At 56.1% G+C, this 112,959-nt stretch carries 103 protein-coding genes, 1 other RNA gene and 1 pseudogene (1 of these 105 running past the window's edge); 40 read left to right on the top strand and 65 right to left on the bottom strand.

Features of this window, described 5'->3' with window-relative positions; translation table 11 throughout:
* Both UTO39_RS13080 and ffs read right to left on the bottom strand, forming a co-directional pair.
* Nucleotides 1–7 carry the start of a hypothetical protein gene (locus tag UTO39_RS13080; RefSeq protein WP_006176926.1) on the bottom strand. 245 nt of this gene lie to the left of the window's left edge, so only the first 7 of its 252 coding nucleotides appear in the window; it begins with the start codon at nt 5–7; its stop codon lies off the left edge, out of view.
* A 258-nt stretch (nt 8–265) separates the two neighbouring features.
* An RNA gene (gene ffs / locus UTO39_RS13085) (signal recognition particle sRNA small type) lies at nt 266–362 on the bottom strand.
* An 84-nt stretch (nt 363–446) separates the two neighbouring features.
* On the opposite strand from ffs, the pseudogene UTO39_RS13090 reads away from it, so the two are divergent.
* A pseudogene (locus UTO39_RS13090) lies at nt 447–843 on the top strand (MGMT family protein).
* Nucleotides 844–876: 33 nt separating this feature from the next.
* Here UTO39_RS13090 and UTO39_RS13095 read toward each other — a convergent pair.
* Nucleotides 877–1,404 (bottom strand): YbaY family lipoprotein, encoded by a 528-nt coding sequence (locus tag UTO39_RS13095; RefSeq protein WP_028012173.1) that lies wholly within the window; start codon nt 1,402–1,404, stop codon nt 877–879.
* Nucleotides 1,405–1,607: 203 nt separating this feature from the next.
* Between UTO39_RS13095 and tesB the strand changes: the two genes are divergently transcribed.
* Nucleotides 1,608–2,468, top strand: a complete 861-nt coding sequence (tesB, locus tag UTO39_RS13100; RefSeq protein ID WP_320727345.1) for an acyl-CoA thioesterase II — start codon at nt 1,608–1,610, stop codon at nt 2,466–2,468.
* An 84-nt stretch (nt 2,469–2,552) separates the two neighbouring features.
* On the opposite strand, the gene amtB is transcribed toward tesB, so the two are convergent.
* From amtB to UTO39_RS13125, 5 genes are all read right to left on the bottom strand, one after another.
* Nucleotides 2,553–3,839, bottom strand: coding sequence for an ammonium transporter AmtB (gene amtB / locus UTO39_RS13105; RefSeq protein ID WP_221552311.1), 1,287 nt, complete (start codon nt 3,837–3,839; stop codon nt 2,553–2,555).
* Nucleotides 3,840–3,874: 35 nt separating this feature from the next.
* The gene (gene glnK / locus UTO39_RS13110; RefSeq protein WP_008503304.1) at nt 3,875–4,213 is read right to left on the bottom strand and encodes a P-II family nitrogen regulator; all 339 of its coding nucleotides are present in this window, start codon (nt 4,211–4,213) and stop codon (nt 3,875–3,877) included.
* A gap of 220 nt (nt 4,214–4,433) precedes the next feature.
* Complete coding sequence (locus tag UTO39_RS13115) at nt 4,434–6,215, bottom strand: SmdB family multidrug efflux ABC transporter permease/ATP-binding protein (RefSeq protein ID WP_266179605.1); 1,782 nt, start codon at nt 6,213–6,215, stop codon at nt 4,434–4,436.
* On the bottom strand, nt 6,208–7,980 hold the full coding sequence (locus UTO39_RS13120; RefSeq protein WP_320727346.1) for a SmdA family multidrug ABC transporter permease/ATP-binding protein: 1,773 nt from the start codon (nt 7,978–7,980) through the stop codon (nt 6,208–6,210). Before UTO39_RS13120 ends, UTO39_RS13115 begins: the two co-directional genes overlap by 8 nt.
* A gap of 30 nt (nt 7,981–8,010) precedes the next feature.
* A complete protein-coding gene (locus tag UTO39_RS13125) occupies nt 8,011–8,469 on the bottom strand; it encodes an Lrp/AsnC family transcriptional regulator (protein ID WP_008503307.1) in 459 nt (152 codons plus the stop codon).
* Between the two features lie 115 nt (nt 8,470–8,584).
* Between UTO39_RS13125 and UTO39_RS13130 the strand changes: the two genes are divergently transcribed.
* Entirely contained in the window at nt 8,585–9,631 is a 1,047-nt protein-coding gene (locus tag UTO39_RS13130; RefSeq protein ID WP_320727347.1) for a PLP-dependent cysteine synthase family protein, read from the top strand.
* A gap of 41 nt (nt 9,632–9,672) precedes the next feature.
* Here the strand turns inward: UTO39_RS13130 and cof are convergent, their stop codons facing one another.
* Nucleotides 9,673–10,491: an HMP-PP phosphatase gene (cof, locus tag UTO39_RS13135; protein WP_061099034.1), complete on the bottom strand. Its 819-nt coding sequence runs from the start codon at nt 10,489–10,491 to the stop codon at nt 9,673–9,675.
* A gap of 101 nt (nt 10,492–10,592) precedes the next feature.
* Here cof and UTO39_RS13140 point away from each other — a divergent pair, with 101 nt between their 5' ends.
* Nucleotides 10,593–12,293 carry an SgrR family transcriptional regulator gene (locus UTO39_RS13140; RefSeq protein WP_320727348.1) on the top strand — a complete coding sequence of 567 codons (1,701 nt, stop codon included), beginning with the start codon at nt 10,593–10,595 and terminating at the stop codon, nt 12,291–12,293.
* Between the two features lie 66 nt (nt 12,294–12,359).
* Nucleotides 12,360–13,055 (top strand): 7-cyano-7-deazaguanine synthase QueC, encoded by a 696-nt coding sequence (gene queC, locus UTO39_RS13145; RefSeq protein ID WP_320727349.1) that lies wholly within the window; start codon nt 12,360–12,362, stop codon nt 13,053–13,055.
* Nucleotides 13,056–13,057: 2 nt separating this feature from the next.
* Here queC and UTO39_RS13150 read toward each other — a convergent pair whose 3' ends face one another.
* From UTO39_RS13150 to bolA, 10 genes are all read right to left on the bottom strand, one after another.
* Nucleotides 13,058–13,387, bottom strand: a complete 330-nt coding sequence (locus UTO39_RS13150) for an addiction module antidote protein (RefSeq protein WP_151413942.1) — start codon at nt 13,385–13,387, stop codon at nt 13,058–13,060.
* Between the two features lie 164 nt (nt 13,388–13,551).
* The gene (locus UTO39_RS13155) at nt 13,552–13,950 is read right to left on the bottom strand and encodes a YbgC/FadM family acyl-CoA thioesterase (protein ID WP_014830880.1); all 399 of its coding nucleotides are present in this window, start codon (nt 13,948–13,950) and stop codon (nt 13,552–13,554) included.
* Nucleotides 13,951–14,047: 97 nt separating this feature from the next.
* A complete protein-coding gene (locus tag UTO39_RS13160; protein ID WP_320727350.1) occupies nt 14,048–14,428 on the bottom strand; it encodes a helix-hairpin-helix domain-containing protein in 381 nt (126 codons plus the stop codon).
* Between the two features lie 148 nt (nt 14,429–14,576).
* The gene (gene ppiD, locus UTO39_RS13165) at nt 14,577–16,448 is read right to left on the bottom strand and encodes a peptidylprolyl isomerase (protein WP_320727351.1); all 1,872 of its coding nucleotides are present in this window, start codon (nt 16,446–16,448) and stop codon (nt 14,577–14,579) included.
* A 212-nt stretch (nt 16,449–16,660) separates the two neighbouring features.
* On the bottom strand, nt 16,661–16,933 hold the full coding sequence (hupB, locus tag UTO39_RS13170) for a nucleoid-associated protein HU-beta (RefSeq protein WP_002444653.1): 273 nt from the start codon (nt 16,931–16,933) through the stop codon (nt 16,661–16,663).
* A gap of 210 nt (nt 16,934–17,143) precedes the next feature.
* Nucleotides 17,144–19,498 carry an endopeptidase La gene (lon, locus tag UTO39_RS13175; RefSeq protein ID WP_061099040.1) on the bottom strand — a complete coding sequence of 785 codons (2,355 nt, stop codon included), beginning with the start codon at nt 19,496–19,498 and terminating at the stop codon, nt 17,144–17,146.
* Between the two features lie 183 nt (nt 19,499–19,681).
* A complete protein-coding gene (gene clpX / locus UTO39_RS13180; protein WP_061099041.1) occupies nt 19,682–20,956 on the bottom strand; it encodes an ATP-dependent protease ATP-binding subunit ClpX in 1,275 nt (424 codons plus the stop codon).
* Between the two features lie 125 nt (nt 20,957–21,081).
* The gene (clpP, locus tag UTO39_RS13185; RefSeq protein ID WP_014069126.1) at nt 21,082–21,705 is read right to left on the bottom strand and encodes an ATP-dependent Clp endopeptidase proteolytic subunit ClpP; all 624 of its coding nucleotides are present in this window, start codon (nt 21,703–21,705) and stop codon (nt 21,082–21,084) included.
* Between the two features lie 260 nt (nt 21,706–21,965).
* Nucleotides 21,966–23,264, bottom strand: coding sequence for a trigger factor (gene tig / locus UTO39_RS13190; protein ID WP_008503318.1), 1,299 nt, complete (start codon nt 23,262–23,264; stop codon nt 21,966–21,968).
* Nucleotides 23,265–23,594: 330 nt separating this feature from the next.
* Nucleotides 23,595–23,912 (bottom strand): transcriptional regulator BolA, encoded by a 318-nt coding sequence (gene bolA / locus UTO39_RS13195; protein WP_003859051.1) that lies wholly within the window; start codon nt 23,910–23,912, stop codon nt 23,595–23,597.
* Nucleotides 23,913–24,217: 305 nt separating this feature from the next.
* On the opposite strand from bolA, the gene UTO39_RS13200 reads away from it, so the two are divergent.
* From UTO39_RS13200 to UTO39_RS13235, 8 genes are all read left to right on the top strand, one after another.
* On the top strand, nt 24,218–24,796 hold the full coding sequence (locus UTO39_RS13200; protein WP_023310568.1) for a lipoprotein: 579 nt from the start codon (nt 24,218–24,220) through the stop codon (nt 24,794–24,796).
* 45 nt (nt 24,797–24,841) lie between these two features.
* Entirely contained in the window at nt 24,842–26,317 is a 1,476-nt protein-coding gene (ampG, locus tag UTO39_RS13205) for a muropeptide MFS transporter AmpG (protein ID WP_320727352.1), read from the top strand.
* Between the two features lie 477 nt (nt 26,318–26,794).
* A complete protein-coding gene (cyoA, locus tag UTO39_RS13210) occupies nt 26,795–27,742 on the top strand; it encodes a cytochrome o ubiquinol oxidase subunit II (RefSeq protein WP_008503322.1) in 948 nt (315 codons plus the stop codon).
* A 16-nt stretch (nt 27,743–27,758) separates the two neighbouring features.
* Nucleotides 27,759–29,750, top strand: coding sequence for a cytochrome o ubiquinol oxidase subunit I (gene cyoB / locus UTO39_RS13215; RefSeq protein WP_028012157.1), 1,992 nt, complete (start codon nt 27,759–27,761; stop codon nt 29,748–29,750).
* A complete protein-coding gene (locus UTO39_RS13220) occupies nt 29,740–30,354 on the top strand; it encodes a cytochrome o ubiquinol oxidase subunit III (RefSeq protein WP_003859057.1) in 615 nt (204 codons plus the stop codon). Before cyoB ends, UTO39_RS13220 begins: the two co-directional genes overlap by 11 nt.
* Nucleotides 30,354–30,680 (top strand): cytochrome o ubiquinol oxidase subunit IV, encoded by a 327-nt coding sequence (locus UTO39_RS13225; RefSeq protein ID WP_006176899.1) that lies wholly within the window; start codon nt 30,354–30,356, stop codon nt 30,678–30,680. Before UTO39_RS13220 ends, UTO39_RS13225 begins: the two co-directional genes overlap by 1 nt.
* A gap of 11 nt (nt 30,681–30,691) precedes the next feature.
* A complete protein-coding gene (gene cyoE / locus UTO39_RS13230) occupies nt 30,692–31,579 on the top strand; it encodes a heme o synthase (RefSeq protein WP_061099044.1) in 888 nt (295 codons plus the stop codon).
* 148 nt (nt 31,580–31,727) lie between these two features.
* Nucleotides 31,728–33,089: an MFS transporter gene (locus UTO39_RS13235; RefSeq protein ID WP_253540918.1), complete on the top strand. Its 1,362-nt coding sequence runs from the start codon at nt 31,728–31,730 to the stop codon at nt 33,087–33,089.
* 31 nt (nt 33,090–33,120) lie between these two features.
* Here the strand turns inward: UTO39_RS13235 and UTO39_RS13240 are convergent, their stop codons facing one another.
* The gene (locus UTO39_RS13240) at nt 33,121–33,612 is read right to left on the bottom strand and encodes a YajQ family cyclic di-GMP-binding protein (RefSeq protein ID WP_320727353.1); all 492 of its coding nucleotides are present in this window, start codon (nt 33,610–33,612) and stop codon (nt 33,121–33,123) included.
* A gap of 121 nt (nt 33,613–33,733) precedes the next feature.
* On the opposite strand from UTO39_RS13240, the gene panE reads away from it, so the two are divergent.
* Both panE and yajL read left to right on the top strand, forming a co-directional pair.
* Nucleotides 33,734–34,645 (top strand): 2-dehydropantoate 2-reductase, encoded by a 912-nt coding sequence (gene panE, locus UTO39_RS13245; protein WP_320727354.1) that lies wholly within the window; start codon nt 33,734–33,736, stop codon nt 34,643–34,645.
* Nucleotides 34,608–35,198, top strand: coding sequence for a protein deglycase YajL (gene yajL / locus UTO39_RS13250; RefSeq protein ID WP_320727355.1), 591 nt, complete (start codon nt 34,608–34,610; stop codon nt 35,196–35,198). The genes panE and yajL overlap by 38 nt, the downstream gene beginning before the upstream one ends.
* A 67-nt stretch (nt 35,199–35,265) precedes the next feature.
* Here the strand turns inward: yajL and thiI are convergent, their stop codons facing one another.
* Nucleotides 35,266–36,714 carry a tRNA uracil 4-sulfurtransferase ThiI gene (gene thiI, locus UTO39_RS13255; RefSeq protein ID WP_320727356.1) on the bottom strand — a complete coding sequence of 483 codons (1,449 nt, stop codon included), beginning with the start codon at nt 36,712–36,714 and terminating at the stop codon, nt 35,266–35,268.
* A 191-nt stretch (nt 36,715–36,905) separates the two neighbouring features.
* Between thiI and xseB the strand changes: the two genes are divergently transcribed.
* The 4 genes from xseB to UTO39_RS13275 are packed head-to-tail and all read left to right on the top strand — an operon-like array spanning nt 36,906 to nt 40,970.
* Nucleotides 36,906–37,148 (top strand): exodeoxyribonuclease VII small subunit, encoded by a 243-nt coding sequence (gene xseB, locus UTO39_RS13260; protein ID WP_008503331.1) that lies wholly within the window; start codon nt 36,906–36,908, stop codon nt 37,146–37,148.
* Nucleotides 37,149–38,048: a (2E,6E)-farnesyl diphosphate synthase gene (gene ispA, locus UTO39_RS13265; RefSeq protein WP_008503332.1), complete on the top strand. Its 900-nt coding sequence runs from the start codon at nt 37,149–37,151 to the stop codon at nt 38,046–38,048. It begins immediately after the preceding gene.
* A 24-nt stretch (nt 38,049–38,072) separates the two neighbouring features.
* Nucleotides 38,073–39,935: a 1-deoxy-D-xylulose-5-phosphate synthase gene (dxs, locus tag UTO39_RS13270; RefSeq protein ID WP_320727357.1), complete on the top strand. Its 1,863-nt coding sequence runs from the start codon at nt 38,073–38,075 to the stop codon at nt 39,933–39,935.
* Nucleotides 39,936–39,995: 60 nt separating this feature from the next.
* Nucleotides 39,996–40,970: an aldo/keto reductase gene (locus tag UTO39_RS13275; RefSeq protein ID WP_320727358.1), complete on the top strand. Its 975-nt coding sequence runs from the start codon at nt 39,996–39,998 to the stop codon at nt 40,968–40,970.
* Nucleotides 40,971–41,027: 57 nt separating this feature from the next.
* Here the strand turns inward: UTO39_RS13275 and thiL are convergent, their stop codons facing one another.
* From thiL to nrdR, 5 genes are all read right to left on the bottom strand, one after another.
* Nucleotides 41,028–41,999 carry a thiamine-phosphate kinase gene (gene thiL / locus UTO39_RS13280; RefSeq protein WP_320727359.1) on the bottom strand — a complete coding sequence of 324 codons (972 nt, stop codon included), beginning with the start codon at nt 41,997–41,999 and terminating at the stop codon, nt 41,028–41,030.
* 77 nt (nt 42,000–42,076) lie between these two features.
* Nucleotides 42,077–42,496, bottom strand: a complete 420-nt coding sequence (nusB, locus tag UTO39_RS13285) for a transcription antitermination factor NusB (protein WP_006809908.1) — start codon at nt 42,494–42,496, stop codon at nt 42,077–42,079.
* A gap of 21 nt (nt 42,497–42,517) precedes the next feature.
* A complete protein-coding gene (gene ribE, locus UTO39_RS13290) occupies nt 42,518–42,988 on the bottom strand; it encodes a 6,7-dimethyl-8-ribityllumazine synthase (RefSeq protein WP_006176874.1) in 471 nt (156 codons plus the stop codon).
* Between the two features lie 87 nt (nt 42,989–43,075).
* Nucleotides 43,076–44,179: a bifunctional diaminohydroxyphosphoribosylaminopyrimidine deaminase/5-amino-6-(5-phosphoribosylamino)uracil reductase RibD gene (gene ribD, locus UTO39_RS13295; protein WP_320727360.1), complete on the bottom strand. Its 1,104-nt coding sequence runs from the start codon at nt 44,177–44,179 to the stop codon at nt 43,076–43,078.
* Nucleotides 44,180–44,183: 4 nt separating this feature from the next.
* A complete protein-coding gene (gene nrdR, locus UTO39_RS13300) occupies nt 44,184–44,633 on the bottom strand; it encodes a transcriptional regulator NrdR (protein WP_008503337.1) in 450 nt (149 codons plus the stop codon).
* A 153-nt stretch (nt 44,634–44,786) separates the two neighbouring features.
* Here nrdR and UTO39_RS13305 point away from each other — a divergent pair, with 153 nt between their 5' ends.
* Both UTO39_RS13305 and UTO39_RS13310 read left to right on the top strand, forming a co-directional pair.
* Complete coding sequence (locus UTO39_RS13305; RefSeq protein ID WP_061099699.1) at nt 44,787–45,326, top strand: DUF3251 domain-containing protein; 540 nt, start codon at nt 44,787–44,789, stop codon at nt 45,324–45,326.
* Nucleotides 45,327–45,596: 270 nt separating this feature from the next.
* The gene (locus UTO39_RS13310; RefSeq protein ID WP_028012146.1) at nt 45,597–46,481 is read left to right on the top strand and encodes a nucleoside-specific channel-forming protein Tsx; all 885 of its coding nucleotides are present in this window, start codon (nt 45,597–45,599) and stop codon (nt 46,479–46,481) included.
* A gap of 120 nt (nt 46,482–46,601) precedes the next feature.
* Here UTO39_RS13310 and UTO39_RS13315 read toward each other — a convergent pair whose 3' ends face one another.
* The 7 genes from UTO39_RS13315 to queA form a co-directional block, all read right to left on the bottom strand.
* A complete protein-coding gene (locus tag UTO39_RS13315) occupies nt 46,602–47,282 on the bottom strand; it encodes a YafY family protein (protein ID WP_061099053.1) in 681 nt (226 codons plus the stop codon).
* Nucleotides 47,283–47,296: 14 nt separating this feature from the next.
* Nucleotides 47,297–47,662 carry a VOC family protein gene (locus tag UTO39_RS13320; RefSeq protein ID WP_061099054.1) on the bottom strand — a complete coding sequence of 122 codons (366 nt, stop codon included), beginning with the start codon at nt 47,660–47,662 and terminating at the stop codon, nt 47,297–47,299.
* Nucleotides 47,663–47,803: 141 nt separating this feature from the next.
* Nucleotides 47,804–48,775 carry a protein translocase subunit SecF gene (secF, locus tag UTO39_RS13325; RefSeq protein ID WP_028012143.1) on the bottom strand — a complete coding sequence of 324 codons (972 nt, stop codon included), beginning with the start codon at nt 48,773–48,775 and terminating at the stop codon, nt 47,804–47,806.
* 10 nt (nt 48,776–48,785) lie between these two features.
* The gene (gene secD / locus UTO39_RS13330) at nt 48,786–50,633 is read right to left on the bottom strand and encodes a protein translocase subunit SecD (protein WP_071888278.1); all 1,848 of its coding nucleotides are present in this window, start codon (nt 50,631–50,633) and stop codon (nt 48,786–48,788) included.
* A 27-nt stretch (nt 50,634–50,660) separates the two neighbouring features.
* A complete protein-coding gene (gene yajC / locus UTO39_RS13335; RefSeq protein WP_000007630.1) occupies nt 50,661–50,993 on the bottom strand; it encodes a preprotein translocase subunit YajC in 333 nt (110 codons plus the stop codon).
* Between the two features lie 22 nt (nt 50,994–51,015).
* Nucleotides 51,016–52,143, bottom strand: a complete 1,128-nt coding sequence (gene tgt, locus UTO39_RS13340) for a tRNA guanosine(34) transglycosylase Tgt (RefSeq protein ID WP_045259930.1) — start codon at nt 52,141–52,143, stop codon at nt 51,016–51,018.
* A gap of 53 nt (nt 52,144–52,196) precedes the next feature.
* The gene (queA, locus tag UTO39_RS13345; RefSeq protein WP_028012140.1) at nt 52,197–53,267 is read right to left on the bottom strand and encodes a tRNA preQ1(34) S-adenosylmethionine ribosyltransferase-isomerase QueA; all 1,071 of its coding nucleotides are present in this window, start codon (nt 53,265–53,267) and stop codon (nt 52,197–52,199) included.
* A 92-nt stretch (nt 53,268–53,359) separates the two neighbouring features.
* On the opposite strand from queA, the gene acpH reads away from it, so the two are divergent.
* Nucleotides 53,360–53,941 (top strand): ACP phosphodiesterase, encoded by a 582-nt coding sequence (gene acpH / locus UTO39_RS13350; RefSeq protein WP_320727361.1) that lies wholly within the window; start codon nt 53,360–53,362, stop codon nt 53,939–53,941.
* A 127-nt stretch (nt 53,942–54,068) separates the two neighbouring features.
* Nucleotides 54,069–54,671: a peroxiredoxin C gene (locus UTO39_RS13355; protein WP_003859113.1), complete on the top strand. Its 603-nt coding sequence runs from the start codon at nt 54,069–54,071 to the stop codon at nt 54,669–54,671.
* Nucleotides 54,672–54,714: 43 nt separating this feature from the next.
* Here the strand turns inward: UTO39_RS13355 and UTO39_RS13360 are convergent, their stop codons facing one another.
* The 7 genes from UTO39_RS13360 to phoB form a co-directional block, all read right to left on the bottom strand.
* On the bottom strand, nt 54,715–56,100 hold the full coding sequence (locus tag UTO39_RS13360) for a DUF3999 domain-containing protein (protein ID WP_320727362.1): 1,386 nt from the start codon (nt 56,098–56,100) through the stop codon (nt 54,715–54,717).
* Nucleotides 56,097–58,718 (bottom strand): DUF2339 domain-containing protein, encoded by a 2,622-nt coding sequence (locus tag UTO39_RS13365; RefSeq protein WP_320727363.1) that lies wholly within the window; start codon nt 58,716–58,718, stop codon nt 56,097–56,099. Before UTO39_RS13365 ends, UTO39_RS13360 begins: the two co-directional genes overlap by 4 nt.
* Before the next feature lie 86 nt (nt 58,719–58,804).
* The gene (gene malZ / locus UTO39_RS13370; RefSeq protein ID WP_320727364.1) at nt 58,805–60,622 is read right to left on the bottom strand and encodes a maltodextrin glucosidase; all 1,818 of its coding nucleotides are present in this window, start codon (nt 60,620–60,622) and stop codon (nt 58,805–58,807) included.
* A 162-nt stretch (nt 60,623–60,784) separates the two neighbouring features.
* Nucleotides 60,785–62,158 (bottom strand): proline-specific permease ProY, encoded by a 1,374-nt coding sequence (gene proY / locus UTO39_RS13375; RefSeq protein ID WP_028012135.1) that lies wholly within the window; start codon nt 62,156–62,158, stop codon nt 60,785–60,787.
* An 81-nt stretch (nt 62,159–62,239) separates the two neighbouring features.
* A complete protein-coding gene (gene brnQ / locus UTO39_RS13380; RefSeq protein ID WP_061099062.1) occupies nt 62,240–63,559 on the bottom strand; it encodes a branched-chain amino acid transporter carrier protein BrnQ in 1,320 nt (439 codons plus the stop codon).
* Nucleotides 63,560–63,968: 409 nt separating this feature from the next.
* Nucleotides 63,969–65,264: a phosphate regulon sensor histidine kinase PhoR gene (gene phoR / locus UTO39_RS13385; RefSeq protein WP_253540899.1), complete on the bottom strand. Its 1,296-nt coding sequence runs from the start codon at nt 65,262–65,264 to the stop codon at nt 63,969–63,971.
* Between the two features lie 21 nt (nt 65,265–65,285).
* The gene (gene phoB, locus UTO39_RS13390) at nt 65,286–65,975 is read right to left on the bottom strand and encodes a phosphate response regulator transcription factor PhoB (RefSeq protein WP_008503265.1); all 690 of its coding nucleotides are present in this window, start codon (nt 65,973–65,975) and stop codon (nt 65,286–65,288) included.
* Nucleotides 65,976–66,162: 187 nt separating this feature from the next.
* Here phoB and sbcD point away from each other — a divergent pair, with 187 nt between their 5' ends.
* The gene (gene sbcD / locus UTO39_RS13395; protein ID WP_320727365.1) at nt 66,163–67,368 is read left to right on the top strand and encodes an exonuclease subunit SbcD; all 1,206 of its coding nucleotides are present in this window, start codon (nt 66,163–66,165) and stop codon (nt 67,366–67,368) included.
* Nucleotides 67,365–70,496 carry an exonuclease subunit SbcC gene (sbcC, locus tag UTO39_RS13400; protein ID WP_320727366.1) on the top strand — a complete coding sequence of 1,044 codons (3,132 nt, stop codon included), beginning with the start codon at nt 67,365–67,367 and terminating at the stop codon, nt 70,494–70,496. The genes sbcD and sbcC overlap by 4 nt, the downstream gene beginning before the upstream one ends.
* A 98-nt stretch (nt 70,497–70,594) precedes the next feature.
* On the opposite strand, the gene mak is transcribed toward sbcC, so the two are convergent.
* Nucleotides 70,595–71,500: a fructokinase gene (mak, locus tag UTO39_RS13405; RefSeq protein ID WP_061099066.1), complete on the bottom strand. Its 906-nt coding sequence runs from the start codon at nt 71,498–71,500 to the stop codon at nt 70,595–70,597.
* 123 nt (nt 71,501–71,623) lie between these two features.
* Between mak and rdgC the strand changes: the two genes are divergently transcribed.
* Entirely contained in the window at nt 71,624–72,538 is a 915-nt protein-coding gene (gene rdgC / locus UTO39_RS13410) for a recombination-associated protein RdgC (protein WP_014882739.1), read from the top strand.
* 46 nt (nt 72,539–72,584) lie between these two features.
* On the opposite strand, the gene ppnP is transcribed toward rdgC, so the two are convergent.
* The 5 genes from ppnP to UTO39_RS13435 all read right to left on the bottom strand — a co-directional run bounded on the left by ppnP (nt 72,585) and on the right by UTO39_RS13435 (nt 75,222).
* On the bottom strand, nt 72,585–72,872 hold the full coding sequence (ppnP, locus tag UTO39_RS13415; RefSeq protein WP_008503270.1) for a pyrimidine/purine nucleoside phosphorylase: 288 nt from the start codon (nt 72,870–72,872) through the stop codon (nt 72,585–72,587).
* A 71-nt stretch (nt 72,873–72,943) separates the two neighbouring features.
* The gene (locus tag UTO39_RS13420) at nt 72,944–73,621 is read right to left on the bottom strand and encodes an AroM family protein (protein WP_028012129.1); all 678 of its coding nucleotides are present in this window, start codon (nt 73,619–73,621) and stop codon (nt 72,944–72,946) included.
* A gap of 237 nt (nt 73,622–73,858) precedes the next feature.
* Nucleotides 73,859–74,050 carry a protein YaiA gene (gene yaiA, locus UTO39_RS13425; RefSeq protein ID WP_320727367.1) on the bottom strand — a complete coding sequence of 64 codons (192 nt, stop codon included), beginning with the start codon at nt 74,048–74,050 and terminating at the stop codon, nt 73,859–73,861.
* Between the two features lie 44 nt (nt 74,051–74,094).
* Nucleotides 74,095–74,619 (bottom strand): shikimate kinase AroL, encoded by a 525-nt coding sequence (aroL, locus tag UTO39_RS13430; RefSeq protein WP_028012127.1) that lies wholly within the window; start codon nt 74,617–74,619, stop codon nt 74,095–74,097.
* A gap of 144 nt (nt 74,620–74,763) precedes the next feature.
* Entirely contained in the window at nt 74,764–75,222 is a 459-nt protein-coding gene (locus tag UTO39_RS13435; RefSeq protein WP_151413372.1) for a YaiI/YqxD family protein, read from the bottom strand.
* Between the two features lie 97 nt (nt 75,223–75,319).
* Between UTO39_RS13435 and proC the strand changes: the two genes are divergently transcribed.
* Entirely contained in the window at nt 75,320–76,129 is an 810-nt protein-coding gene (gene proC, locus UTO39_RS13440) for a pyrroline-5-carboxylate reductase (protein ID WP_151413377.1), read from the top strand.
* Between the two features lie 14 nt (nt 76,130–76,143).
* Here the strand turns inward: proC and adrA are convergent, their stop codons facing one another.
* The 5 genes from adrA to UTO39_RS13465 form a co-directional block, all read right to left on the bottom strand.
* A complete protein-coding gene (adrA, locus tag UTO39_RS13445) occupies nt 76,144–77,247 on the bottom strand; it encodes a diguanylate cyclase AdrA (protein ID WP_320727368.1) in 1,104 nt (367 codons plus the stop codon).
* 102 nt (nt 77,248–77,349) lie between these two features.
* Nucleotides 77,350–77,670 (bottom strand): phosphate starvation-inducible protein PsiF, encoded by a 321-nt coding sequence (gene psiF, locus UTO39_RS13450; RefSeq protein ID WP_041911105.1) that lies wholly within the window; start codon nt 77,668–77,670, stop codon nt 77,350–77,352.
* Between the two features lie 274 nt (nt 77,671–77,944).
* Nucleotides 77,945–78,205 carry an anti-adapter protein IraP gene (gene iraP, locus UTO39_RS13455; protein WP_061099070.1) on the bottom strand — a complete coding sequence of 87 codons (261 nt, stop codon included), beginning with the start codon at nt 78,203–78,205 and terminating at the stop codon, nt 77,945–77,947.
* A 209-nt stretch (nt 78,206–78,414) separates the two neighbouring features.
* Complete coding sequence (locus UTO39_RS13460) at nt 78,415–79,629, bottom strand: multidrug efflux MFS transporter (RefSeq protein ID WP_192983487.1); 1,215 nt, start codon at nt 79,627–79,629, stop codon at nt 78,415–78,417.
* A 168-nt stretch (nt 79,630–79,797) separates the two neighbouring features.
* A complete protein-coding gene (locus UTO39_RS13465; protein WP_320727369.1) occupies nt 79,798–80,481 on the bottom strand; it encodes an extensin family protein in 684 nt (227 codons plus the stop codon).
* A 103-nt stretch (nt 80,482–80,584) separates the two neighbouring features.
* Here UTO39_RS13465 and ddlA point away from each other — a divergent pair, with 103 nt between their 5' ends.
* Nucleotides 80,585–81,685 (top strand): D-alanine--D-alanine ligase, encoded by a 1,101-nt coding sequence (gene ddlA / locus UTO39_RS13470; protein WP_253540886.1) that lies wholly within the window; start codon nt 80,585–80,587, stop codon nt 81,683–81,685.
* On the opposite strand, the gene UTO39_RS13475 is transcribed toward ddlA, so the two are convergent.
* Complete coding sequence (locus UTO39_RS13475; RefSeq protein WP_028012119.1) at nt 81,682–81,912, bottom strand: DUF2754 domain-containing protein; 231 nt, start codon at nt 81,910–81,912, stop codon at nt 81,682–81,684. The two genes, ddlA and UTO39_RS13475, sit on opposite strands and share 4 nt — an antisense overlap.
* 249 nt (nt 81,913–82,161) lie before the next feature.
* Between UTO39_RS13475 and UTO39_RS13480 the strand changes: the two genes are divergently transcribed.
* Nucleotides 82,162–82,461 carry a DUF2755 family protein gene (locus tag UTO39_RS13480; protein ID WP_014882725.1) on the top strand — a complete coding sequence of 100 codons (300 nt, stop codon included), beginning with the start codon at nt 82,162–82,164 and terminating at the stop codon, nt 82,459–82,461.
* On the opposite strand, the gene UTO39_RS13485 is transcribed toward UTO39_RS13480, so the two are convergent.
* The 3 genes from UTO39_RS13485 to UTO39_RS13495 form a co-directional block, all read right to left on the bottom strand.
* The gene (locus tag UTO39_RS13485; protein ID WP_061099074.1) at nt 82,458–83,555 is read right to left on the bottom strand and encodes a DUF1615 domain-containing protein; all 1,098 of its coding nucleotides are present in this window, start codon (nt 83,553–83,555) and stop codon (nt 82,458–82,460) included. The two genes, UTO39_RS13480 and UTO39_RS13485, sit on opposite strands and share 4 nt — an antisense overlap.
* Before the next feature lie 14 nt (nt 83,556–83,569).
* Nucleotides 83,570–84,790 (bottom strand): peptide antibiotic transporter SbmA, encoded by a 1,221-nt coding sequence (gene sbmA, locus UTO39_RS13490; protein WP_320727370.1) that lies wholly within the window; start codon nt 84,788–84,790, stop codon nt 83,570–83,572.
* A gap of 115 nt (nt 84,791–84,905) precedes the next feature.
* Nucleotides 84,906–85,439 (bottom strand): isochorismatase family protein, encoded by a 534-nt coding sequence (locus UTO39_RS13495; RefSeq protein WP_253540883.1) that lies wholly within the window; start codon nt 85,437–85,439, stop codon nt 84,906–84,908.
* A 204-nt stretch (nt 85,440–85,643) separates the two neighbouring features.
* Here UTO39_RS13495 and ampH point away from each other — a divergent pair, with 204 nt between their 5' ends.
* On the top strand, nt 85,644–86,804 hold the full coding sequence (ampH, locus tag UTO39_RS13500) for a D-alanyl-D-alanine-carboxypeptidase/endopeptidase AmpH (protein WP_061099077.1): 1,161 nt from the start codon (nt 85,644–85,646) through the stop codon (nt 86,802–86,804).
* A gap of 2 nt (nt 86,805–86,806) precedes the next feature.
* Here the strand turns inward: ampH and UTO39_RS13505 are convergent, their stop codons facing one another.
* Together UTO39_RS13505 and UTO39_RS13510 are read right to left on the bottom strand one after the other, a co-directional pair.
* A complete protein-coding gene (locus UTO39_RS13505) occupies nt 86,807–87,433 on the bottom strand; it encodes a helix-turn-helix domain-containing protein (RefSeq protein WP_320727371.1) in 627 nt (208 codons plus the stop codon).
* An 88-nt stretch (nt 87,434–87,521) separates the two neighbouring features.
* On the bottom strand, nt 87,522–90,296 hold the full coding sequence (locus UTO39_RS13510) for an autotransporter outer membrane beta-barrel domain-containing protein (protein WP_320727372.1): 2,775 nt from the start codon (nt 90,294–90,296) through the stop codon (nt 87,522–87,524).
* Between the two features lie 446 nt (nt 90,297–90,742).
* Here UTO39_RS13510 and hemB point away from each other — a divergent pair, with 446 nt between their 5' ends.
* Both hemB and UTO39_RS13520 read left to right on the top strand, forming a co-directional pair.
* The gene (hemB, locus tag UTO39_RS13515; RefSeq protein WP_061099078.1) at nt 90,743–91,717 is read left to right on the top strand and encodes a porphobilinogen synthase; all 975 of its coding nucleotides are present in this window, start codon (nt 90,743–90,745) and stop codon (nt 91,715–91,717) included.
* 72 nt (nt 91,718–91,789) lie between these two features.
* Nucleotides 91,790–93,514: a lysophospholipid acyltransferase family protein gene (locus tag UTO39_RS13520; protein WP_320727373.1), complete on the top strand. Its 1,725-nt coding sequence runs from the start codon at nt 91,790–91,792 to the stop codon at nt 93,512–93,514.
* 111 nt (nt 93,515–93,625) lie between these two features.
* Here the strand turns inward: UTO39_RS13520 and tauD are convergent, their stop codons facing one another.
* The 6 genes from tauD to mmuP form a co-directional block, all read right to left on the bottom strand.
* Complete coding sequence (gene tauD, locus UTO39_RS13525; protein WP_320727374.1) at nt 93,626–94,477, bottom strand: taurine dioxygenase; 852 nt, start codon at nt 94,475–94,477, stop codon at nt 93,626–93,628.
* The gene (gene tauC / locus UTO39_RS13530) at nt 94,474–95,301 is read right to left on the bottom strand and encodes a taurine ABC transporter permease TauC (protein WP_253540876.1); all 828 of its coding nucleotides are present in this window, start codon (nt 95,299–95,301) and stop codon (nt 94,474–94,476) included. The genes tauD and tauC overlap by 4 nt, the downstream gene beginning before the upstream one ends.
* Nucleotides 95,298–96,065: a taurine ABC transporter ATP-binding subunit gene (gene tauB / locus UTO39_RS13535; RefSeq protein WP_061099082.1), complete on the bottom strand. Its 768-nt coding sequence runs from the start codon at nt 96,063–96,065 to the stop codon at nt 95,298–95,300. Before tauB ends, tauC begins: the two co-directional genes overlap by 4 nt.
* 10 nt (nt 96,066–96,075) lie before the next feature.
* On the bottom strand, nt 96,076–97,038 hold the full coding sequence (gene tauA, locus UTO39_RS13540; protein ID WP_320727375.1) for a taurine ABC transporter substrate-binding protein: 963 nt from the start codon (nt 97,036–97,038) through the stop codon (nt 96,076–96,078).
* Between the two features lie 202 nt (nt 97,039–97,240).
* Nucleotides 97,241–98,173 (bottom strand): homocysteine S-methyltransferase, encoded by a 933-nt coding sequence (gene mmuM / locus UTO39_RS13545; protein WP_320727376.1) that lies wholly within the window; start codon nt 98,171–98,173, stop codon nt 97,241–97,243.
* On the bottom strand, nt 98,160–99,560 hold the full coding sequence (mmuP, locus tag UTO39_RS13550; protein WP_041911121.1) for an S-methylmethionine permease: 1,401 nt from the start codon (nt 99,558–99,560) through the stop codon (nt 98,160–98,162). The genes mmuM and mmuP overlap by 14 nt, the downstream gene beginning before the upstream one ends.
* A gap of 324 nt (nt 99,561–99,884) precedes the next feature.
* Between mmuP and UTO39_RS13555 the strand changes: the two genes are divergently transcribed.
* Both UTO39_RS13555 and UTO39_RS13560 read left to right on the top strand, forming a co-directional pair.
* Complete coding sequence (locus UTO39_RS13555) at nt 99,885–100,994, top strand: AI-2E family transporter (protein WP_320727377.1); 1,110 nt, start codon at nt 99,885–99,887, stop codon at nt 100,992–100,994.
* Between the two features lie 113 nt (nt 100,995–101,107).
* Entirely contained in the window at nt 101,108–102,892 is a 1,785-nt protein-coding gene (locus UTO39_RS13560) for a diguanylate cyclase (RefSeq protein WP_320727378.1), read from the top strand.
* Nucleotides 102,893–102,928: 36 nt separating this feature from the next.
* Here UTO39_RS13560 and UTO39_RS13565 read toward each other — a convergent pair whose 3' ends face one another.
* The gene (locus UTO39_RS13565; protein ID WP_061099088.1) at nt 102,929–103,828 is read right to left on the bottom strand and encodes a LysR family transcriptional regulator; all 900 of its coding nucleotides are present in this window, start codon (nt 103,826–103,828) and stop codon (nt 102,929–102,931) included.
* Between the two features lie 98 nt (nt 103,829–103,926).
* Between UTO39_RS13565 and UTO39_RS13570 the strand changes: the two genes are divergently transcribed.
* The 6 genes from UTO39_RS13570 (at nt 103,927) to UTO39_RS13595 (ending at nt 110,029) form a co-directional block, all read left to right on the top strand.
* Complete coding sequence (locus UTO39_RS13570) at nt 103,927–104,721, top strand: SDR family NAD(P)-dependent oxidoreductase (RefSeq protein ID WP_061099089.1); 795 nt, start codon at nt 103,927–103,929, stop codon at nt 104,719–104,721.
* A 45-nt stretch (nt 104,722–104,766) separates the two neighbouring features.
* Nucleotides 104,767–105,978, top strand: coding sequence for an L-dopachrome tautomerase-related protein (locus UTO39_RS13575; RefSeq protein WP_320727379.1), 1,212 nt, complete (start codon nt 104,767–104,769; stop codon nt 105,976–105,978).
* Between the two features lie 347 nt (nt 105,979–106,325).
* Nucleotides 106,326–106,820: a molybdopterin-dependent oxidoreductase gene (locus UTO39_RS13580; protein WP_320727380.1), complete on the top strand. Its 495-nt coding sequence runs from the start codon at nt 106,326–106,328 to the stop codon at nt 106,818–106,820.
* 17 nt (nt 106,821–106,837) lie between these two features.
* A complete protein-coding gene (locus UTO39_RS13585; protein WP_320727381.1) occupies nt 106,838–108,775 on the top strand; it encodes an EAL domain-containing protein in 1,938 nt (645 codons plus the stop codon).
* 239 nt (nt 108,776–109,014) lie between these two features.
* Nucleotides 109,015–109,272, top strand: coding sequence for a YjhX family toxin (locus tag UTO39_RS13590; protein ID WP_028012097.1), 258 nt, complete (start codon nt 109,015–109,017; stop codon nt 109,270–109,272).
* Between the two features lie 10 nt (nt 109,273–109,282).
* Nucleotides 109,283–110,029: a class I SAM-dependent methyltransferase gene (locus UTO39_RS13595; RefSeq protein ID WP_320727382.1), complete on the top strand. Its 747-nt coding sequence runs from the start codon at nt 109,283–109,285 to the stop codon at nt 110,027–110,029.
* 482 nt (nt 110,030–110,511) lie between these two features.
* Here UTO39_RS13595 and UTO39_RS13600 read toward each other — a convergent pair.
* The coding region (locus UTO39_RS13600; RefSeq protein WP_320727383.1) for an autotransporter outer membrane beta-barrel domain-containing protein at nt 110,512–112,959 on the bottom strand (2,448 nt) is incomplete at its 5' end.

Below are 112,959 nucleotides of genomic sequence, written 5' to 3' on the forward strand. Positions count from 1 at the left end.
TAGCCATGTTTGTCACTTCCCTTCGGAATAAGTGCTTTATTTAATACACGAAGTTATCACTGTTATCCAGATCTATATTTTTTTGAATTTTGACGAAAATAGACGTCCAATTATAAAATGCCAGTCTATTATTACAGGTTTATGACAATAATATTTCAGGGCGATGAAATATATATTACATGGTATAGGCATTATATTATTGTGGATAAAGGCTAAAAAGAGAGGGAAACAGGAAAGATGGGATGAGGCCACAAATGGGTGGGGGCCCTGCCAGCTACATCCCGGCACCCACGTCGTCTGCCCTGGCTGCTTCCTTCCGGACCTGACCTGGTGAACAGAGTAGCGTTGCGGGAGAACCAACAGAGCCCCCATTGAGAGCGTTGATAACCAACGCGCTGGCGCATTATCCCTGTGCGAAGAGCCAATTGCAAGCGACCAGGAACCGGATGCTGGTTTCTTGCGCAAACAGGCGCAGCAATCAGGACGATCTTCGTTTACCATGACGGTCCAAACATCCCCACAGGTGAAGGTATGGACGAACAGGACTCCTTTCCCCAGCGCGTATGGCAAATCGTGGCCTCGATTCCGGAAGGCTACGTCACTACCTATGGTGATGTCGCACGGCTGGCCGGTTCCCCGCGCGCGGCGCGACAGGTTGGAGGCGTCCTCAAACGCCTGCCGGAAGGGAGTACGCTGCCCTGGCACAGGGTGGTGAACCGTCATGGCGCCATCTCGTTAACCGGGCCGGATCTCCAGCGTCAGCGTCAGGCATTGCTTTCAGAGGGTGTGCAGGTGTCGGGAGCAGGACAGATTGATCTGCAGAAGTACCGCTGGGTGTACTAAACCCTCCCCCGAAGGAGAGGGTAATAGCAACAGTTACATCTGAGTCGGTGGAGTTGGCAGGGACGGCTGATTGGTCTGTGGAGCAACCGGGACTTCGGTTTGCTGCACCGGCACCAGATTAAGGTCGATTTTGGTTCCACCGTGGTTAATCGCTTCCTGGACCGTATCGGTGATAAAGACCAGCTTGCCGTTGATGGTTACCGCTGCGCTCAGCAGAATACGGGCATTCGGCTGCACGTCTGACGGGTTATACGGCAACACGAAGCTAAACGGAGCCTGCTTACCTTCAGTACGGACCGCGCGCTGGGCCAGCACCTTCGACGGTGCGTCCGCCAGGGAAGCATCAGACAGCGTTACCGTTAATACCGCATCCGGCGGCAGAGCAACTCTCTGTTTAATCCAGATTGTACCGGAAACGTTAGGCTGCTGAATGGATTGCTGTGAAAGGGTATTAATCCCGTTCGGATCTGCAGCTGGTACCGGCACCTGGGCGCTCTTACCGGCACAGGCGGACAACGCCACCGCAATAGCTACACCACTTAGCATGGGCACGAGTTTCATTGAAGTCTCCTTATCATCAATGCACCAGCGGGATCGATCCCATCCGATGTCGTTTCAATCACATAACGTTTTTAAGTGTGGCACAGATCACCGATTAATGCCTAAAAACGTGCCGACATTCAGATTATTCTACCCATCGGACCACTTTCATTTCTGCGTTATACTCTGCCTATCTTTCGCTACGGCGTTTATTGAGGACAACTATGAGTCAGGCACTGAACAATCTGCTGACATTACTGAATCTGGAAAAAATTGAGGAAGGACTCTTTCGCGGACAGAGCGAAGACCTGGGCTTACGTCAGGTGTTCGGCGGGCAAGTCGTTGGACAAGCGCTGTACGCTGCAAAGGAGACCGTCCCTGCAGACCGTCTGGTGCACTCATTCCACAGCTATTTCTTACGCCCTGGCGACAGCGCTAAACCGATCGTATATGACGTTGAAGTTCTGCGAGACGGCAACAGCTTCAGCGCACGCCGCGTGGCGGCCGTTCAGAACGGTAAGCCTATCTTTTATATGACCGCCTCATTCCAGGCGCCGGAGCCGGGGTATGAGCATCAGAAAGTGATGCCGCCAGCACCGTCGCCGGACGAGCTAAAATCAGAGACCGATATCGCCCGCGCGCTGGCGCATCTGCTTCCGCCGCAGGTCAAAGAGAAGTTTCTCTGCGTTAAACCGCTGGAGATCCGCCCGGTTGAGTTCCACAACCCGATGAAAGGCCACACCGCCGAGCCGAAACGCCAGGTCTGGATCCGCGCCAACGGCACAGTGCCGGAAGATTTCCGCGTGCATCAGTATCTGCTGGGCTACGCGTCAGACTTTAACTTCCTGCCGGTTGCGCTACAGCCGCACGGCGTTGGCTTCCTTGAAAAAGGGATGCAGGTCGCAACCATCGATCACTCCATGTGGTTCCACCGTCCGTTCAATATGAATGAGTGGCTGCTTTACAGCGTGGAGAGTACCTCAGCGTCGAGCGCTCGCGGGTTTGTGCGTGGAGAGTTTTATACCCAGGACGGCGTGCTGGTCGCTTCTACGGTGCAGGAAGGGGTAATGCGTAATCGCGGGTGATTTTGCCCTCACCCTGACCCTCTCCCACGGGGAGAGGGAAGAAATACTAAAAACGGCAATCGGAGATTGCCGTTTTGCTTTTTATTATGCGTTATACGCATTCTCGCCGTGGCTGTTGACGTCGAGACCTTCGCGCTCCTGCTCTTCCGGTACGCGCAGACCCACCGTCATATCCGCCAGCTTATAGCCGATGAAGGCGACAACGGCAGACCACACAACGGTAATGGCGATACTTTCCAGCTGTACCAGCACCTGGTGAACCATGGTGACACCTTCTGCGTAACCCACGCCACCCAGCGATTTGGCAGCAAAGATACCGGTCATGATACAGCCGACGATGCCGCAGACGCCGTGGACGCCGAACACATCGCAAGGGTCATCCACGCGCAGCACGCGCTTCAGGGCGGTGACGCCCCACAGACCCGCAAGGCCTGCGACCAGACCAACCAGCAGCGCACCGCCCACACCCACATAGCCGCACGCCGGGGTGATACCGACCAGACCAGCAATGGCACCCGAACAGGCACCCAGCAGAGAAGGTTTACCGCGTACCGCCCACTCGCCGAATACCCAGGAGAGGATCGCACCCGCCGTCGCCACAACGGTGTTCACGAAGGCCAGCGCGGCGATTTCGTTCGCGGCACTTGCGGAACCGGCGTTGAAGCCAAACCAGCCAAAGTAGAGGATAGCCGTACCGGTAAACACCATCGGCAGGTTGTGCGGTTTGAATGCTTCTTTACCGAAGCCCACGCGTTTGCCAATCAGGTATGCTCCCACCAGACCCGCTACCGCGGCGTTGATGTGCACAACGGTACCGCCCGCGAAGTCCAGCGCACCATGGCTTGCCAGCAGACCACCGCCCCAGACCATGTGCGCAATCGGCACGTAGGAGAGCGTCAGCCATACCACCACGAAGATCAGAACGGCAGAGAAGCGAATGCGCTCAGCCAGCGCGCCCACGATCAGCCCTACTGTAATACAGGCGAACGATCCCTGGAACGCAACGTGGATGTACTGGTAGAAGCTGCCCATCAGCGCGGTCAGCTCAATATTTTTCAGCATCACCCAGTCGAAGTTGCCAAAGAAGGCGTTGCCGGTACCGAAAGCCAGCGAGTAGCCGTAAACCACCCACAGCACGCAGACCAGCGCGAACGTCACGGCAACCTGCGTCAGCATGGAGAGAACGTTTTTACCGCGGATCAGGCCGCCGTAGAACAGCGCAATGCCCGGGATAGACATGAACAGCACCAGCGCGGTGCTGATCATCATAAAGGCGTTATCGGCTTTGTCTGCCACGGCAGGGGCAGCCAGCGCCAGGCCCGGCAGCAGTGCCAGCGAACCCAGACCCGTTTTAAGTGTTGCTATCTTCATTTTCTCGATCCCTATCACTGTGTGCCAGGCGTTATTTACAGTGCCGCTTCGTCAGATTCGCCGGTACGAATGCGAATGACGCGCTGCAGTTCGGCAACGAAAATTTTGCCGTCGCCAATTTTGCCGGTGTAGGCCGCTTTGCTAATGACATCAATCACTTCATCAAGCTGATCGTCAGCAATCGCGACATCAATTTTTACTTTTGGCAGAAAGTTAACGCTGTATTCCGCCCCGCGGTAAAGCTCGGCATGACCCTTCTGACGACCAAAGCCTTTCACTTCGGTGACAGTCAGTCCCTGAATACCCATTGAAGACAACGCTTCTCGCACGTCTTCGAGTTTGAATGGTTTGATTACCACCGTAACCAGCTTCATAGATCCCCTCCAGTCAGAATTCGGTAATGGCCGCAGCTCACGGAGAAGGTATTGCAAGGGGTGTGCCAGAAATGAAAACGAGGGAGAAAAGCGGTGCAACGAGCGTTACGCCGTCTTCATTAACGAACCGGCGAAAAAAAACGCACCATGTCGGTGCACGGTGCGTTTCAGTATTGCACCAACAGGAATGGCTGTTAGCGCGTTGCTTTGTTTTGGTGCATCAGGCGCTGAGCGACTCTTCCTCGCGCACGCTGGCGGCCAGCTCTTCGCCCGCCAGCTGAAGCTGGTACATCTGCCAGTAGCGCCCTTGAGCTTCCAGCAGTTCGCGGTGCGTGCCGCGCTCCACCGCTTGTCCCCGATGCAGCACCAGAATGGTATCAGCATCGACAATGGTGGAAAGACGATGGGCAATCACCACCAGCGTCGTATGGTCGCGTACCGCGGCCAGCGCCTGCTGGATGGCCTGCTCGGTGCCGGAGTCAATGCTGGCCGTCGCTTCATCCAGAATCAGCACCTGCGGGGTTTCGATCAGCACCCGCGCCAGCGCGAGAAGCTGCTTTTGCCCAACGGAGAGGTTGTTCCCCTGCTCCCCCAGCTTCGTATTGATCCCGTCGCTAAACCCGCGCGCCAGTTCTGCCAGCTGCACTTTTTCCAGCACCTCCCAGACCTGCTCCTGGGTGTAGTCCCGGCCCAGGGTCACGTTGGCGTAGAAGGTATCGGCCAGGACGACCGGATCCTGCTGCACCATCGCGACGCCTTTACGCAACACGTTGTGGCTGAGAGACGCGAGCGGGCGCCCGTCGAGGCGGATTTCGCCCTGCGTGACCGGGTAGTAGCCCATCAACAGGCTGGCGAGCGTGCTCTTGCCGCTGCCCGTATGCCCTACCAGCGCCACGAAACCGCGCGACGGAACGTCCAGCGTAATGTCCTGCAACACCAGCCGGTCTTCGCGATAGGCAAACGAGACGTTATCAAAGGCAATTGCGCCGCTTTGCAGAGGTCGCTCATCTGTGCCGTAGGCCTGGCGCGGCCTGTCCATCAGCTCAAACACGCGCTCGCCGGCGACGACCGCCTGCTGCAGCATCGATTGCTGGGTGGTGAGCTCAATCAGCGGCTCGTTAAGGCGCCCCAGATAGCTAATAAAGGCGTACAGCACGCCGACTTCAATCGTACCGCTTGAGCTCAGGCCAAAGAGCATCAGTAAACCGCAAAGCACCAGCGCAGAGAAAAGGCTGAGCAGCGGACGCAGCAGGAAGCCGTCGAGGCGCAGCGTCTGCATACGCGCCATGTAGTGCGAACGGCTGGCTTCGCCCATCCGCTCGCCAAAGCGCGCCTGCTGGCGGAACTGCTGAATGACGCTCATGCCGTTGATCACTTCGTTGAAGCCATCGTTGATGTCGGCCAGATAGGCACGCACCCGGCGCACGATTGGCGTGCTGTAGCGCTGGTAGATGATCATCACGATCAGCACCGCCGGGAAGATGGTAATCGCCACCAGCGCCATGCGCCAGTCGAGGCTGAACATTGCCACCAGCATCGCGCCGATCAGCGCTGCGCTGCGTAACACCGTCGCGACCACGGTGACGTACAGGTCGCGGATCACCTCGGTATCGTTGGTCACCCGCGAAATCACCTGCCCGACCGGCTGGATATCAAACTCGCTGAGCGGCTGGCGAAGCGCCGCGTCCATTACATCCGTGCGCAGCTGCTGAACCACGCCCACGGCGGCACGGTTAAACAGCAGCGACTGCGCATAGTGCAGCCCTGCCGCCGCCAGCTGCAGGCCAACGTAGGCCACGCCTAAGCCCGCCACCAGCCCCAGAGGCAGGTAGCTTTTGGCGACCATATTGTCGATGAAGTAGCTGATGAGCAGCGGCCCGCTCACCTCAGCAATCGCCGCTATCCAGAGTAAAAGCACGGCCACGGAGAGCGGCTTGCGCCACGGCGAGCCGTAGGCCAGCAGACGTTTGAGCGTCGGCCACATCGTTCCGAGCTTACGCATTGGCGGCCTCCCGATCCTGTTCCGGCGCATCGTCCAGCGCCGCCTCAAGCTGTTGATAGCGGTACATATCGCGATACCAGCCCGGCTGCTCGGCAAGCGTTTCATGCTGCCCGCGCTGGGCAATGTGCCCGTGCTGTAAGACCAGAATTTCGCTGGCCTCGGTGAGCGCTGACAAACGGTGGGCGCTGATAATCACCGTGCGTCCGTCGCCCCACTGGCGAAGGTTATGCAGAATTTGATGCTCGGTACGGCCATCTACGGCGGAAAGCGCATCATCCAGAATGAGGATTTCAGCATTCAGCAGCAGCGCGCGGGCAATCGAGATTCGCTGTTTCTGCCCGCCGGACAGCATGACGCCACGTTCACCGACTTCCGTTTCGTAGCCCTGCGGCAGACGCAAAATATCGTCATGCACGCTGGCTAAGCGCGCCACGTGCTCGATCTCCTCCTGCGTCGCCGACGGGTGACCAAGCGCAATGTTATTCGCCACGGTATCTGAAAATAAAAACGGCGTCTGGCTGACCACCGCCAGACGGCCACGCCACTCGTCCAGCAGCAGGTTCGGCAGGGGGATATCATGGAAACGAATATCGCCCTCGGTGACGTCAAAGTGGCGCTGAAGCAGAGAAAGCACGGTACTTTTTCCGGACCCCGTCGGGCCGCAGATGCCCAGCATCTGGCCCGGCTGCAGCGTAAAGCTAACGTTCTCCAGCACCGGATGTTCCGTTTGCGGATAGACAAATTTGCGAACGTCGACGTTCATAACGCCGCGCCCTTCCGGCACCGCTTCGCTGCCGTCATTGACCACAGGCGCTTCTGCCAGCATGGCGCGAATGCGGCTGTAGGCGGCGCTGCCGCGCTCCACGATGTTAAACATCCAGGCCAGCGCCAGCATCGGCCAAATCATCAGCCCCAGATACATCGCAAAGCTGGTCAATTGCCCCAGGGTCAGCGTGCCCTGCACCACCATCCAGCTCCCGCCGCCAATGGCAAGCAGGTTTGCCATGCCGATTGCGACATAAATCGTTGGATCAAATCGCGCATCAATACGCGCGACGCGCATGTTTTTCGCCCCCGTGTCTGCCGCATCGGCGGCAAACAGCGCGGACTGCCGATCTTCCAGGCCAAACGCTTTGATCATGCGGATGCTGGTCATGCTCTCCTGGGTGCGATCGTTCAGAGATGAAAACGCCGCCTGCGCCAGCTTGAAGCGCTCGTGCAGCTGTTCGCCGTAGCGATTGATCGCCAGCGCCATCAGCGGCATCGGCAGCAGCGCCAGCAGGGTCAGCTGCCAGCTGATCTGCGTGGACATGACGATCAGCACCGCGCAGCCCATCACCAGCGAGTCCACCAGCGTTAATACCCCTTCCCCGGCGGCAAAGACCACGCGATCGACGTCGTTCGTCGCGCGGGCGATGAGGTCCCCGGTGCGGTGGCGGAGATAAAACTCAGGATGCTGTCGGCTCAGCTGGCGGTAAAAATCTTCACGCAGCTCAACGGCCAGCTGATAGGACGCGCCAAACAGCAGCACGCGCCAGACGTAGCGCAGGAGATAAACAATGACCGCCGTCAGCACCAGCGTGCCGACCCACATCAACACCCGTGCGGTGGTGTAATGCTGTTCAGTGACGCCATCCACGACGTAGCCCACCACCTTCGGCGGGATCAGCTGCAGGATGGCAATGATAATAAGCAGGGCGACTGCACCGAGGTAGCGTTGCCACTCCCGACGAAAGTACCAGCTTAATTGGGCAAATAATCGCACGCGGTTTGTTCCTGAAGGTATTTTACGAAGTTATTCAATGGGTAATGCTGTGGTGTACTTAATCTGTTCCATGGCGAAGCTTGAGGTGACGTCCGACAAGCCCGGGACGCTGTTCACCAGCCGCTTGTAGAAGTCATCATAGCGCTTCATGTCAGCCACCTGGACGCGCATCAGGTAGTCGTACTCGCCGGCCATACGCCAGAAGCCGAGCACCTCGGGCATCTCAGACACCTGAGTGACGAAGCGGCAATACCACTCGCTGCTGTGATGCTGGGTTTTTATCAGCACAAATGCCGTCAGCCCAAGCCCCAGTTTTTCGGGATCGAGCAACGCGACGCGGCCCAGCAGAATGCCGTCATCTTCCAGCTTTTTTAGGCGCTTCCAGCACGGTGTGGTGGTCAGATTAACGGCATCTGCCAGCGCCTGCAAAGAGAGGGTACAGTCACTTTGCAGCAATGAAAGGAGCTTACGGTCAATTTTATCTAGCATACCCACCTCACAGAGAAAATTTTTCTCCCTTCATTCTATTTTAAAGGCCAGATAGCAACAATTTTTTCTGTGCTTTTCGCTATGCTGGGCACAAAATGACAAACGGATAACTACGATGAATAGCACCTGGGTTAAACATGCCATCAGCGAAATCAATGCCGACTATCAGCGCTCGGCGGATACGCATCTGATTCGCCTCTCCCTGCCGGGATTTGACGGTATTCAGCTCTACCTGAAGGATGAAAGTACTCATCCAACCGGTAGCCTGAAGCACCGCCTGGCGCGCTCTCTGTTTTTATACGGTTTGTGCAACGGCTGGATTAAAGAAGGCACCACCATTATTGAATCCTCATCCGGTTCAACGGCGGTGTCTGAAGCCTATTTCGCTCGTCTGCTGGGCCTGCCGTTTATCGCGGTGATGCCCTCCTGCACCGCAAAACGCAAAATCGAGCAGATCGAATTTTACGGCGGACGCTGCCACTTTGTGGAAAGCGCCTGCGAAATCTACGCCGCCTCTGAAATGCTGGCCCGCGAGCTAAACGGCCACTATATGGACCAGTTCACCTTCGCCGAGCGCGCGACGGACTGGCGCGGCAATAACAACATCGCCGACAGTATTTTCCGCCAGATGACCCACGAGCCGCATCCGGTTCCGTCGTACATTGTGATGAGCGCCGGTACCGGCGGCACGTCAGCCACAATCGGACGCTACATCCGCTGTCAGGGTTACAATACCCAGCTGATGGTGGTTGACCCGCAGAACTCCGTGTTCCTCGACTACTGGCAAAGCCGCGATGCCGGCCTGCGCAGCCCGGTGGGCAGTAAAATTGAAGGAATTGGCCGTCCGCGCGTGGAACCGTCGTTCATTCCTGACGTTGTCGATGAAATGCTTCGCGTGCCGGACGCCGCCAGCGTCGCCACCGCGCACTGGCTGGAGACGCAGCTCGGCCGCAAGGTTGGCGCATCAACGGGCACCAACATGTGGGGCGCGCTGCAGCTTGCGGCACGCATGCGCGAGGAAGGCCGTACCGGCTCCATCGTCACGCTGCTGTGCGACAGCGGAGAGCGCTACCTTGAGACCTACTACAATGCGGAGTGGGTACAGGCCAACGTCGGCGACATTACCCCGTGGAAAGCGCAGATTGCGCAGCTGCTGAAATAAAAAAAAGCCAGACCGAAGTCTGGCTTGCTGGAAGGGTCTCACTATTCGGGGGAATATGGGAGGTTGTTGTTGTCCAGCCAATGCGTCAAAAAATGGGACACCGCTTCCTTACCGCAGTGCCCGATAACCGGCAGATGAGGAAGCTCTGCGATCAGCTGCGGCATCGCATTCCCCATAATCAGACCGCGCCCCACGCTGCCCAGCATTTCACGGTCATTCATGGCGTCGCCAAACGCCATACACTCCTGCAGCGTTAAGCCCAGGTGGTCGCTCAGCACCGCCAGGGCTGAACCTTTGTTACAGCCCACCGGCAGCACTTCAAGGCAATCCACCGCCGAGAAGGTCAGGTGCGCCCGGTCGCCCAGCGCCTCATTCAGTTGAATCCGTAAGCGGCAAAGATCGTCGTGATCGCCACAGAAGCAGATCTTGGTCACCGCGTGGGCGGGGATCCGACGCAGATCGATAAGCTGGTATTTGAAGCCGCTGTAAACATGCGCGTGCAATAATTCGGGGATTTCGCTTCCGGTAAACCAGCCTTGATCGTTAAAGACGTGGATACTGGCCTGCGTGTCCCAAGTGCTGTGCAGGACAATATCCGCCACTTCCGGATTGAGATCCTGGCGGTGCAGCACCTCTCCTTCAACGGTGTGAATGCGCGTTCCGTTACCCGTGATTAAAAACGCATCCAGGGAAAACGCGCCCAGCAAATGGCGCATCTCCAGCACGTGGCGGCCAGTGGCAAACGTCAGGGTGACATCACGCTCGCGCAGGCGCTTCAGGGTATTCAGCGTTTTCTCCCCCAGACGGTGATCCGGCATTAACAGCGTACCGTCCATATCAAATGCAGCGAGGCGGGCCATGATTACTCCTGAAATGTGATGCGATTAACTTGTGCATCAGTATCGTGTGAGATATACGGAAGTAATAGTGAATAGATGAAAATTATTGTTCCGGGTTTCTTATGCGTCAGCTTAACCGCCTTAACCAGTATCAGCGCCTGTGGCAACCTTCCGCCGGCGCTCCGCAGCTCGTAACCGTAAGCGAGCTTGCCAGCCGCTGCTTTTGTAGCGAGCGGCATGTCCGCACCCTGCTGCGTCAGGCCCAGGAGGCGGGCTGGCTCAGCTGGCACGCGCGGTCTGGTCGCGGCAAGCGCGGTGAGCTAACGTTCCATGCCAGCCCGGAGTCACTGCGCAATGCGATGATGGAAGAGGCGCTGAAGAGCGGGCAGCAGCATAACGCGCTTGAGCTGGCCCAGCTTGCCCCTGAAGCGCTACGGTCATTACTGCATCCGTTTTTGGGCGGGCAGTGGCAAAACGACACGCCGACGCTGCGCATCCCCTACTATCGCTCGCTGGAGCCGCTTCAGCCGGGCTTTTTGCCTGGCCGGGCGGAGCAGCATCTGGCGGGACAGGTATTCTCTGGTTTGACGCGTTTTAACGGCAACAGCAGTGAACCCACGGGCGATCTGGCGCATCACTGGGAGGTCTCTGCTGACGGGCTGCGCTGGCACTTCTACATTCGTTCCACGCTGCACTGGCATAACGGCGATAAAATAGAAACGGCGCAACTCCAGCGAAGCCTGACGGCGCTGTTGACGCTTCCCGCCCTGCGCACCCTGTTCAGGAGCGTTTTACGTATCGAAACCACGCATCCACAGTGTCTGACGTTTATGCTGCATCAGCCGGACTATTGGCTGGCGCACAGGCTGGCAACCTACTGCAGCCGTCTGGCGCATCCCGACAATCCTGCGGTTGGCTGCGGTCCCTTCCGGCTGGCCGCCTTTGAGCCCGACCTGGTTCGTCTGGAAAGCCATGAGCAGTATCACCTGAGCCATCCGCTGCTCAAGGCCATCGAATACTGGATCACCCCCCAGCTGTTTGATTACAGGCTGGGCACCAGCTGTCGTCACCCGGTGCAAATCGCGATTGGCGAGGCCGATGAGCTGGAAACCCTGCGGCTGGTCAGCAGCAGCACCAGCCTGGGCTTCTGTTACCTCACGCTGAAGCAGAGCGCGCGCCTGAGCGAGATGCAGGCAAAGCGGCTTATCAATATCATCCATCTCTCCAGACTTCTGCACACGCTTCCGCTCAACGAGGGGCTCATTACGCCCACCGAGGAACTGCTTCCCGGCTGGACGATCCCCGAATGGCCTGATTTAACGGACGTTGCCCTGCCTGAGGCGCTGACGCTGGTTTACCATCTTCCCGTTGAGCTTCACACCATGGCCAGCCAGTTAAAGGCGTACCTGGCGCGGCAGGGTTGTGAACTGACCGTCATCTTCCACGACGCCAAGACGTGGGACGGATGCCAGCAGCTTGCCGATGCAGACATCATGATGGGGGACAGGCTGATTGGCGAAGCGCCAGCGTATACGCTTGAGCAGTGGCTGCGCTGCGATGCACTGTGGCCGCACGTGTTAAGCGCACCGGCCTACGCCCATTTGCAAGCCACGCTGGATGCGGTGCAGAATCAGGCCGAAGCTCGGGACCGTCACGCCGGTCTGCAAGCCATTTTCAACTGCCTGATGGAGAATGCGGTGCTGACGCCGCTTTTTAATTATCAATATCAAATCAGCGCTCCGCCGGGAGTCAACGGCATACGCCTCAACACCCGCGGCTGGTTTGATTTTACCGAAGCCTGGCTACCCGCCCCCAAATCGTGAAGAAGCTGGTCGCCGCCGTAGCCAGACGGTAACATAACGTTTTTACCGTAACAGTCGAGATGATTTATGAAACGTGCCGTCGTCGTGTTCAGCGGAGGACAAGACTCTACAACCTGCCTGGTTCAGGCCCTTCATCAGTATGATGAAGTTCACTGTGTGACTTTCGATTATGGCCAGCGTCACCGCGCTGAAATCGACGTCGCCCGTGAACTGGCCCTAAAACTGGGGGCACGCGCGCACAAGGTGCTGGACGTTACGCTGTTAAACGAACTGGCCGTCAGCAGCCTCACCCGGGATAGTATTCCCGTACCGGACTACGAACCCGATGCCAGCGGCATTCCGAACACCTTCGTGCCGGGCCGTAATATTCTGTTCCTGACCCTGACGGCGATATACGCCTACCAGGTAAAAGCCAAAGCGGTAATTACGGGCGTGTGCGAGACCGACTTCTCAGGCTACCCGGACTGCCGCGATGAGTTTGTAAAAGCGCTCAACCACGCCGTCAATCTGGGGATGGCGAAAGAGACGCGCTTTGAAACCCCGCTCATGTGGCTGGATAAAGCCGAAACCTGGGCGCTGGCCGACTACTGGGGCAAGCTGGATTTAGTTCGCAGCGAAACCCTCACCTGCTATAACGGCATAAAAGGCGACGGCTGTGGCCAGTGCGCAGCCTGTAATCTGCGCGCTAACGGACTGAACCACTACCAGGCTGATAAAGTCGGCGTGATGGCGGCAATGAAGCAAAAGACCGGGCTTAAATAAGGCTACCGGACCGTGCTGTCGAACAGTTTTACCCCGGCAGCACGGGTCACCTTCATTAGCGTAGTCAGCGTTGGGTTGCCGTTGTCTGATAAGGTTCGGTATAGCTGCTGGCGGGAAAGCCCGGCTTTGGCAGAGATTTCACCTATGCCGCCGCGGGCTTCGATGACCTGACGGAGTGCAATGAGATAGGCAGGGATCCCCTGATCTTCATAGATCTCATCCAACGCAACATTCAAATAAATTTGAGCAGAGGAAGGATCCTCGCGTAGCATTTTTACTACTGCTTCATTGTGATTGACGCTACTCGAAAATTTTCGTTCTAGCATATTCATCGTTATTCATCCTGAAACTGATAAATTTCACCAATGCGCTACGAGCCATTTCGGCGAATTTCACTTCGATGTTGGTTAACGCCAGGATCCATGCATTTTCGAACCCTGGCTCTTTGCTATGCTATCTTTGTGATAACATCATTTCTTGTACTGAAGTCAAATCTCTACACGATCATCAGCTCCAGCTTTTCCCGCAGCTCACCTTCCAGCGGCAGCGCTTTCTGGGTTTTCAGATCGATACAGACAAAGGTGATCAGCGCATCAGCCACTACCTGCCCTTCTGGATCGAGCGTTACCACCTGGCTTAACACGCCGCTCTTACCGTTTAGCTGCTGTACCTGACTGGTCACGGTGAGCACATCGCCCAGCACGGCCGGGCGGCGGTAGTTGATATTGATATTGACGACCACGAACGCGATGTTGTGCGCGGTCAGCCACTGAAAGCTTTCGCTGTTTTCCAGTCCGTCCCAGCGCGCTTCTTCAAGAAATTCGAGATAGCGGGCGTTGTTAACGTGCTGGTAAACATCAAGATGGAAACCGCGAACTTTGATTTTTGTCTGCATAGCGCAATAGCCTTTCGTTGTTATAGGATCAGAGGTCATAACTGGTATGACCTCTTTATCCTGGCAAACTTTTGCCGCAGTGCAAGAAATTGCGTTATTACAGTGTCAGGTGTGAGAGGTTGCGCTCAACCAGCGCGCTGCCCATGCCCGGAACCTGCTTGAGATCGTCGACCGTTTTGAAAGGGCCGTATTCTTCACGATAGCTGACGATGGCCTGCGCTTTTTTCAGGCCGACACCGTTCATTGCGCGGGCGAGATCCTCTGCCGAGGCCGAGTTAATGCTGACCCGCGTACCGTCATCATCTGCATTTTTACCGGCGACAGCCGCTTTGGTTTGCCCTTGCACCGGCGCTGCCGCATCAGACTTGCTCTGCGTAGTCTGTGTTTTAGCGGCGGGCGTCGCCGCCAGCGCGCCCGCGCTCATCCCGGTGGTAGCAATAGCCAGCGTAATTAACAGTGCTTTGATTCCACATTTCATGCTGTTATCTCCTTGTTTGTTGACAGCCACGCAACGATAGCCGCCGGAGAAAACAGGCACAAACAGCAGATTACAGAAATGGAAAAGGCCGCGAAGGCGGCCTTTAGTTTTTGCAGAGCGTTACGAAAATCTGCGAGCAGACACGTAATTACTGCTGCTGAGTCATCACATCACCCAGCTTGATTTTGGCTTCTTTACGCAGGTTGCTCATCATGGCTTCGAAGGCAATCTGAGCATTGTTCTGAGTAATGCCCTGAACCATCGCCTTCTTCTGCGCTTCTGGCAGAGTGCCGGCTTTCACTTCGTCCAGCGCCAGCAGAACAACGTTACCCTGCATATCGGTGGTGGTGCCGAAGCTTGGCTTGTCTTTTGCCGGCAGCGTCAGACCAAACGCGGCCTGGCTGATTGGGTCCTGACCGGTGCGGCTCAGCGTTTTCGCCTCACCGAAGCTCAGGCCAGCCGCTTTCAGCGCATCCTGTTTACCCGCTTTCAGATCGGCCAGAATCTTCTCTGCATCCAGTTTAGCCTGCTGTTCTGCTTTGTTGTGCTTAACCTGAGCGACGACCTGATCCTTCACTTCCGCCAGCGGTTTGACCGCCTCTGGCTTGTGCTCGCTGACGCGCAGAACAAAGGCGCGATCGCCGTCAACGGTAATGATGTCAGAGTTGCTGCCCGGCGTGCCGTTCTCGCCCACCAGACCACCGTTAAAGATGGCATCAGAAACCGGTTTGAAGTTCAGCTCTTCCGGCAGGTTGTCGCGACCAAACCAGCCGGTCTCAACCGCTTTCACACCCGCCGCCTGCTCTGCACCTGCCAGAGATTCGTTGTCGTTGCTGGCAGCATCGCTCACTTTCTGCTGCAGCGCGTAGTAGGCATCCAGGGCTTTTTCCTGTTTCACTTTCGCAGCGATATCATCACGAACCTCAGCCAGCGGCTTGGTTTTCGCCGCGGTGATGTCGTCCAGACGCACGACCAGGAAACCAACGGATGATTTAATCACACCAGACAGCTCGCCTTTCTCTTTCAGGCCGGCATTTTTCAGCTCGTCCGGCGTGGTTGCGTTTTCCAGCCAGCCCATATCACCGCCGTTTTTCGCAGAGATAATGTCGGTGGATTTCGCTTTCGCGACGGTGGCGAAATCAGCGCCCTTGTTCAGCTCATCCAGTACCGCCTTAGCATCTGCTTCAGTTTTGGTCTGAATCACGCTGTAGCGGTTACGCTGCGGCTGAGTGAACTGATCCTGATGCTGATCGTAGTAAGACTGGATCTCCGCATCAGACGCGCTTTCCTGCAGCGCGGCTGCATCCAGCTTGATGTAGCTCACGCGGAACTGTTCTGGAGAAATAAAGGCGTTTTTATTCTGCTCGTAGTAAGCATTAACGTCTGCGTCGCTAACCTGCTGTTTCGCCGCCAGGGCGTTCACATCAATGGTTGCTTCACGAACCACGCGCTGCTGTGCCACCAGCGCGGCCAGTTCGTCGGTTTCACCTTTCAGCATGAAATCGGTACCCACGACAGCGTTGATGAGCTGCTGGGTTGTCAGCTGGTTACGCAGCGCCTGAGCGTACTGATCCGCCGTCATGCCCATCTGGTTAACGATGCTGTTGTAACGCGCGTTGTCGAATTTACCGTTAGACTGGAATGCCTGAGTAGCGAAGATCGCTTTTTTCACCTGCTCGTCGCTGATGCCAAGGCCCAGCTTTTTGGCATACTGATCCAGCAGCGCTTCGTCGATAAGACGGTTCAGTGTCTGTTGGCGCAGGGTTTTCATGTACCCTTCGTTCGCCGCCAGTTCAGAGAATTGGTCGCCCAGCTGTTGCTGCATACGGTTACGCTCACCGGCAAAAGCATTCTCGAACTGACCGCGGCTGATTTCCTGGCCATTCACTTTTGCGGCATAGTTCGCGCCACCGCCAATAAGGTAACTGCTCACGCCGGTCAATATGAACGACACGATAATGATACCGAAAATAATCTTGAGCACGAGACTGTTAGCAGCCGTGCGTAAGCTGTCCATCATGGTGTAACAACACTCCGCTGTAGGTGACTGGTTACCTGACGCTGACGGAAAATCCTGCCCGTCGCGCGTAAAGGCGTATTGTGACAAGAAAACGGGGCGATTGTCAGCCCACAACTCGCATAAACTCGCACAAATCAGGTCTGGACAAACAAAAAAGGCACATCAAACGATGCGCCCTTGTACTATCCGGCTTCCCTGAAACGGGAAAGCAATCAGTTTACTGCGTCTTTCAGCGCTTTACCTGCACGGAAACCCGGCACTTTAGCAGCAGCAATGGTGATCTCTTTACCGGTCTGAGGGTTGCGGCCAGTACGGGCAGCACGCTCTTTAACAGCAAAAGTACCGAAGCCTACCAGTGCAACGTCGTCCCCAGCCTGCAGAGATTCAGTAACAGAAGCAATTAATGCATCTAACGCACGTCCAGCTGCAGCTTTAGAAATATCAGCACCAGCAGCAATTTTGTCAATCAGTTGAGATTTATTCACTGTTCTCTTCCTCTCTTTATAATTTATATCGCGCCTGAGTCCTTCACAACGCGACCGCGCAGCAGTTATATCAGGCCTGCCATGACCTTACAACACCCGTTGTTGATGGCTGACCTAATCAGCAATCTAAATTAGCTATACAAAAAAAGGCTGGCAAGTGCGAAATGACTTACCAGCCTTGTTTTTATTGACGCTCTTTGCGCGAGGTCACTATTTTGCGGTTACAACCTGCATTCCGGACGGTTCATTCTGCAATGCGAGAGTAAGTACTTCCTCAATTCGCTTAACAGGATGGATCTGCAGATCGGCAATCACGTTGTCCGGAATCTCTTCCAGATCGCGTTTGTTTTCGTAAGGAATCAATACGGTTTTGATCCCACCGCGGTGTGCCGCCAGCAGTTTTTCTTTTAACCCGCCGATTGGCAGGACCTGACCGCGCAGGGTGATTTCACCGGTCATTGCCACATCGGCACGTACCGGGTTGCCCGTCAGACAGGAGACCAGCGCTGTACACATGGCAATACCCGCGCTCGGGCCATCTTTCGGCGTCGCCCCTTCCGGAACGTGAACGTGAATGTCGCGTTTTTCATAGAAATCCGGGTTGATACCCAGTTTTTCCGCGCGCGCGCGCACCACGGTCAGCGCAGCCTGAATAGACTCCTGCATCACTTCACCCAGCGAGCCGGTGTAGGTCAGCTTGCCTTTACCCGGTACACAGGCGGTTTCGATGGTCAGCAGATCGCCGCCCACTTCCGTCCATGCCAGACCGGTGACCTGGCCCACGCGGTTTTCGTTGTCCGCGCGACCGTAGTCGAAGCGCTGAACGCCCAGGTAGGCATGCAGATTATCGCCATTAATCACGATGTGCTTCAGGCTTTTATCCAGCAGCAGCTGTTTCACCGCCTTACGGCACAGTTTAGAGATTTCGCGCTCAAGGCTACGCACGCCCGCTTCACGGGTGTAGTAGCGGATGATGCCGATAATCGCGCTGTCCTCGACGGTCAGCTCGTTGGCTTTCAGCGCGTTACGCTCAATCTGCTTCGGCAGCAGGTGCTGTTTAGCAATGTTCAGCTTTTCGTCTTCGGTATAGCCGGAGAGGCGGATCACTTCCATACGGTCCAGCAGCGGTGCCGGAATGTTCATGGAGTTGGAGGTCGCCACGAACATCACGTCACTCAGATCGTAGTCCACTTCCAGATAGTGATCGCTGAACGCCACGTTCTGTTCTGGATCAAGCACTTCCAGCAGAGCAGACGCAGGGTCGCCGCGCATGTCCGACGACATTTTGTCGATCTCATCAAGCAGGAACAGCGGGTTTTTAACGCCCACTTTCGCCATTTTCTGGATCAGTTTACCCGGCATAGAACCGATGTAGGTGCGACGGTGACCGCGGATTTCCGCTTCATCACGCACGCCGCCCAGCGCCATACGGATATATTTACGTCCGGTCGCTTTGGCGATGGACTGACCCAGAGAGGTTTTACCCACCCCCGGCGGTCCTACCAGGCACAGAATTGGGCCTTTAATTTTGTTTACACGGCTTTGTACCGCGAGGTACTCAAGAATGCGGTCTTTGACGCGTTCCAGGCCGTAGTGGTCGGTATCGAGGATTTCCTGGGCCTGACGCAGGTCTTTCTTGACCTTGCTGCGGGCGTTCCACGGAACCTGCACCATCCACTCAATGTAGCCGCGCACGACGGTGGCTTCAGCCGACATTGGAGACATCATTTTCAGCTTCTGCAGTTCTGCTTCGGCTTTCTCTTTCGCCTCTTTCGGCATCTTCGCCGCGTCGATCTTACGCTTCAGCGCTTCGTTTTCGTCCGGCGCATCGTCCATCTCGCCCAGCTCTTTCTGAATGGCCTTCATTTGCTCATTCAGATAGTACTCACGCTGGGATTTCTCCATCTGCTTTTTCACGCGGTTACGAATGCGCTTCTCAACCTGCAGCAGATCGATTTCAGACTCCATCATCGCCATCAGGTATTCCAGACGTTCGTTGACGTCGGACATTTCCAGCACGGACTGTTTGTCAGCCAGCTTCAGCGGCATATGTGCAGCGATGGTGTCCGCCAGACGCGCAGGATCGTCGATGCTGTTCAGCGACGTCAGCACTTCTGGTGGAATTTTCTTGTTCAGCTTGATATAGCCTTCAAACTGGCTAATTGCGGTGCGCACGAGCACTTCCTGCTCGCGTTCATCAAGCTGAGGCGAATCAAGGTACTCTGCCTTGGCAGAGAAGTGTTCGCCATTGTCAGACAGGGTGGTAATACGCGCACGCTGCAGCCCTTCCACCAGCACCTTCACGGTGCCGTCAGGCAGCTTCAGCATCTGCAAAATAGAGGCCACGGTCCCGACGGTGAAAAGATCGTTTACACCCGGCTCATCCGTTGATGCTTCTTTCTGGGCCACCAGCATGATTTTTTTATCATGATCCATGGCGGCTTCGAGGCAACGGATAGATTTTTCCCGCCCTACAAATAAGGGTATGACCATGTGCGGATAAACCACCACATCGCGCAACGGCAATACGGGGATTTCAATGCGTTCAGAACGCTCAGGATTCATAGAGCTCTCTCTTAGTTTAGTGTCCGCCAGGTAAGCTGGTCATGTCACAGTGCTTCACATAACCATTAACATGTATCCAGTATATGGGGATGTTTCCCACACATTCAACGCTATGAATACGGAAAAAGTAAAGGGGAGATAAAATCCCCCCTTTTTGATTAACTGCTTGTATGATTTGGTGAATTATTCGCCAGATGCCTGCTGGGCTTCCGGTTTACCGTAAATCAGCAGCGGCTTGGATTGGCCGCCGATCACGGACTCGTCGATAACCACTTTTTCGACATCTTCCATCGACGGCAGATCGTACATGGTATCGAGCAATGCCGCTTCAACGATAGAGCGCAGGCCACGCGCGCCGGTTTTACGGATCATCGCTTTCTTGGCAATCGCATCCAGCGCTTCGTCACGGAATTCCAGATCGACGCCTTCAAGATTGAACAGCGCCTGATACTGCTTGGTGAGCGCGTTTTTTGGCTCTTTCAGGATCTGGATCAGCGCCTCTTCACTCAGCTCATTCAGCGTTGCCACAACCGGCAGACGGCCAATGAATTCAGGGATCAGACCAAATTTGATCAGATCTTCAGGCTCAACCTGCGACAGCAGTTCGCCTTCGTTGGCTTTCTCGGACTTCGCCTTCACCGTTGCGCCAAAACCAATGCCGGAGCCGGTTTCAACACGGTGGGAAATGACTTTATCCAGACCAGCAAACGCGCCGCCGCAGATGAACAGGATCTTGGAGGTATCAACCTGCAGGAACTCCTGCTGCGGATGTTTGCGTCCACCCTGCGGCGGAACGGCCGCAACCGTACCTTCAATCAGCTTCAGCAGAGCCTGCTGCACGCCTTCACCCGACACGTCACGAGTGATGGACGGGTTGTCTGATTTACGGGAGATCTTGTCGATCTCATCAATATAAACAATCCCGCGCTGTGCTTTCTGAACGTCGTAATCGCACTTCTGCAGCAGCTTCTGAATGATGTTCTCAACGTCTTCACCCACATAACCGGCTTCGGTCAGGGTGGTGGCATCCGCCATGGTAAACGGAACATCCAGCAGGCGCGCCAGGGTTTCAGCCAGCAGCGTTTTACCGGAGCCGGTTGGCCCGATCAGCAGGATGTTACTTTTGCCCAGTTCTACGCCATTGCTGGTGTCGCCGTTACGCAGACGTTTGTAGTGGTTATACACCGCTACAGCCAACACTTTCTTGGCCTGCTCCTGGCCGATGACATAGTCGTCAAGGTGATGACGAATCTCATGCGGCGTTGGCAATGCGCTACGCTCACGGTGCGGCGCAACTTCTTTAATCTCTTCGCGAATGATGTCGTTACATAAATCGACGCATTCGTCGCAGATATACACGGACGGCCCGGCAATCAGTTTACGCACTTCATGCTGGCTTTTGCCGCAAAAAGAGCAGTACAGCAGTTTGCCCGAACCATCTTTGCGTTTATCTGTCATGAGTCCAAACCTCTTTTTAAGTTCTTTGTGCCGCACATGACGACGCAAATGCCATTCTAAGACGCGTGTGCTTTAAGCAGCGTGCCGCCCTACCTTAGTATAGCGGCACACTCGCGTCGCGGGCATCAATTACGATGGGTCAATACGGAGTCGACTAAGCCGTACTCAACTGCCTCTGGAGCAGAGAGGAAGCGATCGCGCTCGGTATCGCGCTCGATCTGCTCAAGAGATTGACCTGTATGCTGCGCCATAAGTTCATTCATGCGCGCTTTTACTTTCAGAATTTCGCGGGCGTGGATTTCGATATCCGTCGCCTGCCCCTGGTAACCACCCAGCGGCTGGTGAATCATCACGCGGGAGTTAGGCAGGCAGAAACGCTTACCTTTAGCCCCTGCGGTTAACAGGAAGGCTCCCATGGATGCAGCCTGACCCATACAGATAGTGCTGACATCTGGCTTGATGAACTGCATGGTGTCATAAATGGACATGCCCGCCGTAATCACACCGCCAGGCGAGTTGATGTACAGGTAAATGTCTTTTTCCGGGTTTTCCGCTTCCAGGAACAGCATCTGCGCCACGATCAGGTTAGCCATATGGTCTTCTACCTGGCCGGTCAGAAAGATAACGCGTTCCTTGAGCAGACGGGAATAGATATCGAAAGAACGCTCACCACGTGAGGTCTGTTCAATAACCATTGGCACCAGCGCCATATGGGGTGCAAAGTTATCTCGTTCGCCACTGTATGACATTTCCGTCTCCTGGTTCAAAATTGAAAACACCTGCTGTACTGATTGTAACCTTATGGACGGATTATCAGCCAGTCTCAATCATCGTGATTACATACTTATGGGGTTCGCCACGCCCTATTTCAAGCATAACAACCTTTTGTTGTAACGCTAACACTGAAAGGGGGTTTTAGCACCCTTCCAGGACCCATGCCGCGATAAAAAAAACCCGTCGCCGGAGGGCAACGGGTTTTTTGTTCAAACTTTAAACCGTTAGGGCGAAATTACGCCTGCTGGTTCATCAGTTCGTTGAAAGAGGTCGCTTTTTCGGTCACTTTCGCTTTCGCCAGTACCGCTTCAACAGCCTGCTCTTCCAGTGCGACGTTGCGCATGTTGTCCATCAGCTCTTTGTTCTTACCGTAGAACTCGATCACTTCTGATGGATCTTCGTATGCAGACGCCATCTCTTCGATCAGGCCCTTCACACGCTCTTCGTCAGCTTTCAGCTCGTGGGTACGAATCACTTCGCCCAGCAGCAGGCCAACAACAACGCGGCGTTTCGCTTGCTCTTCAAACAGCTCGCGCGGCAGTTCCATCGCTTGCTGCTGGTTGCCACCGAAACGCTGTGCAGCCTGACGGCGCAGCACGTCGATTTCGCTGTCGATCAGGGCAGCAGGAACGTCGATTTCGTTCGCTTTCACCAGACCTTCAATCGCCTGAGATTTCACACGGTTACGCACAGCACCGTTCAGCTCGCGCTCCATGTTTTTACGCACTTCGGTACGCAGGCCGGCAACAGAACCATCTTCAACGCCGAAACGCTTGATGAACTCTTCAGTCAGTTCTGGCAGTTCGCGCTCTTCAACTTTCTTCAGGTTGATGACGAACTTCGCTGCTTTACCTTTCAGGTTTTCAGCGTGGTATTCTTCCGGGAAGGTCACGTCGATGGTGAACTCTTCGCCAGCCTTGTGGCCTTTGATACCGTCTTCGAAGCCTGGGATCATACGGCCCTGGCCCATTGCCAGTACGAAGTCAGACGCTTTACCGCCTTCGAACTCTTCGCCGTCTACAGAACCGGTGAAGTCGATGGTTACGCGGTCTTCCGCGTCAACAGCGCCTTCTTTCTCTTTCCAGTTCGCCTGCTGCTTACGCAGGGTGTCCAGCATGCCGTCAACGTCTTCGTCAGTCACGGAAACAATCGGTTTTTCAACTTCGATAGATTCCAGACCTTTCAGCTCAACTTCCGGGTACACTTCGAACTCTACGGAGTAGGTGAAGTCTTCGCCCAGTTTGTATTCGCCTGGCACGTAGTTTGGTGCGCCAGCTGGATTGATTTTTTCTTTGATGATCGCGTCAATAAAGTTGCGGCTCATCAGTTCACCCAGCACATCCTGACGCACGGAAGCGCCATAACGCTGAGCAACAACATTCATTGGTACTTTGCCCTTACGGAAGCCGTCAATACGTACTTTTTTTGCTACGTTGACCAGCTCGCTTTTCACAGCAGTTTCGATGCTGTCAGCAGCGATAGTAATCGTTACACGGCGGCCAAGGCCTTGAGTGGTTTCAACTGAAACTTGCATCTTGTTACCTCAAAAAAATCACAGTGCTCGGTCAACTCTGAATCTGTCTGTTATACCGGGATGCTCTCTTAGTGCAGATTCACATTCCCTGTCGCCAGAATCATCCCGAAGACATTCAATAAGACGCGGCATTATAGCGGCATCACTTAGGTGAGTCGAGAACGGTTGGAGCATGTTGCTGCGGCTTTTTTCACACTTTAAGGCTATTTTTAGCCTTAAAATCGCACCATCCGCTCAAAACTCAGACAAAACAAAACGGCCCGGAGGCCGTTTTGAGGAAATCTGTAAGCAACATACTGGAAAAGCTCCAGCCGTTGCAAATCCGATTTATCAGGCGATGGTGCCTGCACCGCGACAAGGCGGCGACGCGAAAACCGTATCCTGCAGGCCTTCCCATTCCTTAATGGTGTAGGTATGCAGTGCCAGCGCATGCACGGTTGTGGAGAGTTCTTCCGTCAAGGTGCTGTAGATCAGGCGATGTCGGTTCAGGAAACGTTCTCCCGTGAAGCGATCGCTAACCAGAACCACTTTAAAGTGGCTTTCAGAACCTGCCGGCACGTTATGACGATAGCTTTCGTCGACGACTTCGAGGAACACAGGGTTAAACGCTGCCCTTAATTTTTCTTCTATCTGTTCACGTATCATCATGAAATTACTCCTCCGACAACGCTAAGATGTCACCCATCCCTTTAAATGTTAGCCGCTTTTACCGTTTCCATTACACCTTGACAACAAATATTTAGCTTTCGTCTGATTTTCTCATTCAAATGCATGAAGTTCACTGTGAGACTCATACCTTTCGTCACTCGCGGGAGGAGAAAAAGGGTGAGCTGGTCAGTTTTCAGACAAGACGATGAATTTACATGCGTTGACCACTTCCCCTGACCGTTGTCGATGTTATGATGGCGGCAATTTCTCTCTCTTTATGCTTACGATTCGTTGAGAACCTGAAAATGTTAAAAAAACTCTTCTTTCCGTTGGTAGCCCTTTTTATGCTGGCAGGCTGTGCTACTCCGCCTACCACTATTGATGTCTCACCAAAAATCACCCTGCCTCAGCAGGACCCAAGCCTGATGGGCGTCACCGTGAGCATTAACGGTGCGGATCAGCGTCAGGACCAGGCGCTGGCAAAAGTGACCCGCGATAACCAGCAGGTAACGCTGACCGCGTCCCGCGACCTGCGCTTCCTGCTGCAGGAAGTGCTTGAGAAGCAAATGACCGCTCGCGGCTACATGATTGGCCCAAGCGGCGCGGTTGATCTGCAGATCATCGTCAACAACCTTTACGCAGACGTCTCTCAGGGCAACGTGCGCTACAACATCGCAACCAAAGCGGATATCGCCATCATTGCCACCGCGAAGAACGGCAACAAGATGACCAAAAACTACCGCGCCAGCTACTCCGTTGAAGGCGCGTTCCAGGCATCTAACCAGAACATTGCTAACGCCGTTAACAGCGTGCTGACTGACACCATCGCCGATATGGCGCAGGACACCAGCATTCACGACTTTATCAAGCAGAACGCACGTTAATCCTGCTCGCTGGCCCGGTGCTTCACCGGGTCAGTTCATAAGACCATGTCCAGTCACTACTTACGCATTTTCCAGCAACCGAAATCAGCGATTCTGCTGATCCTCGGCTTTGCCTCCGGTTTACCCCTCGCGCTCACTTCCGGCACCCTTCAGGCGTGGATGACGGTTGAGAACATCGATCTCAAAACCATTGGTTTCTTCTCGCTGGTCGGTCAGGCTTATGTCTTTAAGTTTCTGTGGTCGCCGGTGATGGATCGCTATACGCCGCCGTTCCTGGGACGTCGTCGCGGCTGGTTAGTGATGACCCAGGTTCTGCTGCTGCTGGCGATTGCGGGGATGGGCTTTCTTGAGCCGACCACACAGCTCCGCTGGATGGCCGCGCTTGCGGTGGTGATAGCCTTCTGTTCCGCCTCCCAGGATATTGTGTTCGACGCCTGGAAGACTGACGTCTTACCCGCCGAAGAGCGCGGGGCCGGTGCAGCCATCAGCGTGCTGGGCTATCGCCTCGGGATGCTAGTCTCCGGCGGGCTGGCGCTGTGGCTGGCCGACCGATACCTCGGCTGGCAGGGCATGTACTGGCTGATGGCCGCCCTGCTTATCCCCTGCATTATCGCAACCCTGTTTGCTCCCGAACCGAGCGACGTCATTCCGGTTCCCCGCTCGCTGGAGCAGGCCGTGGCCGAACCGCTGCGCGACTTTTTTGGCCGCAACAATGCCTGGCTGATCCTGCTGCTCATCGTCCTTTATAAGCTGGGCGATGCTTTTGCCATGAGCCTGACCACCACCTTCCTTATCCGCGGCGTCGGTTTTGATGCCGGTGAAGTGGGTGTAGTGAATAAAACGCTGGGGCTGTTTGCGACCATCGTCGGCGCGCTTTACGGCGGCGTGTTGATGCAGCGCCTGACGCTGTTCCGCGCGCTGCTTATCTTCGGCATTCTTCAGGGCGCATCTAACGCGGGATACTGGCTGCTGTCGGTGACCGACAAGCATATGTTCAGCATGGCAGCCGCGGTGTTCTTCGAAAACCTCTGTGGCGGCATGGGGACGGCGGCATTTGTCGCCCTGCTGATGACCCTGTGCAATAAATCATTTTCCGCCACGCAGTTTGCGCTGCTCTCGGCGCTCTCGGCCGTTGGCCGCGTGTACGTGGGTCCAATTGCCGGCTGGTTTGTGGAAGCCCACGGCTGGCCAACGTTTTATCTTTTCTCGGTCGCGGCTGCCGTGCCGGGGATTTTATTATTGCTGGTGTGTCGCCAGACGCTGGAATATACCCAGCGGACCGAACACTTTATGCCGCGCACTGAATATCACCGCGCTTACCGTTTTGCGTTACGTCTGCTCATGGCGGGCTGCGCCGCGCTGGCACTCTGGCTTGTGGTACTTATCGTTAACGCCAGTACGTCTCTGGCGCTCCCCCTCGAAACCCTTCTGCTGGACGCCGGAGCCCTGCTGGCCATCGCCGGGATCCTGACGGGCGGTCTGCTCGATTTTATGGCATTGCGTAAAACGCAGATGACCTGAAGAAAAAGTGAAAGGTTATTTCCCGTTGTAATCACTAACCGAAATTATAACGGTGAAATAGCCAACAGCCGCTAAAAAAATATTTGTTGTTTTGTGCGGGATAGGATTTGGAAATTATTGGAGCCAATTCCAAAACGCTATTTTTCATTAAACGATTCAGCATTGGAAAGTTTGATTTTTCGTTTTTTAGATGTCTTTTTATTGATAATTAATTGTTAATTTTTTGTATATTTTTAACAATGGTTATACCAATTGCCCCTTTTAGGGTATGCTTGGGGGTCCTTTCGTTATAAAGCCCATATCATGCGGCTTCGGTCATAAAAACCGACATAATCTGCAACACTTGTGACACGTGCGGCAGAACCCGGTAACACCTTCCTGACACAGGCCTAATGATGTTTACAGTAATGTAACCTTCCCGTAAAATGCCCGCACACTTTAAACGCCACCAGACTCCCGTGGAATTGAGGTCGTTAAATGAGACTCAGGAAATACAATAAAAGTTTGGGATGGTTGTCATTATTCGCAGGCACTGTATTACTCAGTGGCTGTGATTCTGCACTACTAGACCCCAAAGGACAGATTGGACTGGAACAACGTTCACTGATATTGACGGCTTTTGGCCTGATGTTGATTGTGGTTATTCCTGCCATTTTGATGGCTGTTGGTTTCGCCTGGAAGTATCGTGCGAGCAATAAAGATGCGAAGTATAGCCCGAACTGGTCACACTCCAACAAAGTTGAAGCTGTGGTCTGGACGGTACCTATCCTGATCATCCTGTTCCTTGCCGTACTGACCTGGAAAACCACTCACGCACTAGAGCCAAGCAAGCCGCTGGTTCACGATGAAAAACCTATTACCATTGAAGTGGTCTCCATGGACTGGAAATGGTTCTTCATCTATCCAGAGCAGGGCATTGCTACCGTGAATGAAATCGCCTTCCCGGCGAACACTCCGGTTCAGTTCAAAGTGACCTCCAACTCCGTAATGAACTCCTTCTTCATCCCGCGTCTGGGTAGCCAGATTTACGCGATGGCCGGTATGCAGACAAACCTGCATCTGATCGCGAATGAAGCAGGCACCTACGATGGTATCTCCGCCAGCTATAGCGGCCCGGGCTTCTCAGGTATGAAGTTCAAAGCTATTGCGACGCCGGACCGTGCCGCTTTCGACCAGTGGGTTGAAAAAGCGAAGCAGTCTCCAAACACCATGTCTGACATGGCGGCGTTCGAAAAAGTGGCTGCACCTAGCGAATACAACAAGGTGGAGTACTTCTCTAACGTGAAACCTGATTTGTTCAAAGACGTCATTGGCAAATTTATGGATCACGGCAAGAGCATGGACATGACCCAGCCAGAAGGCGAGCACAGCGCGCACGAAGGTATGGAAGGCATGGACATGAGCCACGCGGAAACCGCTCACTAAGGGGCCGAGGAAGAAAATGTTCGGAAAATTGACACTGGATGCAGTGCCCTACCATGAACCGATTATCATGGTTACGGTGGCTGCAATTATCATTGGTGGCGCGGCCTTAGTTGGCCTGATCACTTACTTCGGTAAGTGGAGCTACCTGTGGAATGAGTGGCTGACTTCGGTTGACCACAAAAAACTCGGTATCATGTACTGCATCGTCGGTATCGTCATGTTAATTCGTGGCTTTGCGGATGCGATCATGATGCGTAGCCAGCAGGCACTTGCGTCTGCAGGCGAAGCCGGCTTCCTGCCACCGCACCACTACGACCAGATCTTTACCGCCCACGGCGTTATCATGATCTTCTTCGTGGCGATGCCGCTGGTAATCGGTCTGATGAACGTTGTCGTTCCGCTGCAAATCGGCGCGCGCGACGTCGCGTTCCCGTTCCTGAACAACCTGAGCTTCTGGTTCACGGTTGTCGGCGTAATCCTGGTTAACCTGTCACTGGGCGTGGGCGAATTCGCGCAGACCGGCTGGCTGGCGTACCCGCCGCTGTCGGGAATTGAGTACAGTCCGGGTGTTGGCGTTGACTACTGGATTTGGGCGCTTCAGCTCTCCGGTGTCGGTACAACCCTGACCGGTATCAACTTCTTCGTGACCATCCTGAAGATGCGTGCTCCTGGTATGACGATGTTCAAGATGCCGGTATTTACCTGGGCATCTCTGTGCGCCAACGTACTGATTATCGCATCGTTCCCAATTCTGACCGTCACCATCGCGCTGCTGACCCTGGACCGCTACCTGGGCACCCATTTCTTCACGAATGATATGGGTGGCAACATGATGATGTACATCAACCTGATTTGGGCCTGGGGTCACCCGGAAGTGTACATTCTGGTTCTGCCTGTCTTCGGTGTGTTCTCCGAAATCGCGGCAACCTTCTCGCGTAAACGTCTGTTTGGTTACACCTCGCTGGTGTGGGCAACCGTGTGTATTACCGTTCTGTCGTTCATCGTTTGGCTGCACCACTTCTTCACTATGGGTGCGGGCGCGAACGTAAACGCCTTCTTCGGTATCACCACCATGATTATCGCCATCCCTACCGGGGTGAAGATCTTCAACTGGCTGTTCACCATGTACCAGGGCCGTATCGTGTTCCACTCAGCAATGCTGTGGACCATCGGCTTCATCGTGACCTTCTCCGTGGGTGGGATGACCGGCGTACTGCTGGCGGTACCAGGTGCTGACTTCGTTCTGCACAACAGCCTGTTCCTGATTGCGCACTTCCATAACGTTATCATCGGCGGCGTGGTCTTCGGCTGCTTCGCAGGTGTGACTTACTGGTGGCCTAAGGCGTTTGGCTTCACGCTGAACGAAACTTGGGGTAAACGCGCGTTCTGGTTCTGGATCATTGGCTTCTTCGTGGCGTTTATGCCGCTGTACGTGCTGGGCTTCATGGGTATGACCCGTCGTCTGAGCCAGCAGATCGATCCGCAGTTCCACCCAATGCTGATGGTTGCAGCGGGCGGTGCAGCGCTGATTGCCTGCGGTATTCTGTGCCAGCTGATTCAGTACTACGTGTCCATCCGCGACCGTAACCTGAACCGCGACCTGACCGGTGACCCATGGGGTGGCCGTACGCTGGAGTGGGCAACCTCTTCTCCACCGCCGTTCTATAACTTTGCCGTAGTGCCGCACATTCACGAGCGTGACGCATTCTGGGAAATGAAAGAAAAAGGTGAAGCGTACAAGCAACCTGAGCATTACGAAGAGATCCATATGCCGAAAAACAGCGCTGCGGGCATCGTGATTGCCGCTTTCGCAACGGTATTTGGTTTCGCAATGATCTGGCACATCTGGTGGATGGCGATTGTTGGCTTCGCTGGCATCGTAATCAGCTGGATTGTGAAGAGCTTTGACGAGGACGTGGACTACTACGTACCAGTCCGTGAAGTTGAAAAGCTGGAAAATCAGCATTTCGACGAGATTTCTAAAGCGGGGCTGAAAAATGGCAACTGATACTCTGGCGCACTCAACTGCCCACGCGCATGAACATGCGCACCACGATACAGGACCGACCAAAGTCTTCGGTTTCTGGATCTACCTGATGAGCGACTGCATTCTGTTCTGCTGTCTGTTCGCGACCTATGCCGTTCTGGTGAACGGCACAGCGGGCGGCCCGACCGGCAAGGACATCTTTGAACTGCCGTTCGTTCTGGTTGAAACCGCACTGCTGTTATTCAGCTCTATCACCTACGGCATGGCGGCTATCGCCATGTACAAAAACAACAAGAGCCAGGTTGTCTCCTGGCTGGCGTTGACCTGGCTGTTTGGTGCTGGCTTTATCGGGATGGAAATCTATGAATTCCATCACCTGATTATGGAAGGCTTCGGCCCGGATCGCAGTGGCTTCCTGTCCGCGTTCTTCGCGCTGGTGGGTACCCACGGTCTGCACGTGACCTCGGGTCTGATCTGGATGGCAGTTCTGATGTTCCAGATCTCCCGCCGCGGCCTGACCAGCACTAACCGTACCCGTATTATGTGCCTGAGCCTGTTCTGGCACTTCCTGGACGTGGTATGGATCTGTGTGTTCTCTGTTGTCTATCTAATGGGGGCGATGTAATGAGTCATTCTAACGATCATGGCGCTTCCCACGGCAGCGTAAAAACCTACATGACAGGTTTCATCCTGTCGATCATCCTGACGGTGATCCCGTTCTGGATGGTGATGAGCGGTTCTGCGTCCAAGCCGGTTATCCTGGGAGCAATCCTGGTGACCGCGGTGATTCAGATTCTGGTGCATCTGGTTTGCTTCCTGCACATGAACACCAAGTCCGATGAAGGCTGGAATATGACAGCCTTTATCTTTACCGTGATTATCATCGCAATCCTGGTAGTCGGTTCCATCTGGATTATGTGGAACCTCAACTACAACATGATGGTTCACTAAGAGCGGCGAGTATGTTTAAGCAATACCTGCAAGTAACGAAACCAGGCATCATCTTTGGCAACCTGATCTCCGTGATCGGAGGGTTCCTGCTGGCCTCTAAAGGCAGCATTGATTACGCCCTCTTTATCTCTACGCTGGTCGGTGTGTCACTGGTTGTTGCGTCCGGTTGTGTATTTAACAACTACATCGACATGGATATCGACAAGAAGATGGAAAGGACCAAAAATCGGGTGCTGGTTAAAGGCCTGATCGCCCCTTCCGTCTCGCTGGTGTACGCCACCTTGCTGGGTATTGCTGGCTTTATGCTGCTGTGGTTTGGTGCTAACCCGCTGGCCTGCTGGCTGGGGGTGATGGGGTTCGTGGTGTATGTAGGCGTCTACAGCCTGTATATGAAACGTCACTCCGTCTACGGCACGCTGATTGGTTCTCTCTCCGGCGCTGCGCCGCCGGTGATTGGCTACTGCGCGGTCACGAACGAGTTCGACAGCGGTGCGCTGATCCTGCTGGCTATCTTTAGCCTGTGGCAGATGCCGCACTCCTATGCCATCGCGATTTTCCGCTTTAAGGATTATCAGGCAGCGAACATCCCGGTTCTGCCGGTCGTGAAGGGCATTTCGGTTGCCAAGAACCACATCACGCTCTACATCATCGCTTTTGCCGTGGCAACGCTGATGCTCTCTCTGGGTGGCTACGCCGGGTATAAATATTTGGCGGTAGCAGCTGCGGTGAGCGTCTGGTGGCTCGGTATGGCCCTGCGCGGTTATAAAGTGGAAGATGACAAAGTCTGGGCGCGCAAGCTGTTTGTGTTCTCTATCGTTGCCATCACCTCGCTGTCCGTGATGATGTCCGTAGACTTCATGGTGCCGGATTCACATAACCTGCTGACTTACGTCTGGTAAGATTCGCAGGTGAATAAAAGGGTGCTTCGGCACCCTTTTTTATTCACCAAATCCATTAATAACGCATGTAATATTTGTTAAATAACCCTTTATTTACCCCGCCCCTTCCCCGCACTACACTATGGCCTGCTTTTGAACTGAGGTGGTAATGAACGATTATAAAATGACGCCAGGCGAGCTACGCGCGACCTGGGGCTTAGGGACTGTCTTCTCGCTACGGATGCTTGGCATGTTTATGGTCCTGCCTGTTCTGACCACGTACGGCATGGCGCTTCAAGGAGCCAGCGAGGCGCTGATTGGCCTGGCAATTGGTATCTACGGCCTTGCCCAGGCGATATTTCAGATCCCGTTTGGTCTGCTCTCCGATAGGGTGGGCCGAAAGCCGCTGATTGTCGGCGGTCTGCTTATTTTTGTTCTCGGTAGCGTCATTGCCGCCCTCTCCCACTCCATCTGGGGCATTATTCTTGGCCGCGCCCTGCAGGGCTCCGGCGCGATTGCCGCCGCCGTGATGGCGCTGCTGTCAGACCTCACCCGCGAACAGAACCGCACGAAGGCGATGGCGTTTATCGGCGTGAGCTTTGGCGTGACCTTCGCGATTGCGATGGTGCTGGGCCCGATTATCACCCATACTCTCGGCCTGCACGCCCTGTTCTGGATGATTGCCGTGCTGGCGACCATCGGGATCGCGCTGACTTTGTGGGTTGTGCCGGACAGCAAAAACCACGTTCTGAACCGTGAATCAGGCATGGTAAAAGGCTGCTTCAGCAAAGTGCTCGTCGAACCGCGCCTGCTGAAGCTAAACTTCGGCATCATGTGCCTGCACATTCTGCTGATGTCGACCTTTGTCGCCCTGCCCGGCCAGCTTGCCGCGGCGGGTTTCCCGGCGGCTGAGCACTGGAAAATCTATCTGGTGACGATGCTGATTTCGTTTGTCTCCGTCGTGCCGTTCATTATCTATGCCGAAGTGAAGCGCAAAATGAAGCGCGTCTTCGTGGGCTGCGTGGCGCTGCTGCTGATCGCCGAGATCGTGCTCTGGGGCTCCGGCCCGCACTTCTGGGAGCTGGTTGCCGGCGTACAGCTGTTCTTCCTGGCGTTTAACCTGATGGAAGCGCTGCTGCCGTCGCTTATCAGCAAAGAGTCTCCGGCCGGTTACAAAGGCACGGCGATGGGCATTTACTCCACCAGCCAGTTTCTCGGCGTGGCGATTGGCGGCTCGCTCGGCGGCTGGGTGGACGGCCTGTTTGATTCCCAAACCGTATTTCTCGCGGGCGCGCTGCTGGCGACAGCCTGGCTGCTGGTCGCCAGCACCATGAAAGAGCCGCGCTACGTAAGCAGCCTGCGCGTGGAGATACCGGATGAGGTGGAAATCAGCGATGCGCTGAAGCAGCGTCTGGAAGCAAAAGAGGGCGTGACAGAGGTGCTCATTGTCCCGGAAGAGCGCAGCGCTTACGTCAAAATAGACAGCAAAGTGACGAACCGCTTTGAGGTCGAGCAGGCGCTCAAAGCCTGAAAAAAGCCCGGTTGAACCGGGCTTTTCTGTCTTAATCGCGGAAGTTTTTAAACTGGAACGGCTGTCCCAAATCTCCGCCGCGCACCAGCGCCATCACGGACTGGAGGTCATCGCGAGATTTACCGGTCACGCGAATCTCTTCGCCCTGGATCTGCGCCTGCACCTTCAGCTTGCTGTCTTTGATAAGCTTAACGATCTTCTTCTGCACCGCGCTCTCGATGCCCTGCTTCAGTTTGGCTTCTACAAACCAGTTCTTACCGCTGTGGACAAACTCGTCCGGCACGTCCAGAGACGTCCCTTCAATGCCGCGTTTTAACAGCTTAGCGCGCAGAATGTCGAGCAGCTGATTCACCTGGAAATCAGACTCGCTCAGCACCTTAATGGTCTTATTTGCGTCGTTCAGCTCAAACGTCGCCTCAACGCCGCGAAAATCGAAACGTGACTCAACTTCGCGGGTTGCGTTCTCAACGCCGTTGCGAACTTCCTGGATATCAACTTCGGAAACAATATCGAAAGATGGCATCTTTTCTTCTCCCTTCACTTTTGTTGCGTTGCATAATACCCGCTACGAGGCATAACTCAACAGAAGCTTAGCTGTATAATTAAGCTGTAACACCTGGCGCAGTTGCAGGTGAGGAGGAACAATGAAAATTACGGTGCTCGGATGCGGAGCGCTCGGTCAGCTGTGGCTAACCGCGCTGTGCAAGCACGGACATGAGGTTCAGGGCTGGCTGCGCGTGCCCCAGCCCTATTGCAGCGTCAACCTGATTGGTGAAGACGAAAGCATTTTTAACGAATCCCTCACCGCGAACGATCCTGATTTCCTGGCGCAAAGCGACCTGTTGCTGGTGACGCTCAAGGCGTGGCAGGTCTCGGATGCGGTCAAGACATTGGCCGCGCAGCTCCCCCCCACGTCCCCCATTCTGCTGCTGCATAACGGGATGGGAACCCTTGATGAGCTGAAAAGCGTCCCGCAGCCTCTGCTGATGGCGACCACCACCCACGCCGCGCGTCGCGACGGCACTATTATCGTGCATGTCGCCAGCGGCGTGACGCACATCGGCCCGGCCAGAACACAGGATGGGGATTACAGCTATCTGGCAGACGTGCTGCAAAAGGTATTGCCGGACGTCGCCTGGCACAACAACATCCGCCCTCAGCTGTGGCGTAAGCTGGCCGTAAACTGCGTGATCAATCCGCTGACGGCGCTGTGGAACTGCCCGAACGGGGAGCTGAAAAACCATCCGCAGGAGGTGGCGTCCCTCTGTGCAGAAGTCGCGTCGGTCATTGAGCGCGAAGGCCTGCACACCTCAGCAGAGGATTTACGCTGTTATGTCGAGCAGGTTATTGAGAGTACGGCTGAGAACATCTCCTCGATGCTGCAGGACGTTCGGGCATTACGCCATACGGAGATAGACTACATTACCGGCTATCTGCTAAAGCGCGCCCGCGCGCACGGCATCGCCGTGCCGGAAAACGCCCGTCTGTATGACCTGGTTAAACGTAAGGAGAGTGAATATGAGCGCGTCGGCACTGATCTGCCTCGCCCCTGGTAGCGAAGAGATGGAAGCGGTCACCACCATTGATTTAATGGTACGTGGCGGCATTAAGGTAACAACCGCCAGCGTTGCCAGTGACGGCAATCTGGCAATCACCTGTTCCCGAGGGGTGAAAATCCTGGCAGACGCGCCGCTTGTTCAGGTGGCTGACGGCGATTACGACATCATCGTCCTGCCCGGCGGCTTAAAAGGCGCGGAATGTTTTCGCGACAGCCCGCTGCTGGTCGAGACCGTACGTCAGTTCCATTTATCTGGCCGTATCGTCGCGGCAATCTGTGCCGCCGCTGGAACGGTTCTGGTTCCGCACGATATCTTCCCCATCGGCAATATGACCGGCTTCCCGGGGCTGAAGGATACGATCCCGGAAGACCAGTGGGTGGACAAACGCGTCGTCTGGGATCCGCGCGTCAACCTGCTGACCAGCCAGGGACCGGGCACCGCGATTGATTTTGCGCTGAAGATTATTGATCTGCTGGTAGGGCGGGAGAAGGCCTACGAAGTGGCGTCATCGCTGGTAATGCCGGCGGGGATTTATAATTATTACGAATAGGTGTTCTCCCTCTCCCCTTGGGAGAGGGCCGGGGTGAGGGCAACAGGCCGCACTCCCCGGCAATACACTACGGGCGATACACCTTCACATTCGCAAAGCCCTGCTCGCGCAGATACAGCGCCTGCAGGCGGCTCATCACCCCACGCTCACACCACAGCAGATACGTTTTGCTCTGATCGAGGTCGCCAAACTTGGTGCTCAGCTTGTAGAACGGCAGAGAAACCACCTCCACGCCGTCCACCACCAGCGGCTTGTCATCCTGCTCGTCAATAGAGCGAATATCCAGAATCGCATCGTTAGCGCCGAAGCCGCTCACGGTTTCAACTTCAACGACTTCCTGCTCGGTCTGCTGGGCAATTTCGCGGATGTCAATGTTGGACGCTTCCGCCACCACCTTTTCCAGAATGCTAAAGTCGAAGTTCTCTTCTTCCGCTTCGATCTTCGCCTTCACCGCCTTGACGGTCGGGCTTTTCGAGATCACGCCGCAGTATTCCGGCATGGTGCGGGCAAAATCTTCGGTGCCGATTTCGCGCGCCAGGTCGATGATGTGCTCTTTGTCGTGGGAGATCAGCGGACGCAGGATCAGCGTATCAGACACGTTGTCGATCAGACGCAGGTTGGTCAGCGTCTGGCTGGAGACCTGGCCCAGCGCTTCGCCGGTGACCAGCGCCTGCACGCCGTAGCGTTCAGCGACTTTGGACGCCGCGCGCACCATCATACGTTTCAGGATCACGCCCATCTGGCCATCGTCCACTTTTTCGAGGATTTCGCCGACCACTGGCTCAAAGTTGATCGCCACAAAACGCACGCGGTGGGAGCTGCCGAAGCGGTTCCACAGGTAGTGCGCCACCTGACGAACGCCGATTTCGTGCGCCGCGCCGCCCAGGTTGAAGAAGCAGTAATGCACGCGACAGCCGCGACGCATCAGCATATAGCTGGAGACGCCGGAGTCGAAGCCGCCTGAGATCAGGGACAACACATCTTCCTGGGTGCCGATCGGGAAGCCGCCGATGCCTTCATAGCGCCCTTTCACCAGCAGCAGGCGATCGTTTTCGATCTCCAGGTTAACGGTCACGTCCGGGTTGGTCAGACGTACGCGCGCGGTCTCAACGTGCTGGTTCAGACCGCCGCCGACGTAACGTTCCACTTCAATAGAGCTGAATTCGTGCTTGCCGCGACGCTTCACGCGCACGCAGAAGGTTTTGCCTTCGATCTGGTCGCGGTACTGGACCAGCGCTTTCTCGAAGATGTCGTGCAGGGAGGTGAACGGAACATCTTCCACTTCCAGAATATGGTGGATACCCGGAATACGGGTCAGGGCGTCGCGAATATCCTGACGTTTATTTTCGTCTTTGGCGCGCACTTCCACGTGGTCCCAGTGGCGCACCACGGCGAGGGTTTCGTCGTAGTGCTTTAATACGTTACGAATGTTCCCGGTGAGAATTTTAATAAAGCGCAAACGCACAGATTGGCTTTTGATGGTGATTTCCGGGAACAATTTAATGATAAACTTCATGGCGGCAATGTTTCTTAGGCAAGCGTATTAAGGCTTGTAATGGAAAAGAGTACAGCAGCCCACACCCGTGGCTGCATCCAGGCGCGCAAGTATACCACCATCGCGCCGCTCCTGTGCACATTGCGCGTTATTTGCTTATCCGCCCGAGTCCGTTACCATATCAGGGCTGAGAATATAAGAGTCAATTCACTATGCCGAAGAAGAACGACGCACCGGCCAGTTTCGAAACTGCGCTGAGTGAACTGGAGCAAATCGTTACCCGTCTTGAAAGCGGCGATCTCCCGCTGGAAGAGGCGCTTAACGAATTCGAACGTGGCGTGCAGCTGGCGCGCCAGGGGCAGGTCAAACTGCAGCAGGCCGAGCAGCGCGTGCAGATCCTGCTCTCCGACAGCGAAGACGCGAAAACCACGCCTTTCACACCGGACGCCGAGTAAATGGATTTTGCCAACGAGCTTCAGGCGCGCGTCGTGCGCGCCAACGACGCCCTGCGCCGATTTATTGCGCCACAGCCTTTTCAGAACACTCCACTGGTTGAAGCCATGCACTATGGCGCACTCTTGGGTGGAAAGCGCCTGCGCCCGTTTCTGGTATACGCCACCGGCAATATGTTTGGCATCAGCGATAACACGCTGGACGCCCCGGCAGCAGCCGTTGAGTGCATCCACGCTTATTCACTGATTCACGACGATCTCCCGGCGATGGACGACGACGATCTGCGCCGGGGTCAGCCAACCTGCCACATTAAGTTTGGCGAGGCGAATGCTATTCTGGCGGGTGATGCTCTGCAAACGCTGGCGTTCTCGATTCTGAGCGACGCGCCGATGGCGGAAGTGGCCGACCGCGACCGCCTGGCGATGATCTCTGAGCTGGCGATGGCCAGCGGCGTGGCCGGCATGTGCGGCGGTCAGGCGCTGGATTTAGAAGCGGAAGGACGTCAGGTTAATCTGGAACAGCTGGAGCGTATTCATCGCCATAAGACGGGCGCGCTTATTCGTTCCGCCGTTCGCCTGGGCGCGCTGAGCGCGGGTGAGCAAGGGCGCAAAGCCCTGCCGATTCTGGACAGATACGCAGAAAGTATCGGTCTGGCATTCCAGGTTCAGGATGACATTCTGGATGTGGTGGGCGATACTGCAACATTGGGTAAACGTCAGGGTGCGGACCAGCAGCTTGGCAAAAGTACCTACCCCGCCCTGCTGGGTCTTGAGCAAGCCCAACGTAAAGCCCGGGATCTGATTGACGATGCCCGCCAGTCGCTGAATGAACTGGCCGCGCAATCGCTGGATACCTCGGCACTGGAAGCGCTAGCGGACTATATAATCCAGCGTGATAAATAAACTATATATCTCGATGAGCCTTTGATGAGTTTTGATATTGCCAAATACCCGACACTGGCGTTAGTTGACTCCACCCAGGAGTTACGTCTGCTGCCGAAAGAGAGCCTGACGAAGCTGTGCGACGAGCTGCGTCGCTACCTGCTCGACAGCGTAAGCCGCTCCAGCGGCCATTTCGCCTCCGGGCTTGGCACGGTAGAGCTGACCGTGGCGCTGCACTACGTCTATAACACGCCGTTCGATCAGCTTATCTGGGACGTCGGCCACCAGGCCTATCCGCACAAAATTCTGACCGGACGTCGCGATAAAATTGGCACTATTCGTCAGAAAGGCGGCCTGCACCCGTTCCCGTGGCGCGGTGAGAGCGAGTATGACGTGCTGAGCGTCGGCCACTCATCGACCTCCATTTCTGCGGGCATCGGTATTGCCGTTGCCGCCGAGAAAGAGAACAAGCAGCGCCGCACCGTCTGCGTGATTGGCGACGGAGCCATCACCGCCGGCATGGCCTTCGAGGCCATGAACCACGCGGGCGATATCAAGCCGGACATGCTGGTTATCCTCAACGATAACGAAATGTCGATCTCCGAGAACGTCGGCGCGCTGAATAACCATCTGGCACAGCTGCTTTCCGGCAAGCTTTACTCATCGCTGCGCGAAGGCGGCAAAAAAGTCTTCTCCGGCGTACCGCCGATTAAAGAGCTGCTCAAGCGTACCGAAGAACATATCAAAGGCATGGTCGTGCCGGGCACGCTGTTTGAAGAGCTGGGCTTTAACTATATTGGCCCGGTTGACGGTCACGACGTGCTGGGGCTTGTGACCACGCTCAAGAACATGCGCGACCTCAAAGGCCCGCAGTTCCTGCACATCATGACCAAAAAAGGGCGTGGCTACGAGCCGGCGGAGAAAGATCCGATCACCTTCCACGCGGTGCCGAAATTCGACCCGTCCAGCGGCTGCCTGCCAAAAAGCAGCGGCGGCATGCCGAGCTATTCCAAAATCTTCGGCGACTGGCTGTGCGAAACCGCAGCGAAAGACAACAAGCTGATGGCGATCACCCCGGCCATGCGCGAAGGCTCCGGCATGGTGGAGTTCTCCAGAAAATACCCTGACCAGTATTTCGACGTGGCGATTGCCGAGCAGCACGCGGTGACGTTTGCCGCGGGGCTGGCGATTGGCGGCTACAAACCGGTTGTTGCTATCTATTCCACCTTCCTGCAGCGCGCCTACGATCAGGTGATCCACGACGTGGCTATCCAGAAGCTGCCGGTGCTGTTTGCCATCGACCGCGCGGGCATCGTCGGTGCCGACGGCCAGACGCACCAGGGCGCGTTCGATCTCTCCTTCCTGCGCTGTATCCCGGATATGGTTGTCATGACGCCAAGCGACGAGAACGAATGTCGTCAGATGCTGTTTACCGGCTACCACTATCAGGATGGCCCAAGCGCGGTTCGCTACCCGCGCGGCAATGCGGTGGGCGTTGAGCTCCAGCCGCTGGAAAAACTGCCGATCGGTAAAGGTCTGGTGAAGCGTCGCGGCGAGAAGGTGGCGATCCTGAACTTCGGCACGCTGATGCCGGAGGCGGCAAAAGCGGCTGAAACGCTGAACGCTACCCTGGTGGATATGCGCTTTGTGAAGCCGCTGGATGAGTCCCTGATCCTGAATATGGCTGAGACGCATGACGTGCTGGTCACGCTGGAAGAAAACGCCATCATGGGCGGCGCGGGCAGCGGCGTGAACGAAGTGCTGATGGCAAACCGTAAGGCCGTGCCGGTGCTGAACCTCGGCCTGCCGGATTATTTCATCCCGCAAGGTACCCAGGACGAAGCGCGTGCGGCGATTGGCCTGGACGCTGCCGGTATCGAAGCCAAAATCCGCAGCTGGCTGGACTGACCCTCCCCTTTTCCGCTCCTGCTATGCTTAAACGTAATGTTTAAACAGCAGGAGCGGACCGTGCAATACACAACATTAGGAAAAACCGACCTTAACGTTTCCCGGCTGTGCCTGGGCTGTATGACCTTTGGCGAGCCCGACAGGGGAAACCACGCCTGGACGCTGCCGGAAGAGAGCAGCCGCCCGATTATCAAACGCGCCATTGAAGGCGGCATTAACTTCTTTGACACCGCTAACAGCTACTCCGACGGCAGCAGCGAGGAGATTGTCGGCCGCGCCCTGCGCGATTTTGCCCGTCGGGATGAGATTGTCGTCGCCACCAAGGTCTACTACCCGGTGGGCGACCTGGCTCAGGGCCTTTCCCGCGCGCAGATCCTCCGCTCTATTGATGACAGCCTCAGACGCCTGAACATGGATTACGTCGACCTGCTGCAAATTCACCGCTGGGATTACAACACGCCGATCGAGGAGACGCTTGAGGCGCTCAACGACGTGGTGAGAGCCGGTAAGGCACGCTATATCGGCGCGTCGTCTATGCTCGCGTCGCAGTTTGCCCAGGCGCTGGATCTCCAGGCGCAGCACGGCTGGGCGCGCTTTGTCACCATGCAGGATCACTACAACCTGATCTACCGCGAAGAAGAGCGCGAGATGCTGCCGCTCTGCTATCAGGAAGGCGTGGCGGTGATCCCATGGAGCCCGCTCGCACGCGGACGTTTAACCCGCCCGTGGGGAGAAACTACGGCTCGTCTGGTATCAGATGAAGTGGGAAAAAATCTTTATTCCGGTACCGAAGCCAGCGATGCGCTAATTGCCGAACGGTTAGCCGGGATCGCCGACGATACTGGTGCCACCCGTGCGCAGGTGGCGCTGGCGTGGCTGCTGAGCAAGCGCGGGGTTGCGGCACCGATTATCGGCACGTCGCGGGAAGAGCAGCTGGATGAGCTGCTGAGCGCGGTGGATTTATCCCTGACGCCGGAGCAGATTGCCGAGCTGGAGACGCCGTATCAGCCGCATCCAGTCGTGGGGTTTAAGTAATCTAATCCGTAGGCCGGGTAAGGCGTAGCCGCCCCCGGCAATACTGAGCGCACGAACTTACCCGAAGTGATCGTACCCTTTCCAGTCCAGCGTAACGGGCGCACCGTCTTTCACGAACTTCAGCCCCTCACTTTCCGGCATGATCTGACCGATGCAGGTAAATTTCGCGCCGAGATGCGCTAACGCCACGTCGAGCGTTCCGCGGTTCAGCTCGGGCACCGTGAAGCACAGCTCGTAGTCTTCTCCCCCGGACAGCGCCCAGCGCAGCGCCTGCTCAGGTTCCACATGGCGAAACAGTTGCTCTGACAGCGGGAACAGATCCAGGTCAACGCGCGCGCCCACCCCGCTGGCCTTCAGGATATGGCCGAGATCGGAAATCAGCCCGTCAGAGAGATCGATAGCCGAGCTGGCCCGCTCGCGCAGCGCCTGACCGTGCAGAATACGTGGCGTCGGGCGCAGGTGGCGCTTCACCAGATACGCTGCATCATCAGCGTCCTTTACGGTTAAGCGATCCTGAAGGATCGCCAGCCCTGCCGCGCTGTCTCCCGGGGTACCGGTCACGTAGATCCAGTCGCCCGGCTTAGCGCCCGAGCGCTTCAGCGCGCGACCGAGCGGCACATAGCCGTGGATCGCCAGCGTCATCGACAGCGGCCCGGCAGTCGTATCGCCGCCAATCAGCTGCATATCGTAGTAGTTCAGCTGCTCAAACAGCGCGTCGCTAAAGGCTTCCAGCCAGGCTTCATCCACCTCTGGCAGGGTCAGGGCCAGCGTCAGCCAGGCAGGATCGGCCCCCATCGCGGCCAGATCGCTGACGTTAACCGCCAGCGCTTTATACGCCAGATCGGCAGGATCGATATCCGGTAAAAAATGACGTCCGCACACTAAGGTGTCGGTGCTGATTGCCAGCGTCTGCTTTTCAGGAATATTGAGAAGTGCACAGTCATCGCCAATGCCGGTTTCAACATCAAGACGAGAGGTTCTGACACGGTCGAAATAACGGGCAATCAGGGAGAATTCGCCGCATGCCATACGTTATGCCTCAGCAAATAAAAGAAAAAACCGGAGCCGCACTGCCCGTCAGGCAATGCAGAACTCCGGTTTGCGGATCACTTTTTGTGGGGACGGATCGCAGGTGCTGCTTTATCAAGTACGCCGTTAACGAACTTGTGGCTGTCTTCAGCGCCGAAGGTTTTCGCCAGTTCGATCGCTTCGTTGATGGCCACTTTGTACGGCACATCATCACGTTTAGACAGCTCAAACAGCGCGATACGCAACACTGCTTTTTCCACCTGGCCCAGCTCTTCGAGCAGACGGGACAGGTATGGCTTCATCAGGCCATCGAGATACGCGCTATTAGTCGCCACTCCCGACAGCAGTTCACGGAAGTACAGAACGTCAACGTCTTTCACGTCCTGTTCTGACAGGAACTGGTATTCAACATCAGCGATGTCGTTCTGGGACAACTGCCAGGAGTAAAGCGCCTGAACGGCACATTCACGGGCGCGGCGACGAGCAGCAGGTTTCACGGAATTCCCCTTACAAAAAAATCAGGCCTTGATGGCTTTCAATACATTGATCATTTCAAGCGCGGTCAGTGCAGCTTCTGCACCTTTGTTACCGGCTTTGGTGCCAGCACGTTCGATGGCTTGTTCAATACTTTCGGTGGTCAGCACGCCGAACGCGACAGGAATTTCAGCATCCTGCGCAACGTGTGCCAGACCGTTGCTTGCACCGCCCGCAACGTATTCGAAGTGCGCAGTGCCGCCACGAATAACGGTACCCAGCGCAATCACCGCGTCGTATTTACCGGTTTTCGCCAGCGCGCCCGCCGCCAGTGGCAGTTCGTAAGCGCCTGGAACCCAAACAACGGTAATGTTGTCATCTTTAACCTGGCCGATACGTTTCAGGGCGTCAATCGCACCTTCCAGCAGGCTGTCGTTGATGAAGTTGTTGAAACGCGCAATGGTGATGGCGACGCGAGCGTCCGGGGTAGCTACAGCAGCTTCAATAATGTTCATACTCTTCCTTTACGGGTTCATTTGGCCCCGCAGGGGGGCGGATTTTATCATAATACTTTGCGCACTGCTTCCCTATTTCGGGAGCAATTACGCTGTCGTTAAATGGAGGCAGACATCCGGACCCACCGGACGAATCTCGCTGAATGTGAGTTGCGGTGCGTCGGCCAGTTTTTCAAGGCCGGGCAGCACAAACAGGCCGCGCGCGTCGTGACCTAACAGTTTAGGCGCAACGTAGACGAGCAGTTCATCCACCAGCCCCGCCTGAAGCAGCGCGCCGGCGAGCGTCGGACCGGCTTCGACCCAGATGCTGTTCACCTGCTGCTTGCCGAGCAGCATCATCAGCACCACTAAATCGAGGCGGCCATTGTGCTCCGGCACCATAACGCTGCGCACGCCTTCCGGCCAATCGCGCGTATCTTCTTTGGTGCGCGCAATCCAGGTTTCCCCCGGTTGCTGGACGATGCGGTGCTCCGGCGTCACGCGGTTCTGGCTATCAATGATAATACGCAGCGGCTGGCGCAGGTTCTCCTGCGGATAAAGCGCCTGGGTATCGGCATTCAGTTCGTTCCAGCGCACGGTCATGGCCGGATCGTCAGCCAGAACGGTTTCACTGCTGGTGAGGATAGCATGGCTTTGCGCGCGCAGGCGTTGCACATCGCGCCTTGCCTGAGGCGAGGTGATCCACTGGCTTTCACCGTTTGCCATCGCCGTACGGCCGTCCAGCGAAGCGCCCAGCTTGAGCTGAATATACGGAAAACCGGTGCGCATGCGCTTCAGGAAGCCTTTATTCAGGGCTTCCGCATCCTGCATCATCAGCCCATGGCTGACGTCGATCCCTTCCTGCTGCAGGCGGTACAGACCGCGCCCGGCTACCTGCGGATTCGGATCCTGCATCGCAGCCACCACGCGAGCTACGCCCGCCGCGATCAGCGCTTCGCAGCACGGCGGCGTCCGCCCGTGGTGGCTGCAGGGCTCAAGCGTCACATAGGCGGTGGCACCGCGCGCCTTCTCACCAGCCATGCGCAACGCATGGACCTCCGCATGCGGCTCGCCTGCGCGATAGTGATACCCTTCCCCCACGATCTCGCCATCTTTCACGATAACGCACCCGACGTTCGGGTTGGGATGGGTGGTAAAACGACCGCGCTGCGCCAGCTTCATGGCTCGCGCCATGTAAATCTCATCCTGCATGAGCTTAATCCTGTAAGCGGGCGATCTCTTCGCCAAACTCTTTGATATCTTCGAAACTGCGGTAGACAGAGGCGAAGCGGATATAGGCGACCTTATCGAGCTTTTTCAACTGCTCCATCACCAGGTTGCCGATCATTTTGCTCGGCACTTCACGCTCACCCAGGCCACGCAGGTAAGATTTAATGTGGTTTAACGCCATTTCAACGTCATCCGCGCTGACGGGCCGTTTTTCGAGGGCCTTCAGCATTCCGCTGCGCAGTTTCTCTTCGTTAAACGGCTCGCGCACGTCGTTACTTTTTACCACGCGCGGCATTACCAGCTCTGCAACCTCAAAGGTCGTGAAACGCTCGTTGCACACCAGACACTGCCGACGACGGCGCACTGAAGACCCTTCGCCCACAAGGCGAGAGTCGATGACTTTGGTATCCACAGCGGAGCAGAATGGGCAATGCATACGGTATCCCTGTTATCCGGTTAACTGATTTTCATTTTACCCTGATCTGGCCTGACAACAAAGGAAGAGCTTTTTTGAGACAAAGGATCTATGTCTGGCGGTACGTTGCTGGCTACCATTATGGGGATCCGTTATTTCAAGGAAATAAACGCTATGACAAGACGTTACCTGAGAATTTTACTGGTGGGGAGCCTCTTCACCCTTAGTGCCTGTGCACAGCAAACCGAAGTCCGCCAGATGAAACAAAGCGTGAATACGCTCAACACGGCGATGGACAAACTGAACAAAGAAACGGTGAAGATCACCCAGCAAAACGCGCTGAACGCTAAATCCACCAGCGGGGTATATCTGCTGCCGGGGGCGAATACGCCTGCCCTGCTTAACAGCCAGATCGGCACGCTGAAAATGTCGCTGGTGAACGTGGCGGCGAATGCGGATGGTACGCGCGCAACATTGCGTATTCATGGCGAATCTAACGATCCGCTGCCCGCCTTCAGCGGCACCGTAGAGTGGGGCCAGATCCAGGGCACCACGGAGAGCTACCAGGAGGTGAACGTGAAGAATCAGCTGTTCACCGCTCCGGCCAGCGTGTTAGCGCCAAGCGATGTAGATATTCCGCTTCAGCTAAGCGGCCTATCCCCCGAGCAGTTAGGCTTTATCCGCATTCACGATATCCAACCCGCCGCGCAATAATCCCTTCCTTTTGAGCGGAGTGAAATGTCACTCCGCTAACATTTACATTTCGTATGGATTGGCAACAGAAATGATTGCCGCTACAATCCCGGCCGTTTAAAGTACGCAAACGTGAACGCAATCGATTACGCGTGTGAGAGATATGTGAAACAACACATATTTTTGTGAGCAGGGATTCCTATAATAGGCACCGCAGAAACACGAAATATTTAGAAACGCAATTCGCGCATTTTTCACTCCCGGAAGGGAATTTCAATCAGTGGCATGATTATGAAAAAAACATTACTCGCAGCCGGTGCAGTTCTGGCACTGTCCTCCTCTTTCACTGTTAACGCAGCGGAAAACGAGAAACCACAATACCTCTCCGACTGGTGGCACCAGAGCGTTAACGTGGTAGGCAGCTACCACACCCGTTTCGGACCACAGATCCGCAACGATACTTACCTGGAATACGAAGCGTTCGCCAAGAAAGACTGGTTTGATTTCTACGGCTATATGGATGCGCCAGTATTCTTCGGTGGTAACACCGATGCGAAAGGTATCTGGAACCACGGTTCCCCACTGTTCATGGAGATCGAACCGCGCTTCTCCATCGACAAGCTGACCGGTACCAGCCTGGCGTTTGGTCCGTTTAAAGAGTGGTACTTCGCGAACAACTATATCTACGACATGGGCCGCAATAAATCCGGTCGTCAGAGCACCTGGTATATGGGTCTGGGTACCGACATCGACACCGGCCTGCCAATGAGCCTGTCCCTGAACGTGTACGCGAAATACCAGTGGCAGAACTACGGCGCTGCGAATGAAAACGAGTGGGACGGCTACCGTTTCAAAGTGAAATACTTTGTGCCAATTACCCAGCTGTGGGGCGGTAATCTGAGCTACATCGGCTTCACCAACTTTGACTGGGGTTCAGACCTGGGCGACGACGATTTCCGTGACCTGAACGGCAAGAAAGCGCGTACCAACGATTCCATCGCCTCCAGCCACATCCTGGCGCTGAACTACGATCACTGGCACTACTCTGTAGTTGCGCGTTACTGGCACAACGGTGGCCAGTGGAACGACGACGCGAGCCTGAACTTCGGTAACGGCGACTTTAGCGTCCGCTCTACCGGCTGGGGTGGTTACCTGGTCGTAGGTTATAACTTCTAATCAGTGCGGGACCGTGCGGGCTGATGCCCTCACCCTGACCCTCTCCCACAGGGAGAGGGTACAAACACTAAAAACGGCAATAGACATTGCCGTTTTGCTTTTACCTCGCCACCCGGCTTTTTACTGCTTAACTTTCCGCAAAAAATCCGCCAAAGACCTGTCCGCACTCTCGCTGAACCGCCTCTCCGTCATCACTATATTGAGACACCGGTCGAGCCGGAAACAGCGATAATCATCGCGCCGTTCACACCACGCCGCCAGCAGCCAGCGTTCCCCCCAGAAGAACAGCCCCAGCGGCTGTACCTCACGCTTTGAGAGCTGACCGGCTTCATCACGATAATGCAGCGCCAGCACGCGCTGGGCGGAAATCGCCTGATGGATCATGTCAAAATCGCTGCGGGAGTGGCTTTGCATGCAGAATTCCGGGGCGTAGATCCGCGTCTGCTCCGCCTTCCGGCGGCTCTCCTCGGGCAGGATAGCCAGCACCTTCTCCTGGGCCGACTCCAGCTCGCGCGACAACGATTCCCCACCCCAGGTTTTGAGCAGGCGAATCGCGACCATCAGCGCCTCGGACTCCTTATTTGTCAGCATCAGCGGCGGCAGGTCAAAGCCCGACATGAGGCGATATCCGCTTCCCGCCTCGCCCTCCACCGGCACGCCGGAAAGCGAGAGGTCGCGGATATCGCGGTAGACCGTGCGCTCGGAGACGCCAAGCCGCTCCGCCAGATGCGCTGCCGTTGTCAGACGCCTGCCCCGCAGGATCTGCACAATCTGAAACAAACGGTCAGCGCGTCGGGTCATAACGTCATTCGCTCTCAGGCAGGTTGATGAAGGCCGACGCGGTTACCCTCGCTGTCGGTAAACAGTGCGATAGTGCCGATACCGTGCGGCAGTTCCAGCGGGCCAAACACGCACTCGCCGCCCGCCGAGGCAATGCGATCGAGCGTGGCCGCCAGGTTGTCAGTATGCAGGTAAATAATAGCGCCCTGCAAAGACGGCGTAACGCCGTCAAATTTTGCCAGCGCCCCCCCGGTATACGGATCCTCATGCGGGAAAACCGCCAGTTCAGCCACGTCCATTTTCTCGCGACGCAGCGCGAGCTGCATCACCGGCTCATAAAATTTGATGGCGCGATCCATATCCGAGACCGGAATTTCAAACCAGTTAATTACGCTTTTCATACATCCTCCTGCCTGTTGTTTGGGTTCAGAAGGAGTCTACGGCAGGGCTCCTGACAGCATACTGTCAGGAGTGTTTGTCAGGGGCAGATAAAAAAATCCCGGCCAAAAGACCGGGATTCCGATAACGCGCTAAACGTCGCCTTACGGCAGAATGGACGGCTGATCCGCCCCTTCTTTCTCGACTTTCTGCTGGAGCAGGTGCTCGCGCTTCATGCCAAGTTTCAGTGCCAGAGCGGACGCGACGTAGATTGACGACGCTGTACCGATGGAGACACCGATCAGCATGGTCAGCGAGAAGCCTTCCAGCACCGGGCCACCGAACAGGAACAGCATCAGGATCACCATTAAGGTGGTACCGGATGTGATCAAGGTACGGTGCAGCGTCTGGGTCAACGACACGTTAAAGATTTCGTACGGCGTGCCGCGACGGATCTTACGGAAGTTTTCACGGATACGGTCAGATACCACGATACTGTCGTTCAGTGAGTAACCGATTACGGACATCAGGGATGCCACGATGGTCAGGTCAATCTCAATGTGGAACAGAGACAGTATGCCCATGGTGATCACCACGTCGTGCGCCAGGGCGATAACCACACCGGCCGCCAGTCGCCACTCAAAGCGGAAACCAACGTAAACCAGGATGGAGATCAGCGCCACCAGCAGCGCCATGGCGCCGGTTTGCGCCAGGTCCGCACCCACGCTCGGGCCGACGAACTCAATACGCTTGACCGCCGCGCTCTGGCTGGTGGTCTCGTTAATGACCTGTACGACCTTGCTGCCCAGCTCCTGGCTGCCGTTGGCATCGTGCACCGGCGGCATACGCACCATGATGTCGCGGCTGCTGCCGAAGTTCTGCAGCAGCGGCTCTTCAAAGCCCGCTTTCTGCAGAGACAGGCGCATCTGGTCCATATCGACCGGTTTTTCCAGGGAGATCTCGATGACCGTACCACCGGTGAAATCCAGCCCCCAGTTAAAGCCTTTCACGCCCATAACGATGATGGACAGAATCAGCAGTAAGCCTGAAATGCCGAAGGCCCAGTAGTCCCAGCGCATAAAGTCCCAGACTTTACGGCCATGGTTCAATTGTTCAACAGTATATTCCTGTGCCACAACGCACTCCTCAGATAGACAGCTTTTTGACGCGCTTGCCGCCGTACAGCAGGTTCACGATGGCACGGGTGCCGACAATAGCGGTAAACATTGACGTTGCGACACCGATACCGGTGGTAATCGCAAAGCCTTTGATCGCGCCAGTACCCACTGCATACAGGATAAGAACCTTAATCAGTGTTGTTACGTTCGCATCGAAGATGGAGCTGAACGCGCCTTTATAGCCTTCGTCAATCGCCTGCTGAACAGAGCGACCGTTGCTCAACTCTTCTTTGATACGTTCGTTAATCAGTACGTTGGCGTCAACCGCCACCGCAAGGGTCAGAACGATACCCGCAATCCCCGGCATGGTAAGCGTCGCCCCTGGCAGCAGGGACATAATGCCGATGATCAGCACCAGGTTCGCGATCAGCGCGGAGGTCGCAATCAGACCAAACTTCTTATAGAAGAAGATCATGAAGAGGATAGAGACCGCCAGACCGGCCAGACACGCTTCCAGACCCTGCTGGATGTTTTGCATACCCAGAGTTGGACCAATGGTACGTTCTTCAACAATCTGAATTGGCGCAATCAGCGCACCGGCACGCAGCAGCAGCGAGAGCTGACGCGCTTCGTTCGGGTTGTTAATACCGGTAATACGGAAGCTGTTACCCAGACGAGACTGGATGTTGGCGATGTTAATCACCTCTTCCTCTTTCACCAGCACCGCACGGCCGTTTGCATCTTTCTTACCGCTGTCTTTGTACTCCACGAACAGGGTCGCCATCGGTTTGCCGATGTTGTCCTTGGTGAAGTTAGACATGATGTTACCACCCGCGCTATCCAGCGAGATGTTAACCTGCGGCTGGTTGTACTCGTCCTGGCTTGAAGTGGAGTCGGTGATGTGGTCACCGGTCAGGATCACGCGTTTGTACAGCACAACCGGCTGACCTTCGCGAGTCTGTTTCACTTCGGAGTCACCCGGAATACGGCCAGACGCCGCGGCGGACTGGTCAACGTTGGAGTTTACCAGACGGAATTCCAGCGTCGCGGTCGCACCGAGGATCTCTTTCGCACGCGCGGTATCCTGGATACCCGGCAGTTCAACCACGATACGGTCAGCACCCTGACGCTGTACCAGCGGCTCAGCTACGCCCAGCTGGTTCACACGGTTACGCAGAATGTTGATGTTCTGCTGAACGGCATATTCACGCGCTTCTTTCAGACGCGCATCGGTCATCACCGCACGCAGCTGGTTGCTGCCCTGAGAGGTGATCACCAGGTCACGGTGACGTTGGGTCAGGTAATCTACAGCCTGATCGCGCGCCGCGCTGTCGCGGAACGTGATGCTCATGCCGTAGTTATCTTCTTTACGCACGGTAGTGTATGGGATGCCTTTGTCGCGCAGATCGCTGCGCAGGCTGTCGATATTCTGTTCCTGCAGCTTGCCGAGCGCGGTATCCATATCCACTTCCATCAGGAAGTGAACGCCGCCACGCAGGTCAAGACCCAGCTTCATTGGCTCTGCGTTCAGCGCAGCCAGCCAGCGAGGGGTTGCAGGAGCAAGGTTAAGCGCCACGACATATTTGTCACCCAGCACGCCCATCAGCGCTTCGCGAGCGCGGAGCTGCGTGTCGGTGGTGTCGAAGCGAGCAAGAATTGCACCCTCTTCCAGAGCCACAGACTTAGCGGTAATTTTTTCTTCTTGTAACGTTTTCTGGACCTGGATCAGCGTTTGCTCACTGGCGGCGACACCGCGCGCGCCAGTGATTTGAACAGCCGGATCCTCACCATACAGGTTGGGAAGCGCGTACAGCAGGCCGACGATAATCACGACGACCAGCATGATGTACTTCCACAAAGGATAACGGTTTAACACGGCAGTTCCCTTTGGGAAAAGTTGGGATTACAGCGCCTTCATGGTGCCTTTCGGCAGAACGGCAGCTACGAAGTCACGTTTGATAACCACTTCAGTGGTGTCGTTCAGGGCGATAGCAATGTAGCCGCTTTCAGCCACTTTGGTTACGCGACCGACCAGGCCACCGTTGGTCAGCACTTCATCGCCTTTCGCGATGGAGTCCATCAGCTTTTTGTGCTCTTTGGTACGCTTCTGCTGTGGGCGCAGGATCATGAAGTAGAAGATCAGACCGAACACAACCAGCATCAGGATCAGAGACATCGGGCTGCCCTGCGCCGGAGCACCTGTTGCCGCTACCGCATCAGAAATAAAAAAGCTCATTCAAATTCCCTCATTATTAATATTAATCAACGTTCAACGGTGGAACATCCCGCCCCTGACGTTGGTAAAAATCGGTCACGAAGCTCTCTAATTTACCCTCTTCGATAGCCTTGCGTAAACCAGACATTAAGCGCTGATAGTAGCGAAGATTATGAATCGTATTGAGACGCGCGCCCAAAATCTCGTTACAGCGATCGAGATGATGCAGATACGCGCGAGAATAATTGCGACAGGTATAGCAATCGCACTCGGAATCGAGCGGGCTGGTGTCACTCTTATGCTTCGCGTTACGGATTTTCACCACGCCATCGGTAACGAACAGATGGCCGTTACGCGCGTTGCGGGTTGGCATCACGCAGTCGAACATATCAATGCCGCGACGTACGCCTTCCACCAGATCTTCGGGTTTACCCACACCCATCAGGTATCGTGGTTTATCCGCCGGGATTTGCGGGCAGACGTGCTCCAGAATGCGGTGCATGTCTTCCTTCGGCTCACCCACAGCCAAACCGCCGACAGCGTAGCCATCAAAGCCTATCTCTACCAGACCTTTAACAGAGATATCGCGTAAATCTTCGTAAACGCTGCCCTGAATGATGCCAAACAGCGCATTTTTGTTCTGCAGGGAGTCAAAACGGTCGCGGCTGCGCTTCGCCCAGCGCAGAGACATCTCCATAGAGCGTTTCGCGTAGTCCCAGTCTGCCGGGTATGGCGTACATTCGTCGAAGATCATCACGATGTCAGAGCCGAGATCGTACTGAATCTCCATCGACTTTTCTGGATCGAGGAAAATCGGATCGCCGTTGATCGGGTTACGGAAGTGTACGCCCTGCTCGGTGATCTTGCGGATATCGCCCAGGCTGAAGACCTGGAAGCCGCCGGAGTCGGTCAGGATCGGTCCTTTCCACTGCATAAAATCGTGCAGATCGCCGTGGAGCTTCATGATCTCCTGACCCGGACGCAGCCACAGGTGGAAGGTGTTGCCGAGGATAATCTGTGCGCCAGTGGCTTCAACTTCTTCCGGCGTCATCCCTTTTACGGTGCCGTACGTGCCCACAGGCATAAACGCGGGGGTTTCCACCACGCCGCGATCAAACACCAGGCGACCGCGACGCGCGCGGCCATCGGTGGTATCGAGTTCAAATTTCATTTTTTCTCCGACGTCAGAAAAACAGTCCAACGTTGTAAAACGGTGCCGCGGACTTATTCCCCGACACGCTCATTCAAAGCCAGCGGATTGTACGTGATAAACATCGCGTCCCCGTAGCTAAAAAAGCGATATTTTTGTTCTACCGCAGACTTGTAGGCATTCATCGTATGCTGATAACCCGCAAACGCGGAAACCAGCATAATCAGCGTCGATTCAGGCAGATGGAAGTTGGTCACCAGCGCGTCAATCACTTTGTACTGATAGCCCGGGTAGATAAAGATCTGCGTATCGCCAAAGAACGGCTCGATAAGACCGTTTTTCGCCGCCTGCGCGGCGCTCTCCAGTGAGCGCACGGACGTCGTACCGACGGCCACGACGCGGCTACCGCGTGCTTTTGCCGCCAGCACCGCGTCTACCACATCCTGCGGCACTTCGGCATACTCGGAGTGCATGATGTGGTCTTCAATGCTGTCCACGCGCACCGGCTGGAAGGTGCCCGCGCCGACGTGCAGCGTCACAAACGCCATCTCCACGCCCTTCGCGCGCAGTTTTTCCAGCAGCGGTTCATCAAAGTGCAGGCCTGCGGTTGGCGCCGCGACCGCGCCAGGCTTTTGGCTGTAGACGGTCTGGTACAGCTCGCGGTCGGCCTCTTCGTCCGGGCGCTCAATGTACGGCGGCAGCGGCATGTGGCCGATGGCGTTCAGGATGTCGAGCACCGTGCGCTCGTCGTCGAACGCCACCTCAAACAGCGCGTCGTGGCGCGCGGTCATAGTCGCCTTGATGCTTTCGTCATCGCCCAGCAGCAGCTCCGCGCCCGGCTTCGGTGCCTTAGAGGCGCGAATATGTGCCAGAATACGTTTATCATCGAGCATACGTTCAACCAGCACTTCAATCTTGCCGCCGCTGGCCTTACGGCCAAACAGGCGCGCCGGGATCACGCGGGTATTGTTAAAGACCAGCAGATCGCCAGGGTTGAGCTTGTCGAGCAAATCGGTGAAAGTACCGTGCGTCAGCTCGCCCGTTGGCCCATCCAGTGACAGTAAGCGACAGCTGCTGCGCTCAGGCATGGGATAGTGAGCAATCAGGGATTCAGGTAGTTCAAAGGAGAAATCGGCGACGCGCATGACGTATACTCGTGACTTAAAAACAGGCGGCATAGTCTAGTGCTCACACCCTTTTGCTGCAACAACTAGCCGCCACTGGACAAATAAAACGCATGAATTTTCTCGCTCACCTGCATCTGGCACACCTCGCTGACAGCTCCCTTTCCGGCAATTTGCTGGCCGATTTCGTGCGCGGCAACCCCGCTGAAGCGTATTCCCCCGAGGTTGTCGACGGGATTTTTATGCACCGCCGCATTGATGTCATTACCGATAACCTGCCGGAGGTGACGGAAGCAAAAGCGTGGTTTCGCCCTGAAACGCGCCGCGTTGCGCCGATCACGCTCGACGTGATGTGGGACCACTTCCTGTCTCGCCACTGGGAACAGCTCTCGCCGGAGATGCCGTTGCCGGCGTTTGTGCGCTACGCCCGCCAGCAGGTGTCGATAATTCTGCCCGACTCGCCGCCGCGCTTTGTGAATCTGAATAACTACCTGTGGTCGGAGCGCTGGCTGGAGCGCTATCGCGAGATGGACTTTATCCAGAATGTCTTAAATGGCATGGCGAGCCGCCGCCCGCGGCTGGACGCGCTGCGCGACTCCTGGTATGACCTGGATGAACATTACGATGCGCTGGAGAACCAATTCTGGCAGTTTTATCCGCGCATGATGGTGCAGGCGAAAAACAAACAGCTGTAACAGAATTCACATTGATAGGTAAAAGCTGGCGGAACGATTGTCGCCACCTCTTTGTCTTATCCATGAACACTCTCTATACTGGCTCGCGTTGCGTTCCAAATAACCTTAGTATCTACAGGAGAATCATATGGTTCTGGTAACTCGTCCGGCTCCGGATTTTACAGCTGCAGCAGTTCTGGGCAACGGTGAAATCGTTGAAAACTTCAACTTCAAACAGCACACCAACGGTAAAGCGACTGTTCTGTTCTTCTGGCCAATGGACTTCACTTTCGTTTGCCCGTCTGAGCTGATCGCGTTCGACAAACGTTATGAAGAATTTCAGAAGCGTGGCGTGGAAGTGGTTGGCGTCTCCTTCGACTCTGAATTTGTACACAACGCATGGCGTAACACCCCTGTCGAAAACGGCGGCATCGGTGCGGTGAAATACGCAATGGTTGCGGACATCAAACGCGAAATCCAGCAGGCTTACGGTATCGAACATCCGGACGCTGGCGTTGCGCTGCGCGGTTCCTTCCTGATCGACGCAAACGGCATCGTTCGTCACCAGGTTGTGAACGATCTGCCGCTGGGTCGTAACATCGACGAAATGCTGCGCATGGTTGACGCGCTGCAGTTCCACGAAGAGCACGGCGAAGTGTGCCCGGCTCAGTGGGAAAAAGGTAAAGAAGGTATGGCTGCTTCCCCAGACGGCGTAGCTAAATACCTGTCCGAGAACGTATCCAGCCTGTAATCGGCACGGTTTACGAAAGAGGCCCGCTGATGCGGGCCTTTTGTTATGCCTTACGCTGCGTCTCTCGCCAGATGCGCCAGGCCATGCCCACCAGCAGAATTACGCCCGCAATCAGCACGCCCCACACCAGCAGCGCGTTCATCCGGCTCTCCCGCTCGGACGCAGAGGTCGCGGTCAGACGCCCCTCGCCGCCTAACGCGACATCATCCAGAATGTCGGCCTGCGGCAGGTTCGCCATCTCATAGGTTTTGCGCAGATCGGCTGGTATCAGCATGTCAGGCTCCACGCTGGCAGGCTTTGCAGCGCCATTGCCCCAGGCAAGCACGTACGGCGCTTTCCCCTGCGCGTTGAACACCAGGTCATAGCGGTCACGATGCCCGGTGACGCTCGGCAGGTATTCCGGCAGACGCGCATTCAGCGTCGCGATCTTCACCGCCTGCACCAGGCCCCCGTTAAGCGAAACCGGTGGAGACGTTTTCCCCTCCAGACGGTAAAGAACCTCTTTTTTCAGGGGGTGCCATGTGTCTTTATCCGAACTCCGCCACGCTATCTCGACGGGAAGGACGCCGTCGCCGTTCAGTGAGATGCTGACAGCGCTCAGCGGCTGCGGACGCGCCCAGCGCCACTGCGCTTCGCTTGTCGATAGCTGCTCCCCTACCCCTTCAAGATCGATCGCGTCCGGCGCCGCCCTCGCAGGGGCGCTGATCGCGTTAACGCCGGTTAAGGTCACCCCCTGGCTCTGGGCATTCAGCACGACCAGGAGATAGCGATTCGTATCGGGAGACAAAACGATATCGGTATCGATCCTGTCGAGCTTAAGACGATCCTGTCCGCTCGCCACGTCCAGCAGCGGCATATCCTCACGCAGGCTATACCAGCGCTTAAGATCGTCGCTGTAATAGACCGACGCCGTTCCCTGCCACGGCGTCTGAGGGGTATTCCAGAGCAGCTGCAGCTGGGACAAAGCCACCTCACCCGTAGCCTGCTCCGGCAGGGTCAGCAGGTAATGCTGCCCGGCTGCAGCGGCTTTTTGCCCCTCCAGCACAATCTCGACGCCGTTTCCGGAACGGAGCAGGATCTTATCGCTCTCCCCATCCCCTCGCGCAGGCGCAAGCGATGAGGCGTCCAGAGGAAAGAGGCGCAGCGCCGTGGATTGCGCTGTCGCCTGCGGGCGCGTCGCGCTGACCAGGCTGAAGGGAACCGGTTCGCCCGACTGGTTAAAGACGCGGACATCATGCAGATCCGGCGACGTGCTTTGCGCATAGACGGCCAGCGGCAGCATCACCCGATACCACTGGGAAGGAACAGACGTATCCAGCGAGCGGCCAAAGGCATAGTCCCGGGGCGATTCCGTTTGTACCTCGTCGCAGAGCGCCGGGCCTGCAAGCGCCAGCAGCGCGGTACAGACTACCGCTTTCATCCATTTCATTTTTCATCTCCTGTTTTGGGCGGCAGCGGCGAGAAATACCCCACGATCAGCACCAGTATTGCCACGCCGATAAACGCCACCGCGCGCGACAGACCGCCTCCGCCGGCGCTGTCCACCAGCATCAGTTTAACCATCACCACACCCAGCAGCGCGGCGCCGCCAAGCCACTCCTGACGGGAAGCCCGGCGGGTGGCGTGGACCATGATCACCAGCGCGCTCAGCATCCAGAACAGGGCAAACGCGGTCTGGATCAGCCGCGAATCCCACAGCGACGCCGTATTCCAGGCCACGTCGCCGTACCAGGCCAGGGCGCGCAACAGCGCGCCGTTAAGCCACCAGAAGCCAAACGCCATAATCGCGACGGCAGGCCACGGACGGGCCTGCGCAAGCCATGCCGGGTAGTAGCGATCCACCGCCCGGTAAAAGACCACCAGCCCCAGCAGCGCGAACGCCGCGCCTTCCTCAAGCGGGTTCACCAGCGGCAGCCAGGTCTGATGATAAACCACGCCGTCCTGGAAATTGGTCACCACCAGCAATACCAGCAGCGCCGCGATCGCGGGGATCGGTGCTATGCACGCGTAAAGCGCGGGCCACTCCCGGAACGGCCACCCGCGACGGCGTACCGCCGCAGAGAGCGCCATAATCACCCCGCCGCCTGCGGCCATCGCCAGCCCGCTGCCCCAGGCCGCCATGCCCCACGGCAGCGACCGGGCAAACCAGTAAAGCTCCGCCGCCAGCGCCAGCAAAATCATCCAGAACAGCGACAGATGCAGCCCCCCGGAGACGCGCGGCGCTAAACGGGCGCCGTCGCGCCGCAGCAGCATCAGCGCGGCAGGAAGCGCAATACCCCAGGCCAGATTTGACCAGCCGGCGGCAAACATCTGCTGGTGCGAGAGCTGATAGCCCACCATCACCAGCATCAGCGGCCACAGCAGCCATTTGCAGGCATCCAGCTCCCGCCACGCCAGACGAGCGGCAGCCTGCCGCCAGCCCCAGACCGACGCCGCCGTCAGCACCAGCACGCCTGCCAGAACAGGCAGTTCCTGCTTCAACACCAGCCGCGACGCGCCAAATAGCGCCACGAGCCAGAACAGCAGCCCGCCTGCGAGCAGCGCCCAGCTAACCGGCAGAAAGATGTTACGCCACAGCCAGGCCGCAGCCAGCCAGCAAAGGCTGAGGATGGCGAAGATAAGCAGCAGGCTCAGTGAGGTCACGCCGTTCATCTGCGCCCACAGCGCGCTGCCGAGCGCCAGCACCAGCAGCGCCGTCCCGCTATAGCTCATGCGCCGCTGGTTCTGCTGCATGCCCAGCCAGAGGATGCCCAGCCCCTCCAGCGCCCAGGCCATTGCCGTCCAGCGCGCAGAGAGCGCCAGCGGAATCGCAAGCGTGGCAAACCCTCCGCCGATAGCCAGCGCCGCCATCACCAGCGGCCGCCCGATGGACGGATAGCGGCGCAGCGCAAGGAACGCGAGGGCAAGATAAAATGCCCCGTACCCCAGCGCGCTCAGGGCCGGGCCATATTCCCAGTGCCGGGTCATGCCGTACTGCATCCCGAAGCCTATCAGCGGCGGGGCAAACAGCAGCACGCCGTCAATAATCTGCTTCCCTTTCTCCTGCGCCCGCAGCGACAGCGCCACGCTCAGCACGCCGAATATCAGCGTATTGGCAATCAGGAACAGCTGACAGATCCAATAGTCTTCAGGCTGGTAATCACTCAGCCCCCACAGGCCGCCCACGCCAAAGGTAAAGAGCAGCCCGAGCAGGTTAAGCTCGCGCCAGTGCTGCCAGATGCTGATGGCGAGAATGCCGATGGAAAGCAGGAGATAGAAGGAGAACAGCGCCACAAAGCTGCCGCCCCCGGTAGATAGCAGCAGCGGCGCAAGGTATCCGCCGAGGCTTGCCAGCATGGCAAGGCTCAGCGCCTTTTGCAGGACGGCCAGCCCAACGCTCGCAGCGCAAATCACCACCAGCAGCGCAAAGGCCAGCGTTATCGGCAGCATCTGCCAGAGCCGGAAGGCGCCGAAGACCGTCAGGTAAAGAATGCCCGTCGCCCCGCCCTGTAAGATAAGCGCGTAGATAGGCTGCTTGTGCCGCAGCCGCCACCCAACCGCCAGCAGCACGATGGCAAACAGCGCCGTCGCCACCAGGCGCAGCTCAAGCGGGAACAGGGAGTGTTCAACGGTATAGCGCAGCAGGAAAGAGAGGCCGAGGAAGAGCAGCAGAATGCCAAGCTTCGCGAGCGGATTGCCCTGCATAAACCAGCGCGCCAGCGACGTCACAATGCCGCCAAAGGCAGAAGGCTGTTTAGCCGCAGGCGCAGAGGCCGGAGCGGGTTTTGCCTCGGCTGTGGGAATGTCGGGACGCCAGGGATCGACAGGCGCGGGCGCGTCCTCAGCCACCGGCGCGGCCTCAACCGCCTGAGTGGCCGCTTGCACCTGTTCTGGCTCCGGCGCCATCTCAGCCGCACCGCGCTGCTCAAGCGCCTCAATGCGCTGGCGTAGCCGGGCGATCTCCTGCTGCGCCGCCGTGCTTCGATTAAACCCGATAACCGCAAGCACGGGCGCAACCAGCAGCGCAAAAACCAGGAATAAACAGCCAAGGATGTAAAGCTCGTCCATGTTTCCACCTTCACCGTAAACGATCCGTTAAGATTGACACAAATCGTTGCATTTGCGCCATCTTAAAAGGTGGAAACATTAGCGCATTAGCTGCCGAGCCAGACCGTCGCGGATACCGCAGGCAGCGCCAGCACGCCATTCTGTATCGTCGCCTTGCCCTCTTTGTTCGTCCACTTCGCCACCTTAAGCAGCGGCGAATCATCCAGCACCACTTCGCAGGCCTCGCCCCGGTTAATCGCCACCAGCACACGCTGCTGGTTATAGACGCGGACAAAGACCACCACGTTATCGTGGGCGTACGCCACCTGGCAGCCGCCGTAGCGCAGGGCGAGACTCTGCTTGCGCAGTTTCGCCAGCCGCTGGTACAGGCTAAACAACACCTTGTCCTGTTTCTCTGCCTCCCACGGGAAGGTTTTGCGGCAGAACGGATCGTTGTTGCCGTCCAGCCCCACTTCGTCTCCGTAGTAAATGCACGGCACGCCCGGCCAGGTGAAGAGCCAGGTGACCGCCAGCGGCAGACGCGCCACATCCTTGCCGAGCAGGGATTTAAAGCGCGCGGTGTCGTGGCTATCGAGCTGGTTAAACATCCGCAGCTGCTGCTGATGCGACAGGCCAGCGCGATAGTTATCCATCCACGCTGCGCAGGTTTCGGCGTCAATATGGTTCGGATCGTAGGAGATATCGGTGTTAGCCAGGAATCCCCACAGCGGGAAGGTAAAGCCGCGATAGTTCATCGCCGCATCTTCGGCATCGTTCTGCAGCCACTGGCGCGCGTCGCCAAAATGTTCGCCAAAGACAAACGCCTCCGGCTGGGCCGCTTTCGCCGAACGCGCGATCCCGGCCACGTGCTGAAGGTTATTTCGCGCCCCGCCCGCTTCACCGAGCATATGCACCACGTCCAGACGCCAGCCGTCCATATTCCACGGCGCCTTCAGCCAGTGGCGGACGATGCTGTCTTCGCCGCCGTAGATTTCATTCACGAGTGTTGGCGACTGGAAATCCAGTTTAGGCAGGCTTGGGTAGCCCAGCCAGTCCAGCGCGCGCCCCTCCTCGTTAAAGCTGTACCAGTCGCGCTGCGGGGAGTCCGGATTATGGCACGCCCCGCCCATCGACTGGTTATGACGGTCAAACCACGCGTGCGAATCGCCGCTGTGGTTGAACACGCCGTCCAGGATCAGGCGCATCCCCTCCTTTTGCGTGTTCTCACGCAGGCGCAGCAGCGCCTCGTCGCCGCCAAACTGCTCATCAACGTGACGATAATCCTGGGTATCGTATTTATGTACGCTCGGGGCTTTAAACACCGGGTTGAGGTACAGCGCCGTCACGCCGAGCTTTTTCAGGTACGGCAGCTTTTCGCTGATGCCGTCGAGATCGCCGCCGTAGAACGTCGAGCCGCCCGCCTGCGCCGTCACCGGTTCATCCCATTTTTTCAGGATGATGTCGTGACCGGCGGCATGATGGTAATAGACCGTGTCCTGGTCGGCGGTGCGTTTTTCGCTGCGCGCAAAGCGGTCCGGGAAAATCTGGTAAAAGACCCGATCGTTAACCCACTGCGGGCCGTTATCCGGATAATCCACGGCAAACTGCTCCAGCCGCGCGGGAGGGAAACGGCTAAACCCCTGCGGGGTAAACCACAGCTGGCGGTTATTCCACAAAAGCTTAAAGCTGTAACGGCGGCGCGGCTGCCCGCTGCACAAATCGATATTCGCCCGCCACGCCGTAATCCCCGGCTGAGGCTGGCTGCGCAGCTTGTGCATTTTCAGCCCGGTTTCTTCGTTATCAATTTCGGCGCGGAGCGTCACGCGTTCCGGCTGATTTTCCCCCGCCAGCCAGAGCGTAATCACAAGGTTGTCTTTGTTTTGCTTAACAAATGGGGCAACCGGAAGGTGCCAGGCGTTTAACATCACGAATCCCCTCTGATGAAATTGACGTCACCTTGCCACAGGGTGGTTAAGGATAGCTCACCATGACGTGATTTATTGGGGGAGGAGGACGGGGGAGGAGGCATCAGTGCGGCCTGATGCCCTCACCCTAGCCCTCTCCCACGGGGAGAGGGAAAATGGATATTACTGCGCTTCCGCCAGCTGGCGGTCGCGGCGGCACTTAAACACCCAGCCGATCAGCAGCAGAACGATCCACGCGCAGCCCACGTACAGGGAAATGCGGGTATCCGGGTGGTAGCCAATCAGGCCAATGATAAACACCAGGAAGATCAGCCCGACCACGGTCGTCGCCACCCCGCCCGGCACTTTAAACTTCAGCGCTTTCGCCTCATCCGGCGACAGACGGCGGCGGAAGGCAATCTGCGACAGCAGGATCATGATCCACACCCACACGGTCGCGAAGGTCGCCAGGGACGCAATCACCAGGAAGACGTTCTCCGGCATGATGTAGTTCAGGTAAACCGAGAACAGCAGCGCCACGGTCATCACCACCACCGTCACCCACGGCGTGCCGCGGCGTGAAGTTTTGGCGAACACCTTCGGCGCGCTGCCCTGCTCCGCCATGCCGTGCAGCATGCGCCCCACGCCAAAGACGTCACTGTTGATCGCGGAAAGCGACGCGGTTAGCACCACAAAGTTCAGAATGCTGGCAGCAAAGGCAATGCCCATATGCTGGAAGGTCAGGACAAACGGGCTACCGTTAGTGCCCACCTGGTTCCACGGGTAGATGGACATAATCACGAACAGCGTCCCCACGTAGAACACCAGAATACGCATCGGTACCGAGTTGATGGCGCGCGGAATGGACTTCTCCGGATCTTTCGCTTCCCCGGCGGTGATACCGATAATCTCGATGCCGCCGTAGGCGAACATCACCATCTGCAGCGACATGACCATCCCGAGCCAGCCGTTGCTGAAGAAGCCGCCGTTGCTCCAGAGGTTATGGATGCCGGTCGGCTGGCCGCCGTTGCCAATCCCCCAAATGATGATCCCGAAACCGGCCACAATCATGATGATGATGGTCGCGACCTTGAAGAAGGAGAACCAGAACTCCAGCTCGCCGAACACCTTCACGCTCATCAGGTTGACGGCGCAAATGAGCAACACCACGCTCAGCACCCAGATCCAGTGCGGCACCGCCGGGAACCAGACGCCCATGTAGATGCCGAATGCGGTTACGTCGGCAATCGCCACAATCAAAATTTCAAAGCAGTAGGTCCAGCCGGTGATAAACCCGGCCAGCGGGCCGAGGTTTTCCTGCGCGTAGCGGGAGAAGGAGCTGGCAGACGGGTTGTGAACCGACATTTCGCCGAGGGCGCGCATGATGATATACGCCGCCACGCCGCCGATGATGTACGCCAGCAGAACGCTTGGACCGGCCATTTTGATGGCATCTGCCGAGCCATAAAAAAGGCCGGTGCCGATAGCAGAGCCCAGCGCCATAAAGCGGATGTGGCGCGTGCTCAATCCACGTTTAAGTTTGTTAGTGCTTTCCATTTAAATCTTGCCATTCAACACGAAAAAAACAAAAAACCACGGGGCCTTAAGCCCCGTGGTTAAACAGTTTGTTGCCGTTGATTAATGAGCGTTCGATGCGACCTGACGCCCTGCAGCACGATCCCAGATAACCGCCAGAACCAGTGCAACAACGGTAGGCATCAGCCAGGCCAGGCCCTGCTCGGACAGCGGCAGACGCTGTGTCCAGGCTGGCAGAATTTCAGCGAACGCTGATGCTTTAATCCCGTCAAGGATACCAAAAATCAGGCTGATAAACATGGCTGGCGCAATAATTCGTGAGGAGTTATGCCACCACGGACGGGTGAAGCTCAGCACCACCAGCACGATGCACGGCGGATAGATCGCCGTCAGCACCGGAATAGAGACCTGAATCAGGTGGCTCAGACCGAGGTTAGACACCGCCATGGAGAAGATGCCGAGGATAAACACCAGGGTACGGTAAGAGAGCGGCAGATACTGCGCAAAGAACTCTGCACAGGCGCAGGTCAGGCCAACCGCGGTTACCAGACACGCCAGGAAGATCAGCGCCGCCAGCAGCATGCTGCCCGCACCGCCGAAGGTGTGCTGAACGTAAGCGTGGAGGATAGCCGCACCGTTCGCGTTCTGATCGACCAGCATCGCGCTATCGGAGCCCAGGCGGAACAGCGCCAGATACAGCAGCGTCAGGCCCACACCGGCCATCAGGCCAGCCCAGATGGTATAGCGGGTCAGCAGGCGCGCTTCGGTCACGCCGCGGGAACGCGCGGCGTTAACGATAACGATACCAAACACCATCGCGCCCAGCGTATCCATCGTCAGGTAGCCGTTCACAAAGCCGTTAGAGAACGCGGCGTTTTTATAGGCATCCATCGCGTCGCTAATCGGGCCGGCTGGCCAGATGATAGCCGCCACGGCCAGCACGATCAGCGCCACAATTTTCAGCGGCGCCAGGAAGTTACCGACCGTGTCCAGCAGCTTGCCCGGATAGAGGGAAACCAGAATCACGATGGCGAAATAAATCAGGCTGTAGATGAACAGCGGCATCGCGCCGTCGCCGGTCAGCGGGGCGATGCCCACTTCGAAGGAAACGGTCGCGGTACGCGGGGTGGCAAACAGCGGACCAACGGCCAGATAGCAGACGGTTGCCAGCAGAACGCCAGCCACTTTGCCAATCGGGGTGCTGAGGCTATCCACGCCGCCACCGACTTTCGCCAGCGCGATAACGGTCAGTACCGGCAGACCCACGGCAGTAATCAGGAAACCAAACGCGGCGGTCCAGACGTGTTCACCCGCCTGTAAGCCAACCATTGGAGGGAAAATGATGTTGCCTGCGCCAACGAACAGCGCAAATGTCATAAAGCCCAGCGCGATAATGTCACGCGATTTTAAGTGATGGGTCATAAAACCTTACTGCCTGTGGATGTGGTGTTGAAAACGTTGAGATTTTCGATTTCCCTGACGGGACGATACAGCCGAAAATTTGCTCAATTTCAGCGGGAAATGCTCCCGTCCTGGCGTGGAGAAGAATAGTTTTTCGATTTACCACGCAAATACAGTCGGTCTGACAGTATCTGGGGGGCAATTTAAACGCTTATAACGTTTAAAGGCAAGGAGGGATCGCAAAACCAGAACAATATGCCAGTATGAAAACGCACACCAGAACAATGCGCTAATTATAGGAAAAACCCATGGCTAATCATGCGAACAAAAAACAGCCAGCCGTATAAAATTCACACGCGTTTCGCTTGACTGCAAAGCAAACGGGCCAGCGATGGCTGACCCGTGGAAAGGTAAAATGACACGCCTGCCGTCAGGCGCTCTTTTTGGCAATTAATCGTTCCGGGATAACGAAACTGAAGCGGGTTCCCTTACCCAGGGTACTCTGGATATCAAGACGGCTTTCATGGTGATTCACCGCGTGTTTCACAATCGCCAGCCCCAGGCCGCTCCCCCCCGTCTGCCGCGATCGCGCTTTATCCACCCGGTAGAAGCGCTCGGTCAGGCGCGGAATATGCTCCGGGGCGATCCCCGGCCCGTTATCCTCAACGCTAAACTCGGCGCCTGCCGGCGTATGCTGCCAGCGCACCACGATATCCGTCCCTTCCGGCGTATGGTTTACCGCGTTGTACACCAGGTTGGAGATGGCGCTACGCAGTTCATCCTCGCTGCCCAGCACCTTCAGCGTATTGTCGACGTCAAAGGTCAGCTGATGTTTTTTATGGCTTAACGTCTGCGCTTCACGCTCGACGACGCGCAGCATCATGGGCACATCAATGGTGTCATTCAGCGCAAGCGACGGCGCCGCTTCAATCTTCGACAGCGTCAGCAGCTGCTTCACCAGCCCTTCCATGCGGTGCGTTTGCTCGCGCATCGTGTGCAGCGCTTTTTCACGCGGCGCGCCTTCCAGGGTTTGCTCCTGCATCATCTCCAGGTAGCCCTGCAGCACGGTCAACGGGGTGCGTAGCTCGTGGCTGACGTTGGCGAAGAAGTTACGACGCGCCCCTTCCAGCTGGTGCATCTGGGTCACGTCGCGCGCCACCATCAGCCACTGGCGATCGCTGTAGGGCATCACGCGGATTTCCAGATGGCGACCGTTATTCAGCTTCAGATTGTGGGGACGGGTGAAATCACGCTTTTTCAGATACAGCGTGAACTCGGGATAGCGCAGAAGGTTGAGGATGTTCTGACCATTATCGTCCGGCCAGCGCAGGCCCAGCAGCTGTTGCGCAAGCCCGTTACACCAGAAAATAGTTCCTTCTTCTGTCGTCAGGATCACCGCATCCGGCAGCGACTCTGCGCCGCTGCGAAAGCGTTTGATCAGGCTTCCCAGCTCGCGACGGCGCTTTTTATTACGCATCTGCATCTGGTGCAGGCCGTACAGCAGCGGCTCCCAACTGCCGCTTCCCGGCGGCGGCGTCATACTGCGGTCAACCCACAGCCACCAGGAGAGACGAAGCAGGTTCCAGAAATGCCAGACTAACAGCCCGGTAACCGCCGCCAGCAGAAACCACGGCAGGTGCCCAATAATGGCCCCCAGAAGGAGGGCCGGAATACAGCATAAGATCAGTTCAAAGACGAGCCTTTTCCATGACAGACGTTCCAGCACGCGTCACACTCCTGTCATTGTTCAGAAACGGGTCGAGAAACGATAACCCGTGCCGCGGACCGTCTGTACCATGCGATCGTGGCCGCTCAGTTCCAGCGCTTTTCGCAGGCGGCGGATATGTACGTCAACCGTCCGGTCTTCGACATACACGTTAGTTCCCCAGACGTTATTCAGCAACTGCTCGCGGCTGTAAACGCGTTCCGGATGGGTCATAAAGAAGTGCAGGAGTTTAAATTCGGTAGGCCCCATGTCGAGGGGATTTTCGCCGGTCATCACGCGGTGTGACGTTGGATCAAGGCTCAGGCCCTGCATCTCAATCACCTCTTCCACCGCCATCGGCGAAATACGACGCATGACGGCCTTAATGCGGGCAACCAGCTCTTTCGGGGAGAAAGGCTTGGTAATGTAATCGTCCGCGCCGGTCTCCAGACCGCGCACGCGATCCTCTTCCTCTCCGCGCGCCGTGAGCATCACAACCGGGATGTCGCGGGTCAGCGCTTCACGCTTCAGGTGTTTGATAAACTGCAGTCCGGAGCCGCCGGGCAACATCCAGTCAAGCAGAATCAGATCGGGCCAGGGTTCATTCAGCTGGTTCACCGCGCTGTCATAATCTTCCGCTTCAACCGGCTGGAAGCCATTTTGTTCGAGCACGAAGCACACCATTTCACGAATTGGAGCTTCATCTTCTACGACCAGAATACGTCTCGCCATACTTTGCCCTGTCTTATCTTATTTAAGTTACAAGTTTGTAATGCGGCGCCATTATGCGTCAGATTTATGACAGATTTATGAAAAACAGTACCACTATAAATGGCAAACTGTTGTTTTATTACAGCGGTTATTTTCCTCTCCCTGACAGTTTATAATCGCCCGCATCGTTTTTCGCCACGGATCTCCTATGCGCATACTTCACACCTCGGACTGGCATCTGGGTCAAAATTTTTACAGCAAAAGCCGTGCGGCTGAGCATGAAGCGTTTCTGAACTGGCTTCTGGAAACGGCCCAGGCGCACGAGGTGGATGCCATTATTGTGGCGGGTGACATTTTCGATACCGGTTCGCCGCCGAGCTATGCGCGCGAACTGTATAACCGCTTCGTGGTGAACCTGCAGCAGACCGGCTGTCATCTGGTGATTGTCGCCGGTAACCATGACTCCGTCGCCACGCTCAATGAATCCCGCGACATCCTGGCGTTTCTCAATACCACCGTTGTCGCCAGCGCCGGGCACGCGCCGCAGATCCTGAAAAAACGCGACGGGTCGCCGGGCGCGGTACTATGTCCGATTCCCTTTTTACGCCCGCGGGACATCGTGCAAAGCCAGGCGGGACTGTCGGGCGCGGAAAAGCAGCAGCATTTATTACAGGCCATCACCGACTATTATCACCAGCAGCACGCGGAAGCCTGCACCCTGCGCGGTGAACAGGCCATTCCGGTCATTGCCACCGGGCACCTCACCACCGTCGGGGCCAGCAAAAGTGACGCGGTTCGCGAGATCTATATCGGCACGCTGGACGCCTTTCCCGCGCAAAACTTCCCGCCCGCGGACTACATCGCGCTCGGGCACATTCACCGCGCCCAGGTCATCGGGGGCTGCGAGCATATCCGCTACTGCGGTTCCCCTATTTCGCTCAGCTTCGATGAAACCGGCAAAGCCAAGTCCGTGCATCTGGTGAGCTTTGATGAGGGCAAACTCAGCGCCGTCGAGACGCTGGAAGTGCCGGTCACCCAGCCGCTGGCGGTGCTGAAGGGCGATCTTGCCGCGATTACGGAACAGCTTGAGCAGTGGCGCGGCGCGGAGCTTAACCCGCCCGTCTGGCTGGATATTGAAATCACCACCGATGATTACCTGCACGATATGCAGCGGAAAATTCAGGCGCTGACCGAAGAGTTGCCGGTAGAGGTGTTGCTGGTGCGCCGCAGCCGCGAGCAGCGCGAGAAAATTCTGCTCGGCGCCCAGCGCGAAACGCTCAGCGAACTGCGGGTAGAGGAGGTATTTGAACGCCGCCTGTCGCAGGAAGAGATCGATGATGCGAAGCGCGTCAGGCTCAACGAGCTGTTCAGCCATACCCTGCACGCCCTCAATGACGAGGAAGAAAACGCATGAAAATTCTGAGCCTGCGCCTGAAAAATCTCAACTCCCTTAAGGGCGAGTGGAAAATTGACTTCACCGCGGAGCCTTTTGCCAGCAACGGCCTGTTTGCCATCACCGGCGCAACCGGCGCGGGTAAAACCACCCTGCTCGACGCCATCTGTCTGGCGCTCTACCACGAAACGCCGCGCCTGAATAAGGTCTCTCAGGCGCAAAACGACCTGATGACGCGCGATACCGCCGAGTGCCTGGCGGAAGTGGAGTTTGAGGTGAAAGGCGTCGCCTATCGCGCCTTCTGGAGCCAGAACCGGGCGCGCAACCAGCCGGACGGGAACTTGCAGGCACCGCGCGTGGAGCTGGCCCGCTGCGAGGACGGCAAGATTCTGGCCGACAAGGTCTCGGATAAGCTGGAGCAAACCGCGGCGCTCACCGGGCTGGACTACGGCCGTTTTACCCGCTCAATGCTGCTCTCGCAGGGGCAATTTGCCGCCTTCCTGAATGCCAAACCGGCCGACCGCGCAGAACTGCTGGAAGAGCTGACCGGCACCGAAATCTACGGCCAGATTTCCGCGATGGTGTTTGAGAAACACAAAGCCGCCCGCAGCGTGCTGGAAAAATGCGAGGCGCAGGCGGCGGGTGTCGTGCTGCTCAGCGAAGAACAGCAGCAGCAGTTGCAGCAAAGTTTGCAGGCACTTACTGACGAAGAGAAAACCCTGCTGGCCCAGCAGCAAAGCCAACAGAAAGATTTTCAGTGGCTTACGCGCCATGACGAGCTCTTGCGGGAGCAGCAGCGCGTTACCGCCCTGCAGCAGCAGGCGCAACAGGCGCAGGCGAACGCGGCGCCGGAACTGGCAAAACTCCAGCTTGCCCAGCCCGCCGCCCAGCTCCGTCCGCTCTGGGAGCATCAGCAGGAGCAAACCGCACGTCTGACGCAAACCCAGCAGCGAATTAACGAAGTAAATACTCGCTTACTGGCCAAAACCGCACTGCGCGCGCGGATCCGCAATACCGCCCTGCGTACCCATGAGCGGCTACAGGCCGAACTGACGGCGCTGGCGCAGTGGCTGGCGGAGAAAGAGCGTTATCGCCTGCTGGGCCAGGAAATTGCCGGCTGGCGCGCCCAGTTTTCACAGCTCAACCGCGACAAAAGTCAGCTCGCCGCGCTTGCTGCGCGGATGACTGAGCTTCGTCGGAAGCTGGCTGAGATGCCGGAAAATACGCTGACGCTGACGGCGGATGAGGTCAGCGCGGCCATGGAGCAGCAGTCCCGGTCCCGCACGCTGCGCCAGCAGCTGACGTCGCTGCATGCCCGCTATCAGCCGCTGCAAAAGCGCCTGAGCCAGAACGGTGAAAGCGTGCAGAAAGCCCAGGCGGAGCAGAGCAAGCTCAATGAAACCCTGGCGCTGCGCCGCCAGCAGTATAAAGAGAAACATCAGCACTATCTGGATCTGAAAGCCCTGTGCGAACGTGAAGCGACGATTAAAGATCTGGAAAGCTATCGCTCACAGCTTGAGGCAGGCAAACCCTGCCCGCTGTGCGGCTCCCACGAGCATCCTGCCGTGGAGACCTACCGGTCGCTTGAGCTGACGGACAACCAGCGTCGCCGTGATGCGCTCGAAAAAGAGGTCGCCGCGCTTAAAGAGGAAGGCCTGCTGGTGCTGGGACAGGTTAATGCCCTGGCTCAGCAGATCCAGCGTGAGACAGACGAAGCGCAGGCCTTGTCTCAGGAGGAGCAAGCGCTCACTAAAGCGTGGCAGGAGGCCTGCGCGTCGTTGAATATCGCCTTGAATATTCAGGAGGATATCGCGCCGTGGATGAACGAGCAGGAACACTACGAGCGTCAGCTTTATCAGCACAGCCAGCGTCTGACCTTGCAAAACCAGCTGAGCGATCAGGAAGCGCAGGAACGCCAGTATCAGCAGCAGCGCACCGCAACGCGCCAGGCGCTGGAACATACCCTGCTCGCGCTCTCGCTTAGCGTTCCCGAAGAGGGCAATGAAGCCGACTGGCTGCACGCCCGCGAAGCGGAATTTGCCCAGTGGCAGGAGAAGCAAACGCAGCACGGCGTGCTTCAGGAACGCGTGGGCGCGCTGAAGCCGCTGCTCGACACGCTTCCTGAAACACACGGCGAAGAGGCTGAACCGGCCATTCCTGATGACTGGCGCGACGTCCATAATGAATGCGTGTCGCTGCAAAGCCAGCTCGCCGCCCAGCAGCAGCAGGAAGCGCTGGAGCGCGAGCGCCTGCAGCAGTCGCAGACGCAGTTCACCGCGGCGCTCTTCGCAAGCTGTTTTGCCGATCGGGACGCGTTCCTTGCCGCGCTGCTGGATGACGACGCTATTCGCCGCCTCGAACAGCTGAAACAGTCGCTGGAAAACCAGATACAGCAGGCCGCGGCCCTTTCCGGCCAGGCTAATCAGCAGCTGCAGGCGCACCTTGCGCTGCGCCCGGAAAAACTTGACGCGGATGCGTCTACCCTGCAAAGCCAGCTGCAGCAGCTGGCGCAACGGCTTCGCGACAACACCACGCATCAGGGCGAGATCCGCCAGCAGCTTAAGCAGGACAGCGATAACCGCCAGCATCAGCAGGCGTTAACGCTGCAAATTGAAGAGGCCGCGCGCCAGGCCGACGACTGGGGCTATCTTAACGCGCTGATCGGCTCCAGCACCGGCGACAAGTTCCGCAAGTTCGCGCAGGGGCTGACGCTGGATAATCTGGTCTGGCTGGCTAACCAGCAGCTTAACCGCCTGCACGGGCGTTATCTGCTGCAGCGCAAAGCCAGCGAGGCGCTGGAGCTGGAAGTGGTCGACACCTGGCAGGCCGATGCGGTGCGCGATACGCGTACGCTCTCCGGCGGCGAGAGCTTCCTGGTCAGCCTGGCGCTGGCGTTAGCGCTTTCTGACCTGGTAAGCCACAAAACGCGGATTGATTCCCTGTTCCTCGATGAGGGGTTCGGCACGCTCGACAGTGAAACGCTGGATACCGCGCTGGATGCGCTCGACGCGCTGAACGCCACCGGGAAAACCATCGGGGTGATTAGCCACGTCGAGGCGATGAAAGAGCGTATTCCGGTGCAGATCAAGGTGAAGAAGATCAACGGGCTGGGGTACAGCAGGCTGGACAGGGAGTTTGCGGTGGGGTGAATGGTGGAATGGTGCGGTCTGGTGCTCTCACCCTGGCCCTCTCCCACGGGGAGAGGGTAAAAACATCAAAAACAGCAACTTGCGTTGCTTTTTTGCGTCTATTCCGGCCACAGCCACGCCGCGCCGCGCACGCCGCTGGAGTCGCCGTGGACGGCTTTGCGGATCGGGGTTTCGCACTCGCCGCCGAAGACCCACTGCTTAACCAGGTTCGGTACCGTGGCATACAGCCGGTCTACGTTGCTCATGCCGCCGCCGAGCACAATCACGTCCGGATCGAGAATGTTCACCACGTGCGCCAGCGATTTCGCCAGACGCATTTCGTAGCGGCTGAGCGCCAGTTCGGCCACCGGATCCTGTTCTTCCACCAAACGCATAATCTCGTTCCCCTTGAGCGGCTGGCCGCTCAGGCGGTGGTAGTCGGTCGCAAAACCGGTGCCGGAGATAAACGTCTCAATACAGCCCTGCTTGCCGCAGTAGCACGGCACTTCAGCGCGGTATTTGAGTTCATCTTCATCCATCCACGGCAGCGGATTGTGTCCCCACTCGCCCGCCGTGCCGTTGCCGCCGATATGTGAACGTCCACCAAAGGCCACGCCTGCGCCGCAGCCGGTACCGATAATCACCGCAAACACGGTCTGCGCCCCGGCTGCCGCACCGTCGATGGCCTCAGAGACCGCCAGGCAGTTGGCGTCGTTAGCCAGACGCACTTCCCGTTTCAGGCGCGCGCTTAAATCTTTATCAAACGGCTGACCGTTGAGCCAGGTGGAGTTGGCGTTTTTTACCACCCCGGTATACGGCGAGATCGACCCCGGGATCCCCATTCCGACGCTGCCGGTTTGCCCTGTCGCCTGCTCGGCCATCTCAACCAGTTGGGCAATCGTCTCGATCGTCTGGTGATAGTCATCGCGCGGCGTCGGCAGACGGTGGCGGAAAAGCTGTTCCCCCTGCTCGCTCAGTGCGATGACTTCTGTTTTGGTGCCGCCCAAATCAATCCCAATACGCACAAGACTCTCCTCATTATTTTGATTATCAACAGAGTAGAAGCACGCTTCCCGATTAGCAATGCAAGCGATGCGACAATTCGTTATCATGCCCGCTGATTTAACGACAAGGCCGTGGAAATTATCATGCTGTGGTTCAAAAATTTGATGGTTTACCGTCTCAGCCGCGACGTTTCGCTGCGCGCAGAAGAGATGGAAAAACAGTTAGCCGCTTATAGCTTTTCCCCTTGCGGTAGCCAGGATATGGCGAAAACCGGTTGGGTTCCGCCAATGGGTTCACAAAGCGATGCACTGACCCACGCCAGCAGCACGGGTCAAATCATCGTCTGCGCCCGCAAAGAAGAGAAAATTCTGCCCACGCCGGTGGTTAAGCAGGCGCTTGAAGCAAAAATTTTCAAGCTGGAAGCCGAGCAGGGCCGCAAGCTGAAAAAAACCGAAAAAGACTCGCTGAAAGATGAAGTTCTGCACTCTCTGCTGCCGCGCGCCTTCAGCCGCTTCAGCCAGACGATGATGTGGATCGATACCGTTAACGGGCTGATCATGGTGGACTGCGCCAGCGCCAAAAAAGCGGAAGATACGCTGGCCCTGTTGCGTAAAAGCATCGGCTCTTTACCGGTCGTACCGCTGGCGCTGGAAACGCCGATTGAGCTGACTCTGACCGAGTGGGTCCGCAGCGGTACCGCGGCGCAAGGTTTCCAGATCCTGGACGAAGCCGAGCTGAAAGCCCTGCTGGAAGATGGCGGCGTGATCCGCGCGAAAAAGCAGGATCTGGTGAGCGACGAGATCGCCGTACACATTGAAGCGGGCAAAGTGGTCACCAAACTGGCGCTCGACTGGCAGCAGCGTATTCAGTTCGTGATGTGCGACGACGGCTCCGTGAAGCGTCTGAAGTTCTGCGACGAGCTGCGCGATCAAAACGAAGATATCGACCGGGAAGATTACGCCCAGCGCTTTGACGCGGACTTTATCCTGATGACCGGCGAGCTGGCCGCGTTAATTCAGAATCTGGTGGAAGGTCTCGGCGGCGAAGCGCAGAGATAATTTCCCTTCATACTGATCCTCTCCCCAAAGGGGAGAGGAAAGAAGATTATTTCAGGTAGCGGCAAAGATAAGAGGTCGGTTCAGCAACCTGCAAATGAAATTCGCTGTGGCCAGGGACGTTGAAAACTTGCCCGGCAGCGTAAACTTTCCATTCCGTTTCACCCGGCAGTAAGACGTTCAGCGCGCCGCTAACCACCGTCATCTCTTCCGCTTCCGCCGTGCCAAAGGTGTATTCCCCTTCGGCCATAACGCCCACACTGGCGCGGCCAGTGCTGCTGCTGGTAAAACCGATGGATTTCACTTTACCGGAAAAGTATTCGTTACTTTGAAGCATGAACTGGCCCTTATATTCAGAGATAAAAATTCACTATAGGGGCCATGCTCATCACCTGTCACGCAAAATCATTACGTCAGAAGTTCTGAAGCCAGGCGAGCCATCAGAACGTTGGACAACAGCACCGGCACGTCCAGCGCCTTTTGCAGTAAATCCCGGTGATGCTGGTGGAAACCAAGACAGTCCAGAATCAATACATCTGCCCCTCTCTCCAGCAGCTCCTTCCCGGCAGCAATAAGTTTAGCCTCGCTGTCCCAGAAGGGGTTTGCCAGGGCATACAGGGGCGTTTTTTCGAGCACGTGCCATTTTGCTTCCTGGTTGTCCATGAGCTCCTCAATGGGGACAATTACCCCCACCTGATGCCCGTCAACAATGGAGGCCACCAGAGGAGGAATAATGCGCATCGGCTCAAGCAAAATCGCATTGCGCGCGATGAGTCCCTTAATGGGGGCGGTGCTCATCAGCAAAATAACGTCATATTGTTGATTATCGAGTACTTCTATTACTGCCTGCAGCGAGCGCTCTATTTTCTGTCGAGAAACATGCGCCAGTTTACCGTCGCTTAATAACGTCGCCAGGGGATCCTCCCCCGCCTCTACAGCGTAGTCTTCCATGACCTCTTCCCGACTCATCTTACCCAGCAGGCTGAGATGCGTGATCTGTTGTTCAGATACATGCTCGGTTAAGAGCGGTAACACTTCGCTTACAGGGACCACACCAATGGTGAGGATCGCCAACGTTGCCTTCATCTTCTTCGCCTTCCATCACTACAAAAACGTGTACACAGGTACAGGCTCACTACGCTGTACAGTTCGTTTTTTCAACAAAACAGCACCAAGCGTAGCAGGCGATCTCTGCCCCGAAATGTAAAGATCGCCTGCCGGTAACGGAGCTACCTGTAATAACTAAATATTAACTCCTGCTTAACATTTGCGATGAGTAAAAAGTGTGATTCAGGCACGGTATTGGAGCGTTTAGGAAAACATTCACGACTTTTCGGGATCTTCGTAGCGCCGTTTGGCATCCAGCGCTTCCTGTTCAGTCTCATGTTCACTGATCAGCGAGTCCGGCTTGGGGTGATCGGCACGCAGCTGGTACCAGGTCACGGTCTGGCCGCCATTGCCTTTTTCAACGGTAACGATACGTGCTTCGCGCGGATAGGGAGGTCTGGTTGGCATAGCTCATCCTTTTTTTATGTCTGAGCTATCAGTATAGACGGCGGTTAGCTGGCACACGCCAGACGCAGGGCGGTAATAATCTGAATTACCACATCTTCCGGGGCCGCAGAGGCATCCACGACATGGTGCGCCGCTTCACGATAAAGGGCATCACGCTCGGCCAGCACTTCGCTCACCTCTTCGCTGAGCGGTCGTGACGTCAGCGCCGGGCGTTGTCCCTCTTCAGGAAATGCCTCAAGGCGCCCTACCAGAGCCGCCACCGGCGCGCAGAGATAGATCACAATGCCTTTTTCGCGCATAAAGTGACGATTACATTCGGCCAGAACAATGCCGCCTCCCGTCGCAATGACGGCTGACGGCGTGGTGACCGCTTTCAGCGCGGCCGTTTCGCGGGCGCGAAAGCTTTCCCATCCCTCTTGCTCCACGATGTCGGCGATGGTTTTGCCGGCCTCGGTCTGCAGCCAGTGGTCGGTATCAACAAACTGACGATGACACGCGCGTGCCAGTTCCACGCCAACGGTGGTTTTCCCACAGCCGCGGGGGCCAACTAAAAAGATGGGTTGGGTCATAGCCAGGTGTTCCCCTTGATGCCGAATGGCTGAAGAGTGTAAAGAAATAATTGCAGAAGATGTGTCGATTACTTTACTGCAAAGCGGTACGGGATGACAACCCTGTGGAGGCCACACTGTACCACATATTGACAATAATTATCATTACGCCGTACGGCGCTTCACTTCCAGCAGCCATTTATCCAGTTCGGCAGCAAACTGCTGACGATCGCGCTGGGACAGGCTGTCCGGTCCACCGGTCTGCACGCCGCTGGCCCGCATCGTATCCATAAAATCACGCATGGTGAGTTTTTCCCGGATGGTTGAAGGCGAATAACGCTCGCCGCGCGGATTGAGCGCCGCCGCCCCTTTCTCCAGCACTTCCGCCGCCAGCGGTATATCGGCGGTGATGACCAGATCCTCCGCGCAGCACAGACGAACAATTTCATTATCCGCCACGTCGAACCCGGCTGGCACGCGTAAAGAACGGATGAACCGCGAAGGCGGGACGCGAATATTCTGGTTCGCCACCAGCGTCAGCGGCATCTGAACGCGCTCGGCGGCGCGGAATAAAATCTCTTTAATCACATTCGGACACGCGTCCGCATCAACCCAAATCGCCATGTTGTCTCCCCATAATGACTCTGCCGACTATTGTCGCCTGCATTTCGTTGTTAAGCTATCAATCAGAGAAAACAACGCATAATGACGGAGAATCATGATGGACAAGAAAATCGGGTTTATCGGCTGCGGTAACATGGGCAAAGCCATCCTGGGCGGCCTGATCGCCAGCGGGCAGGTTCTGCCGGGTCAGATTTGGGTCTATACCCCGTCACCGGAGAACGTCGCCGCATTGCGCGATCAATACGGGATCAACGCCGCCGAAAGCGCGCAGGAGGTAGCCCAGGTTGCCGATATTGTCTTTGGTGCCGTTAAGCCGAACATCATGATCAAAGTATTAAGCGACATCACCTCCAGCCTGAACAAAGAGACGCTGGTCGTGTCGATTGCCGCAGGCGTGACGCTCGATCAGCTGGCGCGCGCGCTGGGCCACGATCGTAAAATCGTCCGCGCAATGCCGAATACCCCTTCACTGGTCAACGCCGGTATGACCTCCGTCACCCCTAACGCGCTGGTGACCTCAGAAGAGGTGGCGGACGTGCTGAACATTTTCCGCTGCTTCGGCGAGGCGGAAGTGATTGCAGAATCCATGATCCATCCGGTGGTCGGCGTGAGCGGTTCAGCCCCCGCGTACGTTTTCATGTTTTTAGAAGCGATGGCGGACGCCGCCGTGCTTGGCGGCATGCCGCGCGCGCAGGCGTATAAATTCGCCGCGCAGGCCGTCATGGGCTCCGCCAAAATGGTGCTGGAGACCGGTAAACACCCGGGTGAACTGAAGGATATGGTCTGCTCCCCGGCCGGTACCACCATCGAAGCGGTGCGGGTGCTGGAAGAGCGCGGGTTCCGTTCGGCCGTCATCGAGGCGATGGCAAAATGCATGGAAAAGTCAGAGAAGCTGAGTAAATCCTGATATCTGGCCGGGCGTCAGGCGGCCACTTCGGTGCGGCCGCGCCCGGCATTTTTCGCCTTGTACAGCGCCACATCTGCCGCCTTCAGCCATTCCCGATAGTGCACAAACTGCGGCCCCCAGGGAGCCACGCCCACGCTGATGCGCAGAGGCTCTTTCGGCGCGCACGGTAACGACAGCGTTTCCAGCCGCGCGTGAACCCGCGACATGACGGCGATGGCGCTTTCAGCGGCAGTCTGGGACATAATCACCGCGAACTCATCCCCGCCAAACCGGCCTATCGCATCGCCCGACCGTACCGACATCTGAAGCTGGCGGGTGATGGCCACGATGGCCTTGTCGCCTGCGTCGTGCCCCCAGGTATCGTTGATGTTTTTAAAGTGGTCGATATCAATCAGCAATATCGTGGCGGTGCAGTGGCTCCGGCGACAGTGCTCAAATTCATTGCGCAGCAGTATCTCCCAATGTCGGCGGTTAAAGACCCCGGTCATACCGTCACGGGTGCTCATCATTTCCAGCCGCCGCTTATGTTCCGCCAGCCTGACGGCCGTTCGATGGCTAAGCCAGGCAAACAGCATGGGATAAAGCATAAGGATGGGAAGCGTTAAGCCCCACTCCAGCACCCCCGGATTAAAGGGCACCGCGCTGCCAACGAGGGGTAATGTGACCAGCACGGAAAGCGCGGTGAGCGCCATTCCCGAAATAAACAGACGGCAGCCGCCTGAGCCCATCATATTTATTCCCACCATCATCACCAGCGCTGCCGCAGGTAACGCATAAATTCCCATCACGCCAATCCAGACCCCGGCGATAACGGAATCCATCTTGAGGTTAAAAGTTTCCTGCTGATGAGGTGAGGCGGCGCGGCAGGATAGCTGCCAGGCAAAGTGCGGCCAGACGAATGCCCACCCCACCAGCAACAACCACCAGCCGCCGGGTAAAAAACGGCTGACCAGCATCTCCGCCACCGGGAAAAACATCGCCGCCAGCCCGACAACGCGGGCCAGCCGGGCTCGCCTGGCAAACTGGATGCCGGTACGGTGAGGATCATCCTGAGAAAAGGTTAAACTCCACTCTCCCCGAATGCGCTTTTTATTGTAATAAACGTCATCATTCATCATTTTTGGGAATATTCTGAAACATTTTCCCAAATTATAGAGAGGGGGTCTGCGGGGAAAGTATGAAATTTCGGGTGAGCCGCCGGAGCCGCTCACCCGTTAGAACTACACTTTTTTCTTCAGGCAGGCACTCATGAACTTGCTGCGATCGTCGCCCTTAAGGGACTGCTCGGTCGCTTTCGCATTACACTCGCGCATTTTTTGCTGCTGCGGCGTCAGGCTTTTTTCACCGGGTTTCGCGGCGCCGTTTTTCAGGCAGTCGCTCATGTAGGTTTTACGTGCATCCCCCTTCAGACTCTGGGACGTCGCCTGTTGATTACAGGTGGTCATGCGTTGCTGTTGCGGCGTTAATGTTTTTTCTTCCGCGTTCGCCGAGGAGATCAGGAACAGGCCGGAGAGCAGAGTAACCAGTAATGTTGTTTTCATTGCACCATCCTTTTGTGAACATTCCCTGTAAGTCTGGTTCGTGACGGGAAAAAAACCACCCGGCTGATGTGATTTACGCCGGGAATTTATCACTTCAGATCCAGCGCGCAGGAATTGGCGGTATCGGCATAAATGGCCGGGGTAATTAACAGGGGATGTAACGCGATAAAAAGCGCGCTCTGTTTCAATTTAATTACTTCATGTATAAATACAAAAATAAAACAGAGCGACTCAGGCATCCTGCATGACAATCCTATGACATGTCAGTAACGGCTTAACTGCGCGGATGCCTCAACAGCTTCTTTACGTATTGCTGCAGCAACTCGGCATCCTCTGGCGGAACCTGGGTATCGGGCCGCGCCTTATCCAGCGCCCCTTCGATGCTATCGATTAACGCCTGCTGGTCAGATGTTGCCATCTGCCGCAGCAGCGCGGTGACAACAATTTCCAGCGCTTCGACCTGGGCGACCAGCTCTTTCGACTCCTCTTCCTTTTGTGCAAGCTTAACCAGCAACTCAGCAATGAGATTTTTCATCGTGCTATTTCCTTATGGGATTTCCTCTGAAATTAACACCAGGAATGAAATATGCAAAGCGGAGAAAAGTATTATCTTATGCAAAAGTGACATTGCCGCCAAATTAGCGCAGCGATCTTTTCAGCGAAACGTTTTTCTATAAAAAAACGCCGCATTTTGTTATATAAAAATGCGGCTACCATAAGAATATATAATACATCTGGCAATGATTATTTCGCCGATTTCGCTTCCGCTATTTGTCTGCGGCGACGCAGGGCAATAGCCAGCTGGATAATATTGATTAAAACGACAATCGCCGTCGCGGCAAATACCCAGCGAAAACCCGCCATTGCAGAAACGGATGCACCAATAAGCGGACCGGCAACGTTGCCTAAATACATAAACGACTGGTTATAGCCAAAAATACGCCCCGTGACCTGGTCGCTGGAATATTTGACCAGCAGTGTCTGTACGGCCGGCAACATAGCGCCATCCGCAAAGCCGAGTAAAAACCGCAGCACGCCCAGCTGAAGCGGAGAGGTAACAAACGACATGGCGAAAAAGAGCACCACCGCAAAAATCAGCGTCGCCATCAGGATGCGCGCCGTGCCGATCCTGTCGCCCAGTTTTCCCAGACGCGGGGCAGAGATCAGCGCGGAGACGCCCGGCACGGCGGCGATCATGCCGCTGAGAAAGGCGATATTATTGCTGTCCGGCTCCATCGACTTGATAAACAGCGCCAGAATCGGGCCGACCGAACCGTTGCAGAGCTGGATCACCATGGTGGTGACAAACAGGCTAATCACGAGTCCGGGGTAAGGCAGCGAGGCGAAGACGGCCCTGCCGCTCAGGCGCTCAGATTTACTGATAACGGGGCGGCCACCCTCCTTGATAAGAAAGAGCGTAACCAGAAAGCTGATCACCAGCAGGATTGCGGTGATGATGAATACCGCGCGCAGACCGACATGGTCAGCCAGAAAGCCTCCCAGCAGCGGGCCGCCGATAACGCCGCTGATCTGGGCGGTGGAAAGCGTACTCAGCGCCCAGCCGCTGCGCTCGCGCGGCACCTGAGAGGCAACCAGCGCCATGGCGTTGGGAATATACCCGGACGTCAGCCCCATCACCGCCCGCAGGAAAAACAGCTGCCAGACGTTGGTGGCGAAGGCCTGGAGCAGAATAGCAATCGCCATCCCGAGGGAGGCGCGCAGCAGCATCAGCTTGCGCCCTTTCCGATCCGCCAGGCTGCCCCACATCGGAGAGACAATGGCGGAGACCAGAAACGTGACGCTGAACGTCAGCCCGGACCACATGGAGAGCGCTTCGTGGGAGGTGACCCCCAGCTGTGACACGTACAGCGGCAGGAACGGCAGGATCTGGCTGATGGCAAGCCCGGTGAAGAAGCAGCCGAACCAGACCGAGATAAGATTAACTTTCCAGGATTCCATACAGAAATAGTCTTCATTTTTAGGCGAATTCGCCGTCAGATTAGCAAGTTACGCGCCTTAACGTCGCACCAGAGATGCGGCCTCGCTGACTTTGGTGTTTTATCTTCCCAGTCATCATATTTGTGAAACAAGTCACAATTCATCCATTTTCTGGCGGAAGATTATGCTTCAACGGCAGAGACCAAAGCCGCGCATTCCCAGATGAAAGTGGCTGGCGTGCGCCGCGTTATATTCCGGCCCAAGACCGTTTCCGTAGTAGCCGCAGCTTGCCGCCAGCAGAGCCTTAAGCCAGGGCTGCGTTTTTGCCGATTTCCAGCCGTTCAGTACCGTAACGCGCTCTCCGTTCGCCAGCCGAAAAGCGGCGATATCCAGCGCCTCTGCCGTGGCATGCTCGCTGCGCCGCGCATCGGGCCGGTGGTAGATATTGCGGCAGGCAAAGCTGCCGAGGTGCTCAATGCGCGTCAGTTCACTGCCGGTAAAGCGTTTGGTCAGTGGCCGGGCCTGCTGGCTGACGAACAGGGCTGAGCTGAGCGCCAGCGGACAGCTGGCAAGAAAACTGCCGTTCAGGCTCACCGGGCCGAAGTCACGCACGCGCACGACGTTGTTCAGCGGGCATTCCCCGCCGCTGTCAGCGACCGCCTGGGTGCGGATCAGGTTTTTTTGATTAGCCTGTGCTAACAGGCTCGCGCAGGCTTCGGGCGTTAAGCGCCGCAGCTTATACTGGGTAATACGGCCTGGCGGGTCGTCCAGGTTCAGCGGCGTGAAAGGGTTGTAGTGAGACGGCAACCAGCGGTAGCCCGCCGTTGCGATTGCTCCAAGGATGAAAATGGTCAGCAGCGTTTTTCCTTTCACTCTCCCCCCTCACTGTTCCCCAAAACATTATGGCAGAAGGCCGCGAAACCCGCAGGGCATCGTGGTATGTTATTGGCTTTTCGTCAGACTGGAAGAGAGTGAGATGGCAAAGCAGCGCGTAGGTATTGTCTTTGGGGGAAAATCAGCGGAGCACGAGGTGTCCTTGCAATCGGCTAAAAATATCGTCGATGCGATCGATAAAAGCCGTTTCGACGTGGTGCTGCTGGGCATTGATAAACAGGGCCAGTGGCACGTTAACGATGCCAGCCAGTATCTGCTGAATGCCCACGATCCGGCACACATTGCCCTTAATCCTTCGGAAATTAGCGTCGCCACCGTACCCGGCGTTGTGAAGGGACAGCTTATCAACGCCGGCAACGCGCAGGCTCTCGCCCAGATCGACGTGGTCTTCCCTATCGTGCACGGCACCCTCGGCGAAGACGGTTCCCTGCAGGGGATGTTACGCATGGCTAACCTGCCGTTCGTGGGCTCGGACGTGCTGGGATCCGCCGCCTGCATGGACAAAGACGTCACCAAACGCCTGCTGCGCGATGCCGGGCTGAATATTGCGCCATTCGTGACCCTCACCCGCGCCAACCGCGACAAGCACAGCTTCGCGCAGATTAGCGCTGAGTTGGGCCTGCCGCTGTTTGTGAAGCCAGCCAACCAGGGCTCCTCCGTGGGGGTCAGCAAAGTCACCACCGAAGCAGAGTTCACGCAAGCCGTCCGTCTGGCGTTCGAGTTCGACCATAAAGTGGTGGTTGAGCAGGGGATCAAAGGCCGAGAAATTGAGTGCGCGGTGCTGGGCAACGATTTTCCACAGGCCAGCACCTGCGGTGAAGTGGTCTTAAACAGCGACTTCTACTCGTACGACACCAAATACATTGATGATAAAGGCGCCCAGGTTGTTGTTCCTGCGGATATCGATCCGGCCATCAACGATAAGATCCGGACGATCGCCATTCACGCCTATCAGACGCTCGGCTGCAGCGGCATGGCGCGCGTGGACGTGTTCCTGACGCCGGAGAACGAGGTCGTGATCAATGAAATCAACACGCTGCCGGGTTTCACCAATATCAGCATGTATCCAAAACTGTGGCAGGCCAGCGGGCTTGGCTACTCTGAGCTGATCACCCGCCTGATCGAACTGGCGCTGGAGCGTCACGCCGCCGACAGCGCCCTGAAAAGTTCCGTTAACGGTTAATCGGCACCCTTAGCCGTCTCCTCCGCTGTCGTCTCTTCCGGACGGCGGCGGATAATCAACCCTGCCAGCCAGAAACTGATTACCCAGGTCACCAGACCCACGGCATAGGTTTGCCAGCCTTTTGCTTCAAATCCCAACAGCCCCACGACGCCGTTAAGAATAAAGATCAGCCCGATAGCAAAGGCGTAGTAGTGCCAGTCACGGCGAAGTTTGGACGTGAGCTTCATAACAACTCCGGCAGGGAAAAAAGACATCCTCTCACAGTTTTACCGCCAGGTCTGTGGCAGATGCGGAAATTCTGAAATGCGGCGCAGTTTCATTTAAGTTAACAAATTGTGACATGCTGCAGAAATCAACAATCCAGGAGAAATCCTGAGCGAAAATTACCACGATTCTGATATTGACAAATGCGTTGACCTGTCAAACTCACCCCGTAAGACGCGTATTAAAACAGAGTGATATTTCGGGAGGTCAACATGGCTGACTTTACATTGTCGAAACCTATTTTTGGCGGCAAACCAAAAACCTCCACGGCGGGTAATATCGCGTATGCCCTGTTTGTCCTGTTCTGCTTCTGGGCTGGCTCCCAGCTGCTTAATATGCTGGTGCACGCGCCGGGCGTTTATGAACACCTGATGCAGGTGCAGGATAACGGACGCCCGCGGGTTGAAATCGGGTTTGGCGTGAGCACGCTGTTTGGCCTCGTGCCCTTCCTCGCGGGGTGTATGATTTTAGGCGTTGTCGCGCTCGTCCTGCGCTTTCGTCGCCGCCATTAAAGCCCCATACAGCGAGCCCGGCGATCGTCCACGCGTTTTGCGAACCATGCGGTGGTCAGGTTACGCGTGATCTTCGGGCTTTCCAGCTGGATCCCCGGCAGGACAGCCCTCGGTAACGTTTTCCCACTCTTCTTCTCTGCAAGGGCAAACACCTTCTTGTAGAGATCCGTTTTCTCAAATGCCAGGCTGTCGCCTTTCTCAAGCTGACGGCGAATGTCGCTGTTGCTCATATCAAGCGCTGTCGATAATTTCCGGATCGCCCGCTCGGTGCTTCCCGCCTCGCTGCTGCCGTAGGCGATAAGATCGCCGTCCAGCGCCAGCTTGACGCCGCTTGCGCGGCTGACCGCGCTCTGAAACGCCGCGTTACGGCTGGCATACCAGCCCGCGTTAAAGTCTGCGAAGCGGTACAGGGGCTCGCTGTAGTTCGCCGGATAGTTCAGTAGATGATAGGTGCCGAACCACAGCCCGCCGCGCAGGGAGAAGACCTCCTGGCGCACCGTACCGTCAATTTCCCACGGGTAGCCGTCGGTATGCTTCTCGGCAAACGCAATGCTCACCTGCATCGGGCCGCCGGTATGAACCGGGTTCAGTGAGCCAAACAGCTTCTGCCCCATCGGCACCATGTTAATGAAATCATCAAAGATGGCGCTGAGCTGTTTTTCGGTTTTCACCGTGTCCAGCCGTTCGCTGTAGCTTTTGCCGTTTGGCGAGGTGATTTTCAGCGCGGTATGCACGAGGAACACCGGGATATGCATCGATTCCGCGCGGCGGTCGATCTCTTTCCAGGCGATTTTGTTGAGACCCGGCACCACCGGGTCTGACTGGTACATCGACTCCTGCTGCGCCACCGCCAGCACCGAGCAGATATTCTCCTCGGTGGGGGCAATCTTCTGGCTTTCGAAGGTTTTTGCCAGCGCATCGGCCCACGCACTGCGATCCTTCACGCTGGCGGGCATTTTTTGCCGCACAACGCTTGCGACATCCACGGGCTTCTCGCCCTTTTTAAGCGGAGCAGCGCCTTTTTCGGCACAGCCCGCCAGAACGAGGGCAGCCAGCAAGGACAGCGGTAACGCACGCGGTACGGCAAAAGACATAGCAACTCCCTGTATTAGCTAAATGTGTTGGTGACTTCCTGCAGATCCCGATCGTCCAGCTCATGTTCAAAGCTGCGCAGACGTTTATAGATGGACATCAGCTCCACCAGCGTAGTCCAGGAGTTGATCAGATACTGGAACGAGTTTCTGACCTGATCGAACACGTTGGTAATCTGGGTCAGTAAGCCCAGCGTGATTGTTCCCGCAACAATAGACGGGAACAACAGGAATAGTCCAAAAACAGTATCGACCTGCAGATAGAAAATACGGGCAATATTGAAATACATGTAGTGGAAATAGAGCCTGAAATAGTTGAAACGGACGTTGCGGAACAGCTCTTTAATCGTCGGGGGTGCAGCGCGCGTTGGGTCATCCTCTCCGTAGACCAGTTCCTTACGATAGGCCGCTTCCACACGCTGATTCTTAAACTCTAAGCCCGGCAGCTTAATCCCGACGACGGCGAGCAGGCCTGTGCCCATAAGCGACCAAATCAGCGCCGGGATGAGCAGGCCGTACGGTAAATGTCCGACAATCGGCAAGGCTGAAATATGGGGAGAAAGCGCAACCAGAATCGGTAAGAACGCAAACAGTTTCAGGATGGCATTAAGCAGGCTGACGCCCATATCCTCAAGCGTTGACGCGAAACGCATGGTGTCTTCCTGAACGCGCTGAGCAGCGCCTTCAATATGGCGCAGACGCTCCCAGTGGGTCATGTAGAATTCGTTCATCGCCGTACGCCAGCGAAAGACGTAATGGCTGACGAAGAAATTATTCAGCACCGCCACGGTGACGGCGATCATCGCAATGCCCATAAAAATTTTTAACTGATTGTAAAGCTCGCCGATTGGCACCCGGTTAGGGGCGCTCAGCGCTTTCTGGATGAGATCGTAGAACGGGGCATACCACGCGTTAATGGCTACGCTCACTTCGACCAGAAACCAGGTGACAAAAATAATCAGCGACGTTCCCAGAATGGACCACGTCTGCCAGCGATGAGGGGAATAATTAAACCAGAACAGCGCAAACAGCGCGACGCACAGCGCGTAATAGGCATAAAACAGCAGATAGCTTAACGACCAGAAGCGCGCCGCGCTAATCGGCACCTCGCCTGTTGCCCCCGCGATGCGCGTCAGCCATGCACCGCCGCCCGCCAGCCAGAACACGACGGCGATCAGTGCCCAAATAAATGCCGACAGGAAAAAAGGCCCCGGCTTTGGGAAAAAAGACTTAAACATGATACTTCCTTCTTGTTGTTATGGTTGTTGCTGTGCTCAACACATTACCACACGAATACCTTGCCCGAGCCGGTCTCCCGGCTCGGGCAAAAAGGTCAGACCCGTGGGTTGATTATTAGTTCGCTTTCCAGTTTTCGAGAATTGTTTCGGTGCGTTTCACCGCGACAGGGTTCGCCGGCGCAATGAAGTTTCGCCAGACGTCGTTGTGGTGGTTAATCAGGATCTGTGCTTCGGCAGCCGGGCGGTTGGCGGTGGTATGGGCATCTTCCGCCACGGTAATGTGGTAACCGCGGCTGACGCCATTCTTGACCGTGGCGTCAACGCAGTAATCGGTGGCGCACCCGCAGATGACAAACTCGCGAATGCCCTGCTCGCGTAACAGCGCTTCAAGCGTGGTGTCGTAAAAAGCATCACAGGCGGTCTTGGTCACGTACAGCGCGCCAGCAGGTTGATAGAGTTCAGGCAGCAATGCAAACCCGTCACTTCCCTCTTCCAGCCCCCCGGCCTCGGCATGCTGAATAAAAATCACCGTGTCGGCAGCCTGCGTAAGCTGGTTGATCAAAGAGACACACTTCTCGCGCTGATGACGCGGGGTTTCAAACACCCCGTTCTGCATATCAACCACCATTACCACACGCTTTTCAGACATACCGTTCTCCGCAAGATTGAGTAACACTGGTGCCTATCATAAGCCCGATGTCACAAAATGGGAGAGCGCTCGCAGGGAAATTCTTCATATTTACCCATGGTTACGTTTTTCTCGCTATGGTTATGCTATTCGGGGCATTGCACGGTGCCGATTAGTAGTATAAATACCCATTACTTTCCTCATTCACTTCATGGATGCTTTTCGTTGAAACGTTGTCTGCTCTCTTTTGCCGCGCTGTGTGCGGTGAGCTTCTCCACCGCCCAGGCAGCCCAGCCGCTGACGGCGCCCGTTTTGGCTTCAGATATTGCCGATCGCTACGCGAATCTTATCTATTACGGCAGCGGCGCGACCGGGATGGCAATGGTGGTCATCGACGGCAACCAGCGCGTTTTCCGCAGCTTTGGTGAAACGCGTCCAGGTAATAACGTTCGCCCGCAGCTGGATTCCGTTGTGCGCGTTGCGTCCTTAACCAAGCTGATGACCAGTGAAATGCTGGTGAAGCTGCTCGACCAGGGCGTGGTGAAGCTCGACGATCCGCTCAGCAAATACGCCCCGCCGGGAGCCCGCGTGCCGACGTATCAGGGCACGCCAATTCGCCTTGTTAACCTCGCGACGCACACCAGCGCTCTGCCCCGCGAACAGCCGGGCGGCGCGGCGCACCGCGACGTTTTTGTCTGGCCAACGCGCCAGCAGCGCTGGAACTACCTGAGCACCGCCACGCTGAAATCCGCCCCGGGCTCGCAGGCCTCTTACTCGAACCTGGCGTTCGATCTGCTGGCGGATGCGCTCTCAGCGGCAGCGGGCAAACCTTACCCGCAGCTGTTTGAAGAGCAGATCACGCGTCCGCTGGGCATGAAAGACACCACCTTTACCCCTTCCCCGGACCAGTGCAAACGCCTGATGGTGGCAGAGAAAGGCGCAAGCCCGTGTAACAACACGCTGGCGGCCGTGGGCAGCGGCGGGGTCTATTCCACCCCTGGCGACATGATGCGCTGGATGCAGCAGTTCCTTTCTTCGGATTTCTACTCCCGCAGCAGCCAGGCCGATCGTATGCAGACCCTCATCTATCAGCGTACTCAGCTGCACCGCGTCATCGGGATGGACGTGCCGGGTAAAGCCGATGCGCTCGGCCTGGGCTGGGTCTATATGGCGCCGAAAAATGGCCGTCCGGGCATTATTCAGAAAACCGGCGGCGGCGGCGGTTTCATCACCTACATGGCAATGATTCCGCAGTCCAACGTGGGCGCGTTTGTGGTGGTCACCCGTTCTCCGAACACGCGCTTCGTTAATATGAGTGACGGCATTAATAACCTGGTGGCCGAACTGAGCGCCAATAAAGCCCAGGTGCTTACCGCGTCTAACTGATCTTAATACTCCGTGGGCAAGCGGTTGATGCTGACCAGCTTGCCCCGGCTCATATTGATGTAATTCCCCTGCCGCAGCGCAGCCAGGACTTCTGCAACAACCGAGCGTGAAATACGGGTGCTACGCTGAATATGATTCATAACGCCAATTTTCGAGCGCAGCGAGTCATCCCACTCGGCCATATTGATCAACATCGCCCGGATCTGACTATAAGAGTTATTTCCCACCAGCTGCAGGTCACGTTTGCCCAGAATATGGTTAATCCATGACACCCAGCAGAAAGCATCCTGCCAGAGATGATCTTGCTGAATAAGTTGACGCGTGGCAGAAGCCGGTAAATAAAATCCAGAACAGGGGGTGTGTGCCATCCTGGAATATTCCAGATAACTATCATTTATCCATGCGTTCAAACCATAGATAAAAGGTGCCTGCGCAATGCCCATCAGAAGTTCATCAGATTTCCGGTGAACAGCGGTAAGTCCAGACTGTATTACAAAAGTAAACGGCTCATCATCATTATTGCCGGTTGTTATTAATTGCTGTGGTTCGATCTTAAAGGGGGTACCGGCGACTTCCAGAGATTTTGCGAGCCGGCTTAATTCAGAAAGTGGTTTCGCATTAACGTTCATGCATACCTCAAAGCATCTGTATCTGTCGGTTCTTTATTATTTTTAAACCATATAAAAAAGCGGGGGAAAAATCCCCCGCGCTTTCTCTTTACCAGGTATATTTCACACCCAGGTTTGCTCCCCAGTTCTGGTCAACGTCGCCGCCGCCCAGATAAGTCGCATCAGTGTAAGCACTGAAGTTTTTCGTGAAGCTGAACTGGGTGCCCAGCCCCACGCGAACCGCAGAGCCTTCGACGCCGTTATCAATGCTGTCAGTGTTGATATCAGCATTATTGTCAGCATCGTCATAGACGTAAGCCAGCTTGAAGTACGGGGTCAGCGCCTGTTCCCCGCCGTAGTTGAAGGTGTAACCCGCATCCATACCAAGCTCATAACGCATGCTGTCGTAAGACTGGCCGTCGATACGCATATCGTTGCTTAACTGATAGTCATCTCCAGACTGGAACAGGCCGGAAATCGCCGCATAAGGGGTAATATAGCCTGACAGGTTTGGTTTCCAGTCATAGCCCAGCTTCATCCCGAAGCCAACAGCGTCAGACGTTGTATCACCATCAACATACTGACCGTTGCTCATCGTGGCTGAGAGTTCGTTGTTGAAGCGGGTGTAGCTCAGGGAACTGTCCAGGAAGAGGTCGTTCATGAACTTCGCCGACGCGTAGATCATCGCCGTCTGGCTGTCCTGATCGACCTGACCCGTACGATCGCTGATATCGCCTTTCGCAAAACCTGCTGCACCACCGACGATCCACTTCGCATTATTACCGTCAATCTGCGTATCCAGACCGACCATAATGCCGCTTATGTCCTGATCGTAGCTGACGGTGCCGTTATCCGCGTCAAAGTTGCCGCCGAAATAGCTCACCCACGCGCCGCCGTTGTCTGCCAGGCCATGACGGCTATTGGTCAGACGCGTACTCACGGTATCCTGCTGGAGATTCCAGATGTTGGTGTTGGCAGAAGGAATGCTCAGCGCCATGTTGGCGTAGTCAGTCAGCTCTTCCTGCTGAAGAACAACGGAATCCCCCTCCTGCTGCGCCTGATAGGTATAAGCACCTAAATCAGCTTTGTTTGCGGCAGTAAAGCTGGCTGCGGTATCTGCGTTATTGTCGTAGACGCGAACGATCTCTTTGTTTTTGTAGTCGGCAACTGAACCAGCGCCGGTTGCATCGTCGATGCGCACCTTGTAGTTACCGGCAACGTCACCATTCACCGCCAGATGACCGTCGGAGTTCAGCGCGACAACGCCGTAGTCATACTCCGCGCTGTAGCGATCGTTGGTGATATAGCGTGCGTTGCCCAGGTCGCTGTTCAGCACATAATCGCGGCTCGCGACGTTGAGCACGCCGCCATCGGTCAGCACCATATGGTGCGTATCAACCTGACCCATACCCAGCGCCAGCTCTGCACCGTTGTCTACGGTAATGGTGTTGGCATACAGCTCTGCTGTCTCTTCAGTCAGCGCTGCACGGCTATAGCTGTCCAGATACAGGCTGTCGGTAGCCACGGCTCCGCTGTCGCCGATATTCAGGCCAGACGCATTGGTCAGGGTGACGGAATCCGCCAGCAGGCCTGAGTTTTCAACATTGACCTGCGACTGGTTATTGACCGTCAGCGCGTCGATGTTAGAGGCCTTACGGGTATCCCACTCGGAACCATTATCCAGCGCCACGTTGAACAGGCCACTCTGATAAACGTCTTCACCCGCAACGTGACCGTTGCTGTCGAAGGTAGAATCAGGCCAGATGCTGTTCGGGGACAGAGCGTGCCAGTCAACGTTGCTGTAACCCTGACCGTACATCTGCGATGTGCTGATAGCTTCAACGCTGGACTGCGCCGCACCGACCCACTTAGTGCCGTTGGTCAGCGTGACGTCCAGCTTATCGGTGCCATCCCAGCCGTTGGTGGTTGGGTTATAGACGCCATCGTCTGTGGTGTCCGTTGCCGGATCGCCATTCTCGTAGAAGTTGTTATCGAAGGTGCTCGAGAAAAGAATATCACCCGTCACGGTGGAGTGATCGAAGGTGGCGGTGGTCTGCATGGCGTTATCGGACGCGCTGGCTGCAACGATCAGCGCCGCGTCATCCATGGCCGTGGCGTTCGTTTCACCGTAGTCGCTCGGCTTCGCGGTTTGACCATAGAACCCGCTGGTGCCCAGATCGCTGTACGCGCCGGAGGTCAGCACAGAGTCTTTCACCACCAGCGTATCGGTAAAGACTTTGCTGTTGTCTGCCACACCTTCAGTACCATCGTATGGCGTGTTATCCAGTTCCTGATAACCTTGCGTCAGCGTGATACCCGCTACGTGGGAATTGTTCTGAATAACGATATCAGACTCAACATCCAGGGTGATTGCGTTACCCAGACCGTAGGTGTCCAGATAATCCGTTTCAGTGGTTTCGCCGTTAACGACATCATACGCGTAATGTTCGTAGGTATCGTTAATGGTGGAATTATCCACCGTCAGGCTAAAACGATCGTACTGTGTATGATTGGTACCGTCAGCATCCACGCCACCTGAGCACGCCGGGGTCATACATTCTGACGTAATCATGCCGTTAATAGTGCTGTTGGAAATACTCAAGGCATTTGCATGGCCATTGGCACCATCATCCAGATAGTACGTTGAAATAACCCCGTTAACGGTTGATTTATTCACGACAGGATAAATGTCGCCATCATGGGCGGCATCCGAGTAATCCCAGTCTGCGTAACCATAATACCATGGCGTAGATGCGGTATTATCATATCCAAACGTATTATATGTTGTACCGGAAATATCTTTCGCATTAGCCTGAGAAGCGATAGCCAGCGTACAAGCTAATGCAAGTTGAGATACAACCAGTTTCTTTTTCCATGTTTGCATTGGGTCATCCCTCCTCAGGGACGTAAGCATGTTTGTCCGTAAATCAATTAGCAATGTTTAATTGCGGAGGGAATTATGCAGTTTCAATCAGAAAAGGTTCAATGAATGATTCATTTAAGTCCGTATCCAGACAAACAGCAGAAGTAAAACGAGAGAAAAGGAGCGCTAAATACAAATACTATAAAGAAAAAAGTCAAAATAAACAAAACAAGCAAAGGTGATATAAATTTTATAAACAGATCATTGTTATTTATATATTCCCTTCGTAATAGAATTAACATCAATAATTCGAACCGACATTCCGCAGGATTGGTTAACTATATATAATTCAGAGGCAATCATAGACAGGCTGCATTAGACGGTATCAAAATGCCCACTTTAGTAAAACACCTCACTTCACTTTGAGGTACACTAACCTTCTTTGTTCCACAAACATCAGGCATACCATGACCGATTTAATTGCACGTCCCCGCCGCCTGCGCAAATCACCTGCACTGCGCGCTATGTTTGAAGAGACAACACTGACCTTAAACGATCTGGTGTTGCCGATTTTTGTTGAAGAAGAGATTGATGACTACAAAGCCATCGAAGCCATGCCGGGCGTGATGCGCATTCCTGAAAAATACCTGGCGCGCGAGATCGAACGCATCGCCAACGCGGGGATCCGCTCGGTGATGACCTTCGGCATCTCCCATCATACCGACGCGACCGGCAGCGATGCCTGGAAAGAAGACGGCCTCGTGGCCCGCATGTCCCGCATCTGCAAAGAGACCGTGCCGGAGATGGTGGTCATGTCCGACACCTGCTTCTGCGAATACACCTCCCACGGCCACTGCGGCGTGCTGTGCGATCACGGCGTAGACAACGATGCCACCCTGCTGAACCTTGGCAAGCAGGCGGTCGTGGCTGCCGCTGCGGGTGCGGACTTCATCGCGCCGTCTGCGGCGATGGACGGACAGGTACAGGCGATCCGTCAGGCGCTGGACGCGGCAGGCTTTACCGACACCGCCATCATGTCCTACTCCACCAAGTTTGCCTCCTCCTTCTACGGCCCGTTCCGTGAAGCAGCGGGTACGGCGCTGAAGGGCGATCGTAAGACCTACCAGATGAACCCGCTGAACCGCCGGGAAGCGATTCGTGAATCCCTGCTTGATGAGGCCCAGGGCGCAGACTGCCTGATGGTAAAACCGGCTGGCGCGTATCTCGATATCCTGCGCGACATCCGCGAGCGCACCGAACTGCCGCTGGGGGCTTACCAGGTGAGCGGTGAATACGCGATGATCAAATTCGCCGCGCTGGCCGGGGCAATCGACGAAGAGAAGGTGATCCTCGAAAGCCTGGGCGCGATCAAACGCTCGGGCGCGGATCTGATCTTCAGCTACTTCGCGCTGGATCTGGCCGAGAAAAAAATCCTCCGATAATCTTCACCAAACTGCAATACAACCGACATCTGCTCCTTCTACTGTCTTCGCAAGACGGCAGGAGGAGTAATCATGTTTAGCCTCGATAGCGTTCTCGACGATCTTTGGCCTCAGGCGAGGCCTGCACCCTGGCAAAAAAGTCTGTTAAAAAGGCTGTTTTACGAAGAAGAGTTCCAGCAGTTTGCCGCCGCTCACCGCCACCTGAAAGGACTGGATATGGTGGAGCAAGTTCTGGAGCACCTTGATATTCTCTGCACCGTTTCCGCCCGCGATCTCGAACAAATCCCCGAACATGGCCCGCTGGTCATTATTGCCAACCACCCGACAGGCACGCTGGACGGGCTGGCGCTGATGTACGCCGTCTCCCGCGTGCGACGCGACGTTAAAGTCGTGACCAACCGGATGCTGACCCACCTTGAGCCTCTCAGTTCGCTGTTTATTCCGGTGGACAATATGGGCGGCAGGACGGCGAAATCGTCTCTGGTTCAGATGGAGCAGCATCTGCAAAACGCGGGCGTGCTGATCTTCTTCCCGGCGGGAGAAGTTTCACGCCCCACGCGCAAAGGCATTCGCGATAAAAAATGGCACTCCGGCTTTATCAAACTCGCCAGCAAGCTGCGCGCCCCGCTGCTGCCGGTGCATATTCAGGCGCACAACAGCCTGCTCTTTTATGCCAGCACGCTGGTGTCGCCGACATTGTCGATGCTGCTGCTGATGCAGCAGATGTTCCGCCGCCGCCACAGCCAGCTGCCGATTAAAATCGGCCAGCAGATCGCCTGGCATCACTGGCATAGCGCCACCCTTTCGTCGCGTGAGATGGCCGAGCAGTGCCGTCAGCACGTGATACGTCTTGGCAAGGGATTGCCTGGCGTCTTCAAAACCCAGTGCGCCATCGCCCGTCCGGAAGACCGGGCCACCCTGAAACGCGAGCTGGCGCAGGCCGAGTGTCTGGGTAAAACCAGCGACGGCAAAACCATCTACCTGTGGCAGCGCAACGGGCAGGAAGAGGCGCCGCTTCTGCGCGAGCTGGGCCGCCTGCGCGAGATTGCGTTTCGCGCGGTGGAGGAAGGGAGCGGGAAACGCCGGGACACCGACAGCTACGACGACGATTATCTGCACCTGATCCTCTGGGATGAAGCGGATCTGGAGATCGTCGGCGCGTATCGCTTTATGCCGACGGCCATGCAGCTGGAAAAACGCGGCGTTGACGGGCTGTACAGCTACAGCCTGTTCCACTACGACGACAAAATGCAGGACGTGCTGGAGCACGGCATTGAGCTGGGGCGCAGCTTTATTCAGCCGCGCTACTGGGGGCGTCGCGGTCTGGACTATCTGTGGTCCGGCATCGGGGCTTATCTGGCGCGTTACCCACACTATCGCTACCTGTTTGGCCCCGTCTCCATCTCCGGCGGCTTACCGCCTGCGGCGCGGGATCTGCTGGTCGCCTTTTACCGCCTGTGGTTCCCTGCGACGCATCCGCTAGCCGCGTCACGTCAGCCGTATCCGGCGTCGTTACCGGACGTGCTCGCGCAGTTTGGCGGCGTGGACTACGTGGATGACCTGACGAAGCTGAAATCCCTGCTCGGCAATCTGGGCTGCGGCATTCCGCCGCTCTACAAACAGTATTCCGAGCTGTGCGAGCCCGGCGGCGTGCAGTTTATTGATTTTGGCAGCGACCCGGCGTTCAACAACTGCGTCGACGGCCTGGTGCTGGTGGATTTGTGTTACCTGAAGGCGAACCGCTATCAGCGGTATATTGAGGCGCATTTAACACCCTCACCCCAGCCCTCTCCCTGAAAGGGAGAGGGTGAAAACCGCACCACACAGCCCCTTGCCCTTTGTGCAGAAGGTGAAAACCGCACCGTACAGTCCCCTCGCCCCTTTGGGGAGAGGGTTAGGGTGAGGGGTTCAAGCCGCACGATAAAACGGCTTATCCCCCAAAATCGTCGCCCGCTGCATAATCCTTCGCTGCGGCAGATAGTCCGCATTGGCATAGTGCTGCGTCACGCGGTTATCCCAGATCGCCAGGTCGTTCTCCTGCCAGCGCCAGCGCACCTGAAACTCCGGCTTAGTGATATGCGCGAACAGGAAACCTAACAGCGCCTCGCTCTCTTTTTCCGCCACGTCCACAATGCGCGTTGTGAATCCTTCATTCACAAACAGCGCCTGCTTGCCCGTGACCGGATGGGTCCGCACCACCGGGTGCAGCAGCGGCGGATGTTTCGCCACCGCCTCCAGCCAGCGCTGATGTTCCTCTTCGCTTTTACGGTATTTGTATTCGGGGAACGATTTTTTGAAGTCGTGCTCCGCCCGCAGGCCGCTCAGCAGCGTCCGGAACGGCGCAGAGAGCGCCTCGAACGCCGCAATCCCGCTGGCCCACAGCGTATCGCCGCCGGTTTCCGGCAGCAGCTTCGCCGCCAGAATCGCCCCGGCGGGCGGCGTTTCGATAAAGGTCACGTCGGTGTGCCAGTTGTCGTTGTCCGGCGGGTTATCGTTGTGGGTATCCAGAACGATAATCTCCTCCACCCCTTCCGCATGCGGATAGACCGGGTGAATATGCAGGTCGCCAAAACGCAACGCCAGCGCGCGCTGCTGCTGCGGGGTGATTGCCTGCTCGCGCAGGAAAACCACCTGATGGCGCAGCACCGCGTGGTACAGCTGCTCAAACTGGTTGTCGCTCAGCGGGCGGGTCACATCCAGGCCCGACACCTGCGCGCCAATGTACGGCCCCAGCGGGGTGATGGTCAGTCGTTCACTCATTGTATTTCTCCATGCCAGGGCGTCAGGCGGCGCTGTAGCGCGCGCAGCCCCAGTTCTAATCCGAAGGCGATCGCGGCAATCACCGCAATCCCTGCCAGCACCACGTCAGTCGCCAGGAACTCCCCCGCCGACTGCACCATAAACCCTAATCCTCGCGTGGCGGCGATCAGCTCTGCCGCCACCAGCGTGGACCAGCCTACGCCGAGGCCGATGCGCAGCCCGGTTAAAATCTCCGGCAGCGCGCCGGGTAAAATCACGAACAGCAGCACCTGCGTGCGGCTGGCGCCCAGCGACTGCGCCGCACGAATGCGCACCTGCTGGGCACTCTTCACGCCCGCCAGCGCCGACATGGCAACCGGCGCGAAAATCGCCAGATAAATCAGCAGAATTTTTGACGTTTCGCCAATGCCGAACCAGATCACCATCAGCGGCAAATAGGCCAGCGGCGGCACCGGGCGGTAAAGCTCAATCAGCGGGTCGAGAATGCCGCGCACCGTCGGGCTTAGGCCCATCGCGATCCCGACCGGGATACCGATAACCACCGCCGCCAGCAGCGCCACCAGAATGCGCGTCAGGCTTGCGCCGAGATGCTGCCAGAGCGTAGCGTCCATAAAGCCCTGCGGCCCGGCGATGGTGATGAGTTTCGCCAGCACCTGCCCCGGCGGCGGCAGAAACAGCGGGCTGACCCACTGCTGGGCCGCAACCGCCCACCACGCCGCCAGCAGCACCAGCAGCGTGCCGACGCTCAACGCGAGCGGGCGCGAGAACGGCCAGCGCAGCGCCGGACGCGTGCGGCGCGTTTTTTCACTGAAGACGATGCTCATGAGAAGGCCTCCCGCTGTTCGAACACGCGGCTTAAGACGTATTCACGCTGCTCAATAAACCGCGGATCGGATTTGATGCTGCGCACGGGTTCTCCCGCGACGTAGCGACGGGCGAAATCCAGCGGCAAACGCTCCAGCACGCGCCCCGGCCCCGGTGAGAGCAGCACCAGCTCCGTCGCCATAAACACCGCCTCTTCGATATCGTGGGTAATTAACAGCACCTGCTTGCCCGTCTCATGCCACAGGCGCAGCAGCAGGGTTTGCATCTGCTCGCGGGTAAAGGCGTCCAGCGCCCCGAACGGCTCGTCCAGCAGCAACAGCTGCGGATTCGCCGCCAGCGCGCGGGCGATCCCGACGCGCTGACGCTGGCCGCCGGAAAGCTGCCAGATAAAGCGTTTTTCCGCCCCGTCCAGCCCCACTTTTTTCAGCATCGCCCGCGCGGTTGCCAGCCGCTGTTCGCGATTGATGCCCGCAAGCTGGAGCCCAAACGCCACGTTTTCCTGCACGTTGCGCCAGGGAAGTAATCCTTCGTTCTGGAAGACCACGCCGCGCTCGGCGCCTGGGCCCTCCACCTTTTTGCCTTCCAGCTGAATGGTGCCGTGCTGATACGGTACAAACCCGGCGATCAGATTCAGCAGCGTGGTTTTTCCGCAGCCGGACGGGCCGAGCACCACCAGCAGTTCACCGCTGCCCAGCGTCAGGTTGATGTCCTCCAGGGCGGGTTTACCACCGTAATCGGCATACAGGTTCGTAATGTTCAGCATGACGGACTCCTTATTTCACAAAGCGGTCGGTGACGTACTGGCTGTAATCCGCCGCCACCGCGGGCACTTTGCCCTGCTCTTTCAGGAAGGTGGCGGTATCCACAATCGCTTTGCTCACCGGCCCGTTCAGCTGCTGCACCTGCTGCGCGGGGGTCAGATAGGTATTGCCCCTCACCAGCCCCGGCACGTCCGCTTCCGGCACGCCGCTCAGGCGGGAGAGTTTTTCCAGGTTGGCGGGCTGCTTCAGCCACTCATCCGGATTGCTGATGTACGGCTGCTGGGCGTCGATCGCGCTTTTGGCGAAGGCTTTCACCACCTCAGGATGTTTCTCGGCGAAGTCTTTGCGCACTACCCACACGTCGAGGGTCGGCGCGCCCCACTGGCCCACTTTTTCGGAGTCGGTCAGCACGGTGCCGTCTTTTTCCAGCTCGTTCACTGCCGGCGCCCACACGTAGGCCCCGTCAATGTCGCCGCGCTGCCAGGCGGCGATAATCGCCGGCGGCTGAAGGTTGACGATCTGCACCTGGCCCGGCTTGATGCCCCAGTGTTTGAGCGCCGCCAGCAGGCTGTAGTGGGTGGTGGAGATAAACGGCACGGCGATGCGCTTGCCGATCAGGTCTTCCGGTTTGGTGATGTTTTTCTTCACCACCAGCGCTTCAGAGTTACCGAGCTGCGAGGCGAGCAGGAAAACCTCAATCGGCACCTGCTGGCTGGCCGCGACCGCCAGCGGGCTGGAGCCGATATTGCCGATCTGCACGTCGCCGGACGCTAACGCACGCACGACGGACGCGCCGCTGTCGAACTTGCGCCAGTCGACTTTCGCGCCGCTCTCTTTCGCAAAGGTGTTGTCCGCCTGCGCAACCTTCGCCGGCTCCGCCGAGGTTTGATACGCAACGGTAACGTCCACCGCCTGCGCCTGAAATGCCCACAGCGCCAGCGCGCCGAGAAGTGTGATTCGCGATGAAATTGCCATAGTGCCTGCTCCCCTTGTTGTTATGAGGGCAGTATTTCCGGCGCGGGAATTTTGATAAAGGAATAAAAAAGAATCGCTAATGACGATTCGTTTTTAGAAAAAAAGCGGGAAAGGATAGTCAGTATTGTGCGGTTGGTTTTTTCCCTCACCCTAACCCTCTCCCCAAAGGGGCGAGGGGATTGTTCACTGCTCGCATTAAACCTCAGCGCTGCGCGTTCAGCTCCGCAATATCCTTCGGCGTGGTGCGACAGCATCCGCCGATTAACTTCGCTCCCGCCGCCAGCCACTGCGGCAGATACCCCGCCAGCGTCTCGCACGCTTCGCCGTGGTGGTGCCAGGTTTTGGTTACCGCATCATAATGCTCGCCCGAGTTCGGGTAGACCACCAGCGGCAGCGGCGTCAGGCTTTGCAACTGCTTCAGCGCCGCCGTGGTGTTTTCCAGCGCGATACAGTTGATGCCCAGCGCGACAACCTGCGGATAGCCCTCCAGAGAAGAAACCACCTCCCGCAGCGGCGTGCCGTCGCTCAGGTGCTCGCTGTCTCGCAGGGTGAAGGAGAACCACGCCCGGGCGCGGGGATACGCCGTCAGCAACGCGGCCAGCGCCTTTATTTCCGTAAACGACGGCAGCGTTTCGCAGGCCAGCAGGTCTGCACCCGCGTCCAGCAGCGCCTCCACGCGCGGGCGGTGGAATTCTGTGAATTCTTCGGCACTGCGCACGTAGTCGCCGCGATACTCTGAGCCATCCGCCAGATACGCGCCGTACGGCCCAACGGAGCCCGCTACCAGCAGCGTGCCCGCGTGCGGGTTTTCCGCCAGGTACGCTTCGCGCGCCTTACGCGCCAGCTCCACGCTTTTGCCAATCAGCGCGCGGGACTGCGCCTCGTCCAGCCCACGTGCCGCAAAGCCCGCAGGCGTGGCCTGGTAGCTGGCGGTGATCGCCACCTGCGCGCCCGCGCGGTAGTAATCAAGATGCACTTCGCGGATAAGATCCGGGTTTTCCACCAGCACTTTGGCCGACCAGAGGCTGTCAGCAAGGTTACAGCCGCGCGCTTCCAGCTCCGTTGCCATTGCGCCATCCAGCACCACAAACGGCTGTTTTTCAAAGATGGCGGTAAGCGGATTATTCTGCGACATGTTCAGGCTCCTGCGATGTCATATTTCGGGTCAGATAGTAGGCACCATAACACAGGGCGACGAACGGAAGCCCGCAATAAAGGGCAATGCGCTGGCTGGGGTCAAACCACAGGCCGACGCAGGCCACCACGCAGAGGATAAAACCGAGCACCGGCACCAGCGGATACCACGGCGCGCGGTACTGCAGCGCAGAGAGCGGCTGGCCGGACTGCAGATGGCGACGACGGAAGACGAAGTGCGACGCGCAGATGCTGATCCACACCGCCACTACCGCAAAGCCAGAAATGGCCGAGAGCGCGACAAATACCGTGTCCGGGGCCACCACGCTTGAGAACAGCGCCAGCACGCCGCCGAGCATGGAAACCGAGAGCGCCGTCAGCGGCACGCCGTTTTTGTTCACGCGGGCAAAGCAGCGCGGGAGCGTTTTCTCATTCGAGAGCGACCACAGCATGCGGCCAGACGCGTACAGCCCGGAGTTCGCCGCCGAGAGGATCGCCGTCAGGATCACGAAGTTAAAGATATCAGCCGCATAAGGAATGCCTACCTTCTCAAACACCAGCACGAACGGGCTCTTTTCCACGCCCGCCTGCTGCATCGGGATCAGCGCCGCCAGCACAAACACGGTGCCGATAAAGAAGATGATCAGCCGCGCGATGGTGGTGCGGATCGCAACCGGAATGACCTTGTGCGGATTTTCGGTTTCACCCGCCGCGATGCCGATAAGCTCGGTCCCGGAGAAGGCAAAGTTCACCGCCACCATGGTCATCAGGATCGGCAGGCCGCCGTGCGGGAACCAGCCCTCGGCGGTGAGGTTACTTAAGCCCGGCGCGGGTGAACCGTCCTGCATCGGGATGAAACCAAAGACCGCCGCCCCGCCGAGGATGATAAAGGCGATGATGGTGATGACCTTCACCAGCGAGAACCAGAATTCCCCTTCGGCAAAGAAGCGCGTGGAGATGACGTTAAGGCCGAAAATCACCACGCAGAAGACCACGCACCACGCCCAGACGGGCACCTGCGGAAACCAGTACTGCATGCAGAACCCTGCGGCGGTAAAGCTCGACCCGAGCGCCACCGTCCAGGTGAGCCAGTAGAGCCACGCCACGGTATAGCCCGTCGCCGGGCCAAGATAGCGGGCGGCATAGACGTGGAACGCGCCGGTTTCCGGCATCGCCACGGAGAGCTCGCCCAGACACTGCATCACCAGCCAGACCACCAGCGCGCCGATCAGGTACGCCAGCAGCGTGCCCGCCGCACCGGTGGTGGAAATGATGTATCCGGTATTGAAGAATAACCCTGTCCCAATCACGCCGCCCAGCGAGAGCATAATCAGGTGGCGTGTTTTCATGGTGCGCTTAAGCTGTCCATTTTCTTGTTGTGTTTGCATATTACCTTCTATACGTATGGACATCTAAACATCCAAAGAAGGTGTTATACCGCGATTGTTAATAAAAAGCTAGATGACCAGACGCAAACGTGCGCGCCGCGCGCTGAGTCTGGGGTGGGTTGTGAGAATCACATAAAGAATGGGACGCCAGGCCATAAGCACCTCCACAAGCAGATACTCACAGCATGGTGCGGGAGCGTGCGATTTACGGTCAGTCGAAAGTGCTAAATTCATACCGCGATATTGCTCCACTGGCCGCCGGGTTGGTAATTCTCGCAATCGGTTCTATAGTCGTCACAGTTTCTTAGTAACCAGGACTGACTGATGCGCTTTAACGGACTGACCAAAGGTTTCTTTATTTTCATTCTCGCCCTTGTGACCTGGGCCTTCTTCGACGTGCTGTCGCCCTACTTCTCCGCGATACTGTGGGCCGCTATTCTGACCGTCATTTTCAACCCGGTAAAAAACAAATTGCGCGCCGCGCTGGGGGATCGCAACGGGCTGGCCTCGCTGCTGACGATTGGCATTATCTGCCTGATCGTCTTCATCCCGCTGATGGTGATCCTCTCCTCGCTCGCCATTGAGCTGAACGTGGTTTACACGAAGCTTCAGGAGAACAACACCCAATTCCCGGAAGTGGTGGCGAGCATCTTCAACCACCTCCCGGACTGGGCCAGCGGCTTCCTGGCGGATCATAACCTGACCAACGCGGCGCAGATTCAGAAAAAACTCTCCGACGTCGCGCTGCAGGGCGGGCAGTATCTGGCGGGCAGCGCGTTCCTGATCGGCAAAGGGACGTTTGGCTTTGCGATTAGCTTCGGCATCATGCTTTATCTGCTGTTCTTCCTGCTGAAGGATGGGCCGTATCTGGTGCGCCAGATCCTCGACTCCCTGCCGCTGTCTGATTTCGTTAAACAGCACCTGTTCGCCAAGTTCGTCGGCGTCTCCCGGGCGACGGTGAAAGGTACGGCGGTGGTGGCCGTCGTTCAGGGCACGCTCGGCGGGATCGCGTTTGCCATCGCGGGCATCGACGGCAGCGTGCTCTGGGGCGCGCTGATGGCGTTCCTCTCGCTGGTCCCCGCCGTCGGCTCGGCGATTGTCTGGGTGCCAGCCGCCATCTACCTGTTCGCCACGCACCAGTTCTGGCAGGGGCTGTTTATTGTTGGCTTCTTCGTGATTATTGTCGGGCTGGTGGACAATATCCTGCGTCCGCTGCTGGTGGGGAAAGACACCAAAATGCCGGACTACCTGATTTTGATCACTACCCTCGGCGGTATGGAGCTGTACGGCATTAACGGCTTTGTGATTGGGCCGCTCATTGCCGCGCTGTTTATCGCCTGCTGGAACCTCTTCTCCGGCCGCGATCACGAGGGCAATGCCGAAGAGCTGGACGCGGATTTCATCGAAGAGGGAAAAAACTCTCCAGATTTGTAATAACGGGCGTTCTGAAAGGCGGCACTGTGCCGCCTTTTTTTTCGCCCTGAATCAGAGGTTTTCTATACTTTGATAAGTACGCTTTTCCATTTTGTCGTAGAGGAAACCATCAGGTGCGAATCGCCACGATCACAAACTGGGCTTACGGGGTCACGGTATGCCTGACCATTGCCTCCGGCATCGTCATGCTGATGGCTTCCCATGCCGACAACATAGAACGTGAGGCCGTTAAACAACGACAAACCTTTGATCAGCTTACGGAAGAGATTGAAATAGACACCTGGATGCTCTCTGATCTGGCGCGACTTTACGCCATCAAAAAAGAGCCTGATGTGCTGGAAAAATATCAGGCAAAAGAAGCTGAACTGAAGAATATTGAACATACGCTGCAACAGCTCAAAAACACGGGGGCATCGGGTGAGGAGCTGGCGCTGCTGTATGACGGACTGAAGATTGTTGACGAACTGCAGGATGAGCAGCAGGCAGCCATTGACGGCATCGCCCGCGGCGAGGAACAGCAAGCCGTTGCGCTACTCTTCGGTAAAAGTTATGAACTGGAACTAGAGCGGGCGCAGAGTAATATCGACCGCTTTCGCATGCTGCTGGACAAACGCATTATTGCCGACGTGCAGGCTGCCACCAGAACGTCAAAAGCGCTTCGTACAGCTTCTGAGGTGATGGTCGGACTGACTGCCGTGCTCTTCCTGTTTGTGATGGGCTTTATCCTCAAGCGCCGCGTGCTGCGTCCGGTGGTACGCCTGAGCGACGTGGTTCACCGTCTGGCATCACAGGATTATGCCGTCGAACCCCCGAATTTCACCCAGGTTGATGAGATAGGCGATATGGCTCAGGCCATCCGCATCTTCCGCGAAAATGGCCTTGCGCGGCAGCGCCTGGAAAAAGAGCGCGATGCCGACTGGGCCATCCGCGAGCTGCTGGCGCGCATGACGCAGCGGCTGCAGGGGTGTGAAAATTTTAAAGACGTGATTAACGTGGCGGAGCAGTTTGCGCCCAATATCGCGCCGGGGATAGCGGGCCGGATCTACGTTTTCGATCGCGATCCGTGGCAAATGCGCTGCGTCGCCCAGTGGCTTTCACCGGCAGATGATGAGACCACGTTCCACCCCGATGCGTGCTGGGCCGTGCGTCGCGGTCAGAGCCACCCGCCGGTTAACGGTGAGCCGGATGTCGCCTGCTATCATCTCCCGGCGTCACAGGCGGACAGCGCGCTGTGCGTACCGCTTATCGCCCAGGGCGAGGCCATTGGGTTGCTCTCGTTCCAGAACATCACCCCGGAAAATGCCCCTGCACGCGCGTATCTGGAACTGATGGCCGAGGCGCTCGGACTGGCGCTGGCGAATCAGCGCCTGCGCGACGCGCTGCTGGAAAAAGCCTTGTTTGACCCGCTTACCGGCCTGCGTAATCGTCATCATCTGGAAGACACCCTGCACACGCAAATGACGCAGGCCGTGCGCAACGGCGAGCCGTTAAGCTGCATGATGGTCGATATCGATCACTTCAAGAGCATTAACGACCGCTTTGGCCACGAGGCTGGCGATCAGGTGATCAAAAACGTGGCGTCGATTGTTCAGCGGGCCGCGCACGACGGCGGGCTGGCGTTCCGCTACGGGGGCGAGGAGTTTCTGGTTCTGCTTCCCGGTGCCGGCGAAGCAGAGGCGCACGCCTGCGCCCTGAAGATTTACACCGACGTGCATGGTCTGTCGCTTCGCTACGGGCTGACCGAGATTGGTCCGGTGGATGTCTCGATTGGTATCGCCAGCTATCCTGCGCATGCCGAGAGTGACAACCTGCTGCGCGCCGCGGACGTGGCCCTGTACCGGGCGAAAGAGCTGGGACGCTCGCGAATCGTGAGTTTTGGGATGCTGGAGACGGGTTAAGAATAAGACGCTTTTTTCATGACGGAGACACCCGCGTCATGGTTCCGTGGTCAGAAGATCGATCATGGCCCGGGTGGCTGCCGACTGACGTCGGTGTGGCGCATAAATCAGCGAGAAAGGCCGCGAACGTCCGCGCAGTTGCGGGAGCACCTCAACGAGCTGGCCGCGCTGTATCCGCTCACGAACGATGAATTCATAGCTCTGACAGATCCCCATCCCGCATTCAGCCAGCGATACCACGCCAAGAACATCATCTGACGTTTCGATGGTGGAAGCCGGCAGCCAGTCCACATCGCGTTCGCCCACGCGAAATACCCAGGGGGCAATGCGGCCCGTACGCGGCATGATAAAAGGCAGACACATATGCTGCTGCAGTTCATCCAGCGTTTGCGGCATTCCCATCCGCTGAAGGTAAGCGGGCGAGGCGACCAAAAGCAGTGCCGCATCCTGCAGTTTACGCGCGACGAATCCACTGTCAGGCATCTGACCCAGACGAATAGCCAGATCGAATCCTTCGGCGATCAGGTCTACGTTGCGATTGGTGATGTTCAGCTCCACCTTAACGCGCGGATAGTGCCGGGAAAAGCGAGCCAGCAAGGGCGGCAGGCAATAGTGTCCGAACGTGGTCGGGACGCTGATCCGTACCCGGCCGGTCAGATCGCCCTCCTGCCCCCGGCCATCGCGTTCGGCCTCATCAAGCAGGGAAAAAGCAGAACGCGCCTGCTCAAGATAAATCCGTCCGGCTTCCGTTAGCCCCACGCGGCGTGTGGTGCGTTGTAATAGCTGTCGTCCAAGACGCACTTCAAGGCGGGACACCGCGCGGCTCAGGACTGAGGGGGTGGTTGAAAGGGCAACCGCAGCCGCGGTAAATGAGCCATGTTCAACGACAGTAATGAAGACTTCAACATCGCCGAGATAATCGAATTTTCTGCTCATTTTGCTCTTTCAGGAACAAATGTTTTTCAATTTCGCTAATTTATCTCCGATTGGGCGATGAGTAAAGTGACCGCACTCATCACCAAAAGGCAAAAATTATGGATCTTCAACTCACTGGTAAGACCGCACTTGTCACTGGAGCTACCGCAGGAATTGGGCTGGCTATCGCCAGCACGCTGGCGCGCGAAGGCGTTGCCGTGACGATTACCGGACGCGATCGGGAAAAATTACAAAATGCAGTATCGAAAATAACCCACGCGGCTCCCCAGGCGCAGGTATCCGCCGTTGTCGCCGATCTGGCGAGCGCTGAGGGTACAGAAGCGCTGTTCAAGGCCTGCCCGGATACCGATATCCTTATCAACAACCTGGGCTTTTATGAAGCCAGAGCCTTCGCCGACATAACCGACGAAGAGTGGCTGCGTATGTTCGACATTAACGTGATGTCCGGGGTGCGTCTTTCCCGCCATTACTTCCCACGCATGCTTGCCCGCAACTGGGGCCGGGTGATTTTTATGTCCAGCGAAGTGGGGGCTTTCACGCCGCCTGACATGGTGCATTACGGCGTCAGCAAATCGGCTCAACTGGCCGTATCGCGAGGAATGGCCGAGCTGACGAAGGGCACGGGCGTGACGGTCAACAGCGTACTACCTTCCGCAACCCGCTCTGACGGCATCATCGACTACCTGCGCCAGACCGCCCCCAAACCGGGCATGACAGACCAGGAGATCGAAGCGCATTTCTTCCAGACCTACCGCCCCAGTTCGCTGATCGCGCGAATGATCGAGGCTGACGAGATAGCCGCTATGGTCGCGCTGCTGGCAAGCCCACTCGGCGCAGCGTCTAACGGAGCTGCGGTACGCGTCGAGGGCGGCACGTTCCGCTCCATTCTTTGATACCGGATTAAGAAGCCGCTTCTTACTCTCTTCACCGGAGCATGTATGTCCCAATCTACCCGTACTTTCTCCGCCATTGCGATGGCGGCATTGTTCTCTTTCGCAAGCTGCGCCAGCGCGGCAAATCAGCTGCCTCTTGAACGCTGGCGCAGCTATTCAGGCGTAAGCTGGGATTCACCGGATAACGGGCAGCCGGCGCTTTTTTCCGGGTCGGTTAATGCCCCAATCGCCGGTATTCACTTTGATGCAAAGGGCCGCGCCTTTGTCAGCACGCCGCGACTGGTTTCGGCCAGTGCGCCCGCCACGTTAAGCATTCTGGATACCCGCACGCAGTCGGGCCCCGCGCGCCTGACGGCATTTCCGTCCCGCCAGGGTAATGCGGTAGATTCTGCTCCCGACCGGAACCTGCGCAACGTGCTCGGCTTTTATGTTGATCGTAAGAACGGCTGGTTATGGGCGCTGGATATGGGGTTCGTCGCGGGAGAAGCGGAATCCCCCGCAGGCTCGCAGAAACTGGTCGTGCTGGATCTCGACTCGGGCCGCACGGTTAAACGGATCCCCCTGGACGGCGTGGCTGACCGTAAGGCGAGCTTCCTCAATGATGTCATTGTCGATGAGGATCGTCGTATCGCATACATATCCGACAGCGGATCGCGAAGTGCGCCTGAAAACCGCGTTGGTCTGATCGTTGTGGATTTCACCACCGGTACAGCCCGACGCGTGCTGGATCGCCACCCTGCCCTGCAGATTGAACCCGGCGTAAAAGTCGTCTCCCACGGTGCGGAAGTGTGGCCGGGTAAACCGCTGCTGATTGGCATCAACGGGATTGCGCTTTCTCCCGATGCAGAGACATTGTACTGGACGGTAACAACGGGAACACATGCGTACGCGCTCCCGACCGCCGCTCTGAAGCAGCAGGGCTCAACCGATGCGCAGATTGCCGGGCAAATTCAGAATCTGGGTACGGTGGGAGGTAACACGGACGGTCTGGTGACCGATGCAAAGGGCAACCTCTATATTACGGACGTCACCCGCAACGGCATTGTCCGGTATGATCCGAAGACCCGTACAATGTCGCTTATTGCTGCAAATGAAGCCGTACGCTGGCCAGACACGCCGGCTATTCGTCCGGACGGTGACCTGATCTTCACCTCAAGCAGCCTTAATGACCACTTTGCTGGCGCGGTCAAACCCGGTCATGAACGCTACGAGCTATGGCGTTTGCCGCTCAGTGCTTCACCGGGCACGAAAAAGTAACGGTGCACTACGCTGGACAACCGCTAAATATGACGACGCCGCCCATTGGGTGGCGTTTTTTTTACCTGTCCATCACAGGTACATTCTTCGAGGTGAGGAAATAACGCTCAATTAAAACGATCGTTTTTTAAACGTAAGAGAGTTTATTCAAGTAAGTGTAGCGTGCCTCAAAAAAAAGAGGCGTTGTATGTGATGCAAATCACTCTTCCAGAACCACATAACACATTGATTTAATTGAACTTACATCTCATGTGAGTACAGAAGTAATAGCGACTCAATAAAATACATAAACTACTGTGATAACTAAATTATAATTCATATACTTCTGTGCAAAAGTGGAGGCCATAATGCGAATAATCCTAATGCTGGTATGCTGTCTGGTTCAGAGTTTAGCCTGGGCGGGTGAACTGCCGAAACCCACGGGAAAACCTATTTTGACGATTTACGGGAATATAGAAAATACTAACGAAGACGGAAAAGCAGTGTTTGATCTCGCAAGCCTTGAAAAACTCGGGATGGTGAGTTTCGAGACGACGTCTCCCTGGTATACGGGCCGAACGAAGTTTGAGGGTGTTCCAATGAACAAACTCATGGATTATGTTGGAGCAAAGGGTTCTGTCGTTAATGTTATTGCCCTTAACGATTACGCTACCGCTATTCCTCTCAGCGATTTTAAAAAATATAACGCGATTCTTGCCTTAAAAATTAATGGCGAATATATGCGTATCCGCGATAAAGGCCCATCATTCATTGTATACCCTTATGACAGTCTTCCTGAGTTGAATAATCAAATTTATTACTCGCGTTCAGCATGGCAGGTTAGCAAAATGAAGATTGAATAGCAGTTCAGGAGAACATAATGAACAGGATACTGGTTGGTATCATTTTTTCTCTTTTTATCACGACGGGATATATTGCATTTCTTGTTTACGATCGTCAGCAAGAGCTGCAAAAACTGACTCACTACACTGAGTCCTGGTCCGTGGCTCAACTGGTATCTGAGTATTACCGATTTGAATCATGGCTTGGTCTATACGCAACCGATACCGATGACGTTACGATAGACCAGGCCCGCATGCGTCTCGAAATAATGCTTAGCCAGGGTGAGTTACTGAACGGGGGAGATTTAGGCCGCTATATTGCGAGCGATAAAACGCATCAAGAGATCGCTGCACGTCTGAAAGAAATACTGGCGTATCTGGACAGCAACCTGGAAAAAATGAGCCATGCAGAGTTAAAAACGTACCTGGCATATATGCACCAGCTCGATGCGCCGCTCAGTCAACTCTCTTCGACCGCCTTAACAAAAGATATTAACACGATTAATGAATCCAACCATAAAATACAGATTCTTTATTATATCTATTCTGCACTTTCGTTACTCCTGGTGATATTAAGCTTTATTCTGGGGTTCTTAATGATCTATCAGAATAAAAATATTCTTAAAGCCCACATGCAGGTTAAAACCCTCGCTGACGAACTTCAGCGGTCAAAAGAGACGCTGCAAATACAGAATTCGAAGCTGGAATACGATGTGTATCATGACTCCCTCACCGGAATGAAAAACCGTCTATTTTTCTGGGACGACCTTAATAAAATTAACCTTCAGGCGGATAAAAACCATACCCCTGTCACGGTGATGTTATTTGATTTAGACCGGTTCAAAGAGGTCAACGATACCTATGGCCATGACGCCGGCGATTTACTGTTGAATCAGGTATCCCGACGGCTTACCTCAATGAGTAACGCGACGGACACGTTTTACCGCCTGGGCGGTGACGAGTTTGCACTTCTCTCCAGTGGCCTGACCGAGAGCGCAGCGGTGTCGCGCGCCAAAGAGATCAGCGCTCACATCAGTCTGCCCTATACGATCAATAATCAGCTGATAAAAATTGCTACCTGTGTCGGTATCGTTTTATCTGATAATGAACGGCGCTCTGATTATCTCTATAAATTTGCCGATCTGGCCCTCTACGAAGCCAAAAAAGAGGGCTCCCAGCAGATAAAAGTCTTTCGTCAGTGGATGCTGCAGAAGCTGCAGGAAAGCAGAACCCTTGAGCATGATATGGCTCTCGCGATCGACAACCATGAATTCGTTGTTTATTACCAGCCTATTGTCGATTCATTCAGCAATGAAATTTACGGCTATGAAGCGCTTATTCGCTGGATGCACCCGGTGAAGGGGATTTTGTCACCTGATTACTTTATTTCTGTTGCTGAAAAAACAGGAATGATCAACGAGATCGGCAAAAATGTGCTGGAACTTGCCTGCCGGGAGGCGGTTTCCTGGGCGGTTCCGGCCAGAATCTCGGTAAACGTTTCCCCTGTTCAGCTGGGTACTAAATCATTTACTGCGATGGTTCAGTCCATCCTGAAAGAGACGGGCCTGCCGGCCAGCCGCCTTGAGCTGGAAGTTACGGAGTCTTCGCTCTTCAGTGACAGCAACACGCCGCTCACTATTCTTAAAAAGCTCAGATCGCTGGGGGTAAAGATCTCCATTGATGATTTCGGAACGGGTTATTCCTCGCTCTCAAGGCTGAGTGAACTCAATTTTGATAAAATTAAAATTGATAAATCCTTCGTGAATCCAATATCCACACAAGACGACGCGCTTAATATCGTTAAACTGATTACCGGCATGGCGAAGAGCCTGAATATGCGGGTCATTGCAGAAGGTGTGGAAACCGAAGCGCAGCTTGAACGGCTTCAGGCGCTGGGCTGCGATCTCGTGCAGGGCTATCTTTTCGGAAAGCCGCAGGCCGAAATCGACAGAAAAATAAAAAACGGTACCGTGTGATCCTACCGGGATCACACTTTTCAGCCCTGGGTATACACATACAGTGACCCGATGTTATCATTCACCCCGTAAATACCTTTCAACTCAATCCGAGGCTTTGATGCTGGAGAATGTAATCATCCGATAATCAGCTCCCCGACCTTTTCAGGCCGGACTGATTATCAATGCGCTGAAATCGAATGCGGACACCGCTGTGTGTTTGCACGTTTTGCACATGATGATTAAACAGGTTTTCCAGTATGAATTTATCCCGTCAGGAACAGCGTACCTTACACGTTCTCGCCAAAGGTGGCCGTATTGTGCACGTCCGCGATACGTCCGGCCGCGTCACCGCCGTTGAATGCTATAGCCGCGAAGGTCTGCTGCTCAGCGACTGCACGCTCGCCGTCTTCAAAAAGCTTAAAACCAAAAAGCTGATCAAATCCGTTAACGGTCAGCCCTACCGCATCAATACTACCGGGCTGAACAACGTCCGTGCCCAGCCTGATAATCGTTAAGGAGAGGATAATGGATATCCCACGTATTTTTACCATTAGCGAAAGCGAACATCGCATTCATAACCCCTTCACGCCAGAAAAGTACGCAACGCTGGGGCGAGCGTTACGCATGAAGCCAGGCGCACGCCTTCTCAATCTCGGCAGCGGTTCGGGAGAGATGCTCTGCACCTGGGCACGCGATCACGGGATTACCGGTACCGGCATCGACATGAGCCCGCTCTTTACCGCGCAGGCAAAGCGGCGCGCAGAGGCGCTCGGCGTCAGCGAACGGGTCCATTTTATGCATAACGACGCGGCAGGCTACGTCGCGGATGAGCAATGCGACGTGGCGGCCTGCGTTGGCGCCACGTGGATTGCGGGCGGCGTTGCCGGGACGATGGACCTGCTGGCACAAAGCCTTAGGCCCGGGGGAATCATGCTCATCGGTGAACCTTACTGGCGACAGGTTCCCGCAACGGAGGAGACGGCTCGGGCTTGCGGCGTCTCCTCCACCGCAGACTTTCTCACCCTGCCCGACCTTGTCGCGTTTTTCGATCGCCAGGGCTATGACCTGGTCGAAATGGTGCTGGCAGACAAGGAAGGCTGGGACAGATACGAAGCCGCGAAATGGATGACAATGCGCCGCTGGCTGGAGCAAAACCCCGACGATGATTTTGCACAGGAGGTGCGCGCGGAGTTGACGATAGCGCCTAAGCGCCATGTGGCTTACACAAGGGAATATATTGGCTGGGGCGTGTTTGCGTTAATTGCACGATAGGAAAGAGTGGCGGTATAGACTGAAGGGGCTATACCGCCATTTAGCACACAACACACAGTATTGTGAACGCCTCGCTACGTCCGAAGGATAAATCCCCGCTTTCAAACAGACCTGATGGTGCGGTATAAAAACTGCTTGTTCTAATCGATGGTAGTCACACCGATGGGACTGTTCACGATAGCTATTCTTTAAAGATATCCGAATGCCCTAAAATGAAGGCGCAAACTGCAGCAAAGCGTTGCAATACGTCTCGATCCCTCCCCCCCCGCAAGTCTTTACGTCTGGATAAAGAAGTACGAGTCGGACTCTTCCAATAACAAAGAACCGTAAGATACTCATGCCGGCATCCGCCGACCCCAGTATGAGCTGGAGCGGATGGCTGACAAACTGGACATTTAAAAAAACCGTCGCGACGTACAGAAAAAGCGTGGATATCGAATACACTACGATATCCACGATTAATCCTGAAATGAGGTATAATGTTAAAAACTATATCCGAGATTCAACGCTCCTGAGAAACTCTTATATCCCTGACTACCATTTTGATGAACACCTTCTACAGAAAGCGTGAAGTTATCAGTGATATTTCCAGTAATTCCGATCCGCATATCGAGCACATCTTTTGCTCCCTCAAATCCAATTTTTGTACTATCCATCTGTACGGTGTCTCCATCGGATTTACTAATCCAGTTTGCTTCTAAATACGGTACAATGCTACTTTTCCCTGTAGTATGTACTTCATAGCTGAATCTACTACCCAGACGATAGGTTGCGCTACCCTTATCTGTTTCAATACGGGTTCCATTTTTCTCTCGGAATGTATCACTTTTAATATTATTCCATACAATTTGCGCGTTTGGAGTTATGGTTAACCTGTCGTCAAGTTTCCATATGAACCCGCCTTCAACTGAACCGCTGAGTCCAGCACTGGTGTACTTTTCAGTATTAAGGTCATCCCCGTTTACCTTATTTGTGAAATGATTATATAACAACCAGGATTCAAGGTAAGCGCTGCCGTTATCTGAAATATCGCTACTCCAGTTAGTATAAATCCCACCGCTGTATCCCGTAACACTTCCTTCAGATTTATAACCGTTTATGCGTGACTGACTTTTACTGTTTTGTCTTCCATAACCCGACATGATCCCCACATTAAACAAACCATGAACAGGACTTTCATACGATAGTAAATGCCCTCCTAATTGCACTGTATAGCGAGAATAGCTGTTGTCGAGTTGGCCTCCTGCCGCATCGAAATCGGTATCAAGACCGGTTTGACGTAGCCATAACCCAGAGTCTTCAGAAGCCACCGTTCTATAACCTTGCGAGACATTTGCTCTGCGCCGGTCTTTGTAGCGGGTAGTAAACATATCGGTTGCCATGATGTTTGCAAGGTAACTACCGCCTTCAGGTCGAATAACCTTATTTGCTTCCGGGAAGGTCACATCCGGTGGCGTTACGTCCGGTGGCGTTACGTCCGGTGGCGTTACATCCGGTGGCGTTACATCCGGTGGCGTTACGTCCGGTGGCGTTACGTCCGGTGGCGTTACATCCGGTGGCGTTACGTCCGGTGGCGTTACGTCCGGTGGCGGCGATGACGTATCTATACTCGTCAGATGCCAGTCTTTACCGTTTTTAGCACGTTGTAGTGAATAGTCCCATGCACCCGCGACAATACGTTCTTTTTGAATAAAGTCACCTTCTGATGAACCCGCTACGGTAATCAATGGAATACCATTAAGAGTTTCCGCACCTTTTCCCCCCAGGTTATTTACAATGACCTGTGTTGTGCCGTAAGTGCTTCCCTCTACGATTAACATGTCAGTAAGAGAGTCGTCCCCTGCAAGCTGAGTGTTGAAACTAAGTGTGCCGTTATTACCGTTATAATCCCCCAGAACAGTCAACTGCCGACCAACGGCATCATCACTAAACATCACATCACCAGTATTATTAAGGGTCTCCAGGGTTGTGTTCGTATCAAGTTGCCAATTACCACCTTCATTTATGGTCATCTGGCGTACGTTTTCTGCCCTCCCCTGGAGGCTACCGCCGGTATTTAGTGTCACGTCAACATTACGTGCTGCCGAAATAATATCGCCGCTGACCGTGCTGTCCGTAACAGAGAAATGAATTGTCTGATCGCTGTTACTGCTTTCGCTCTTTAATAACTTGTTATTTTCACTTACTAGTTGTGTACCACTGTTAATAGCAATATCAACATCAGATTGAAAATCTTGAGCAATAAGAAATAATGCGTCACTTGCATACAATTCGCTGCCACTTATATTTACCGAACTGGTGGGGCGGATATTATCTTCAAAAGCTATTGTATTATCAAAATTAATCGCATGACTCGTGGCACCAGTGGCTGCTCCCTTGACTTCGGTAAGTGACATGTCTACAGCCTGATTCGTTCTGATTAATGACGCATTTTCACCTTCAGTACTAAGGATGGTAGAGTCGATATTCAATGAAGTCTTATGAGCCCCGAAGGCTTTAATATAGAGCGAATCACTTCCAACACCATGCGTAATCAAAGCCCCTCCGCTTATTTCTGCATAATGCCTACCCATATTATATTTTTCAAAATCTGCCAATAGCAGAGCGAAAGAATAATCCCCAGATGTTTCAATAATACTATTTTCCAATAACGTATTTCGGCTATTCTGCCCTTCATGGGAAAGCCCAACGCCGTGATCACCAGAAACAGAAATAGATGAATCAATTAGCGTAAGTGTATTATCGAAATGACGTAAAGCATAACCGTACTCATACGAGTCTGCATGAGCACGTGTTAGGTTTAAATTGATAACACTATTAGTAATTTTGCCATCAGAGTCATACGCATGGATTGCGTTGGCATTACCAGCAGCATTAATAATCATGCTATCAAATTCATAAATACCAGGCAATTCGGATGAATAATGTAT

Source organism: Enterobacter sp. 118C5 (assembly GCF_034107645.1).
Classification (GTDB): Bacteria; Pseudomonadota; Gammaproteobacteria; order Enterobacterales; family Enterobacteriaceae; genus Enterobacter; species Enterobacter nematophilus.

Bases quoted from the DNA above. Each gene is read 5' to 3' on its own strand.
- UTO39_RS13095 (WP_028012173.1), bottom strand. From the start codon at position 1,404: ATGAAACTCGTGCCCATGCTAAGTGGTGTAGCTATTGCGGTGGCGTTG.
- tesB (WP_320727345.1), top strand. From the start codon at position 1,608: ATGAGTCAGGCACTGAACAATCTGCTGACATTACTGAATCTGGAAAAA.
- amtB (WP_221552311.1), bottom strand. From the start codon at position 3,839: ATGAAGATAGCAACACTTAAAACGGGTCTGGGTTCGCTGGCACTGCTG.
- glnK (WP_008503304.1), bottom strand. From the start codon at position 4,213: ATGAAGCTGGTTACGGTGGTAATCAAACCATTCAAACTCGAAGACGTG.
- UTO39_RS13115 (WP_266179605.1), bottom strand. From the start codon at position 6,215: ATGCGTAAGCTCGGAACGATGTGGCCGACGCTCAAACGTCTGCTGGCC.
- UTO39_RS13125 (WP_008503307.1), bottom strand. From the start codon at position 8,469: ATGCTAGATAAAATTGACCGTAAGCTCCTTTCATTGCTGCAAAGTGAC.
- UTO39_RS13130 (WP_320727347.1), top strand. From the start codon at position 8,585: ATGAATAGCACCTGGGTTAAACATGCCATCAGCGAAATCAATGCCGAC.
- cof (WP_061099034.1), bottom strand. From the start codon at position 10,491: ATGGCCCGCCTCGCTGCATTTGATATGGACGGTACGCTGTTAATGCCG.
- UTO39_RS13140 (WP_320727348.1), top strand. From the start codon at position 10,593: ATGCGTCAGCTTAACCGCCTTAACCAGTATCAGCGCCTGTGGCAACCT.
- queC (WP_320727349.1), top strand. From the start codon at position 12,360: ATGAAACGTGCCGTCGTCGTGTTCAGCGGAGGACAAGACTCTACAACC.
- UTO39_RS13150 (WP_151413942.1), bottom strand. From the start codon at position 13,387: ATGAATATGCTAGAACGAAAATTTTCGAGTAGCGTCAATCACAATGAA.
- UTO39_RS13155 (WP_014830880.1), bottom strand. From the start codon at position 13,950: ATGCAGACAAAAATCAAAGTTCGCGGTTTCCATCTTGATGTTTACCAG.
- UTO39_RS13160 (WP_320727350.1), bottom strand. From the start codon at position 14,428: ATGAAATGTGGAATCAAAGCACTGTTAATTACGCTGGCTATTGCTACC.
- ppiD (WP_320727351.1), bottom strand. From the start codon at position 16,448: ATGATGGACAGCTTACGCACGGCTGCTAACAGTCTCGTGCTCAAGATT.
- lon (WP_061099040.1), bottom strand. From the start codon at position 19,498: ATGAATCCTGAGCGTTCTGAACGCATTGAAATCCCCGTATTGCCGTTG.
- clpX (WP_061099041.1), bottom strand. From the start codon at position 20,956: ATGACAGATAAACGCAAAGATGGTTCGGGCAAACTGCTGTACTGCTCT.
- clpP (WP_014069126.1), bottom strand. From the start codon at position 21,705: ATGTCATACAGTGGCGAACGAGATAACTTTGCACCCCATATGGCGCTG.
- tig (WP_008503318.1), bottom strand. From the start codon at position 23,264: ATGCAAGTTTCAGTTGAAACCACTCAAGGCCTTGGCCGCCGTGTAACG.
- bolA (WP_003859051.1), bottom strand. From the start codon at position 23,912: ATGATGATACGTGAACAGATAGAAGAAAAATTAAGGGCAGCGTTTAAC.
- UTO39_RS13200 (WP_023310568.1), top strand. From the start codon at position 24,218: ATGTTAAAAAAACTCTTCTTTCCGTTGGTAGCCCTTTTTATGCTGGCA.
- ampG (WP_320727352.1), top strand. From the start codon at position 24,842: ATGTCCAGTCACTACTTACGCATTTTCCAGCAACCGAAATCAGCGATT.
- cyoA (WP_008503322.1), top strand. From the start codon at position 26,795: ATGAGACTCAGGAAATACAATAAAAGTTTGGGATGGTTGTCATTATTC.
- cyoB (WP_028012157.1), top strand. From the start codon at position 27,759: ATGTTCGGAAAATTGACACTGGATGCAGTGCCCTACCATGAACCGATT.
- UTO39_RS13220 (WP_003859057.1), top strand. From the start codon at position 29,740: ATGGCAACTGATACTCTGGCGCACTCAACTGCCCACGCGCATGAACAT.
- UTO39_RS13225 (WP_006176899.1), top strand. From the start codon at position 30,354: ATGAGTCATTCTAACGATCATGGCGCTTCCCACGGCAGCGTAAAAACC.
- cyoE (WP_061099044.1), top strand. From the start codon at position 30,692: ATGTTTAAGCAATACCTGCAAGTAACGAAACCAGGCATCATCTTTGGC.
- UTO39_RS13235 (WP_253540918.1), top strand. From the start codon at position 31,728: ATGAACGATTATAAAATGACGCCAGGCGAGCTACGCGCGACCTGGGGC.
- UTO39_RS13240 (WP_320727353.1), bottom strand. From the start codon at position 33,612: ATGCCATCTTTCGATATTGTTTCCGAAGTTGATATCCAGGAAGTTCGC.
- panE (WP_320727354.1), top strand. From the start codon at position 33,734: ATGAAAATTACGGTGCTCGGATGCGGAGCGCTCGGTCAGCTGTGGCTA.
- yajL (WP_320727355.1), top strand. From the start codon at position 34,608: ATGAGCGCGTCGGCACTGATCTGCCTCGCCCCTGGTAGCGAAGAGATG.
- thiI (WP_320727356.1), bottom strand. From the start codon at position 36,714: ATGAAGTTTATCATTAAATTGTTCCCGGAAATCACCATCAAAAGCCAA.
- xseB (WP_008503331.1), top strand. From the start codon at position 36,906: ATGCCGAAGAAGAACGACGCACCGGCCAGTTTCGAAACTGCGCTGAGT.
- ispA (WP_008503332.1), top strand. From the start codon at position 37,149: ATGGATTTTGCCAACGAGCTTCAGGCGCGCGTCGTGCGCGCCAACGAC.
- dxs (WP_320727357.1), top strand. From the start codon at position 38,073: ATGAGTTTTGATATTGCCAAATACCCGACACTGGCGTTAGTTGACTCC.
- thiL (WP_320727359.1), bottom strand. From the start codon at position 41,999: ATGGCATGCGGCGAATTCTCCCTGATTGCCCGTTATTTCGACCGTGTC.
- ribE (WP_006176874.1), bottom strand. From the start codon at position 42,988: ATGAACATTATTGAAGCTGCTGTAGCTACCCCGGACGCTCGCGTCGCC.
- ribD (WP_320727360.1), bottom strand. From the start codon at position 44,179: ATGCAGGATGAGATTTACATGGCGCGAGCCATGAAGCTGGCGCAGCGC.
- nrdR (WP_008503337.1), bottom strand. From the start codon at position 44,633: ATGCATTGCCCATTCTGCTCCGCTGTGGATACCAAAGTCATCGACTCT.
- UTO39_RS13305 (WP_061099699.1), top strand. From the start codon at position 44,787: ATGACAAGACGTTACCTGAGAATTTTACTGGTGGGGAGCCTCTTCACC.
- UTO39_RS13310 (WP_028012146.1), top strand. From the start codon at position 45,597: ATGAAAAAAACATTACTCGCAGCCGGTGCAGTTCTGGCACTGTCCTCC.
- UTO39_RS13315 (WP_061099053.1), bottom strand. From the start codon at position 47,282: ATGACCCGACGCGCTGACCGTTTGTTTCAGATTGTGCAGATCCTGCGG.
- UTO39_RS13320 (WP_061099054.1), bottom strand. From the start codon at position 47,662: ATGAAAAGCGTAATTAACTGGTTTGAAATTCCGGTCTCGGATATGGAT.
- yajC (WP_000007630.1), bottom strand. From the start codon at position 50,993: ATGAGCTTTTTTATTTCTGATGCGGTAGCGGCAACAGGTGCTCCGGCG.
- tgt (WP_045259930.1), bottom strand. From the start codon at position 52,143: ATGAAATTTGAACTCGATACCACCGATGGCCGCGCGCGTCGCGGTCGC.
- queA (WP_028012140.1), bottom strand. From the start codon at position 53,267: ATGCGCGTCGCCGATTTCTCCTTTGAACTACCTGAATCCCTGATTGCT.
- acpH (WP_320727361.1), top strand. From the start codon at position 53,360: ATGAATTTTCTCGCTCACCTGCATCTGGCACACCTCGCTGACAGCTCC.
- UTO39_RS13355 (WP_003859113.1), top strand. From the start codon at position 54,069: ATGGTTCTGGTAACTCGTCCGGCTCCGGATTTTACAGCTGCAGCAGTT.
- UTO39_RS13360 (WP_320727362.1), bottom strand. From the start codon at position 56,100: ATGAAATGGATGAAAGCGGTAGTCTGTACCGCGCTGCTGGCGCTTGCA.
- UTO39_RS13365 (WP_320727363.1), bottom strand. From the start codon at position 58,718: ATGGACGAGCTTTACATCCTTGGCTGTTTATTCCTGGTTTTTGCGCTG.
- malZ (WP_320727364.1), bottom strand. From the start codon at position 60,622: ATGTTAAACGCCTGGCACCTTCCGGTTGCCCCATTTGTTAAGCAAAAC.
- proY (WP_028012135.1), bottom strand. From the start codon at position 62,158: ATGGAAAGCACTAACAAACTTAAACGTGGATTGAGCACGCGCCACATC.
- brnQ (WP_061099062.1), bottom strand. From the start codon at position 63,559: ATGACCCATCACTTAAAATCGCGTGACATTATCGCGCTGGGCTTTATG.
- phoB (WP_008503265.1), bottom strand. From the start codon at position 65,975: ATGGCGAGACGTATTCTGGTCGTAGAAGATGAAGCTCCAATTCGTGAA.
- sbcD (WP_320727365.1), top strand. From the start codon at position 66,163: ATGCGCATACTTCACACCTCGGACTGGCATCTGGGTCAAAATTTTTAC.
- sbcC (WP_320727366.1), top strand. From the start codon at position 67,365: ATGAAAATTCTGAGCCTGCGCCTGAAAAATCTCAACTCCCTTAAGGGC.
- rdgC (WP_014882739.1), top strand. From the start codon at position 71,624: ATGCTGTGGTTCAAAAATTTGATGGTTTACCGTCTCAGCCGCGACGTT.
- ppnP (WP_008503270.1), bottom strand. From the start codon at position 72,872: ATGCTTCAAAGTAACGAATACTTTTCCGGTAAAGTGAAATCCATCGGT.
- UTO39_RS13420 (WP_028012129.1), bottom strand. From the start codon at position 73,621: ATGAAGGCAACGTTGGCGATCCTCACCATTGGTGTGGTCCCTGTAAGC.
- yaiA (WP_320727367.1), bottom strand. From the start codon at position 74,050: ATGCCAACCAGACCTCCCTATCCGCGCGAAGCACGTATCGTTACCGTT.
- aroL (WP_028012127.1), bottom strand. From the start codon at position 74,619: ATGACCCAACCCATCTTTTTAGTTGGCCCCCGCGGCTGTGGGAAAACC.
- UTO39_RS13435 (WP_151413372.1), bottom strand. From the start codon at position 75,222: ATGGCGATTTGGGTTGATGCGGACGCGTGTCCGAATGTGATTAAAGAG.
- proC (WP_151413377.1), top strand. From the start codon at position 75,320: ATGGACAAGAAAATCGGGTTTATCGGCTGCGGTAACATGGGCAAAGCC.
- adrA (WP_320727368.1), bottom strand. From the start codon at position 77,247: ATGATGAATGATGACGTTTATTACAATAAAAAGCGCATTCGGGGAGAG.
- psiF (WP_041911105.1), bottom strand. From the start codon at position 77,670: ATGAAAACAACATTACTGGTTACTCTGCTCTCCGGCCTGTTCCTGATC.
- iraP (WP_061099070.1), bottom strand. From the start codon at position 78,205: ATGAAAAATCTCATTGCTGAGTTGCTGGTTAAGCTTGCACAAAAGGAA.
- UTO39_RS13460 (WP_192983487.1), bottom strand. From the start codon at position 79,629: ATGGAATCCTGGAAAGTTAATCTTATCTCGGTCTGGTTCGGCTGCTTC.
- ddlA (WP_253540886.1), top strand. From the start codon at position 80,585: ATGGCAAAGCAGCGCGTAGGTATTGTCTTTGGGGGAAAATCAGCGGAG.
- UTO39_RS13475 (WP_028012119.1), bottom strand. From the start codon at position 81,912: ATGAAGCTCACGTCCAAACTTCGCCGTGACTGGCACTACTACGCCTTT.
- UTO39_RS13480 (WP_014882725.1), top strand. From the start codon at position 82,162: ATGGCTGACTTTACATTGTCGAAACCTATTTTTGGCGGCAAACCAAAA.
- UTO39_RS13485 (WP_061099074.1), bottom strand. From the start codon at position 83,555: ATGTCTTTTGCCGTACCGCGTGCGTTACCGCTGTCCTTGCTGGCTGCC.
- sbmA (WP_320727370.1), bottom strand. From the start codon at position 84,790: ATGTTTAAGTCTTTTTTCCCAAAGCCGGGGCCTTTTTTCCTGTCGGCA.
- UTO39_RS13495 (WP_253540883.1), bottom strand. From the start codon at position 85,439: ATGTCTGAAAAGCGTGTGGTAATGGTGGTTGATATGCAGAACGGGGTG.
- UTO39_RS13505 (WP_320727371.1), bottom strand. From the start codon at position 87,433: ATGAACGTTAATGCGAAACCACTTTCTGAATTAAGCCGGCTCGCAAAA.
- UTO39_RS13510 (WP_320727372.1), bottom strand. From the start codon at position 90,296: ATGCAAACATGGAAAAAGAAACTGGTTGTATCTCAACTTGCATTAGCT.
- hemB (WP_061099078.1), top strand. From the start codon at position 90,743: ATGACCGATTTAATTGCACGTCCCCGCCGCCTGCGCAAATCACCTGCA.
- UTO39_RS13520 (WP_320727373.1), top strand. From the start codon at position 91,790: ATGTTTAGCCTCGATAGCGTTCTCGACGATCTTTGGCCTCAGGCGAGG.
- tauD (WP_320727374.1), bottom strand. From the start codon at position 94,477: ATGAGTGAACGACTGACCATCACCCCGCTGGGGCCGTACATTGGCGCG.
- tauC (WP_253540876.1), bottom strand. From the start codon at position 95,301: ATGAGCATCGTCTTCAGTGAAAAAACGCGCCGCACGCGTCCGGCGCTG.
- tauB (WP_061099082.1), bottom strand. From the start codon at position 96,065: ATGCTGAACATTACGAACCTGTATGCCGATTACGGTGGTAAACCCGCC.
- tauA (WP_320727375.1), bottom strand. From the start codon at position 97,038: ATGGCAATTTCATCGCGAATCACACTTCTCGGCGCGCTGGCGCTGTGG.
- mmuM (WP_320727376.1), bottom strand. From the start codon at position 98,173: ATGTCGCAGAATAATCCGCTTACCGCCATCTTTGAAAAACAGCCGTTT.
- mmuP (WP_041911121.1), bottom strand. From the start codon at position 99,560: ATGCAAACACAACAAGAAAATGGACAGCTTAAGCGCACCATGAAAACA.
- UTO39_RS13555 (WP_320727377.1), top strand. From the start codon at position 99,885: ATGCGCTTTAACGGACTGACCAAAGGTTTCTTTATTTTCATTCTCGCC.
- UTO39_RS13565 (WP_061099088.1), bottom strand. From the start codon at position 103,828: ATGAGCAGAAAATTCGATTATCTCGGCGATGTTGAAGTCTTCATTACT.
- UTO39_RS13570 (WP_061099089.1), top strand. From the start codon at position 103,927: ATGGATCTTCAACTCACTGGTAAGACCGCACTTGTCACTGGAGCTACC.
- UTO39_RS13575 (WP_320727379.1), top strand. From the start codon at position 104,767: ATGTCCCAATCTACCCGTACTTTCTCCGCCATTGCGATGGCGGCATTG.
- UTO39_RS13580 (WP_320727380.1), top strand. From the start codon at position 106,326: ATGCGAATAATCCTAATGCTGGTATGCTGTCTGGTTCAGAGTTTAGCC.
- UTO39_RS13585 (WP_320727381.1), top strand. From the start codon at position 106,838: ATGAACAGGATACTGGTTGGTATCATTTTTTCTCTTTTTATCACGACG.
- UTO39_RS13590 (WP_028012097.1), top strand. From the start codon at position 109,015: ATGAATTTATCCCGTCAGGAACAGCGTACCTTACACGTTCTCGCCAAA.
- UTO39_RS13595 (WP_320727382.1), top strand. From the start codon at position 109,283: ATGGATATCCCACGTATTTTTACCATTAGCGAAAGCGAACATCGCATT.